We start from the raw sequence: 95,635 nt of genomic DNA, 5'->3' as shown, positions 1-95,635 counted from the left end.
AGACGTTTTACCTATCAGTATTTGATGTAAGAAGAATTTGAGTTATAGTAGCTAAATATACTTTACTTATTTAAATATTGTTTACTGAAATGAAAATATATTTTGCGACAGCAAGAATATTGTTTATAGTAGAAAGGATATACTCAGTAAAGTATCATTTAAGTTTAATCTCATCAAGGGTTCTCGAAGTTTAAATGTGTTGTAAAGCCCCGATTGAACGGTTTGTCTTAGCTCTTTTTATAAGGCAAGAATTCTGCTCGGAATAAAAAAGCGAGTAGTGAAAGCGGGTGTAAGCTCATGAAAATAAATATTCTATGAAAAAGCAAAAATCTCATACCACAAGTATGAGATTTAATATACCACATATAGCAAAAATCGTGCTAAAAATTATTTTTATCAAAAAAAAATTATTAAATTCGTAGAATACGTTATGTTAAACAAAAGTCAATATGCTTAAACAACATTTACAACTTAAATTAGGACAAAAATTGGCGCCCCAACAAATTCAATTGATGAAGTTGATACAGCTTCATACTTTGGAATTTGAAGAAGAATTGGAAAAAGAGCTTGAAGAAAATCCTGCCTTAGAAGTAGTAAAAGAAGAACCTAAAGAAGATGAATATTCGTCTTTAGAAGAATCTTATGAAAGCGAAGGTACAGACAGTATAGAGACGGATTTTGATGTAAACGAGTATATTTACGATGATGAGCCGAACTATAAAACAGCGTCCAGCAATTATTCTGCAGACGATGAAGATTTTGATAATGAAAGTCTTTTAACTGAAGGGCAGTCGCTTTACGATTATCTTATGGAACAGATTAATCTTATCAATATAAATGATGAAGATTTAAAGATTGCGGAGTATATCATCGGTAATTTAGATACTGATGGATATTTGAGGAGAGAAATAAAATCTATTGTAGATGATCTTGCTTTTTCTCAGGGAATTTATACCACAAAAGAAAGAGTTGAAGATATTTTAGAGAATTATGTGCAAAAACTTGATCCGTCAGGTGTGGGAGCGAGAGGATTGCAGGAATGTCTTCTTTTGCAGATCGAGAAAAAAGTAAGTGCAAATAAAGCGGTTTCTTTGGCTGCAAATATTCTTAGATTCCAGTTTGATGCTTTAACCAATAAACATTATAATAAGATCATTCAGAAATATGATATTGAAGAAGAGGATTTGAAAGATGCTTTAGAGGAAATTTCAAAACTTTCACCAAAAGTAGGCGGTAACTTTGATACGCAAACGATTACCATCAATCAGGAAATCATTCCGGATTTTGTAATTCAGGTAAAAGACGGGCAGGTAATACCAATGCTGAACAGCAAGAATGCACCAACTTTAAGGGTTTCTGAAGAATATAAAGATATTTTAACGACTTATTCTCACGATAAAAATTCTTCTGAGCACAAACAAGCTGCGTTATTTATTAAGCAAAAACTAGACGCTGCAAAATGGTATATTGACGCAATTAATCAACGTCAGAACACGCTTTTGCAAACTATTAATGCAATTGTTAAATTCCAGCATAATTATTTTATTACAGGTGATGATAAGTCTCTGAAGCCGATGATTCTGAAAGACATTGCCGACATTACAGGGTTCGATATCTCTACAATATCGAGAGTTGTAAAAAGTAAATATGCAGATACTCCAAACGGGATTATTTATCTTAAAGATCTGTTTTCGGACAGCTTGACCAATGATGATGGCGAAGAAGTTTCTACTAAAGAAATCAAAACTCATCTTCAGGAAGTAATAAGTAAAGAAAATAAAAGAAAACCGTTAACCGATGATGCTTTGGTTGTTATTTTAAAGGAACAAGGTTATAATATTGCCCGAAGAACAATCGCAAAATACAGAGAACAGCTCAACATTCCTGTTGCAAGATTAAGAAAAGAGCTTTAAAAAATATAATTATCTAAATAAAAAATGCATTCAAATTTTGAATGCATTTTTTATTTATTAAAAGTTATAATTTAGTTTTTAATGAATTGTACTGTTTTATTTTGCTTATTGGTATATATTTTTGCTATATAAGTTCCTTTCTGCAAATGCTCAATATTAAGAGTAACTTTATTTGAATTTGTTACTTTATCATCAACTTTTTGCCCAACCATATTATATATTTCTATTCGATTGATAATGTCGTTATTTATGACAAAATTAATTAAAGAATTACTAGGATTTGGGTATACAAAAACCATTTTATCTTTATTTGAAGCTTCTCCTACAGATAAAACGGCTTCATTATTTTGGTTATAAGTTGGATTTTTTAGCACAAAGTTACCTGTTCCGTTAGGAATTCTGGCGTAGCTAATATTAGGAGTTTGTATTCCAAAAGTTACAGAATCTATAATTGTACCGTCAACTTTGGATAAAATAACACTTTCTCCCGACGCTGATAATTTGATATTTACATGAACACCGTCCGTTTGTGTAAGATCTTCATCTGCCCAAATCATTAAATAACCATTTGCCGGAATAGATATTCCATTTGGAAATTGCCATTTTTGTAGATTAGCAGCATTATCGGTAAGGAATAGCCCATCTAAAGATATGGTATTAGCGGTATTGTTATATAATTCTATCCAGTCTTCGAATTCACCCGCAACATCGGAAATTGTAGTTGTATTTTGAGCCATTAATTCATTTATTTTAATTTCTCCGGTATTTATAGAATTTGTAGCATTTATTGAATGAAATTCATGCTCAGCTCTGGCTGGTGAAAAAGCTCCTATTGCATTATTTTCTGCATAAATATAATACTGCATCGTAACGTTACTTAATAAAATAGGTGCAGTCCCATATATATTATCTCCGGCAGCATCGTCGTTGTGTGCACCATCGTCGAACATTTGCACTTTTACAAATTTATTATTCAGATTGTTTCTATGCCCGAAAAATACAGCATCATTATTTGTATTAATTACCGTTGCTTTGAATGATATATTTGTATTAATCAACGGTGAAGCCTGAGAAGGTGTAATATTTGAGATTATGGGTTTTGTAAAAGATAAAACAGGGTCATTTTGTAAAAAAGTTTTTCTTAAAGACATTAGTTCTGAAATACCGTTAGCTGTAAAATTATCGTGTACTAAAGTGCTGGTTGTCATTCCATTTTGAAATAAAGTGTATGGATAAAATTTATTTACATCATTTTGTACGGACGTATCTATGAGCGTTCGCAATGCATTACTTTTTGTAATATAATAGTCATTACTGAAATTTTCATTTAATATTGTATTCATATGCGCCAGATACATTTTTCTGTATCTCGGATTTGATAATAACTTGCTGATCAGAGGCCAGTTAGCGCTATTCTCGTGGGCATATATATCCAGCTCGGCTTTCTCTGTTAATGATGCTAATCTAACAGTACTAAATTTCAATAAATCAAATGTGCCAAATGACATATTCAGATCCCAAACTATCGGACTGAATCTCCCAGTATCATCTTTATATAGATAATAATTATTATTGATGAGTCCTGTATAGCTGTCTAAATTGACCATTACGTTGTTAAATGCCAGCATCCACAATGTCCTGTCAACATCCAAAACTGTTTCAATCTGTGAAGTATTGTTGTTTAATACATCTATGAAATTTATAAGATCATCCCAACCCGTGGCTGACTTCATTTCAAATGCACCCTGATAAGCAGCAGGATTTGGTCCATAATAAACCAAATCTGGCTTGATCGTAGAATTTGGTGAAGCTCCTCCGGCTATTTCAGCTTCAAAAAAAGGATTATTATTAGACCCGAAATGATCTTTCACAAATTTTTTAGTAATAGCTTCTGTATTCACATACAATCCTATTAAAACATTATTCACATACACAGTAGTATAGTTTGCCTTTGGGGCGTGCATATATTTATTTATAATGTCATATGAAACTATTTCTCTCACAAATGATGGATCAAAACATTACTTAATTTAATATCCTTTATCCCATTATAATCTTGATCCTGATAAGTATCCAATTCAATATGAAAAGGGTTTTTTGCGAAAGTGTTTCTAAAAGAGCTATTCCCTTTATATTTCACTCCGACGTTTTGAAAAACTGTACCATTGATAGATACTGATTGCGCAGGTACATATCCTAAACCATTTATTTTTGCATTTATTAATGTATTGTTCCAATTTGGATCAGTAAATGTAATCCTGATTTCCTGTATTGTATTCTGATCATAAAAGTTTTGTGAAAAAATAAATGAACACTGAAAAGTAAGTAATATTAAAAGTAATAATTTTTTCATTTGTATAATTTTTTTGATTTTTATTTGTGTGGGTAAAACTAAAGATAATAATTGCAAAAAAAAGGTGACTAAAGTCACAGAAATGTTATTTTCGTAATTTTAATGTCTTTTAATTATATTTAATTCAAATTATTGTAAAAAAATATGTTTATATAAAAAAACAAAAGAGCATTTCAAATGTGAAATGCTCTTTGATTATTTAAATTTAATATTTTTAGTTTTCCTGAGAATCTATTTCCTTAAGCTGATTTAGGTTCTTATCAAGTTTCCTGATTATAATTCCATAAACTACTCTGTAATACAACCAAACCATCAGCACCGCAAGAATAGTACTGATAATAATCCCGACAATAAAACCTGTAAGTGAAGAATTGCTGACTTCCACATTTTGTATATTGACAATGTAAAAAACAAAAATTGTAAAAATTGAAGTAACGGTAATTAATAAAACAATGTTAATTAATATAAAAGCATTCACTGTTTTTTTGAAATTAATAATTTTAAGGATGAAACTTTTGAGATTTTCCTCAATTTTTATACCCTTATAGTTTTGATAAAATTTATATACAAAGTAAGCTGTTATTGATAAGCTTAAGATTTTCAGCACCAAAAAAACATTGTCAAAAGTTGTTTCCAGCTCTAAAGTTTTGTTTACGCCAAGTCTTTCGAGAATTTTCAGATATGAACTAGATTCTTTCCCCTGAATTATATAAAACAATCCAATTGCTGTAATAAATAAAAATTCGGCAACGCTGATCCAAAAAATATATTTCACATAGTTGCGCGACTTTCTGTTGAGCATCTTCAGGATCTCATTATCGTCATATTTCTGTTGAACAGGCTGTTCCTGCCAAGCTTTTTTAAGGCTGTGTAAATCAAATTCAGGCATATTTTTGCATCTGTTCTTTAAGTGTTTTTTTTAATCTGTTCATTTTCACGCGCGCATTCACTTCGGTAATTCCGAGGTTTTCTGCAATATCCCTATAAGGCAAATCATCCAGATACATCATCACAATAGCTCTTTCTACATTGGGCAGAGTTTTTATGACGGTATAAAGCAAAGAAATCTGCTGCTGCTTATCGTCATCATCTTCTACAAAATCTCTATGATTAATATCCAATTCGTTGGTTGGCAAGCTTTTGCTTTTTTTTCTGAAAAGTGTAATTGCGGTATTGAGAGCCACCCGATACATCCAGGTAGAAATTTTTGAATTTCCTTTAAAAGAATCGTAACTTCTCCAAAGCTGTAAAACGATTTCCTGAAAAAGATCTTCCTCATCTTCCAGAGAATTGGTATAAAGCCGCGAAACCTTAATAATCAAGCCCTGATTATCCTTTATAAGCTGCGCAAACTCTTTCTCTTTAGAAATCAAAATAAATATTTAGAAACACGAAGATAATAATTTATTAGTCAATTGTGAATTTTACTTCGTAAGTCAATCGTGAATTCCTCCAAAATTTAAAAGCAAAGTTTTAAATTGATAACCAAGTGAATTAGCCACTTACAATTCACCCTTATCTCGTGCAATTCCGTATCTTTGCATTCACGAGAAAGTCGGCTTGTTGATTCTTACTTCGGTAAGGGTAGGAAAGTCCGGACACCATAGAGCAGCAAAGCGGATAACATCCGTCACCCGTGAGGGTAGGACAAGTGCAACAGAAAGCAGGTACAGTTCGGCTGTAGTGAAACCAGGTAAACTCTTTGCGGTGCAATGATAAGTATATCGGTTCTTTTCAGCAATGAAAATAGGGGCGGCTCGCTCTGAAAGCCGAGGGGTAATCAGCTAAAGTTTTTGCAGCAATGTAAAACGCAGATAAATAACAGGCACTTTTTAAGTACAAAATCCGGCTTATAGATTTTCTCGTGATTTTTTATTAAATGCCACGAATACACGAATATTTTAGAGACTTTTTATTTATACTCGTGCATTCGTGGCAATTTACTTTTATATATCTTTAGTTCTAATTGAATATTCTACTCGCTTTCCAACTGCTTTTTGGCCTCATCCAAACTAGTTTTGCCTTCTTTTGAAAGTTCAGGAAATTTTAAATTCATTTTTTCTAAAGTTTCAATAATGATCTCTATTGCTGCTAATCTTGCAAACCATTTATTATCTGCCGGAATTACATACCAAGGCGCATGCTCTTTTGAAGTTTCATTTATTGCAGTTTCATAAGAATCCATATATTGGTCAAATAAAGCTCTTTCGGGCAGATCGGCTGCGGAGAATTTCCAGTTTTTTTCCTGCTCGTTGATCCGGTCGAGAAGCCTTTTCTTTTGTTCATCTTTTGAAATATTCAGGAAAATTTTAATAATTGTGGTTCCGTTTTGGGAAAGATGTTTTTCAAAATTTTTGATGCTTTCATAACGGTTTGTCCAAAATTCATTATCAAAATCTTTTACAGAATCCCATGTTTTTTCATTTAAATTGTATTCCGGATGCACTTTACAGACCAAAACACTTTCGTAATGCGAACGGTTGAAAATTCCGATCATTCCTTTTTGTGGAACTGCTAAAAAATGTCGCCAAAGAAAATCATGAGAATATTCTCTCGAACTTGGCGTTTTAAAGCTTGTAACGCTACAACCTTGAGGATTTACGCCACCGAAAACATGCTCAATTAAGCTATCTTTTCCGGCTGCATCCATCGCCTGCAATACGACTAAAAGTGATTTGCTGCCGTCTGCATACAGTTTCTCCTGCAGCTCGCGTAGTTTTTCTTTTTCCTGAACCAGCAATTGAGCTCCTTCATCTTTGGTTAGCTTTCCTTTATATTCTGTTGGAACTTTTTTTATTGAAAATTTTCCATTGATCTTAAAATCATCTGAGAAATTGATATTCATATATTTATAATTGTGAAGATTACATTCTGATGTTTAGTTTGGTCAAAATTCAGCCAATTCAACATTAAATGTAATAAAAAAACCGCCTCATTTGAGACGGTTTAATAATTTTTTGAGTAAAAATTATTTTTTCGAAGCCATTTTAGCTGCTTTTTTTTCTGCTTTAGCTGCTGCTTTTTCTTCAGCTGCAGTTAACGGTTTTGGTTCAGGAGCGTTTGGGCTTACTTCACCTTTGATGTAGATTACACTTCTGCTGTTCACAGGATCGTTAGAAAATACTTCGATCATTTTGTTGAATGGAGAAACAGTTGCAGTGTTATATCCAACTTTAATTTTAGTAGATTTACCTGGCATGATCGGGTCTTTGCTCCACTCAGGAGTTGTACAGCCGCAAGCTGGCTTTACATTTGAAAGGATCAAAGGTTTGTCACCAGTGTTTGTAATGGTGAAAAATCTGTGACCGTCAGAGTTTGGCTTAATCATACCATAATCGTAAGTGGTTTTATCAAATGTAATTGTTTGCGCAGAAGCCAACGCAAAAGTTCCGAATAATGCAATTCCTGCAAATAAATTTTTCATATTCTTGAATGTTAATATGTTTGTTAGATAATTTTTGAGAAACAAAGTTAAAAATTATTTTAATTAATGCTTACATTTTTTTACTTTAAACTATTTTTGCAAATTATAAGTTAAAGAAATTAGAATTTATGCAGATTTCAGAAAAGTATAATCCACAGGAAACAGAACAAAAATGGTACAAATTCTGGCTTGAAAATAAGTTTTTTCATTCAGAACCAAACGAAAAGCCGCCTTATACAATTGTAATTCCACCGCCGAATGTCACAGGAATTCTTCACATGGGGCATATGCTGAATAATACCATTCAGGATGTTTTGGTCCGCCGTGCAAGAATGCAGGGCTTCAATGCCTGTTGGGTTCCGGGAACTGATCATGCTTCGATTGCTACCGAAGCAAAAGTTGTTGCCAAGCTGAAATCTGAAGGAATTAGTAAATCAGATATTACTCGTGAAGAGTTTTTAAAACACGCTTGGGAATGGACCGATAAATACGGCGGAACAATTCTTGAGCAACTGAAAAAGCTGGGCTGCTCTTGTGATTGGGACAGAACACGTTTTACACTGGAAGAAAAGCTTTCTCAGCAGGTGGTAAAAAGTTTTGTTGATCTTTATAATAAAGGATTGATATACAGAGGTTACCGAGTTGTAAACTGGGATCCTGAGGCAAAAACGAATATTTCTGATGAAGAAGTAATTTTTAAAGAACAAAACGGAAAATTATATTTCCTTAAATATAAAATCGAAGGTACAGAAGAGTTTCTTTCGGTGGCTACAACGCGTCCTGAAACCATTTTTGGAGATACTGCCGTTTGCATCAATCCAAACGATGAAAGATATGCTCATCTGAAAGGTAAAAATGTAATCGTACCGATTGTAAATAGAATTGTCCCGATTATTGAAGATGAATATGTTGATATAGAATTTGGAACAGGTGCTTTAAAAATAACGCCGGCTCATGACGTGAATGACTACGAAATCGGCCAAAAGCATCAGCTGAAAATGATCGATTCCTTGGATGATGAAGGAAATCTGAACGAGCACGGCTTACATTATGCAGGAAAAAATAGATTTGACGTAAGAAAACAAATCGCAAAAGAATTGGAAGAAAAAGGTCTTTTGCTAAAGGCAGAAGATTATGTAAATAAAGTAGGAACTTCTGAAAGAACGGGCGCCGTTATTGAGCCGAAAGTTTCTGTTCAGTGGTTTTTAAAAATGTCTGAAATTGCAAAGCCGGCTTTGGATGTTGTAATAGATGATGAAGTAAAATTCTATCCTGAAAAGTTTAAAAATACCTACAAACATTGGATGGAAAACATCCGCGATTGGAATATTTCCCGTCAATTGTGGTGGGGACAGCAAATTCCCGCTTTCTATTATGGAGACGGAGAAAATGATTTTGTAGTTGCTGAAACAAAAGAAGAAGCTTTAATTTTAGCTAAAGAAAAAACTCAAAACCCAAATCTTGAAATTTCAAACCTAAAACAAGATGAAGACGCTTTGGACACTTGGTTCTCATCATGGTTGTGGCCAATGTCGGTTTTTGATGGCTTGCTTGATCCTGAAAATAAAGATATTAATTATTATTATCCGACTTCAGATTTGGTAACAGGTCCGGATATTATTTTCTTCTGGGTTGCCAGAATGATCATGGCAGGATTGGAATACAGAAAAGAAGTTCCGTTCAAAAATGTTTATTTTACAGGAATTGTAAGAGATAAGCAAAGGAGAAAAATGTCTAAACAATTGGGCAATTCGCCCGATCCTATAGAATTGATTGATAAATATGGTGCTGATGGAGTTCGTGTTGGGATTTTACTAAGTTCTGCGGCTGGAAATGACCTACTTTTCGATGAAGATCTGATGCTTCAGGGAAGAAATTTCATGACGAAAATCTGGAATGCCTTCCGATTGATTCAAAACTGGGATAAAGAAGATAAACCAATCAACACGTCCGACAGCGAAGCTATTGAATGGTTTGGATATCAATTAAATAAAACAATTATCGAAATCGATCAGCAGTTTGAAAAATTCAGGATTTCTGACGCTTTGCATTTAATTTATAAGCTTATTTGGGACGATTTCTGCGGTTGGTATTTGGAAGCAATAAAGCCAAATTATGGAGAAGGTATTTCTAAAGACGTGTATGATCAGACGATTATTTTCTTTGAAGAATTGATGAAGCTTTTGCATCCGTTTATGCCTTTCTTATCGGAAGAATTGTGGCAGTTGATTTCTGAAAGAAATATTGAGGAAGCGCTGGTAATTGCTCAGCAGAAAAAGGCGGAAGAGTTTAATGAAGAAAAAATTAAAAACTTCGAAACGGCTAAAGAATTGATTTCGGGAATTAGAAATTATCGTCAGACAAAAGGGATTTCGCCAAGAGAAGCTGCGGAAGTTTATACCAATGCAAATCAGTTTGAAAATGAAGCAGTTATTAAAAAATTAGCTCATGTTTCTGAAATTCACTTCGGACAAAAAACTGATAAACCGAGCTTTACATTTTTGGTTGGATCAACAGAGGTTTCAATTCCGCTAAGCGAAAATTTAGATTTAGAAGAAGAAAAAAAGAAAACAGAAGAAGAAGTAAAATATCTGAAAGGATTTTTGATTTCTGTTGACAAAAAGCTTTCCAATGAAAAATTCGTTGCCAACGCAAAACCTGAAGTCGTTGAAGTTGAACGCAAAAAGCAAAAAGATGCGCAAGATAAGATTGCGATTTTAGAGGAGAAATTGAAGAGTTTGTAACTGAGGTTGAGACTTAAGCTAAGGTTGAAATAATTCTTAATTCTTAGCGTCAACCTTAACCTAAAAATTAAAATGACACACTTAGAAAACATAAAAAAACTTTTTTCAAAAGACTTTGTAGAAAGTCCGCTATTGGAAAGTTTTGAAGTTGGGAAAATTTATCTTCCGACCGGAAAGCTGGTTGCATGCGATCCTTTAATAACGAATGATATGCAGCCTTTTTCTACTCAATTCCCAAAAGGTGATTTTACGGTTTTACTACACAAAGAAAGAGAAAGCAATTGTGTGGCGTATGCGGAGATAATTTTCAGCGATTCCGAAATATCTTCATGGAAACTGGCGACGACAGATTCTCAGAATATCAAAGATCTGGCAGAAGGTGAAGTGTTCGGTTATCCTGTGGAAAGCGGAATGGGATGTATTATGGATGTAGAAACTCAGGAAAGCCTGAACGATCTTGAAAAAATGCTGTATCGCAGAAAAGGAGTGGACTTTAAAGGGATTTACGAAGAATTCTTCCACGAATATTTTTTTGATGAAAACGGCGCAATAGATCAATATGCTTTTTTAAAACCTTCGGAAGAACTTCCGGGAACTATTTTTGCCTTTGAAACAGGATATGGAGAAGGTTTCTATGCCAGCTATATTGCATTTGATAAAAATAATGCACCTGTAAAAATAGTCACCGAGTTTATCGAAATATTGGTTAATTAAAAAATATTATCTTTAAACAAAAGATTAAAATATGAACTTTTCCTCAGAACAACCCAGAATCATTGTCGTAGGCAGCTGCTCGTTGGACTTGGTTTTATATACGGAAAAAATACCTTTTTCCAATGAAACGGTTTTAGCGCACAATTCTGAAAATTATTTTGGTGGAAAAGGAGCCAATCAGGCTGTAGGAACTGCCCGGCTTGGCGCCAATGTCTATTTCATAGGCTGTGTAGGTATGGATCCACTTGGCCAGCAAATCATGCGAAATCTCGTCAACGAAAATGTAAATGTTGGCTTCGTAGCAGAAACCGATAAAGAATCTACAGGAACGGCTTATGTTACAAGTACGGATGGCGAGGTGGCAATTGTAGTGGTGCCGGCAGCAAACAATTATCTCAGCGAAAAAAATGTTGAAGATGCCGACAAATATATTTATGCGTCTCATCTTGTGCTGCTTCAGTTGGAGATTCCTATGAATGTAATCGAGTTTACGATAAAAAAAGCAAAAAAATATGGTAAGCTGATTGGTTTATACGCTTCTCCCGGAAGACCGCTCAGTAACGAAATTTTAGATAATGTAGATTTTATTGTTGCTAAAAGTAACGAATTGTCTGTCATTTTTGGCGAAGATCAAAAAGAAAAAGTCCTGAAAAAATATTTTAATAAAGTTTTCATCAGAGATGAGACCAATTCTACGATTTATTTTGACGGAACTGAAATGAAATATTTCCGAGACGAAGACGAAAGCATGGTTTATAAAATGGGCATGGGCGATGCTTTTACTTCAGGATTTGCCATCGCGCTGTGTCATGGTAATTCGATAGAAGATTGTGTGAAATTCGGGAACGAAGTATCATCAAAAGTATCTTTGGGGAAAGGCGCACAAACAGCGCTTCCAAAACTTTCCGAATTGTTATGACAATTATTTGATGCATATTGAAAGTTTAGAAATCAACAAAATTATACAACAGAAATATCCACTTTTGAAGTGGATATTTATTTTTTAAGTCCATGGAAAAATTGATTTTTAATACTTCTGTTACCGCTCACCTTTTTAAGCCGGAAAAAAGCAATCAAAAGATTCTTCTGATCAATTCGGCAACGGGTGTGAAGCAGCAGGTTTACTTTTCTTTTGCTCAGTTTTTTGCTGAAAACGGCTTTACTGTCATTACTTATGATTATCGCGGAATTGGCCTTTCAAAGCCCGAAAAAATGAAAAATTGCGATGCATCAATGAGAAGTTGGGGCAGCGAAGATTATAAAGCTTTGACACAATATATTATTGAAAATTATCCGGATTATCAAAAATATTGTTTGGGGCATTCGGTTGGTGCTTTGATTTTGGGAATGAATCGCGATTCTGAAATATTCAATGAATTTATTTTTGTAGGAACTCAAAATGCTTTTGTTGGAAACCTTAAATGGCGGACAAAAGTTGAAGCCACGCTTGGTTTTGGAATTGCCCAGCCTTTATTTACCGAGATTTTGGGCTATTTTCCGTCGCATTGGTTTGGACTTGGAGAAAGTCTTCCAAAAAATTGCGCTTATGACTGGAGAACCTTAATTTTGAATTCTAAATCAACCAATAAATTATTAGAGAAAACGATTGATTATTCTAAAAATTTAAGGCAAAAAGTATTGGTAATTCAGGCTGAAGATGATGCCTGGCTTATAGAAAGAGGCGTTAAATCTTTGCTGAACGATACTTATCCGAATCTGAAGCCAAATTACAGGCTGGTAAAAACGTCAGAATCTGAAAAAGGCGAAATAGGACATGTTAATTTTTTTAGGAGCTACAATAAAAAACTCTGGAATATTATTTTAAACGAAATTCAATAAATGAGCAGTACAATAGAAAATACGGTAGAATTTGTAAAAGAAAAACTGGAAGGTGCGGAAGCCGGACATGATTGGTTTCACATCGAAAGAGTGTGGAAACTTGCCAAAAAAATAGCTAAAACCGAGAATTGTAATCAGGATGTTGTCGAGCTTTCAGCATTGTTGCATGATATTGCTGATCCAAAATTCCATAATGGTGACGAAACTTTAGCTTTAAAAATTTCAAAAGATTTTTTAGAAAGCCAAAATGTGGATGAAGAAATTATAAAGCAGGTTTTATTTATCATTCAAAATATTTCGTTCAAAAATAGAGGAGAAGCGCCTAAAGATTTGCCGATCGAACTGAAAATAGTACAGGATGCAGATCGTATCGATGCCATCGGAGCCATCGGAATTGCGCGAGCCTTTAATTTCGGAGGTTTTAAAAATAATCTGATGTATCATCCTGATATTGAGGCAAAACTGAATATGTCGAAAGAAGAATATAAAAAATCAAACGGAACCACAATCAATCATTTTTATGAAAAACTTTTGCTATTAAAAGATTTAATGAATACCAATGAAGGAAAAAAAATAGCCGAACAAAGGCATCAATATATGCTGAATTTCCTCGACCAGTTTTATAAAGAATGGAATGTTGATTAACATTCCCTCAAAAGATCTCTAATGATTATCTTTGCAGCATGGGATTTATTATTTTCGTCATTTTAATTTCTTTAATTATTTCTCTGTTTTTATATAAGATAAAATCAGGGAAAGCTGCTGTGGGCGCGAAAATTTTCAGGATTGTGACTTTGGTTTTTTCGATATCATTATTCACTTATTGGTTTGTCAAGAAAAGTTCGATCGGAATTGTAAATAACTCTGTTTCGCTTCAGGTGATCAATAAATTGCCTCAGCCTTTAGATTTTTATGTCATTAATGTAAACAATCTTGATAAAAGCGGAACTTTTGAGACAAAACATATTGGTAAAATTCGTCCTGAGCATTACAGAATTGAATATCTAAAATTGGCAAAGTCCGATCAATATTGGGTTGCAGGTTATCTTGGAAGAAAGAATATGGTTTATTTTTCACAACATGCGATTCCCAATAAAAATATGGATCAGGTGGTGGAAGTTCAAAACTACATCAACCAAAGCGAAAAGCTTTCAAAACAGGCAAAAAAGCAGATTGAAAATTACAAATTTGATAATATGCAGCAAGGTATCTGGATTGTGCTTATTTTCCTTTTGATATTTCTGAATGTGGTTTTAATGTTGCGGAGAAAATAATTTTAAAACAAGCTTGGCATATTTTCCTGTCCCATTTTAGGAATTGGCAATTCCGTATTCCATTCTTCATTTATTTTTTTAATAAAGTAAGCGGAAAGCAGCGGTGACGCTTTTTCAATATTCTGATGCACAAAGAAGTATAGATTTTGAAGGCCTTCTTTTTTCCATCTTGTCAAATGTTCCAGCCAGTCGTCTAATCTTTCATAATCACTTTCGGCATTGGCACCAACGTATCTTATAAACGCATTTGGTGTTGTGAGCCGCATATGAAGCATATCTCTTCTTCCGGCTGTGTCTACAATGATATTGGTAATATTATTTTGCTCAAAAAGCTGGCAGGTTTTATCGAAAATCTCTTCATCGGTGAACCATTCTGTATTTCTCAATTCAATGGCTAAAGGAACTTCTTTAGGCCATTTGTTGACAAATTGTTCCAATCTTTCGTAATCTTTTGGTTTGAAATTATCATGAAGCTGTAAAAAAACCATTCCCAGTTTTTTATCAAAATTCAGAACAGCCGTTGCAAACTGAGTGACCACATCATCAATATTCAAAAGCCTTCTGAAATGTGAAACGGTATTGGTGATTTTCGGGAAAAACTTAAAATCTGAAGGGGTTTTCTCTTTCCATGTCAAAACCTGTTCGGAAGTCGGCATTCCGTAGAAAGTTGCATTCAATTCGATAGAATTAAACTGAGTTGCATAATATGTCAATTCGTCTTTTGTTCCTTTTGGATAAAATCCTTTCAGATCTGTTTTATTCCATTTTGCGCAACCAATTGAGATATTTTCAAGCCCTTTTTTATTTTGCTTTAAAATTTCTTTGGTTTTTGGATGATCTTTTGGTAAGGTAAAATCTATTTGTGAAGGATCTTCTACTTGTCCGAATTTCATGCTTTGTAAGTTTAGGAATTAGATTGCAGATTTATTATAACAAATATAAAATAAAAACCGCAGAAAAAGTTCCACGGTTTTCTATTATATTTTTAAATATTAATTACGCTTCACAAGCCGAGCAGCTTACAAAATTCACCATCATTTCTTTAGAAACAGATGAACTTCTTTGATAATACAATGTTTTTACTCCTTTTTTCCAAGCTTCGATGTAAAGATAATTAACGTCTTTTACAGGCATTGTAGAAGGAATCTGTAAATTCAGCGACTGAGCCTGATCGATATACTGCTGTCTTTGTGCAGCCTGAGAAATAATCTCCATCGGAGAAATTTCTTTAAATGTTTTGAATACTGCTTTCTCTTCGTCAGTTAATTCATTCAAGTGCTGAACAGAACCGTGGTTTAACATAATCGTTCTCCATGTTTCTTCATTGTCAAGACCTTTTTCTTCCAATAATTTAGCAAGATATTTATTCTTACGCATGAAGTTTCCTTTTGCCAAACCAGCTTTATAGTAATTTGAAGCAAAAGGCTCAATTCCAGGAGAAGTCTGTCCCAAAATCGCCGAACTTGAAGTCGTTGGAGCAATTGCCATTACTGTAGTATTTCTCATTCCGTAACCTTTCAATAATTCAGGTTCTCCGTAGATGTTGGCCAGTTCTTTTGAAGCAATATCTGCCTGAGCTCTGATATGTTTGAAAGCTCTTGCATTAAACTGAGTCGCCTCAAAACTCTCAAACGGAATCATGTTTTTCTGTAAATAAGAATGATAACCCAAAACTCCCAATCCAAGTGCTCTGTGGCGCATTGCGAAGTCTCTTGCTCCTTGAAGGTAATAATTTCCTTCCGTTTTTTCGATAAATTCAGATAAAACAGCGTCAAGGAAATAGATCGCCAACTGTACTGCGTTTGTATCTTTCCATTCATCGTATAATTCTAAATTCATAGACGACAGACAACAGATGAAAGACTCTTCTCTAGTTGACGGAAGCATGATTTCCGAACAAAGATTACTCGCATTAATCGTTAATCCAAGGTCTTTATAAACCTGAGGTTTGTTTCTGTTCACATTATCTGTAAAGAAAATGTACGGAAGACCTTTTTGCTGGCGGCTTTCTAGAACTCTTGCCCAGATTTTACGCTTGTCGGCATCACCGTCAATCATATCCTGCATCCAGTAATCTGGCACGCAAATTCCGGTAAATAGGTTCTGAATCGGACTTCCGATGTCTTTAATTGATAAAAATTCTTCAATATCGCCGTGGTCAACATCAAGATATGCCGCAAAAGCACCTCTTCTTACACCACCCTGAGAAACGACATCCATAGAAGTGTCAAATAATTTCATAAACGAAACCGCTCCCGAAGATTTTCCATTATCGGTTACTGCCGTTCCTCTGTTACGAAGTTCCCCGAAATATCCTGAAGTTCCGCCCCCGATTTTCGTTTGCATAATCACTTCACCCATTTTGTGAGTAATTCCTTCGATACTGTCCGGAATATGAACATTGAAACAAGAGATTGGAAGACCTCTCTGCGTTCCCATATTTGCCCAAACTGGCGACGAGAAACTGATCCATCCCTTGGTGATCATTTCTTTGAATGCGGGTTGTAGTTCGGGTTTGTATAATTTTTTTGCTGCTGCTGTTGTGATTCTGTCGATTGCTCCGTCTACGGTTTCTCCTTTCAATAGGTAACCTCTGTTCAACATTTGCTCAGATTCTTCGTTGAGCCACCAGATATTGCTTTGTTCTTCCATAGTTTATATTGTAAAAATGTACAGTGTACATTGTATTGTTAAAATTTTTATGAGCAGAAAATTTCGTTTTTCTTTTCACTTGTGTACCTGCTTTCGCTACTCGCTTTTTTCTTTGTCAAGAAAAAGAGCTCAGACAGACCGCTCAATCAGGGCTAAGACGGTTTTTGTTTTTCTTTATAACCGTAATTGAGAACGGTTTTCAAGCATTGTCATTCTGAGGAACGAGGAATCTCTTAATAACTGAATAAATCTTAATGTTTCAAAATTAACCATTAAGGTCAATTTAAGGTTAAGATATTAAGTTTGAGATCTTCACTTCGTAAACTTCGTTTAGAATAACATTTTCTAATACTAACTGTTTCGACGCTCGCTTCGCTCGCGCCTTTATTTTAAACAGATTTTAAAAACTCTACTTTGTGAGAATCATTTAATCCACTTTCGTCTCTCAATCTCTGAAATTCTTTGAAAGACGGAATATTCAAAACCTCAGTTTGCACTTCTTCATTTTCATAATTTGAATAATGCAAAAACGTAACACCATCTTCTTTTACAAAAACTTTATATTCAAATTTTGTCTGATCTAAATTTTTAAAGTCTTCCAGAAACTTTTGAATATTGCTTTTGTTTTCTGAAACGAATTCAGGCTTTACGGTATAACTTACGATGACGTTGATCATATTTTTGTTTTTTTAGTCATTGCGGGAACGAAGCAATCTTTTATAATCTTAATGTTTAATTTTAACCATTAAGATTTTTAAGTTTTAAGAATATTAAGCTTGAGATTCTTCACTTCACTTCGTTCGGAATGACAGATCTCTAATACTAACTGTTTTGCCGCTCGCTTCGCTCGCGCTTTTTAATTAAAATAAATCATTCGCAGTAATACTCTTATCATGCTTCGTATAATCCACCGGTCTTTTTGCAAAGAAATCATCCATAGAATTAGCGAAAACTTCTTCTTCAAACCATTTCATCGGGCTGTATTGTTCTGCAGTGGTATTGTAACGTTTTTCCATATTGATTTTAGTTAAACTTTCGTCAACACGATATTTCATGAAGTTAATTAAATCTTGTTTTGAGAATTTATCCAATTCGCCCATTTCAAAGATCCAGTCAAGGATTTCTCCTTCCAGTTCGATGGATTGGTCTACCAAAGTATAAATATCTTCAATATCAGAATCTGTTAAAAGATCCGGCTGTTCTTCACGGATTTTATTAATCAGATAAATTCCACCATTAGCATGAATCTGCTCATCAATAGACGTCCAAGCAATAATATTTGAAACATTTTTCATGAAACCTTTAAATCTTGTGAAAGACAAAATGATCGCAAACTGTGAAAATAAAGACACATTCTCAATCAGAATACTGAATAACAACAGCGACGAAACATATTCTTTAGGTGTTGCAGAATTGGCATGCTTCAGAACGTTGGATAAAAATTCGATTCTCTTTTTCAATGCAGGAACTTCTACAACATGCGTAAATGCTTCGTTGTAACCCAAAACTTCCAGCAAACGCGAATACGCTTCCGAATGACGAAATTCGCATTCTGCAAATGTAGATCCCAAACCGTTCAGCTCAGGTTTTGGAAGGTGGTGATACAAGTTTCCCCAAAATGATTTTACAGAAACTTCAATCTGGGCGATAGCTAAAAGTGCGTTTTTTACAGCATTTTTTTCGTGCGGCTCAAGTTGTGACTGAAAATCCTGAACATCTGCCGTGAAATCAACTTCCGAGTGTACCCAAAATGACTTATTGATGGCTTCTACAAACTGAAGAACCTCAGGATACTCAAACGGCTTGTAGCTTACTCTTTTATCAAAAATTCCCATATTAAAATTGTAATGTCTTTAAAAAATTATAAAAATTGATCACTGTGCATAAAATTCAAGAGGCGGTAACTTTCTGGGTCGTTGAAAGTTGTATTGGAAACTTATCAACGGGAACAATCATTCATCTCTTGTAGCGTGCGAAGCACAAAGTTAGACAACGCAGACTGATTTTAAAAGGGCTAAAGACTAAATGGTTGAGTTTTAACCTTAAAAGTTTTCCACATTTACATGAAACTCGCTCTGATATTGATTTAGAGATACTAAAGTCACAAAAATGGCACTTCTGTAAAGATTAGAATTAAACGGCTTTATGTAAATATTTGTATTTTAATTAGTTGAATATTAAACAATAAATTATTTAAAGAAATTAATAAACTTGTAACAAATCGAAAATAGATGCTACTTATTGGAAACAAAAACAGCAGTCACTTAATGTTAGTAATTCAGAATTTACATAAATCGTACGACACGGGGAAAAGTAAGCTTCACGTTCTCAAGGGAATCAACCTCAATATTTCTGAGGGCGAATTTGTCTCTATTATGGGAAGTTCGGGTTCCGGAAAATCTACTTTACTGAATATTATCGGAATTTTGGATGAAAAAGACAGCGGTACATACGAGCTGGACGGAATTCCAATCGAGCATCTTAATGAAGTAAAAGCTGCCGAATATCGTTCAAAGTTTTTAGGCTTTGTCTTCCAATCTTTTAATTTGATAGGATACAAAACGGCTTTGGATAATGTTGCTCTTCCTTTATATTACCAAAATGTACCGAGAAAAGAGCGTAATCAAAGAGCTATGGAATATTTGGAAAAAGTAGGTTTGGCGCAATGGGCAACACATCTTCCCAACGAACTTTCAGGTGGGCAAAAGCAAAGAGTTGCCATTGCAAGAGCGTTGATTACAGATCCTAAAGTTATTCTAGCTGATGAACCAACTGGAGCTTTAGATTCCAAAACCACGCATGATATTATGAAACTTCTTCAGGATATTAATAATGAAGGAAAAACCATCATTGTTGTGACTCATGAGCCGGACGTTGCCGCACAAACTAAAAGAAACGTGATTCTGCGAGACGGAATTATTGAAAGTGATGAGTTTATAAAGCAGATTGTACTTTAAAGGTGAATTGTGAATGGTCAATTTGCTTTGCAAGTGAATTTTAAAAGCAACCTTTAATAATTATAAAATAAACACGGATGAATTTTAAAAAGAAAAAAAATGTTTTTAAATCTCAATCATTATAAACTTGATGTTTATAAATCAGCAAGAGAGTTAAGATTTGAAAGCTATAAAGTTTTAAGCAGGCTTCCTGATAATGAAAGATTTAGTTTAACAGATCAAATACGGAGAGCTTCAACTTCAGTAGTATTAAATATTACAGAAGGATGTTCCCGAAAATTTGAAATTGAAAGAAAAAGATATAGAGGTTCGGTAATAGAATTAGATTCATGTTTTGATATAATTATTGAATGTAATTATATGCAAAGAGAAAATTTAGAAAAAGTAGGAAAATTAATAAAAGCAACTTTCATTTTATTAAGTGGTATGTTGAAAAGTTAAAAAAATAATAGTGGATAGTCAATTTTGTTTCGCAAGTAATAGTCAATTTAAGATAACAATATTTTAAAATTCACAATTGACTTCAAAGAAGATTCACAGCAAAGCTAATTGACATTATAAAAATCAAAAAAAATATGTTTGACCTAGATCGTTGGCAGGAAATATTCAGTTCTATTCGCAGTAACATATTGCGGACGGTGCTTTCGGGATTTACCGTTGCTTTGGGTCTTTTTATATTTATTGTTCTTTTTGGGATCGGAAAAGGTTTGCAGAATGCTTTTACGGAAGGTTTTGCGAGAGATGCTCAAAATCTGATTTCTATTTTTACAGGAAATACGACAGTCGCTTATAAAGGCCTTCAATCTAACAGAACGGTAACGATGAATAATGATGATTATGATTTTCTGATTGATAGCGACAAAGAGAAAGTAGGATATTCTACGCCAAGATATACAGCAAATTTATTGGTAAAATACGGAAAAGAAAGCGGTTCGTATCAAATCAACGGAGCCGATACGGAAGAAAAATATATTGAAAACAGAAAAATGCTTGAAGGTCGTTACCTTTCGCCTGGAGATTTAGAAAGAAAGCAAAATGTTGCTGTGATTGGAAGAATGGTGCAACGGGATTTAATAAAAAATGGCAGCCCTGTCGGGAAAGATCTTGATATCAATGGAACCATGTTTAAGGTTGTCGGTGTGTTTTCTGATGACGGAGGCGATTGGGACGAAAGGCATATAACAATTCCCATTACCACGTTGCAGCAGATGAAAAAAGGTTCGGATACGGTAAGTACAATTTACATTGCTTATAACGAAAATATGCAGCCGGCTGAGGCTATAAAATATGGAGATCAACTGAAAGAAAGGCTTAAAGCCAGAAAAAATGTTTCTCCTGATGACGAAAATGGAGTGCGTGTCTGGAATAATGCCCAAAACATGAATGAAACCTTTATGTTTATGGCGGTTCTTACAGGAATTGTAACCTTCATTGGGTTGGGAACTTTACTTGCCGGAATTATCGGAATCAGCAATATCATGGTGTATATCGTAAAAGAAAGAACTAAAGAAATAGGCGTAAGAAAAGCCATTGGTGCCAAACCACAAAGTATCGTTGCTCTTATTGTTCAGGAAAGTGTGGTGATTACCGTCGTTTCGGGTTTTGTAGGAGTTGGAATCGGTGTTTTGACTTTACATTTGATCGGAGATAGCCTTGAAGAATATTTTATTAAAAATCCAAGCGTTGGCTGGGGAACTATTTTTATGGCATTTATTGCTTTGGTTTTTTCAGGTTTGATTGCGGGATTCGTTCCGGCTTACAGGGCCTCAAGAATAAAGCCTATCGAAGCTTTAAGAACAGAATAACGAATGGTGAATAGTCAATGTGAATTTTTAAAATTCAGTCAAAAGGAAATAAAAATAAAGATTAAAAATTGACTTGTGAAGCAAAATTCACTGTGAAGCAAATTGACTTTTATAAAGTAAAAAAATGACAATTTAGGAAATGAACATTATATTTAAAAAAGATACCTGGCAGGAAATTTATTATTCATTACGAAATAATAAGCTCCGCACATTCCTTACCATGATTGGTGTGGGTTGGGGTATGTTTTTGTACGTTGTATTGCTGGGTTCCGCAAAAGGTATGGAAAACGGTTTTGATAAACTGTTTTCGGGTTTTGCGACCAATTCTATATTTCTTTGGGCGCAAAATACATCGATTCCTTATGAAGGTTTCCCAAAAGGAAGAGACGTCAATCTTCGATTGTCGGACATTGATATGTTGAAAAGAAAAATTTCGGATATAGATTATGTTTCACCTCAAAATGCAAGGGGAAGTTTTGCAGGAACGCCTGGAGAAACAATGTCCAGAAATGGCAAAAGCGCAACTTATTCATTAACAGGAGATTATCCGATCGGCAATAAGATTTCGGAGAAAAAACTGATTTTCGGACGATATATCAACGATGCGGATGTTTCAGGAAACAAAAATGTAGTGGTGATTGGAGAAGAAGTTTACAACAACTTTTTCGATTCAAAAAAGAAAGAAAACCCTTTGGGGAAATCAATTAATATTAAAGGAATTTTCTTCAACGTGATCGGTGTTTTCAGAGTGAAAAAAGGAGGCGGTTTTGAAAACGACCGAACGGTTTTTATTCCGCTTTCCACCTACACCAAAATGTATAATGCCGGCGATGAAATCGATATGTTTGCGATCGTGAGCAAGCCCAATGCCGAAGTAAATACCGTTGAAGAAAGAGTAAAAACCGAGCTGAAGGCAAAAAATCAGGTTTCTCCTGAAGATACCAATGCTTTTGGAAGTTTTAATTTAGGAAAAGAATTTAAAAAACTGACCGGCTTTTTAACAGGAATGCAGCTTCTGACGATTATTGTAGGAACTTTAACCATTCTTGCGGGAGTGATTGCAATTTCGAATATATTATTAATTACAGTAAAGGAAAGAACCAAAGAAATAGGTATCAGAAGAGCTTTAGGAGCAAAACCTTCGGAAGTGAGAAATCAGATTCTGCTCGAAAGTGTTGTCATTACGCTCAGTTCCGGATTGTTTGGTTTTATTTTCGGAATTTTTGTGCTAATGATTTTTAATATGCTTACACAAAATCAGGATGAATTTCCATTTTACAATCCAACCGTCAATTACGTAAATGTTTTCGCAGCGATGTCGGTAATGGTGATTTTAGGACTAATTATCGGAATGATTCCAGCTCAAAGAGCAGTAAAAATACGGCCGATTGAAGCATTGAGAAGCGAATAAGTAATTGAAAGTGAATCAATTTTAATTTAAAATAAAAAAATAAACTATACATATGAAAAAGAAGTTTACCTGGAAAAAGGCCATTTACATATTTTTAGGGCTTTTATTGGCTGCCGCATTATTTTCGGGGATCAGTTATCTTGTAAAATCAAATTCTAAAGAAAGTGAAGCTTTCCTTACAAGAAAACCAACCGTTCAGAATATGGATGATAAGGTGATGGCAACAGGGAAAATCATTCCTAAAGAAGAAATTGAGATTAAACCAAATATTGCAGGTATTATCGATAAAATCTTGGTGGATGAAGGAGACAGAGTTGAAGCCGGACAATTGATAGCAACGGTAAAAATCATCCCGAATATTGCAGAAGTAAACAATGCGCAGCAGGAAGTATTAAATTCTCAACTTCAGATAAGTAATGCAAGAATGAATGTTGATAATATGCAGAAGCAGTTTGCGATGCAACAAAAATTATACAATCAGGGTGTAATTTCCAGACAGGAATTTTTAAATTCTCAGCAGCAATTGTATGCGCAACAGCAAAATCTGAAAAATGCCAATCAGCAGCTTCAGACCGCCCAAAAAAGACTACAGATCGTAAAAACAGGTGCAATTCCCGAATTACAAGGTTTGGCAACAACTCAGATTCGTTCAAAAGCTTCCGGAACGGTGCTTGAAGTTCCCGTAAAAGTCGGAAGTCAGGTGATTGAGGCCAACTCTTTCAATGCCGGAACTACAATTTGTTCTATTGCAGATTTAAATTCACTTATTTTTCAGGGTGAAATTGATGAAGCTCAGGCCGGAAAGCTGAAACAAGGTATGGACATGAATATTGTGATCGGTGCTTTGCAAAACAAATCTTTCCCGGGGAAACTGACGATGATCGCTCCAAAAGGAAAAGACAACAACGGAACTATAAAATTCCCGGTTGAAGGCGATGTTCACAATCCGAATAATGAATACATCAGAGCAGGATTTTCCGCAAACGGAGAGATTGTTTTAAGCTCACAGAAAAATGCATTATTGTTGGATGAGTCTTTGATTCAATATGAAAAAAAGAACGGTAAAGACAGGCCATTTGTTGAGGTAAAACAACCTGACGGAAAATTTAAAAAAACTTATGTGAAATTAGGAGCAAGTGACGGAATCAATGTACAGATTCTTTCAGGAATTGATAAAAACTCAGAAGTTAAAGTTTGGAATCCTTCGGATAAAGACAAAGAAGAACTGAAAGAGAAAGCGAAAAAATAATAACGTTAAAATATCTGATTAATAGTTATGAAGAGGATTCTTTCTTTTTTACTTTTCAGTGTAATGATGAGTGTGATTTTTGGTCAAGCTAATAATTATAAATCTACGGTTGATCTTTTTCAGAATAATTATAATTCGGGAAAATACGAAGAGATTTATAATATGTTTTCGCCTGAAATGAAGAAAGCTCTGCCTCTGGAAAAAGAAAAAGAATTTTTCACGGGTTTAAAACTTCAGGTTGGTAAAATTGAAAGTAAAGAATTTATCAATTATCAGAAAACATATGCGGTCTACAAAACCAAATTTGAAAGAGCAGTTTTGTCGGTGAATATTTCTTTGGATAATCAGAATAAAATCAACGGACTTTTTGTAAAACCTTATGTAGAGTCGGACGAAAATAACGCTGAAACAGATAATAAAATCGCAAATGCTTTACATCATTTTCCAAAAAATATAAATGAAGCTATATTTTCAAATACGAAGAACTTTCCAAATGACACTCAGATTTCAATTGCATTTATTGAAAATGGGGAAACTCATTTCTACGGAATTATTAAACAAAATGATACAATAAAAAGTATTAGGAATCAAAATAAGGTTTTTGAAATAGGTTCGATTACAAAAGCTTTTACTTCAACTGTTTTGGCTTCCTTAGTTGAGGATAAGAAGATTGATTTAAACGATAGTGTCAATTCATATTATTCTTTTTCTTTCAAAGGAAATGTCAAACTGAGTTTTCAGAGTTTAGCAAATCATACTTCAGGTTTACCACGTCTTCCTGATAATCTGGATTTGTCCAACGAAATCAATCCGTACAAGAATTATGGGAAAAAAGAAATTGAAAATTATCTTAAAAATAACTTAAAATTAGAAAGCGATCCTTTGACAAAATATTCATATTCAAATTTAGGTGCGGGATTATTAGGATATACGTTAGGATTAAGTCAAAAAACTACATTTCAGCAATTATTACAAAAAAGAATATTCGACAAATATAAAATGAACAATTCTTACACAAGTTCTGAAAATCTAAAAGATAAACTTGTAAACGGATTAAACGCAAATGGTGAAAAAGTTTCAAACTGGGATTTTGACGTCTTATTTGGAGGTGGCGGAATTTTGTCCACAACGGAAGATTTGGCAAAATTTGTTGAAGCTCAATTTAATATTAGAAATAGGGAGCTTTCCTTAACGAGAAAACCAACTTTTACGATTAATGATAAAATGAAAATCGGATTAGGATGGCACATTTTGAAAAATGAAAATAACAGCGAATTTTTTTGGCATAACGGAGGAACGGGCGGATATTCTTCGTCTTTGGCATTCAGCGCTGAAAACAAGAATGGCGTCATCATTTTATCAAATGTTTCAGCCTTTAATCCAAAAATGAGGAACATTGACAATTTGTGCTTTGAATTGATGAATACAGCAACTAAAAAATAATAAACTAAATCGATAAATTTTATCTGAGTCCCGGAATTTTTTTTGGTTTTTTGGTTTAAAAAATCGTGAAATGAATAGTTGCTTTTTAAGGTTTAACACTTAATTAACTTCCAATAATATTTATTTATGATGATTAATTCTATATTTTCGTTATTCAGAAAAGAATTATTTTATGAAGCCAATTTTCAAAATCCTGTTTTTATTTTTAATGACAATCATCTTTAGCTGCAATTCTAAAGAAACTTTTCAGGAGCCAAAAGTCCTTTACAAATCGAATGATTTAATTATTAAGCAATTGTCAGAAAATGTTTATCAGCATATTTCATATTTCAATTCCGAAACGTACGGAAAAGTTGATTGCAACGGAATGATTGTAAAAGACGGAAATGAAACCGTGATTTTCGATACACCTGTTGATGACAAAAGTTCTGCCGAATTGATTTCCTGGATTAAAAATAATTTGCATTCTAAAATCAATGCAGTCATTCCGACTCACTTTCATGAGGATTGTGTTGGCGGTTTGAAAGAGTTTGAAAAAAATAAGATTCCTTCTTATTCGAATAATAAAACGATTGCATTTGCAAAAGAAAAAGGCTTTAATATTCCTAATCACGGCTTTGATAACAGCTTAACTTTGAATGTCGGTAAGCAAAAAGTTTACGCCAATTTTTTTGGCGAAGGACATACGAAAGATAATATTGTTGGCTACTTTCCAAGTGAAAATGCTATGTTTGGAGGTTGTCTGATTAAAGAAATCGGAGCTTCAGAAGGCAATCTGGAAGACGCAAATGTTCAGGTTTGGTCTGAAACGGTTGAAAAAATAAAAAAAACGTATCCGGATGCTAAAGTAATTATTCCGGGACACGGAAAAACCGGCGGGCAAGATTTATTGGATTATACGATTCAATTATTTAAAGATAAATAGCCGATTTTTGCGTAAAATTATTAAAGAAATTTTCATCAATTTATAATTGAAGCCTATTGAAATGTAGGTGGAATTCCTTACATTTGGGGTGGAAAATCTAAAAAATCTAAAAATAAATGGACATTATTTTCGACCTTATTGAAAAAGAAAGACAAAGACAATCCCACGGATTAGAGCTTATTGCTTCGGAAAACTTTGTTTCTGAAAATGTAATGAAAGCGATGGGAAGCGTTCTTACCAACAAATATGCAGAAGGATATCCCGGAAAAAGATATTACGGAGGATGTGAAGTTGTAGATGAGGTTGAAACTTTGGCGATCAACAGAGCTAAAGAGCTTTTCGGAGTAGATTATGTAAATGTTCAGCCGCATTCGGGTTCGCAGGCAAATGCTGCGATTTATTTGGCAGTTTTGAAACCGGGTGACAAAATCATGGGAATGGATCTTTCAATGGGAGGTCATTTGACTCACGGTTCTGCAGTTAATTTTTCAGGAATTCAATACAATGTAGTTTCTTACGGAGTTCAGCAGGAAACAGGTTTGATCGATTATGATCAGATGCGAGAAGTTGCTTTGAGAGAAAAACCAAAAATGCTTATTGCTGGTTTTTCGGCGTATTCAAGAGATTTGGATTATGCAAAATTCAGAGAAGTTGCAGATGAGATCGGAGCTACACTTTGGGCAGATATTGCTCATCCTGCCGGTTTGGTGGCTAAAGGATTATTAAATTCTCCGTTTGAACACTGTCATGTTGTAACGACTACGACCCATAAAACTTTAAGAGGACCAAGAGGCGGAATGATCATGATGGGGAAAGATTTTGAAAATACGTATGGCCACAAAACTCCAAAAGGAGAAATCAAGCAGATGAGCCAGGTTCTCGACGGAGCTGTTTTCCCGGGAATTCAGGGCGGTCCGCTGGAACACATTATTGCCGGTAAAGCGATTGCTTTCGCGGAGGCGATTGATAATCAATTTTTGACTTATGCAAAACAAGTTAAATCCAACGCTCAGGCTTTGGCAAAATCTATGATGAGCAAAGGTTTTGACATTGTGAGTGGCGGAACAGACAATCATTTGATGCTTGTAGACCTTAGAAATAAAGGAGTAAACGGTAAAGAAACTGAAAAAGCACTTGTAAAAGCAGACATTACTTGTAATAAAAATATGGTTCCTTTTGATGATAAATCGCCATTCACAACTTCCGGAATCAGATTGGGAACAGCAGCGATTACCACAAGAGGTCTGAAAGAAAATGATATGGAAACTATTTCAGAATTGATTTCTGAAGTTGTTGATAATATTAAGAATGAAGAAGTTCTTACTTCTGTAAGGAAAAAAGTAAATGAATTGATGGAAGGTAAAGCCTTATTCAATTATTAAACTGAAAAAGCAATAATGATAAAGGCGCAAAGTATTTTGCGTCTTTTTTATTGAGAAATTTTATGGAAATGAAATATTTCTTTAAAGCTATATTGAAACTCAAATTTAAAACTCAAAAATGTCAGACGACAAAAAACTTTTCACTTTTGAAGAACTAAAGCAAAAACTGGTCAACTATTGTGTTTATCAGGATCGCTGTCATGCGGAAGTCGAGCAGAAGATGAGAGAATTTGTTTTAATTCCTGAAGCGAAAGAAGAAATCATTTTATATTTATTAAAAGAAAATTATCTAAACGAAGAAAGATTTACCCGAAGCTACATTCGAGGTAAATTTTATATTAAAAGCTGGGGAAAGAATAAGATTAAAATGCATTTAAAACAAAAAGGCATTACAGAAAAGCTGATTAATAAAAGTTTTGATGAGATTGAAGATGAAGATTATATAAAAACAATTCGGAAAATCTACGAAAGTTATTCTTCAAAACTCAAAGGTTTACAGATGTATCAAAAAAAGTCTAAAACAATTAAATACCTTTTAAGTAGAGGTTTTGAGTATGATGTTATTTTAAGCATAATTAATGATTAAGTTAATTTTATTATTAATTAATACTATTTTAAAGAAAAATTTATAGTTTTGTTAGCTAAAACAAAAACTATATATGGATTTAAAATTATGCAATCTATTAAAAATGTTACCTGCATTTTTAATGACTTTTTTCTCAGTTTTAGGATTTGGGCAAATAACAGAAAGTTTTGAAAATGGTCTTCCTTCTTCTTACAATGTGAATTTAACAACAGTTAATTTAGGAAGTGGTAATTGGGAAGTGGCGAATGTAATTAGCGGTACAGTTGGAGTTACTAATGGATCAAAATCGGCTCAATTAAGAAGCGGTACAGGTTCTCAAATAATTACTCCCAATTTAGTCGGAGGTGTTGCTATGGTTTCTTTTGATGTTGTAGCTTCTACTTCTTCGGGTGGTTATCAAGTTAATATTTCTGAAGATAATGGCCAGACTTGGTTGCCTGCTCCGGGTTCTCCTTTTACAATAAATCAAACTCAAGGCAGCAGAATAATAAATATTAATAGTTTAACGGTTAATAAAATTCAGATTTATAGAACTTCATCAACCATTTATGTAGATAACTTTACGGTAACTGTACCCAATACTCAAAACAATACTCCTACAGTAACGGCTTCATCTTTTACAGGAAACGTAGGCCTGGCTTTTTCTCAACAGATTGTCGCTTCAGAAAATCCTACATCTTATGCATTGGCAAACGGTTCTAGCCTGCCAAATGGATTGACATTGAATACAACTTCAGGCGAAATTAGCGGCACTCCTGTTTCCGCAGGAAATTTTACAACAGATGTTACGGCTACAAACTCCGTCGGGACTTCACAAGCTGAAAGTCTTTCTTTCACTATTGGAAAAGGAACTCAAACGATTGCAGGTTTTACGAATCAGACAAAATATATAAGCAGTCCAGCTTTTAATTTTCCTTTAAATACAGAAAATGCTAATTTACCGGTTACTTATTCAAGCTCAAATACAAGTGTTGCAACAGTTTCCGGAAATACGGTTACGATTGTAGGAATGGGATCTACTAATATTACAGCAGAACAGGTAGGGAATAGCAATTGGAATGCATTGAATCAACAAATTGTTTTGACGGTAACCGCAGATCCATACAATGGAGCAGGAAGATTTGAAAAAATAAATTCTGCTGTAGATTTGACCGATGGCTATTATATACTTGCTGACAGGAATAATCAGGTAATGGCTATAAATACAGTAAACAGCGGTACTTTGGCAACTGCTAATTTAAATGCCATAAATAATGAAATAATTAATCCTCCTGTAAATAATGTATGGAATCTTGTAAATAATAATGGAACATTTACTATTCAGAATTCCGGTGACTCCAGATTTTTAGGATATACAGGAAGCAGTACCAATTTATCAACGGTAACAGCGGCTTCGACAGATCAGCAAAGATGGAATATTACTTATGAAACAGCGGGTTATTATTCAGCAGTAAATGTAGATGATCCATCACGAATTTTAAAATACAATGCTAGTTTAGGAACTCCTGGTTTTAAAGCATATGCAACATCAAGCCAATTACCCGAGCTTTCACTTTATAAAAAAATTGAAACTACAATCTGGAATGGCTCAACCTGGTCCAATGGTTCTCCAGACGCTAAAGATGTAACTTTTACAGGATTATATTCAACGGCATCACTTCCTGCTTTTACAGCTAAAAAAGTAACAATTAAAAGCGGAGGAATCTTAGAAATTACATCCGGAAATACAATAAATGCATCAGATATTACTATAGAAAACGGCGGAAACTTTATTCAAAAAGATGGTTCTGTATTAAATTACAGCGGTACTTTTTCTGTATTGAAGAATGGAACAAGTGCTTTGGATAAATACGCATTTTGGTCTTCTCCGGTTGCATCACAAGATTTAAATTCGATCTACGGAACAGGAAATACACCTGCTTTCATTACAGAATACAATACGGCGACAGATTATTTTGTAAACGCGGCTTCTACAATTTCAATCTTTGGAAAAGGATATTCCATTAAAACTCCTGTAGCCAATGCCTCCTTAATATTTACCGGAACTCCGAATACCGGAACCCAGACTTTCACTTTGTCAACGGCTGGTAACGGATATAATTTAATTGGTAATCCTTATCCTTCAAATTTGAATTTAGACACATTTTACAATGTAAATGCTGCCAGAATTTCAAATACATTCTACTTTTGGGATAATACAAGCAATTCGGTAACGACTCAAAACGGATCAACCACAACGAATATTGGCTATGCAACTTACAACCCTTCAACCCAGACTTGGGTGCCTGCGCCCAATATTTCGACTGTGCCTTCGGGTAATATCGCCAACATCGGACAAGGATTTATTGTTCAATCTTTAACAGCCACAGACACTTCATTAACTTTTACTAACGAAATGAGAACCGCAACCGCAGGATCATTCTTTAATAAAAATGTTTCATCTGTTGAAGGTAAATTCTGGTTAAGATTAAATTCTTCTTATAACACCAGCAATACTTTTGCGGTCGCTTATTTGAATGCTGCTTCAGATTCTTATGATAAATATGATTCTAAAGCATTCGCTACAGGTTCTGATGCTTTTTATACAATTGCAGATGCTGAGAAATTAATTATTCAGGGAAAAGGAGCTTTTGATCTCAATGATGTCGTTCCGGTTGGAACCAGGCATTTTGAAAACGGAAATTTCGTGATTTCATTAGTTCAGAAAGAAGGTCTTTTCGATAGCGGACAGGCAATTTATCTTCACGATAAAATTTTGGGAACCTATACCAATCTTCAGAATCAAGGCTATTCATTTACAGCAAATACTGGAGAGTTTTCGGACAGATTCGAGATTGTTTACCAATTAAATGTATTATCTACAAATGAAGCCGCGAAAGACGGATTTGAAGTTTACAGAGACGGCGAAGATTTCTTTGTAAGAAATGATAAAAACATAGAAAAAGTAGAAATATTTGATGCGGCGGGAAGAAAAGTTGAGCAGATCAACGCCAATTCAAAACTGATCAGAATAAAATTGAAAGCAAAAGGATTATATATCTTAAAAGCAGTTTCAAAAGGAAAAGAATACACAAAGAAAATAATTAAATAAAACACGATGAAAAAAATAGTAATAATAGGTTCAATTGCTTTTTCGGCATTTAGCTTTGCTCAGGAATCGGATAATTCTTTCGTTTACGAATCGACAGAACAAACAGAGGAAGAAAATAATTTTCCCGGAAACCCAGGTGATCCGGAACCAGCGCCAATTGACGAGTATGTTCCCCTGCTTCTGATTGCTGCGATAAGTTTGATAATTTATAAGAAAGAAAAAATAGCAGCAAAATAGTTTAGGTAACTCTCTGATTTAGATTAGAGAGTTTTTTATTTAAAAAAAATATAAAATAATTAACAACTTATTCATTTTGAGGGGTCCAAATTCTTTTTAAATGTTAAGTTTAGTTAAGGTTATTTAAATTACAAATAATCTTGATTTTATTTAATTGGCTTTGTTTTTGTATTAAACTAAAATTCATTTTATTATTTGGATTAATATGATGAATTTTTGATATCTATTAATAGCATTAACAATAAATATTTTTATTTTTTTAAAACATAAAATATATTTAATGGTCATTTTAAAATAAATAATATGATTATCTTTGCCACATCTAACAAAAAAAGACCGATGCTGAATGAAAAAGCTGAATGATGCTTTTGCTGCAATTTACAATGGAGATAATATTGTAAAAATCACAGAATTAAGATATATACCTCGTTGGACGGTTATAGTTTTTGATATTATCATCATTTTAATTTCCATATTAGTTTCTTATTTTTTCCTGGATAAACTTCATGTGAAAGTAAATTTTCCGGAATATAGGACAGAAAAAAGACTTTTGCTGATTGCAGTCAATATAGGTTTCATGTACATATTCAAAACCTATGCGGGAATTATCCGACATTCCACTTTTTTTGATTTTTTCAAAATCATTTTGTCTTCGGGAAGTACTCTTATTACGCTTTTATTAGTAAATTATTTTACAGAATTTATATTTGGAAAATCATTGTATTTATATCCAAATCTGTTTCTGTATTTCTTTATATCTGTTTCTCTGATGTTCTTTTTTAGAATGGTTATCAAGCAGTTTTTTAATGCATTGATTGATATAAAAGGATCAACAAATAAAACAAAAGTAGCTGTTGTAGGTGTGGGAGATGTTTCTGTCTCACTAGCAAGAGCGATTATGCACAACCCAAGCTATCCGTATCGTTTGGAGGGTTTTCTTACCAAAAGATCAGATTCTAATAAGGCCATATTGTTAGGTCATAAGATTTATAATAGCGAACAATTTTTTAAGAATGAAGAGCTGATAAAAAAGTTTGATGCTGTTTTAATTATCAAAGAAATCATGACAAAACATGAGCTTGAAGAATGGATGACCTTGGCATTAGATAGTGGTTTGAAAGTTTTGAAAGCGCCAACTGTAAGCAAAATGAGAGATTCTGATTTGCTTGGGGCGATCCGTCATCTTCAGATTGAAGATTTGCTGAATAGAAGACCTATTAAAATTGAAAATGAAGAGGTTAAAAAAAGACATTTTGAAAAAAATATTTTAGTAACCGGAGGTGCTGGCTCTATCGGGAGCGAGATTGTGAGACAGGTTGCACAGTTCAATCCATCGTTGATTGTTGTTCTTGATCAGGCTGAATCTCCATTATATGAATTAGAATTGGAATTGATGGAAAAGTTTCCTGATCAGAAATTTAAATTTGTATTGGGGGATATTTCTAATATATACAGACTTGAAAATTTATTCGAAACTTATTCTTTTTCAATGGTTTATCATGCTGCAGCTTACAAGCATGTACCTTTAATAGAAGAAAATCCGCATGAAGCAATCTTTGTTAATATTTTAGGAACTAAAAACGTTGCGTTGCTTTCAAAGAAATATAAAGTTAACCGTTTTGTGATGGTTTCTACAGATAAAGCTGTGAATCCAACAAATGTAATGGGTGCGTCAAAAAGAGCAGCTGAATTATTCGTACAGTCGTTGCAAAATTCAGAAGGTAACATTACTAAATATATCACAACACGTTTTGGTAATGTATTGGGTTCCAATGGTTCTGTTATTCCGCATTTCAGAAGGCAGATTGAAAAAGGAGGCCCTGTTACCATTACGCATCCTGATATTATACGTTATTTTATGACCATTCCTGAAGCGTGTGAACTTGTGTTACAAGCCGGAACGATGGGAGATGGAGGGGAAATATATGTTTTTGATATGGGTGAACCCGTAAAAATAGTGGATCTGGCAAGAAGAATGATAAAACTATCAGGCTATACCCCTGAAGTAGATATAAAAATAGAGTATATCGGATTGAGACCCGGTGAAAAGCTTTATGAAGAACTTTTAAGTGATAATGCCACAACAATTCCTACTCATCATAGTAAAATTATGATCTCTAAAGATCCAACAATTAGCTTTGATGAAATAGAAGTCTTAAGTAAGAAAATCATTGTATCTGCGTTAAAGCGAGATAAGCTGCAGGTGGTAAGAATATTAAAAACTATTGTTCCTGAATTCATCAGTAATAATTCCGAGTTCGAGATTTTGGATAAGGAACAAATCAATACGGTGGAAAATTTTATAGATAATTAAAGCTCTCTGAGTATTAATATATTGGAACAATTTAAACATATAATAATATAACAAGTTTTGTTTAAAAAATAATAATCCTAATTTTGTGAAAAAAAATTCAAGAATGATTGTAAAAAAATATTTTATATATGGTGCTTTAAGTTTAGCAGTATTTTCATGTACACCAAGACAAGAGATCAATTATATGCAGGATATTGAGAATATTGCCCTCGATAATTCTATTAAAAATAGCCGCAGTACTTTGCAGCCTGGCGATAGGCTGATTATTACAGTGACGGCAAAAGATATGGATGTTGTTGCTCCGTTCAATCAAAATTATTCTTCAAGCACAACAATTACTCAGTATTCTGTACCTAGTTCTAACAATTTGCCTCAGCAGCAGCCAATATCTGGCCCAACTTATCTTGTAGATACAAACGGAAATATTACTTTTCCTCAAATTGGGCAGGTAAGCACTACAGATGAAAATATCGAAACGTTAAAAGTGAAATTAACAAATCTTATTTCGGAATATGTAAAAAGTCCGGTAGTTGAGGTTAAGCTAACTAATTTTAAAGTTTCTGTTTTAGGAGAAGTAACAAAACCAGGAACGTATGTTATACCGGATGGTAATACAAGCTTGCTGCAAGCATTAGGTTTAGCAGGCGATCTTACGGTATTTGGTGTAAGACAAAATGTATTGGTTATTAGAAATATTGATGGACAGATCACAAAAGAAAGGATAGATTTGACAAGTGCTCAATTTATTAATTCACCTTTTTACTATCTGAAGCAAAATGACATCATATATGTACAGCCTAATGCTAACCGTGAAAAAGCATCAAGGATTGATCCTAATACAGGGATTTATATTTCTATAGCTTCTGTAGTAGCTTCATTGGCTATTGGAATTTTAGCACTGACAAGAAATTAATATAACTAATAACAGTTTTATAGTGGATAAACAAATAGAGGATTGGGATCAGGAAGAGTCTTTAAATATTAGAGAACTGATTAAACCCTATATTTACCGTTGGTATTGGTTTGTAGTAGGTGCAATCGTTGCAGTTATTGGAGCTTGGTTTTTTCTAAGATATAGCATTCCTGTTTATAATACCGAAGCAACATTATTGATTAAGGAGGTTAAAAAATCATCATCTTCCCAACCTGAGATGTCTGTGCTTTCAGAGCTAGGTGGTATTGGAGGGATGGGTACCAATTCTGTAGATAATGAAATTGAGATTTTTAAATCAAAAAAACTCATGCTTTCTGTAGTAAGAGAATTAGGATTAGAAACCAATATTTATTCTCAAGGGAATGTAAAAGATTCTGAATTATATAAAGATAGTGCACCATTTATCGTTCGGGTAATAAGTGAAAAGGCTAAAGCCAAATATCCTAATAAAGAATTTTTTGCGAAAGTAAAAAATAACCGTATAATCATAGAATCTGAAGCTTTAAAAAAGCCAATTGAAGCAGAATTCAACAAGACGGTGGCGATGCCTTTTGGAATCATCATGTTTCAAAAGAATCCAAAGTTTGTCACTGAACCAGAAAATTCAGGGAAATATATTCTGCATTTTATGTCGGGGATGAATAGAGCAAGAAGCCTTTTGAAAATACTCAATGTGAGTTTGGTTGAAAAGGATGCAACTGTACTGAAAATTTCCATGAACTATCCGGTTCCCGAAAAAGCTGAAGACATACTGAACCGTTTAGCAGTAAACTATAACCGTGAAGCAAATCTTGATAAAAATTCCGAATCTCAAAAAACAGCCTCTTTTATCGATGGAAGAATCAGAATTATAGGCGAAGAATTGGGACGTGTTGAATCTCAGAAAGAAGATTTTAAGGTTAAAAATAATATAGCAGATATACAGACTGAAGCAGAATTGTCTCTGCAGACAGCGGTAGATGTTCATCAGAAGCAGATTGAAAATGAATCTCAGCTGGAGTTGATCAACAGTTTATTAGGTTCTATCAACAAGCAAGGAACTTATCAGGTTTTGCCTTTAAATGTAGGTCTTTCGGATGGAAATACTACATCAGATATTGCGATGTATAATCAACTGGTTATTGAGAGAAACCGTTTATTGGAAAATTCAACAACAGCGAATCCTGTAGTTAAAGATATTACCAACCAAATCAACAGCATGCGGAGTTCGGTAGTTCAGAGTCTGCAAAAAAGCAGATCTGCACTTCAGATATCCAAAAATAATATTCTTGGTGAGCAAAACAGGTTGTCAGGCAGGATTTCTAAAATACCTGTACAGGAAAAATTGTTTAGGAGTATTGAAAGACAACAGAATATCAAAGAACAACTCTATCTTTTATTATTACAAAAAAGAGAAGAGGCAGCTATTTCATTAGCGATAGCCGCGCCAAAGGCAAGAATTGTAGATGATGCTTTGACTGCACCTGAACCGGTTTCTCCAAAAAAGCAAATCATTTATTTAGGAGCATTATTAATTGGTTTATTGATTCCGTTCGGAATTATTTATCTGATGGAATTGCTGAATAATAAAATACAATCAAAACACGATCTTGAAAAATTATCCAAGGATGCACCGGTAATTGCGGAAATTCCTAGTTTGGAAAAAGGCGAACCAGAATTGGTGCAGCTAAATGATCTTTCTCCGTTGGCGGAAGCTTTCAGGATTTTGATTACCAATCTCAATTTCATGTTGCCTAAAAATAAAAAAGGAAATGTGATTTTTGTAACCTCCACAGTAAAAGGTGAAGGTAAAACATTTATCTCGGTGAATTTAGCACTGACTTTGGCAACTCCTCGCAAAAAAGTGATTATTATAGGTTCAGATATTCGAAACCCACAATTGCAAAGATATAATGAAGGCCGAAGAGGTTTGATTGGTCTATCAGAATATATGTATGACGATCAGGTAGATATTTCGGAAATTACCCATCAGACGACCTTTAATCCTTATTGTGATGTAATTTATTCCGGTGCTATTACCCCAAATCCAACAGAGCTTTTATCTAATGGAAGATACCAAGAATTGATAGAAAGTTTAAAGCCAATGTATGATTACATCATATTGGATACGGCACCATTGATGTTAGTAACAGACTCATTCTTAATTAGTGATGTAGCAGATTTAACCGTGTATGTTACAAGATCCGGATATACCGAAAAAGAATTGATTGAATTTGCCAACAGACAAATTGGTGAAAAGAAAATTAATAACGTAGGTTTCATTTTGAATGATGTAGACAAAAAACATAGCGGATATGGATACGGATACAAATACGGATATGGATACAACGCTGATAATAAAAAACCTTGGTGGAACAGGTTATTTAATTAGCAAAAAACATCATTTTAATGATGTAATCAATATAAAATGAATACAAAACATAAAATTGCCATTATTGGATTAGGGTATGTAGGTCTGCCATTAGCAAGATTATTTGCCACAAAATATCCAGTGGTTGGCTTTGATATAAATACCAAAAGAATTGAAGAATTAAGACTCGGAACAGATTCTACTTTAGAAATTAAAAATGATATTCTGCAAAAAGTTATCGTAAATGAAAATCCGGTAATAAATAATTCTGAAAGTGGATTATATTGTTCTACAGATTTAGAAGATATTAAAGAAGCAAACATTTATATAGTTACCGTTCCTACGCCAATTGATAAGCATAACCGGCCGGATCTGACACCTTTATACAAGTCAAGTGGGACGGTTGGGAAAGTATTAAAAAAGAATGACATTGTCATTTATGAATCTACGGTTTATCCGGGAGTTACCGAGGAAGAATGTGTTCCTGTCTTAGAAAAAGTATCGGGATTAAAATTTAATGTAGATTTTTTTGTTGGTTATTCTCCGGAACGTATTAACCCTGGTGATAAGGAACATACGGTAGATAAGATCCTAAAAGTGACTTCTGGTTCTACTCCTGAAATAGGTCAGGTTGTAGATGATCTTTATCGATCAGTAATTACTGCAGGTACGCATTTAGCTCCGACTATCAAGGTTGCCGAGGCCTCAAAAGTAATTGAAAATTCTCAACGTGATATTAATATTGCTTTTATAAATGAACTGGCAAAAATATTCTCTTTGATGAATATAGATACACACGATGTATTGGAAGCTGCCGGAACAAAATGGAATTTTCTTAAGTTTAAGCCAGGTTTAGTAGGTGGACACTGTATTGGTGTTGATCCTTTTTATCTTGCCCAAAAAGCTCAGGAGGTTGGTTATTATTCAGAATTGATTTTAGCAGCTCGAAGATTAAACGATTCTATGGGAGCATTTGTAGCTTCTCAAGTCGTTAAATTAATGATTAAAAATGATATTAAGGTAAAAGGTGCGAAAGTGCTGAATTTAGGAATAACTTTTAAGGAAAACTGTCCGGACATAAGAAATTCGAAAGCAATAGATGTCATTACCAATTTAGAAGAATATGGCGTGGAAGTAACTACTTATGATTCTTGGGCAAATCAAGATGAAGTTAAACATGAATATAATATAAACTTTCATTCAAATTTGGATAAAATCATCTTAGAACAAGGTGAAGAATCTCAGTTTGATGCCATTATTTTAACGGTAGCACATCAAGAGTTTTTGAATATGGACTGGTCAAAATATCTAAATAGCAATGGTGTCATATATGATGTCAAAGGATTTTTAAGTTATTATAATTCAAGGTTATAGCTGAATAAATTTTTCACATATTAAGTATAAACTTTAAACTAAGGGATAAGAATCAAGCTTATGAAAATAAAAAATTTAATAATTTTTGGAACACGTCCGGAAGCTATAAAAATGGCCCCTTTGGTTAAAGAATTTCTAAAGCATAATAATGTTTTTGAAACCAGAGTTTGCGTAACGGCCCAACATAGAGAAATGCTCGACCAGGTGCTGGAATTCTTTGAAGTAAAGCCGGATTACGATCTAAATTTAATGAAGCCCAATCAAAATCTATATACACTTACTGCCGATATCATTACGGAAATGAAAAGTGTTTTAGAAGATTTTCAGCCCGATTATGTATATGTACATGGCGATACAACAACGACAATGGCTGCAAGTATTGCCGCATTTTATTCAGGTGCAAAAGTTTGCCATGTAGAAGCAGGACTGAGAACACATAACAAACGATCTCCGTTTCCGGAAGAAATCAATAGACAAGTAGCCGGAAGAATTTGTGATTACCATTTTGCTCCAACAGATATTTCCAAACAGAATTTACGCAACGAAAATGTTTCGGATGAAAATATATTGGTTACAGGAAACACTGTAATTGATGCGCTTTTTGAAAGCTCCGAAAAAGTGAAAAATATTGAAAATGAAGAGATTTTACAACTTAAAAAAATAGTTGACTCTTCTAAAAAAATAATTCTTGTTACTGGGCACCGACGTGAAAATCATGGGCAAGGTTTTATTAATATTTGCGAAGCTCTAAAGCAGATTGCTTTAGAAAATGCTGATGTTCAGATTATTTATCCTGTTCATCTAAATCCAAATGTAAAAGGGCCGGTGTATGATATTCTTTCAGGAATTGATAATATTCAACTTATTGATCCTCTGTCTTATCCGGCATTTGTATGGTTGATGAACCAATCTTATCTTATTATTACAGATTCTGGTGGTGTGCAGGAAGAGGCTCCAAGCTTAGGAAAACCCGTTTTAGTAATGCGTGATACTACAGAACGTCCTGAGGCTGTAGATGCAGGGACTGTAATTTTAGTAGGAACTGATAAAAACAAAATTGTTTCTGAAACCAACAATTTATTAAAAGATATAAAACGTTATCAAACGATGAGTGCCTTACATAATCCTTATGGAGATGGAAAAGCATGTCAGCGTATCGTACAATTTATTAAACAAAATAGTAATATTTAAATAAAAGTATGCAATCAAAAGTAGTAACTATAGGTTTAGGATATATCGGATTGCCAACATCCGCTTTAATTGCGAATAATGGTATTCCTGTACATGGAGTTGACATTTCTCAACATGTAGTAGACACAATCAATGCGGGCAAAATTCATATTGTAGAGCCTGATTTAGATGAAGCTGTAGAAAATGCAGTTAAAAAAGGTTTTTTAAATGCCGATACGAAACCCGTAACAGCTGAAGTTTATCTGGTTGTTGTTCCAACACCATTTAAGGGAAATCATGAGCCGGATATTTCTTATGTCCAGGCTGCAACAGAAGGAATAATTCCATTACTAAAAGAAGGTGATCTGTATATTATAGAATCTACATCTCCGGTAGGAACTACGGAAAAAATGCAGGACTTAATTTTTACGAAAAGACCTGAATTAAAAGGAAAAATTTATTTAGCATATTGTCCGGAAAGAGTTTTACCGGGAAATGTAATGTATGAATTGATTCATAACGACCGCGTTATTGGTGGTGTTAATGAAGCTTCTACAGAAAAAGCAATCAATTTCTATAAACAATTTGTAAAAGGAGAATTACACAAAACCAACGCAAGAACTGCCGAAATGTGTAAATTAACTGAAAACTCATCTCGCGATGTACAGATTGCTTTTGCTAATGAACTGTCTTTGATTTGTGATAAAGCAGGAATCAATGTTTGGGAACTTATTCATTTAGCAAATAAACATCCGAGAGTAAATATTCTACAGCCAGGATGTGGTGTTGGTGGGCATTGTATTGCGGTGGATCCTTATTTTATTACTTCAGAATATCCATTAGAATCCAGAATTATAGGAACTGCAAGAGAAGTAAATAACCACAAATCTTTTTGGTGTGCAGAGAAAATCAAAGAAGCCAAAAAAGAATACAAACTTAAATATAACAAAGAACCAAAGATAGCCTTAATGGGTCTTGCATTCAAACCGAATATAGACGATTTACGAGAATCGCCTGCTAAATATATAGTTCAAAGAGTTTTGCAGGAAGCAAATGATGAAGAATATTTCATCGTAGAACCCAATATCCAGGAACACAACATTTTTAAAGTAACTCATTACAAAGAAGCTATTGAAAAGGCTGATATTGTAGCTTTGTTGGTTGCTCATAATGAATTTAAAGAATTGAATTTTGGAGAGAATCAGGTTGTATTAGATTTTTGTGGAATTGTAAAATAAAACGAAATGGACATACTTAGTCTTATAGGAAGATCTACAGAATTATTTTCTAATGATATACAGAATTATGAATCTGAATTGAGATCAATTGTATCTTCTTCTAAATTTTTGGTTATTGGAGGTGCTGGTTCAATAGGTTCTGCTACCACAAAAGAAATATTTAAGCGCAATCCAAAAAAGCTTCATGTCGTTGATATTAGTGAAAACAACATGGTAGAATTGGTGCGTGACATCCGAAGTTCTTTCGGATACATTGATGGTGATTTCCAAACCTTTGCTTTAGATATTGGTTCGATTGAATACGATGCATTTTGGGAAGCAGACGGAGATTATGATTATGTATTAAATCTTTCCGCTTTGAAGCATGTAAGAAGTGAAAAAGATCCTTACACTTTGATGAGAATGATTGATGTAAATGTTTTCAATACAGATAAAACATTGCAACAGTCTATTGACAAAGGAGTTAAAAAGTATTTCTGTGTTTCCACTGATAAAGCGGCTAATCCTGTTAACATGATGGGAGCCTCTAAGCGTATCATGGAAATGTTTTTAATGAGAAAAAGTAAAGAAATTACAATTTCCACAGCACGTTTTGCCAATGTGGCTTTTTCAGACGGGTCTTTATTACATGGGTTTAATAAAAGAATTGAAAAAAAGCAACCAATTGTAGCACCGAACGATATCAAACGTTATTTTGTTATTCCAAAAGAATCGGGAGAACTTTGTTTAATGTCTTGTATTTTCGGTGAAAATAGAGATATATTCTTCCCAAAATTAAGCGAAAATTTACACTTAATTACATTTGCTGAAATCGCTGTAAAATATCTTGCAGAAATAGGCTATCAACCTTATTTGTGCAGAGATGAAGAAGAAGCAAGAACATTGGTTGAAACTTTACCGCAGGAAGGAAAATGGCCTTGTTTGTTTACATCAAGCGATACTACAGGCGAAAAAGATTTTGAAGAATTCTTTACCGATAAAGAAACTTTGGATATGGAGCGTTTCGAAAATCTAGGAGTAATTAAAAATAAGCTAAATATCGAAGAAGAAAAGCTTAATTTATTTGAAACTAAAATCAATGAATTAAAAACTGCCCGAAAATGGAATAAAGAAGAAATTGTAGAGTTGTTCTTTACGATGATTCCAGATTTCGGACACAAAGAAACGGGTAAGTATTTAGATTCTAAAATGTAACCATGGAGAATATTCAAAATATGGTCTCTTTCGTTAGAGATCATTTTAATACAGATAAATTTATTCCGCTTCACGAACCGCGTTTCAGAGGCAATGAAAAAAAATATTTAGCAGAAACAATTGACTCTACATTCGTTTCTTCGGTGGGTGCATTTGTCGATCAGTTTGAAAATATGATGCAGGACATTACTGGCGCATCAAAATCAATTGCTGTAGTCAATGGAACAGCATCTTTGCAGGTTGCGTTGAGATTGGCAGGCGTAAAAAAAGACGAAGAAGTCATCACTCAAGCACTTACTTTTATTGCAACAGCCAATGCAATTGTTTATAACAATGCAATCCCTGTTTTTGTAGATGTAGATTTAGATACAATGGGACTTTCGCCTAAAGCACTCGAAGATTTTTTAGAAGAATTCGGTGAACTTCGTGAAAACAGCTGTTATAATAAATCTACTGGAAGAAGAATCGCTGCCTGCATGCCAATGCACACATTCGGTTTTCCGGTTCATTTAGATGAATTAATAATGGTTTGCAACAAATGGCAAATTCCGTTGGTTGAAGATGCAGCAGAATCTTTAGGAAGTTTTTACAAAGGAAAACATACAGGAACCATCGGATTAATCAGCGGCTTTTCATTTAATGGTAACAAAGTGGTAACCAGCGGTGGTGGTGGCGCTATCGTTACAAATAATATCGAACTTGGAACTCAGGCAAAATATCTAACTACTACAGCAAAGCGTCCGCATCCTTACGAGTTTTTCCATGATGAAATGGGTTATAATTTTAGAATGCCCAATCTGAATGCAGCTCTAGCTTGCGCACAATTGGAATCATTAAATGGTTTTCTTGACGATAAGAGAATTTTTGCGAATAAATACGCGGAGTTTTTCAAAGAATCTGGAATTAAATTTAGACAAGAAACTGCCGACACAAAAGCAAATTATTGGTTGATGTGTGTTGAGCTTAATAACAAAGCTGAAAGAGAAGAATTTTTAAAAAATACTAACGACCAAGGTGTAATGACGCGCCCGATTTGGAATTTAATGTATCGTTTGCCAATGTATGCACATTGCCAGCGTGATGCACAGAAAAATGCTGAGTTTTTAGAAGAAAGAATCGTTAACATTCCAAGCAGTGCCAGATAAACATTCCATAGCAATAGTTGGATATTCAGGACATTCGTTTTGTTGTTTTAGATGCAGCGAAAGAGATAGGCTAGAATTAGCAAATATTATCTGAACGAATTATAATTTATGAATTAGTATAAGACCACAAAGTAATAGTTACATGAAGAAAATAGGAGGAGAATTTGAGATTAATCCGATTGTATTCAATGAAATGAATTTAGAAGATCACCATCTTCCTTTCTTATATTCTAACGGAAGAATTGCATTGTTGGCAATATTGAACCATTTGAAATCTTCTCGCAGCAGCATTATTCACCTGCCTTTTTATATTTGTTCCTCTGTTGTTGATGCCTGCAGGTCGGCGGGATTTAATTTGAAATTCTATGAACTCACTGAAAATTTTGAATTTCCAATGGAATATTTGGATTTTATTGGTTCAAACGAAGTATTGCTGACTGTTTGCTATTTTGGCATGGTCAATGACAATGCCATCATTACTGAAGTTAAAAAAAGAAGGAATGATGTAATTTGCATTAGTGATCAAGTAATGTCCTATTGGACTTTTGAAAATTCGGTGGGGGATTATTCATTTACAAGCCTAAGAAAGCATTTTGCGATTCCGGAAGGTGCTTTAGTCAATACAACAATAGCTATTGATGACTTGTATAAGGAGACTTCAATAAATTCATTTTATAAAGACAAATATATAGCAGCTTTTTTGAAATTTGCAGAAGCAGATGAATCAACTTATTTAGAGTTATTCAGTCAAGGTGAAAATTTGATTGATCAAGAAACAAAAGAAATATTACAAGCTTCTAAACTATCTAGATACTTATATTTAAATACTGAATTTGAAGAAATACAAAGCAAAAGAAAAGTGAATGCCAACTTCGTTTATGAATATGGTAAAAGTTTAGGTTTTGAATTTGTGTTTCCAAAAATTTCTAAGGATTCAACTCCTCAACACATTCCAATTTGGGTTTCCGATGGTATCCATTTAAGAAAAAAATTATTCGAAGAAAAAATATATTTACCAATTCATTGGCCGGGTGATTCTTTTAATGAAAATTCAGCAATATCAAAAAAAATGCAAACTCAGTCCATATCTTTGATTATAGATCAACGCTACGATTTACAAGATTTAGAAAGGATGCTTAACGCTGTCAAAAAACATGCTTAACGCTGTCAAAAACATGAGTAAAAAATAATACAGTAATTTTACATTATGAATATAGTAGGTGAAAATATAACATTAAGAGCCATTGAAATGGCTGATCTGCCTTTGTTGCAATCTTGGTCTAATAACCCTGAAATTCAATATTGGCTTGGCGGGTGGCATGCTCCATCTTCGGCAACAGTAATGGAAAATTGGTTCAAAAGAATCACTACAGATAATGATAACATTCGATTTGCTATAGAGCACGCAGATTTTGGTTTAATAGGTACTGCAAATCTGGTAAATATTAATTGGAAGGACAAAAATGCAGTTCATGGAATGCTTTTAGGAGATCCAAATCTAAGAGGAAAAGGAATTGGATTTGAGGTTGTTAATTTAGTCATGCAATTTGCATTTGAAGAGCTTGGGCTAAACAGACTTGACACTACAATCATAGAGTATAATGAAAGCTCCAAGAAGTTATATATGGAAAAATGTGGTTGGAAATTAGAAGGTGTCGCAAGAGAGTGGTATTTTAGAAAAGATAAATTTTGGGATAAATTGCTAATTGGGATTACAAAGAAAGATTATTTTGAAAAAAGAAATATCCGATAACATACCTTTTATGATAAAAGTGCTAGATCTTTCACAAAGTTCAATTTGGAACAAATTTTTAGCTGAAGTTCCTCACTCAAATTTAGACATCTATTTTACTCCGGAATATTATAGTTTATATGAATCCAACGGAGATGGGCTCGCCAGATGTTTTGTTTTTCAAAATGAAATGGGTATAGCCTTGTATCCCTTTTTATTAAATGAAGTTCCACAACATTTCAATTTGAGTAAAACTTATTATGATATTCAAGGGGCTTATGGTTACAATGGGATAATATTTTCAAATGAAAGTAAAGAATTTATTGATTTATTTTACTTAAACTTTAATGAGTTTTGTGTTCAAAATAATATCATTGCTGAGTTTACAAGATTTCATCCGGTTTTAAAAAATCAAACTTTTAGTGAAGGTAATATGGATATTTTGATGGACAGGAAAGTTGTAAGTTTAGATTTACAAAATTCTATTGAAAAAATTTGGACAGATTCCTATTCATCAAATAATCGGAACATGATAAGGAAAGCTCAAAAAAATGGAGTAGAAGTATTAGTTTCGGAAGAAGAAGCCGATTACGATGCCTTTTTTCACATTTATACCGAAACAATGGAAAATGTACAAGCAAGCCAATTTTATTTTTTTGACAGAGGATATATTGATGATTTCAAAATCAAATTGAAAGACAATCATAAATTATTGGTAGCAAAATTTGAAGGACAAGTAATCTGTGCAATGCTGATGATGTACAAAGGTGACTATGCACATTATCACCTTTCAGGCAGAAAGAAAGAATTTTCAAAGTTAGCAGCCAATAATTTGATGCTGCATAAAGCAATAGAGACAGCTAAAGAATTAGGGTGTAAATACTTTCATTTTGGAGGAGGAACTAGTTCGGCAGAAGATGATTTTCTTTTTAAATTTAAATCCAATTTTTCTAAAAATATATTAGATTTCAAAATCGGAAAAAGAGTTCATTTTCCTGAAATTTATACAGAAGTAGTACTTAACTGGGAACAAAATAATCCAGATAAATCGGATTCAAAACTTTTATTAAAATATAGAGAATAAGTGAAAAAAACAATTGCACTTTTTACAACCACCAGAGCTGAATTTGGAATATTGGCTTCTTTTATAAGAAAAGTCCAAGAAGATGGTTCCTTAAATTCATTTTTGTTTGTTGGAGGCACGCATTTAAAAAAAGAATTTGGTCATACTATTGATGAAATTAATAATTCCGGATTTAAAGTAACAGATACATTCGATTATTTGGATCAAATTGAGGATAGCCCTTACAATTTAACCAAATCTTCAGGAAAATGCATGGAACAGTTAGCCGAAATTTTTAAGAAATATTCATTCGATTATACATGTATTTTAGGTGATAGATTTGAATTGATTCCAATCGTCCAAACATCCGTTTTATTCAATGTCCCAATTATTCATTTTGGAGGAGGAGAGATTACCGAAGGCGCTATTGACAATAAAATCAGACATATGGTGACCCAAGCTTCAGATATTCATCTGACGGCAGCTGATACCTACTCTCAATTTTTAGTAAATATGGGAATTCCGAAAGAAGATATTTGTACGGTTGGTTCTTTGGCTGTTGAAACAATGAAAAATGTTGCGCCAATCGATAAAGAATTCTTATTCAAAGATTTAAATTTAGATTTGAATAAGGAAACCATTATGATGACATATCATCCGGTAACAGTGAAGGGTGAATATACTCAGCTTCAACAAATTGAAAATATATTTAAAGTACTTTTAGATTATGATTTTCAGATAGTAATAACAGCACCAAATCTAGAAGCAGAACGAGAAATCATAATTGACTATATAAACAAACAAGTTGAGCAAAACGAAAATATGCATTTATTTAATTCCTTAGGGATGAAAAGATATCATAGCATGATATCATATTGCTCTTTTATAATTGGAAATTCCTCAAGCGGAATATTCGAAGTTCCTTTCTATAAAAAGCCTACAGTAAATATCGGTGATAGACAAAAAGGACGCTATCTGCATCCAAGTATTATCCAAACAGACAATTCAACTCTTTCTATAAAGCAAGGAATTGAAAAAGCAAAATCAGCTGAATATTTAAGTGAAATAAAAGATATGAAGTATCAATTTGGAGAAGGAAATTCTTCGGAATTGGCTCTTCAATTCATAAAAAGTAAATTGTTAGATTTATGTTAATACAAGGTAAAACATTTCTTATTGGAGAAGCAGGAGTAAATCATAACGGTGATTACAAACTTGCTATAAAATTAATTGATATCGCAGTTGAAGCAGGATTAGACGCGGTAAAATTTCAAACATGGAAGACTGAAAATTTATTAACTAAAAATGTTAAAAAGGCAGATTATCAGATTTCTACAACGGGAGCTGAGGAAACTCAATTTGAAATGATAAAAAAACTTGAACTCCCTTTCGAGGATTTCAAAAAACTAAAAAGTTATGCTGAATCAAACGGGATTTTGTTTCTTTCTACAGCTGCAGATACTGAAAGCTTAGAATATTTAATTGATATCGGCTTAAATATTTTCAAACTTTCGTCAGCAGATTTGACCAATTATCCATATTTAAAATTCTTGGCAAAATATAATAAGCAAGTTATCCTTTCAACTGGGATGGCCAATATTCAAGAAATTAAAGATGCGTTAGCAGTATTGCTAAATAACGGAACAGATAAAAAAAACATATCAATTTTACATTGTAATACCGAATATCCAACCGCAATGGAAGATGTTAATTTGCATGCGATGGAACATATCCGTGCAGAAACAGGAATAGAAAATATCGGATATTCAGATCACACAATGGGAATCGAGATTCCAATAGCAGCAGTTGCACTTGGGGCAAAAGTAATTGAAAAACATTTTACTATAGACCGAAACATGGAAGGGCCAGACCATAAAGCATCTTTAGAGCCTGTAGAACTTCAACAAATGGTAAAAACAATTAGAAATGTTGAAATAGCTTTAACAGGTTCAAAAATGAAAACCCCAACAGCCTCCGAGATGAAAAATATTCCAATCGCGAGAAAAAGTATTGTAGCTATAGAAAATATAAAAAAAGGAGATGTTTTTACCAGTAATAACTTAGGCGTCAAAAGGCCAGGTACTGGAATATCCCCAATGGATTGGGAAAATGTCATAGGACAAATGGCATGTAGAGATTTCAATATAGACGAATTGATAGTTACAAAAACCAAAGAAAATGAATGACATAAACAGGCATTTAATAAATGAAAATGAAACAGTTAGAAATGCACTCATTCAATTAAATGAACTGGCAGCTAATGCGATTTTATTTGTCGTTAATAGTAAAAATTTCTTAATTGGTTCAATTACAGACGGAGATCTCCGTCGTGGATTCATCAAAGGTTTAGGATTTGAAGATTCGATTTTAGATTTTATACAATCAGATCCTAAATTTATTTATGAAGATGAATACAATCAGGAAAAGTTAGAAGATTTCAAAAAAAGAAACTTTAAAATCATTCCCATTATTAACAGGGAACGTCAGATTGTCGACGTATTAAACTTTAGAGTCAAGAGTGCATTAATTCCCGCAGAAGCTTTGTTAATGGCGGGTGGAGAAGGCAAAAGATTGCGGCCATTGACAGAAACAACCCCAAAACCACTATTAAAAGTTGGTGATAAACCGATTATCGAATACAATATCGACCGATTAATCAATGTTGGGATTAAAAAAATAACCATCAGCATCAATTATTTGGGAGAGCAATTGGTAGATTATTTTAAAGATGGAGAAGAAAAAGGAGTGAAAATTGCTTACGCGAAAGAAACCAAACCACTGGGAACCATCGGATCTATCCATCTTTGTGATGAGTTTGAATACGAAGATATCATTGTGATGAACAGTGACATCTTGACCAATATTGATTTTGCTGATTTTTATAAAACTTACAAAAATTCGGGTGCAGACATGGCTGTGGCAGCTACGAGTTATCATGTTGATGTACCATATGCCGTACTAGAAGCGGATGACCAGCAAACAGTAAAATCATTAAAAGAAAAACCAAGATATACCTATTATTCCAACGCTGGAATTTATATTCTCAATAAAAAATTATTGGAAATGATTCCCAAGGATACTTTTTTTGACATCACGGATTTAATGGACAAAATGTTGGCGATGGATCTAAAATTGGTAACTTTCCCAATTAACGGCTATTGGCTGGACATCGGTAAACATGAGGATTTCAAAAAAGCGCAGGAAGATATAAAACATTTAAAATTGTAACGATGCTAGCAATTATTCCAGCAAGAGGAGGTTCTAAAGGATTGCCCGGAAAAAACATTAAAGAATTAAATGGGAAACCTTTAATTTCCTACACAATCGAAGCTGCGAAAAAATCGGAGTTTATTACCCGAATTATCATCAGTACAGACGACGAAGCTATCGCAAAAGTAGCTGTAGAATATGGGGCTGAGCTACCCTTTATGCGTCCAGAACATTTAGCAGGGGACGAAGCCAGGGCAATCGACGCATTCAAATACACACTGGATAGATTGGAAAATGAAGAACAGATAAAAATTAATGAATTTATGGTCTTGCAACCCACAAGTCCGTTACGAACTGCTGAAGATATTGATATTGCGATTAAAATGTTCAGAGAAAAAAATGCAGATTCTATTATCAGTTATTGTGCAGAACACCATCCTATCAAATGGCATAAATACATAGACAAAAACGGTAAATTTGAAGATATTTTCGAAACAACCCTAAACAATCGACAAGCAGAAAGAACTTCTTATTTTCCTAATGGGTCGATATATATCTTTAAAAGAGAATTAATCGACCAAGAAATCTATCAAACCGAAAAATCCTTTGCTTACATTATGAACCGAAAGAATTCCGTTGATATTGATTCTTTGGAAGACTTCGAATATGCTGAATTTTTATTAAATAAAAAATGAATTTAAAAAAGAAGTTTAATAAATTACTTAGTAATAATGTTAACTTATTTAGTTTAAGTAGAGTTGATCAAGAAAAACTTTTAAATAATTACCCAATTCCTGGTAACTTATGCGAAAGATCGTACTTTCAATTCACAATACAGTTTAATCTTCTTCCTCTAAGCAAAAGAATTTTAAATAATATAATTAGTTTTTTTTTATTACCTGTTATATTTCTCCAAGCGTCTTTTAATTATAAAAAAAAGGTCAAAAAATTAAATACAAAAAAAACAGCCGTTTTTCCGTATAAAAATTTAAACTATCACGACGCCCTGCCACAAGAGATATTGGATGAATTTGATGTTCATTCAATCAACTTTCAATCAGGGTTGTCAATTAATTTTGATGATTTAAGATTTATATCTAAATTGATTTACAAATACTTTTTCGCACCTTATTTCTTATCGAAGTGCATTTACAAAATTTTGTTTTATAGGTATATAATTAATAATTTCGATCCAGATGCGATTATCAGCAGTGCAGAATATTCTTTTACTTCTTCCATTGCAACCGCTTATTGCGAGCGCAATGATATAGAACAAATTAATATCATGCATGGGGAGAAATTGTTTTATATACGGGATAGTTTTTTTCAGTTTAGTAGGTTTTATATATGGGACGAATTCTATAAAAATCTATTTGTCAAATTAAAAGCAGAACCCAATCAGTTTATTGTAGGAACTTATCCTTCACTGAAATTAAAAGTAGATAATAGTGTAAATAAAAAGTTTCTATATACCTATTATTTAGCTGCCGAAGATGAAGAAACTTTATATAAGATCAAAGAAACTATGCTTCTTTTGGCAGACTTGCAATACTTAAATATACGTTTTCATCCTAGATATTCTTCAATCAAGCAAATCCAAGAGATTTTCAATGGGTTTAACATCGAGAATTCAAGGGAAACAAGTCTTGAAAATTCATTTGGCTCTACTGAGAACGTCATTTCTTTATATTCATCCGTTTTACTTCAGGCATATTTTTCTGGTGTAAATATTGTTATTGATGATTTGAATAATAAAAACTATGAAAAAGTAAAGCAGGCCGAATATATAATCTTTAATAAAAAACACGAGCTATTAAGTAGTTTAATAAAAGTATGAAACTTGTAACACTGATATTATTTATAATTTCAATTACTTTAAATGCCACAGAAATCAACGTGAAAAACTTTGGTGCTAAAGGCGATGGAGTAAGCGATGACTGGAATAGCTTTCAAAAAGCTTTAGATTATGCCTACAAAAATAAAAACGTTAACCAAATTTTTATTCCCAACGGGCAATATAAAATTTCAAAAACTATTATTGTTTATGGAAGTAATTTATCAATTAGAGGAGAAAGTAAGGAAAAGACACTTCTTATTAAAAACGTTAATCTAGGATGGTGGGGAGATCTGATGTATATATGTGGCCTGGTTCCGGGCAATAAGTATTATGATTCTAAAACAGGAAAAGAATATTTTTATAAAGGAAATAAAATACCTTCTGAAAATATCATCATTAAAAACCTTTCTTTTAAAAGTACTTCTGTAGATAAAGTAATAAATAATATAGGTATTGTAAACTCCAATAATGTAACAATTGATAATTGTATTTTTTTAGGAAGTTCAAACTCAAATGTCGCAATAGTAAATGATGCAAAGAAGTGTGGTAATAACAATATCATAATTAAGAACTGTATTTTTCAAAAAGCTGGCACACATAATTTACGAGTATTATCCATGAATGCCGGAACATACAATGCAAACTCAGTCAGTGTTATAGATTCAAAGTTTTATCAGACAGGTTTTACTGATTCTAAAGAGTTAAAGAATAAAAATGTGCATATTTGGTATAGAGGTGGAGTTGGTTCAAAAAATATAAAACTTAAAGTTCAGAATTGTACATTTGACAAATCAGGTGTAGTACATTCTACAGTAAATGCTAATAATTTGGTAATTGAAAACAGCAATTTGGCTGGTGGCTATATTATATCAAATAGTTCTACATTATACCCTAATTCAAAAGTGGAAATTAGGAATATTAAAACAAATACAAATTCTGCCAAAGAAATTTCGGGGATAAAGAAATGATTAACAAATTAAACAAAATTTCTAAGTCCACTCTATTTAAAGAGTCCATTATTTATGGCTTTACGAATGCTTTGTATTCAGGAATTCCAATATTAATTTTGCCTCTTCTACTTAAAGTTCTTGAGCCTGCAGATTATGGGTTAGTAGAGTTTTATAGAAATTTGTCACTATTATTGACGCCTATTTTAGGTTTAAGTACTGTTCAAGCAATCACTAGGTTCTATTTTGATTTAGACAAAAATGATTTTAAAGTGTTTGTTTCAAACATCATTTATTTACATTTTTTCAATTCAATTATAGGATCAATTATTATACTGATATTGTCAGTATTTATAAAACCTGAATATTTTTACATTACTATACTATGCGTAGTTTATTTTTTATTTAATCAAATAACCGAAGCGCTTTTAAGTATTTTTAGGGTGGAAAAAAAGCCTAAATTATATTTGATTTTTAGGATTCTTAATATTATTCTTGATTTAGCTTTTTTAGCTTTTTTATATTCTCTCCTTTCTTCATTTGATTGGACATATAGAGTATACCCCAATGTAACAGCTGCTTTTTTAGTAGGAATTTTAGCATTGATTTTTTTTTATCGAAGTGGATATTTTCACAAGTTAGATAAGATTTTTCTAAAAAAAGCTATTATTTATAGTTCTCCTTTAATTTTGCATATGATTTCGGGGTATATTATGAATATTGGAGATCGTTTTTTTATTCTTTACTTTCTTACTGAAAAAGATTTAGGAAATTATGCTGTAGCCTATCAATTAGGTATGCTAGTGAACTTTCTTTATACAAGTTTTAACTTAGCATGGGTCCCAACTTTTTTTAGTTTAATGAAGAACGAACAATATCATAAAATAAACAAAATCAGATCTATTACTTATGTAGGAATAATATTATTCAGCATATTTGTCATTGGAGGAGTGAGTTTAGCATTAAAATATACTTCTATATTTGGCAAATATAATGTTGATTTATCTCTAATAATTATAGTTTCTGTAGCGTATATTTTCAATTCGATGTATAAATTTGAAGCTAATTTTTATTTTTATAATAAAAAAACTAAAAAGTTATCTTTTATTACATTAGGAGCAGCTTTAATAACCATAATACTAAATTTAGTATTTATTCCTATAATAGGCTTATATGCGTGTGCATTAGCAACCCTTATATCCTCATTATTTATGTACTTGTTAGTAGTAATTTATAAAAATAAAAGTAATGAAAGTATTACGAAAGCTTAAAAAAAAATTCTTTAGATATTTAGCCTATTTTTCGTCAAAAAATAGAGATGTTTTAAATGTACATGTAAACAATTACTGTAAATTTTCAAAGAATACGATTTTTGGAAACAATACACATTTCAACGGATGTAAGATTTTCGGGAATGGTATTGTTACCTTTGGAGATAATTTTCATTCTGCAGAAAATCTAAAAATTATGACTACTTACCATAATTATGATGGAGAAAAGATCCCGTACGATGAAACTACAATTACGAAAAATGTAACAATAGAAGAAAATGTATGGGTAGGACTGGACGTTATTGTTTTAGGAGGCGTAACAATTGGTGAAGGTGCTATTATCCAAGCAGGTAGTGTTGTTGTTAAAGATATTCCAAAATATGCAATTGCTGGTGGTGCACCTGCAGTAGTATTCAGTAAAAGAAATATTGATAAATATTTAAAATTAAAATCTGAAAATAAGTTTTTTTGATGAAGAATGACAGGTTAAATTTTTTATTAGCACTATTAATTTATAGTCCAACATTAATAGTTTTACCCCAGTCGATAATGTATATAATCATTTCTGCTATTGGAGGTGCATTTCTATTGGTAGATATCAAGAAGAGAAACTTGTACAAACAAGATTTTATTTTGTTTATTTTTGTTTTTCTTACAGCTATAATCTATTTTGCAACCTCTCCAATTTCAAATGTTGCTAGTAGGTCAGCGAATGATTTTATTCCCTATACAATATTTCTACTAACAACTATATTTTTTTCAAGGCATTTAAATGATAAGGTAATGCATTTTATTTTATACATAATCTGTTGTGAAATTTTAATAGGTATCATAGAATATTTTGTTTTAAAACAAGCTTACATTATAAAGCCTTCTGTAACAGGAGAAACAGAGTTTGGAGAATCTCAACTACTATATTATAACAGAGTTTATGGTCTGTCTCAAGCTGTAAGTATACTTGCCTATAAAGTATTTATAGGAATTATTTTAGTGTTTTACTTAAAAATAAAAAAGTATAAATTTTTAATAATAGCACTTCTTTTAGTGGGGCTATATATTACTTTTAATAGAACAGCTATTGTTGGATCTATCATATTTTTAGGTATATATGGAATTAGTCATTTACAGAAAGTAAAACTTGGTTATAAAATTATACTGGCAACCTTGTTAATAATTCTGACTTATTACATAGGAGCTAATTCAGATGCTATTATGAATCAGTTCTTAAGGGGAAAAGAAGGAGATTTATCTGGCCGGGATATGATTTTTCCGTATTTTTTTGATTTTATAAAAAATAATTTATTATTAGGAAATAATATACATAAAATGTGGGGCAAAGTAGGAGATTCCGTTTATCATGCTCATAATTCATATTTACAAAGTTTAGCAAATCTTGGAATTATATTTTTTATTCTATTATGGATTTATATACTATCATTCATGAAAAAAAATAATCTTATTTTTTTAATTCCAATATTAATCTACAGCTCATTCCAGTATGGAATTCTGTGGGGAGTATCTTTTATGGATATCATATTCTTCTATCTCCTTTTCAAAAGCCAAAATAAAAAAATACTTTCAAAAAATGAAAATACTACTTCTCCATCAATATTTCCTCGAAGAAGATGATCCTGGCGGTTCGCGGTGGAACGAAATGACAAAAGTATGGACTGAAAAAGGTCATGACGTAACAGTCATAGCCGGGATGATGCACGCTAATGGACTTGAAAAAAGAGATGAATACAAAGGGAAATATTTTGTAAAAAAGAAGCAAGGTGGAGTAACCATTCACCGGACACACGTTTCTGAATCCTATAACAACGGATTTTTGGGGCGTCTTTGGGGGTATTTTTCTTTTATGTTTTCCTCACTTTGGGCAGGATTGTTTAAAATAGAAGGCAAATACGACTCAGTAATTGTGACTTCTCCTCCTTTATTTGTAGGAATCTCTGGCTACATGATTTCTTTTGTTAAAAGAATTCCTATGGTTTTTGAGATAAGAGATCTATGGCCGGAATCTGCTATAGATACAGGTGTTTTGACAAATAAATGGATCATTAAACTTGCTTTTGCTGTTGAAAAATTCATCTATAAGAAATCTAAATTAATCAATGTATTAACACCTGCATTCTATCAAACCTTGAAAAATAAAAAAGGGATCGATGAAAATAAATTAATCATGATTCCTAATGCAGCAGATTTTTCGCTATCCGACGAAATCTTGACAAATTTTGATAGGAACGAATTCCGACGAAATCATGATTTAGAAAACAATTTTGTCATCACTTATGTTGGTGCGCATGGAGTCGCCAATCACCTTGAACAAATTTTGGAAGCAGGAAAAAAATTAGAAGATACCAATGTTTTATTTTTGCTGATAGGGCAAGGAATGGAAAAACAGCGTCTTCAAGAAAAAGCTGAAAAAATGCAAGTGAAAAATGTGCGATTTTTAGATCCGGTTCCAAAGAAAGAGGTTTTCAAATATATTTTAGCTTCAGAAATGGGAGCTTCAGTTTTGAAGAAAGTTGACACTTTTAAAACGGTATATTCAAATAAATCTTTTGATTACTTTTCATGTAAAAAGCCAATATTGATGGCTATTGATGGAGTTTCGCGTAAACTTGTCGAAGATGCAAAAGCAGGATCATTTGTTGAGCCTGAAAATGCTGAAGAATATAATAGAATTATTAGAGCATATCTTACAGATCCTAATAGATTAATAGAAGAAGGTAATAACGGTTATGAATTTGCTAAAATAAATTTTGATCGTGAAATACTCGCAAATAAATATTTAAAATCGATTGAGCAAATCATTCAATAATGATCAAAAATATAAGATGTACAAAAATTATATAAAAAGATTAATTGATTTTGTCGTAGCACTTTTTGCATTATTAATTTTAAGTCCTGTTTTTATCATTGTAACTATCGGATTATATTTTGCAAATAATGGCAAACCTTTCTTTTTTCAAAGAAGACCTGGAAAAAACGAAAAAATCTTCAGCATCATCAAGTTCAAAACAATGAATGACAAAAAAGACGCTCAGGGAAGTTTACTTTCTGATGCTGAAAGACTTACGCCGATCGGTGCTTTCGTAAGAAAAACATCATTGGACGAATTGCCGCAGCTTATTAATGTGCTAAAAGGAGATATGTCTTTGATTGGTCCGCGTCCTTTATTGCCACAATACTTATCTTTGTATAGCGAAATTCAAAAAAGGCGTCATGAAGTCCGACCGGGAATTACCGGCTGGGCACAGGTAAATGGACGAAATGCTATTTCATGGACAAAAAAGTTTGAATTAGATGTTTGGTATATAGATAATATTTCATTTGTGACAGATCTGAAAGTTTTTTTTACCACCTTCAAGAAAGTGTTTAAAAGTGAGGGAATCTCACAGCAAGGGCAAGTGACAATTGAACCTTTTAACGGAAATAATTAAAGATCTGAAATGTATTTGTACGGAGCAAGCGGTCACGGAAAAGTAATTGCAGAAATTGCAGAAGAAAATAATATAAGCATACACGCTTTTATAGACGACGATTTGTCAAAAGAGAAAATGCTAAATTATCCTGTTATTCATGAGATTCCAAATAAAAGCATTGATGCGGTTATTTCAATAGGAAACAATTTAATTAGAAAGAATATTGTTTTTGATAATCGGAATTTTAAATATAAAAAATTGTTCCACCCTAAATCAGTTATTTCAAAAAGAGCAGAAATAAATGAAGGAACGGTAATAATGGCCGGCGTTACTATTAATTCTGAAGTTGAAATAGGGAAGCACTGTATTATTAATACAAATGCATCAATTGATCATGATTGTATTATTGAAGATTTTGTACATATTTCTCCAAATGTATCCTTAGCCGGGCATGTACATATTATGGAAGGGACTCATGTCGGAATCGCAGCAACTATAATTCAAGATGTAAAAATAGGCAAATGGTGTACAATTGGTGCGGGATCTGTAGTTTTAAAAGACATTCCGGATGGTGCAACCGTAGTCGGTAATCCCGGAAGAATTATTAAAATAAAAAATATTATATAAACTAAATCCAATAAGAATATGCAAGATAAAATATGGCTTTCTTCGCCACACATGGGAGGCAACGAACTAAAATATATACACGAAGCTTTTGATGCAAATTGGGTGGCACCTTTGGGACCAAACGTTGATGGATTTGAAAAAGATCTGGAAACGTTTTTAAATGCTGATGTAAAAATAGCCGTTCTTTCCGCTGGTACGGCGGCCTTACATTTAGCATTAATAGAATGTGATGTAAAATATGGTGATGAGGTAATTTGTCAGTCGATGACGTTTTCAGCTTCTGCCAATCCTATTGCTTATTGTGGCGCAACACCGGTTTTTATTGATTCTGAAAAAGAAACCTGGAATATGTGTCCGGTTGCTTTGGAAGAAGCAATTGAAGACAGAATATCGAAAGGTAAAAAGCCAAAGGCAATCATTGTAGTTCACTTGTACGGAATGCCTGCCAAAATGGATGAAATAATAAAGATTGCAGAAAAATATCAAATTCCTGTAATTGAAGACGCTGCTGAAGCATTAGGTTCAACATATAAAGGAAGAGCTTGCGGAACATTCGGACGTTTCGGAATTTTATCTTTCAACGGAAACAAAATTATTACAACTTCCGGTGGTGGAGCTTTAGTTTGTCATAATCAGGAAGATAAGGATAAAGCGGTATTTCTTTCAACTCAAGCCAGAGATAATGCTCCGCATTATCAACATTCTCATATTGGATATAATTATCGTATGAGTAATATTGTTGCAGGTATCGGTCGCGGACAAATGGAGGTTTTGAACGACAGAGTAAATGCACGTAGAGAAATGCATGATTTTTACATCAATCTTTTCAAAGATATTGAAGGTGTGGAAGTTTTTTCTGAGCCGACTGAAGATTATTATTCCAATCACTGGCTTTCAGCAATTATTGTAGATTCTGAAAAAACAGGTAAAACAAGAGAAGATTTAAGATTAGCATTTATGGATGATAATATAGAGTCGAGACCATTATGGAAACCAATGCACATGCAACCTGTATTTGCTGAAGATCCATATTATGGTGGAAAAATAGCTGAAACTTTATTCGAAAATGGATTATGCCTTCCTTCCGGATCAAATCTTTCGGATGATGAAAGAAGCCGAATCGAGGCAGTAGTAAAAAGTGTATTTGTTAAATAATATTATCCATTTTCAAATATATTGCTTGTTGGGTTATAAAAGATTTGTAATCGATTCATATTAATATGATAAAAGAAATGTAGTTTTAAAATTTAGCGTAGATGTTAATAATTTACTTAACTTTAAAATGATTTGTAATAGTTGTATAGAAAGATAAAATAAAAGACGAAAATCAAAACTCTGTAATGGCTTCATTTCTAAAAACTGAAGCTATTTTGTTATATTTATCTATTTATCTTTGTAAAAAACATTAACAATTCGGTCGCTAAAGTTTCAAATAAATTATGAATTAATTTCCATACTAGAATAATGAAAATTCAAAATAAAACACTCTTGATTACTGGTGGAACCGGATCCTTTGGAACTGCCGTATTAAATCGATTTTTAGATACAGACTATTTCAAAGAAATTCGGATTTTTTCTAGAGATGAGAAAAAGCAGGATGATATGCGTAATTTCTATAAGAATGATAAAATAAAATATTTTATTGGAGATGTGCGAGATTACAACAGTGTAGATTATGCAATGAATGATGTAGATTATGTTTTCCACGCTGCAGCTTTAAAACAGGTTCCGTCATGTGAATTTTTCCCAATGCAAGCCGTAAAAACAAATGTAGAAGGTACACAGAATGTTATCCGTGCTGCAGCTTCAAACAGTGTACAGAAAGTTATTTGTCTTTCTACAGATAAGGCGGCTTATCCTATCAACGCAATGGGGATTTCCAAAGCAATGATGGAAAAAGTAGCGGTGGCGGAAGCTAGAAATTTAAAAAATACGGTAGTTTGTTTAACGCGCTATGGAAATGTAATGGCATCACGTGGATCGGTAATTCCATTGTTTTTAAAGCAGATAGAAAATAATGAAGATATTACCATTACAGATCCTAATATGACCCGTTTTCTGATGTCGTTGGATGAAGCTGTAGAATTAGTATTGTTTGCATTTGAGCATGGAAATCCCGGTGATTTATTTGTTAATAAAGCTCCTGCTACTACAATTGATAATTTAGCAAAAGCTGTTTTAGAATTGAAGAATGCTGATAACAAAATCAAAATTATAGGAACAAGACATGGTGAAAAATTATATGAAACGCTTTGTACTCGTGAAGAAATGATGAATGCTGAAGATATGGGTGAGTTTTATAGAATTCCTGCTGATAATCGTGATTTGAACTATGCTAAGTATTTTTCAGAGGGAAACAAAATTGAGTCCACAATAGAAGATTATAATTCTCACAATACGATAAGAGAGGATGTTGAAGGAGTAAAAAAATTATTGAAAAAATTAGATTTATTTCAATAGTAAAAGACGGATGATTTTGATTCCAAAATGGGAAAAAGAATAGAAATGAAAAAACTAAAAGTTGTTACCATCTTAGGTACAAGACCAGAAATCATACGATTAACCGAATGTATAAAAAAATGTGATCAATATTTTGAGCATATATTAATACATACCGGTCAAAATTATGACTATGAGTTGAATGAAATCTTTTTTGAAGATCTAGAATTACGCAAACCGGATTATTTTCTAAATGTCGCAGGTGAACATTTGGGACAGACTATAGGAAATGTAATCTCGAAATCATATGAAATTCTGTTAAAAGAAAAACCCGATGCCTTATTGGTTTTAGGAGATACCAACAGTGTATTGAGTACAATTGCCGCAAAAAGACTTAAAATTCCAATTTTTCATATGGAAGCCGGAAACAGGTGTTTTGATCAAAATGTTCCGGAGGAGATCAACAGAAAAATTTCAGATCATATCAGCGATATTAATCTTACTTATACGGAGAATAGCAGGCGCTATTTGCTGAGTGAAGGTTTTCGGAAGGATCATGTTTTTGTTACTGGCTCTCCATTAAGAGAAGTTTTAAATAAATATGAAAATAAAATTGAAAACAGCGACGTTATTAAACGTTTGTCTTTAAGGGAAAATAATTTTATCGTTGTAAGTGCTCACAGAGAAGAAAATATCGATTTAGAAAATAATTTTGAAATACTGATAGACTCAATCAACACAGTAGCTGAAAAATATCAGATGCCTGTTATATTTTCTACACACCCCCGCACAAAAAACAAAATAGAAAAAAATAATATTCAGTTTCACCCATTGATTCAGAATGTAGCTCCTTTAGGTTTTTTTGATTATGTGAAACTACAAAGCAAGTCATTCATTGTTTTATCAGATAGTGGAACGATAAGTGAAGAATCTGCCATGATGGGCTTTCCTGCCATAAGTATAAGAACAAGTACAGAAAGACCCGAAGCTATCGACGCAGGAACAATTGTTTTAGGTGGGATTTCTAAAGATCAAATGCTGAATGCCATCGAAATTTCAAAAGGATTATTTAATTCAGAGATAAGTTTACCGTTTGAGTATGAAGTGAGCAATACTTCAGATAGAGTTATTAAAGCAATACAAAGTTATTCTGCAATTGTTGATAAAGTAATATGGAATAAGAAATGAAAAAAATACTCATTATAGGAATTAGAGGAATGGCAGGGCATGTCATTTTTAGATATCTTTCTAAAAATAAAAATTATCATGTTTTTGGAATTGCAAGAAATATTACTGAAAATGATCGTGAGATATCTCTTGATGTTTCAAATACAGATAAACTTAAGGAAATAGTAATTAATCATAATTTTGATACAGTAATCAATTGTATCGGAATTTTAAATAAAGATGCAGAAGATCATCCTTCAAAAGCAATTTGGTTCAATAGCTATTTTCCTCATTTTTTGGAAGAAATTACTAAAGATTTAAAAACCAAGATTATACATATTAGCACAGATTGTGTTTTCAACGGCAAAAAAGGAAACTATGCCGAAAATGATTTTAAAGATGGTGAAGGGTTTTATGCTCAATCCAAAGCTCTTGGAGAAATCATAAACGACAAAGATCTTACGATTAGAACTTCGATAATAGGACCTGAATTAAACCAAAACGGAATAGGGTTGTTTCACTGGTTCATGAATCAAACAGGCGAAATAAACGGCTATACATCTGCATATTGGAGCGGCGTGACAACATTAGAACTTGCAAAGGCGATCGAGTATGCAATTGAAAATCCTGCAAAAGGCTTAGTTCATCTTACCAACGGTATTGCAATAAATAAATTTAATCTGATTAATTTATTTAAAGAAGTTTGGAAAAAAGATCAAACTATCATTTTGCCATACGAAGGAAAAAAAATTGATAAATCATTACAGAAATCCAAAACATTTGAGTTTCAGGTTCCGAGTTATCGCAGTATGCTGGAAGAACAAAGGCAGTGGATGACAGAAAATAATAGCTTATACAATATTTATGATATCAATAGTTACCGCATATTATAACAGGAAAAAGCTTTTAGTCAGAACTTTAGATAGCCTTAAAAATAATTTTGGAAAAATAGATTTTGAGATGGTTGTCGTGGATGATGGTAGTTGTGAAGAGGAAAGACTGGAAGATCTATTAAACATATATCCGTTTTTACGTATATGCAGAATTGAGCCTGAGAATAAATGGTATACAAATCCATGCATTCCTTTTAATATTGGGTTTGAAATGGCTCATGGGGATAAGATAATTCTGCAGAACCCGGAGTGTTATCATTATGGTAATATTTTAGAATTTGTTGACAAGAATTTATCAGAAAATCATTATTTGAGCTTTGGTTGTTTTTCGCTTGACGAAGAAAATACCGATTCTGAAGAGCTATTCTTTAATAAAGACAATATAAATAGAATTATTGAAAAATCCTCACACACAGTTTTGATAGACGGAGGTTTAGGCTGGTATAATCACTCTAAATACAGACCTGTTGCGTACCATTTTTGTTCAGCAATAATGGCAAAGGATTTGGTTGATCTAGGTGGTTTTGATCCACGTTATGCATTAGGCTACGGTTTCGATGATGATGATCTTATTTATAGAATAAAACTAAAAGGGATGAAGGTGAAATTTATTGATCAACATATTGTATTGCATCAGAATCATTACATAAAACCTTCCTCTGACATAGATGAGATTCCAAAATACCAAAATGAGAAAGCTGACAGAAATAAATATATATTTGATCATATAACTAGCACATCATATGTATATCGCGCAAATTATCTTAAAATTGTATCAGTAAATCATACTTTATCAAAGCAGTATTTAGGCAAAGTTATATCTAGGATTTCAAAATTTGTAAGACTTCTTGCAAAATAAAAAATATATGGGAAGCAAAGACAAAACGCTAGTAAGTAATATTGCCTCTTTGGGAGTTGTTCAAATAATCAGTTATATTTTTCCATTATTAACAATTCCATATATTTCAAGAATTATTGGTCCTGACGGATTGGGATTATTTAATTATATATCAGCATTTGTCACCTATTTTGTTTTAATGGTGAATTACGGTTTTGACTTAACTGCTACAAGGAAAATAGCCGGTAATCCTACTAATACTGAATTTGTTTCAAAAATCTATTCAACTGTAACAACATGTAGGCTTTTGCTTTTGACTGGAGCAACTATTACTTTCATTCTGTTGTCTTTTTATTTTCCTAATCTAAAAAATAATCTTATACTATCCGGAATTTTATTTCTTAATGCTGTATCAGCCTTATTTAATCCGCAGTACATTTTTCAGGGGCTCCAAAAATTATCGTTTTTTAGTTCATTAAATGTAGTTAAAGGAATTATTACTACAGTTTGCATATTCTTATTTGTAAGTGATGCTAAACATTTAATTATTTATGCATCAATAGGTGTTTTTACCAATCTTATCTTTAGTATATTTTGGACAATTTATGTAGTTTACAAGTACAAAATTAAATTTGTTTTTATATCATTAAAATCTTGTTTTAAAGAAATATGGGATAGTAGGCTTGTCTTCTTTTCTACTATAATCTTTTCATTCTATACAACGGCTAATATTATAATTTTAGGAGTGTTTGCACCGCCCAAAATTATTGCTTATTACACTACTGCTGTAAGCTTGATTAATATAATTCAAAGTGTGATAAATGTGCCAATTTCATCATCTTTGTATCCATATATTGGAAAAGCTTTTGCAGATGGCAAAGAAGTTGGACTCGAAAAATTGAAAAGAATAGTTTCTTTAATATTTTATTTTACATTAGCTGCATGTATATTCATTTTTGTCTTCGCACCGGTTTTGGTAAAAATTATTTATGGTAGCCAGTTTGAAAATGCAATTATTAGTGTAAGAATTCTAAGTGTATTGCCAATCCTCTCATCATTAAGTGGTACAATGGGAGTGCAAGTTATGCTAAACCTTGGAATGGACTTGAAATTTTTGCGTATAACTACAATAGCAGCAATCTGTAGCATTATCATGAATTTTTTATTTTCATATTATTACAGTTATATAGGATCTTCAGTTGCATATTTATTGACTGAAATTTTCATTGTTATTGCTTTAACGCTTTCACTTAGAAAAAACGGTATAACAATTATTAATTTAAAGTATTTTCATCCTTCAAGTGTGTTAGATTTTGTAAGGCAGATTAAAAGTAATTTATTATAATTAAGATTGATATAGGTTTATAAAAGTTGCCTTACATGAATAAGATGTTTAATTTTCTCTTTTTAAAATAAATCTTTAAATCTATAATCAACATCTTTCCCTTATCTTTACAGATCAATTTTATACAAGTGAAGAAATATCCTTGGTGGAAAGCAATAATGGACTACGGATTAAGCTTATTAGCAATCATTATTTTCCTGCCCTTTTTTTTTATCCTTTTTCTAGCAGCATCTTTTGATGCAGGTTTTCCTGGTATTTTTAAACAGAAAAGAATTGGTAGATTTGGTAATACTTTTATGATCATTAAATTTAAAACTTATCACTCAAAAACTCACATAAAATCTCCATTTGGAAAGTGGATGAGAAAAACTAAACTCGATGAACTTCCTCAACTATTGAATGTTTTGAAAGGAGATATGTCATTGGTTGGTCCACGCCCGGATATTTCCGGATATTATGACAAGCTGCAAGGTGCTGATCGATTAGTTTTAGCTTTAAAACCGGGATTAACAAGCGAAGCTGGAATTAAATATAGAAATGAAGAAGAAATCTTAAACCAACAAAAAGATCCTTTGAAATATAATAATGATATATTGTTCCCAGATAAGGTAAAAATGAATCTGAATTATTATCATGAACTTTCCTTAAAAAAAGATCTTTATATATTATTTAAAACTTTTTCTGTATTAAAGTAATGGTGCTAAAATATGAAAGTTACTAAGCTCGATCTTATCAAAGTCTTCCTATTTTAAAGCTATTGAATACGATCTTAAAAATAAATATAATTATAAAGGTTCGATATGGCTTTAGACAAACCCTTGAACAGTAAGTTCTCTTCCCGAAAGTTTTTTGCTTTTGAAATGATCAAATGCACGCCTAGTTAATAATATTTATTAAAAACGTGAATGTATTATATTTATTTTGTATATTGTACGATTTTTGTAGATTTTTTATACGATTGCTGATTGGTTATAATATTTGGATAATCACCAGAATATCATTAAAATGATATTATCAATGCTCTCGGTTTACTAAAATATAAATATATTTGCAGCGTTTAAATACAATAGCTAAAATAATCTTAAACCTCAAAATAGATCCAAGCAAAAATGGATAGTAAAAATAATAAAGAAATTAATTTTAAAGAACTGATAAAGCCCTATTTGAAAAATTGGAAATATTTCTTAGGAACTATCTTTTTAATGGGTGTTTTAGCAATTTATTATATTAAATCCACCTCTACGATATATAAAATTCAGACATCTGTTCTTATTAAAGATGCGAAAAAAATGTCATCAGCATCAGGTGATTTTGGTGTGCTTCAAAGTTTAGGTGGTTTTTCAGGAATGGGAACCAGCAGTATTGAAAATGAATTAGGAGTGTTTGAATCTAAAACAATTGTGAATGATGTATTAAAGGAATACAATTTCCAGACTCCTGTATATGCAAAACAAAGATTTAATGATCTAGAACTTTACGGAAAGACAAATCCGTATATTATCAATATTATTTCTGAAAAAGATGCTGAGTTACCCGAGAAACCTATTTTTATCAAAACAAAAGGTGACGAAATTGTATTGTCTTCTGACGAATGGGAAAGTGATATTAAAACTTCTTTTAATAAAACAACAAACTTACCATTTGCAATAATAATGATTAGCAAAAATCCTGCATTCAAAGTGCCATCAAAGGCGAAAATGGAAGAGATCTATTTCAACTATAGTGATTTTGAAAGTACAGTAGTTGATTTTCAGCAAAGTTTAATTGTTGACTTATTAGATAAAGAAGGAACAATCATAAACCTTTCGGTACATTTTGCAAATAAAGATAAAGCAAAAGATTTTCTTAACAGTCTTGTGAGACAATATAATATATACGCTGTTAATGATAAAAATATAGAATCTAAAAACACCAAAGATTTTATTGATGAAAGAATTGCTCTTATTTCTAAAGAATTGGGAGATGTAGAGAATCAGAAAGCTGGTTATAAATCTAATAATAATATTGTAGATCTTCCTACAGAAGCTAAAATAAACCTTCAATTAAAAGAACAAAGTAAAGCTCAAATATTAGAAATAGAAACTCAATTGGAGCTAAATAATATTCTTCAAAATGCTCTGAATAAAAAAAGTATTGGAGATGTGCTGCCTTTGAATATAGGTTTGGATAATGAGGCTTCTACTAAAGCTATACAAGAATATAATAATCTTGTTTTGCAAAGAAATAAGTATATGGAGAACGCTACTCCAGATAATCCTCTAGTGAAAGAAGCTAGTAAACAGATTGAAGAAATGAAGTCTTCTCTATCGCAATCTTTAAGAAGAAATGCAACTTCTTTAGAATTAGCTAAAAATAAAGTTACCAGTCAACTAGGAAGTTCAGAGAATATGATTGGCAAAATTCCTACTCAGGAAAAGCTCTTTAGAAATATTGAAAGACAACAACAAATAAAAGAAAGTTTATATCTATTGCTATTACAAAAAAGAGAAGAAGCGGCAATATCTATGGAGATTACGGCTGAAAAAGCAAGAGTAATTGATAAAGCTTTTGTTTTAAAAAAACCTGTGGCACCAAAAAAGATGATTATCCTGGGAGGGTTTCTTTTTGTTGGTTTAGTAATCCCTTTTGCTTTTATTTATTTAAAACAGCTTTTACAAAGTACAATTGTAACAAGAAGAGACATAGGTAAACTTACAAAATTACCGGTGATTGCTGAAATTCCTAAACTTAAGAATAAGGAAAAAACTTTAGTTACTTTTAATGACGTTTCTCCAATGGCAGAAGCTTTCAGAATATTTGTAACAAACTTAAAGTTTTTATTGCCTGTTAAAAACGAACCGCAGACAATTATGGTTACGTCATCTGTAAAAGGAGAAGGAAAAACATTTATTTCTACCAATTTATCAATCATATTAGCATCTTCAAGAAGCAAAGTTTTGGTAGTTGGAGCGGATGTGAGGAACCCTCAATTACAACGTTACAATCCTTCGATGAAACAGGCAAAAGGACTTACGGAATTTTTAAGTGGGGAAACGTCACAACTTGAAGAAATTATTCATCCAAGCGGATACAATGAAAACTGTGACTTTATCTATTCGGGATCTATACCGCCTAATGCTTCTGATTTATTACAAAATGGTAAGCTAGATGAGCTTTTAGAAATAATTAAAAAACAAAATAAATACAAATATATTGTTTTAGATACAGCACCATTATTACTTGTAACAGATTCTTTCCTTATAGCAGATAAAAGCGATGTAATTGTATTTGTTACAAGATCTGAGGTTACAGAAAAAAGTTATCTAGAATTCATTAATAATTCTATTAAAGATAAAAAGCTTAAAAATGTAGGAATTGTTATTAATAGCATAAAAGAATCCAATTTAGGCTACGGAAATAAATACGGTTATGGGTATATCGCAGAAGAGAAAATAAAGTGGTGGCAAAAATTCTTTAGAATCTAGTATTTTCTGTTTATAGTGCTAATAAAATAAGAATTACAAGATAGTGGAAGTGTTTTTAAATAAAATTTTTCAAATATCAATAAACGATATTGATGTTTCTTACTCACTTGTTTTATTTATAATAAAAGAGTTTAGTGGTTTAATTTTATTTGATGAGTAAGCTGTATTTAATTTCAAATTTAAGGAAAGATGTAAGAGAAGGAGGAATGGCTAGAAATTTAGCTTTTCAAAATGAGTTATTAAAAAGAAAAGCAAAGATATTCAGTTTTTCTTCAATGAATTTTTTCTACCGAATTTGCAGTTCTTTTAAAATTCTTTTTTTCTTATCAAATATTAGGAAATCTACAGTTGTGATTTTACAAAATACATTTATCACTTATGTATTTCCATTGCCTCTATTTAGATATAATTTTTTTGTTGCAATTGTCAGAAAAATTTTTATCAATGCGTCAAAAAGAAACAATATATATTTTGAGATCAATGATCTTATATATGAACAGTCGAAAGATTTAAAATTACATGTTAATCCATATTCTTCTACATATGAAGATTTTATTTTTGGAATATCCGGGATGAAATTTATATTCGCATCCAATAAAATGAGAGAATATATTGTTGATAAATATGGAGTCAAATATGAAAATACTCAAGTAATTCTCAATGGGGCTCCTGAGATTTTAAATATCGATGAAATAAGACCAAAAGTTATTCTGGATGAAAAGTTGATAAAATTTATTTATGTCGGAACTCTTAATAAGGGTAGACAAATAGAAGAGTTGATCAGCATTTTTGATAATATTAATCATGAATTATATTTGATGGGAAAAGAAGGTGAATGGATTAACTTGTCCAAGAAAAAAAATGTTTTCTATATTGGAAGTTTTGATGAATATCAGGCCTTGATAAAAACATCTCAATTTGATATAGGTGTTATACCTTATGACAATACTGCTTTTTATTACAATGTGTGTTATCCGACTAAGAATGCTTTTTATTTATCATCTGGCTTACCAATTTTATGTACTCCTCTAGAGGAAACAAAAAATGTTTTCAAAGAATTACTAAATGAAGATATAGCAATATTTGCAGAGATTGCAGATTGGAAATCAATTATTGAAAATTTAAATAGATCTAAAATTATCTCTTTGCAAGAAAACGTAAAAAAAATGAAAAATAAAATTTATTGGAGTAATATTTTATCTGAATTAAAATTAGATATGCTAAATTAAAATGCTTGAATGAGAATGGTTAAGTTTAAAAGTCAAGAAATAGTAATATTTATGGTTATATTTTAGAATATGATTAAATAATAATAAATGGTATTAATACTTTTTGCTTTATTTGCTTTAATATCAGTATTTTTAATTTTTGACTTTAAAAACAAAATAGTCAAAAATGTATTTACAATTGTTATAGCGATTATTTTAATATGTTTCGCTGGTTTTCGTGTGAAGGATATGGATAATGATTTTTATGTTTATAGGGATTATTGGCGCACTCACAAACTTTTTGGGAGAGTAGAATATTCTTTTTATATAATTAGAGAGTTTATTAAAAATTCTTTAAATTTAGGTTTCCAATATCTATTATTAACATATGCTGTTTTAGGAGTTTCAGTAAAATTTGCAGCTATTAGGAAACTTGCACCTGTTTTATGGGGCTCCTTGCTTATTTATTTGTCACACTATTTTTTATTACATGAGTTTACGCAGATAAGAATAGGCGTGGCTACAGGATTTCTTTTGTTTTCAATTTATTTCATAAGTGAGAAAAATTATTTTTTATATTCAATTTCAGCCATTTTAGCCATTTTATTTCATCAATCATGTGTTTTAGTTTTATTGTTTCCATTGATAAGAAATACTGAGAAAAATGCATGGCTGTTTTCCTTATTAATACCTTTAGGTTATATCTTATATTTTTTCAATACTTATCTCAACATAAATATTCCAATTCCAGGTTTACAAAGTAAAATTGAAGCATATGAAGAGGCTACAAGTTCAGGTTTTTTAAAAGATACTAAAACTAATGTATTCAACTTCTTATTTCTATTAAGGATATTTATTTTTTATGTGTTGTTTTTTTACTCAGAAAAAATCTCTCCTTTTTTTCCTAAGCTGCATATTTTTTTAAAAATATACGCCCTATCGCTTTTTAGCTTTTTATTCTTAAGTAAAATTCCTGTGTTTGCTTTTAGAGTACAAGAATTATTAGGAGTTGTGGAAATTATATTGATACCAACTCTTTTATTTATTTTTTCAGAAAAATATAAATTATTTGGAAGGTTGACAATTTGTTGTATTGCGCTTGGTTTATTACTTTTAGATATCTATTATGTCAAATTAATAATAGTAAAATGATGAATATTGCTATACTATTATCCACCTATAATGGCGAAATGTTTTTAAAAGAGCAAATAGATTCTATAATAAATCAATCATTTAAAAATTGGGATTTATATATTCGAGATGATGGTTCAACAGATAGCACCTTGTTAATTATTAAAAAATATTGTAAAGATCACCACAATATACATTTAGTAGAAGACAATAAAAACTTAGGAGCTTGCCAATCTTTTCTTTGGCTATTAAATTATGTGGATGCTCCTTACTATATGTTTTGCGATCAGGACGATATTTGGCTACAAGATAAAATTTATCTATCTTTAGAATTAATGAAAAAATCTGAATCTGTTTATCCTGAGATTCCTATTTTAGTACATACAGATTTAAAAGTAGTTGATACAGATTTAAAAGAGATTAACACCTCATTTTGGAATTATGCTAAATTAAAACAGCGTTATTTATCAGGCTTTAATTATTTAGGTGTTTGCAATGGTATTACTGGGTGTAGTATGATGATAAATGACAAAACTAAAAAAGTTTCTTTACCGTCTAACTTAAAAATACCAATGCATGATTATTTTTTGGCACTGAAAGTTGCAAAATCTGGTAAGATCGTATATTTAGACACTTCTACAATATTATATCGCCAACATGATAAAAATGAGTTAGGAGCGAAAGATACTAATTTTGTTTATTTTTTAACAAGATTAAAAAAACTGAGGGAAACTATCAATAATCAATTAAAAGTATACAGATTTTTGCGTGAACTTAATTATGGTTCTTTATTGAAATTTTATTGGTATAAAATAAGTTATACAATAATTAGAAATATATGATTTCCGTTTGCATGGCCACCTATAATGGTGAAAAATATATAAAAGAGCAGCTTGATTCTATTATAAAACAGTTGAATGATGATGATGAAATAGTAATATCTGATGATGGGTCTACAGATAAAACCATATCTATTATTAATAATTATAATGATTCTCGTATTAAGATATATCATCATGTCAAAAAAAAGCAAAAATTTAAATTCGGTTATGTTTCAAAAAATTTTGAAAATGCAGTAAAAAATGCTAAAGGTGATTTTATTTTTTTAGCCGATCAGGATGACATTTGGCTTGAAGATAAAGTTAAGAAGCAGACTTCTGCTTTGCAGGATGCAGATTTGGTCTTGTCGGATTGTAAAATCGTTGACGAATCACTCAATATCATAATCACTTCAAAATTTAATTTGGAAAATGTGAAAATTGGTTTTAAGAATATATATAAATCTGGATATTTAGGTTGTTGTATGGCATTTCGTAAAAGTGCTTTAGTATATATCTTACCTTTCCCAAAAAATGTACCCCATGATCTTTGGATAGGTTTAATAACAGATTATAAAGGTAAGTTTAATTTACAGAATAACCAGTTATTACTTTATCGGAGGCATAGCAATAATATCTCTGCTACAAACCCTCTTTTTTTAGAAAGAGAAAGAAGCCTTCCAAAAAATAATAATTCTTTGTTTTTCAAATTATCATATCGTTTTTATATATTAGTTGCATTTTTTATAGCAAAATTTACAAGGTAAAATAATAAAGTCTATATAAATCCTTAATTAAAAACCTTAATGACAATGAAGATCTTACATGTAATTACACGTTCTGATTTAGGCGGTGCTCAGTCTGTTGTGATTAATCTTTCAAATTATATGTGTAATGATCATGAGATTATTGTTGCAGCTGGAGAAAATGGGCCTATGTGGGATGAACTGGACTTAAAAATAAAAAGAATAAAGATTAAGGAAATAGTAAGACCTATCTCTGTTTTAAACGATTTTATTGCACTTTATAAGTTAAGAAAATTATACAATGATATAAATCCCGATATTATTCATCTACATTCATCGAAAATAGGAGTGTTGGGAAGATTGGTATTTCCTAAAAAAAAGATTGTATACTCGGTCCATGGTTTTGATTCTATTAGACTTGCATACAGAAAGTTTCTTCCTTTAGAAAGGTTGCTTAAAAATCAATGTAAAGCTATTGTGCTGGCAAGTAATTATGATAAACAGAATATAATTAATGAAGGAATTAAAAACAATTTGTTTATTGTACATAATGGAGTGCAAAACCCTAAATATGAAACAGATTTGTTTATTGGAAGAACTGAAAAATATAATAAAATTATCTTATGTATTGCTCGGATTTCACCTCAGAAAAGATTTAAAAGCTATATTGAAATTGCAAAACTTCTCCCACAATATGCATTTGTTTGGATTGGAGCAGAAAAAAAATATACAAATCTCCCAGAAAATGTTATATGTTTAGAAAGTTTGCCAAATGCAAAAAAATATATAAAACTGGCAGATGTTTTTGTTCTGCCAACTAATTATGAGGGTATTCCTATCGTAATTATTGATGCTTTAAGTTTTGGAAAACCTGTTGTAGCCTCGAATGTAGGGGGGATTTCCGAAATAGTTATTAATAATCACAATGGATACGTAGTAGATAATGAAGATGCAATTTTTGCTGAAAAAATAAAATATATTTTAGAAAATGACAATATTCTTCAAAAATTTTCTAAAAAATCTTTAGAAATTTTTAATGAGAATTTGAGTGTACAAAAAATGGTCTACAAATATACTCAAATATACCAAATGTAAATTAAGCATGATCTAAAATCACTTCTTGTATTAAATTTAATTAAATTAATTTAATACAAGAAGTGATTTTATTTCTTAATATCAATATTTTTTGTATATCTTCATTTGAAATTTTACAGAAGTAATAAAATAGAAAAAATACCTCTATTTTTTAAATTACTAATAAAAAAGCAACATTTGTAAAATTAATTTAGTTTATTATAATGTACTGTGGAAAAACTTCCTTAGATTCGCGGAATATTTAAAAACACATGTACAAGATTTAAATTTAATTATATATTGTAGATTTTTATAACACATTTGATAGTATTGTGGAGAATAGTTTGACAAAAGCAATTGTAACGATTAAAGAAAATAGACAGGTTTTTAAAGTAAATGGACTTATAAAAGTCTGCCTTTTCATTAATGTTAGTGATATATCGTTAAAGCTTTTTAAGGATAAAAAATTCAAACGAAAATATAAGGCAATTTTGTACGATTCTCAGCAATCTAGAATAACAATTTCAGAATATCTTGAAAAGTTCAATATTAGATGTATTGTTTTAGAAACATCAAACATTAATCATCTGCATAAAGATATTGCTAATGAAATTGTTTCTGCCAGAAAAAATGGGATTGCTGTATATGATGCTCATGAGTTTTATGAACATGTAAGTAAGAGGATTCCTTTAGTAAGATTAAAAACTAATGAATATCTTATAGATGATATTTTTACAATTGGACAAAAACAGAAAAAATTTAATCTTAAAAGATTTATTGATGTTTTTGTTAGTATCTTATTAATTCCATTTGTTATTCCATTAATACTTTTTGGGTTTCTTCTTGTCATGCTTACTTCACAAGGGGGACTGCTTTTTACTCAAGAAAGGGTTGGTAAAAATTCAATTCCGTTTACAATCTACAAGATCAGAACAATGGTTTCAAAACATAGTGGTGACTTCACAACAAAAAATGATCTTCGTGTAAATGGTGTGGGTAAGTTTCTTAGACTTACTAAGATTGATGAACTTCCTCAGCTGTGGAATATTCTTAAAGGTGAAATGAGTCTTATAGGGCCGCGTCCCGAGAGACCTTATTATGTAGAAATATCTAATGAAGAAAATGCTATGTTTGATTTAAGACATCTTGTAAAACCAGGTGTTACAGGGTGGGCCCAAGTTAACTTGCCAAAAGCAACTCCGAGGGATAATCTTGAAAAACTTGAGTATGATTTATTTTATATTAAAAATTATTCTTTAATCTTGGATATTCAAATACTTTTACGAACAATAAGAGTTATTTTTACATTAAACAGTAATTAGTTTATGACAAAGAGTTTCACATTCTTTTTATTCTTTTTGTTCTTTTCGGGTTTATGCCAAAAAATTCCAATACTAGGATTTCTTGGTGTTCCTGAAGATCATGCTACTCCAAAAAATTATAAAACAATGGAAGGTGCAGGATTTTCTTTAAGTTTAATGACATTTTCAAATCATGAAAATGCCCTAAAAGCCCTTAACGCAGCTCAAAATTCAAATATTAAGCTTATACTCTCTTATCCTGAACTATACTCAGAGCCACAAAAAGTAATTCCTGAAATAAAAAATCATCCTGCTTTAGAAGCCTATTACATGGGAGACGAGCCGTCTCCTACGGATTTCATTGGCTATATCAATTATGCAGAAAAGATTCAAAAATACGATCAATCTCATTTTTTTTATGCTAATCTATATCCAAACTATGTACCTTCACAAAGTATTAAAGGTTTATCTTATGAGGATTATATTACAGAAGCAATAAATAAATTACCATTTTCGTTTATTTCATTTGACCATTACCCTTTAGTTAATAATAAAGTAAGAGGAAACTATTACGAAAACTTAGAAATAATAAGAGAAAAATCCCAAAAGAGCAACAAGCCTTTTTGGGGATTTGCATGTGCTACAATACACTTTGATTATTTAGAACCTAAAATTGAAGGAATTAAACTGCAGCATTTTGCAAATTTGCTTTATGGAGCACAAGGTTTACAATATTTTACTTATTGGACAGATCCTTTTTGGAAAAAGGATTATTCCTATGCTATTGTTGATAGCAAAGGTAACCCTACACCAACCTACAATATTGTAAAAACAGTTAACGAGCAAATCCAGAGACTAGCATGGATTTTCTTGGGGGCAAAAGCTGATGTCGTTTTCCATACTGGGAAAGAAATACCACAAGGAACTAAAAAGTTGAGCTCTCTTCCGGATAGATTTAAATTCTTTTCAACATATGGTAAGAATGCTCTTGTTTCATTTATGACCAATGGAAAAAGAAAATTTATTATTGTCCAAAATAAATCGTTAACGGATGATTTGACATTAGAATACCAATTTGATAAACCTATGAAAAAGGTAAACAATACATCTGGTAAAATAGTCAATCTTTCTATTTCAAAAAGATATAAAACTGATATTTTACCTGGGGATATTCTTATATTCACCTATGGAAACTAGTTTTAAAAGATAAATAAATTCATGAAAATAAAATCTACTCCACTAAAAGACTGCTATATCATCGAGCCCACAATTTTCGAAGATGAAAGAGGCTATTTTTTTGAAAAATTCAACGAACAAAAATTTGAAGAATTAACAGGAATGAATGGACATTTTGTTCAGGATAATATTTCAAAATCTTCTTATGGCGTATTGCGGGGGATTCATTTGCAAAAAGGTGAACATGCCCAGGCAAAACTAGTTTCTTGTTTGGAAGGAAAAGTTTGGGATGTTGCGGTAGATCTTCGAGAAGATTCTCCAACGTTTGGTAAGTGGTTTGGTATTGAGCTTACTGCGGAAAATAAACTTCAGCTATACGTTCCGAGAGGTTTTGGACATGGTTTTTCTGTTATCAGCGAAACAGCCGTGTTTGCATACAAGTGTGATAATTTTTACAATAAAAATTCAGAAGCTAGCGTAAAATATAATGATCAAGATCTCAATATAGATTGGAAGCTGAATGAAGAAGAAGTAATCCTTTCCGAAAAAGATCAAAATGCTCCAAATTTTAAAGAAAATAAGTTTTTAATTAATTAAAACGTATTTTTTTACGAATCGTTTACTTTATATTTGTAGAATGGCAGAAATTATAATTATTGGTATATGTGTATTGTTGCTGGTATCTTATTTTTTTGATATTACTACAAGATTTTCAAAAGTTCCGTCTGTTATTCTTTTACTATTGACTGGTTGGTTTCTTAATCAGATCAGCGGGCTGTTTGATTTTACAATTCCAAATCTGAATAGTTTGCTGCCAATTTTAGGAACTGTAGGTTTGATTTTGATTGTCTTAGACGGTTCATTAGAATTAGAACTCAACCGTTCCAAAAAATCTCTTATTAAAAAAACAATTATAGTTGCGCTTATTCCTGTTCTCATTATTGGTATTGGCTTTGCAACTTTTTTACATTTGGAGTGGGGCTTTCCTTTTAAGCAAAGTTTAGAAAATATCATTCCGTTTTGTATTATTTCGAGTGCGATTGCTATACCAAGTTCTATTAATTTGTCAACATCTAAAAGAGAATTTGTAATTTATGAAAGCAGCTTATCGGATATTTTAGGAGTTATATTTTTTAATTTTGCGACTTTTGGTACTGCAATTACACTTTCCAGTGTGATGGTTTTTACTTGGCAATTTTTTTTAATGTTAATTATTTCGGTTGTCGCATCGCTTATTTTAGCATTTTTGTTAGGCAAAATAGATCACCATATAAAATATGGGCCAATTATTATTTTAACGATTTTAATTTATGAAATCTCAAAAATATATCATCTTCCTGCACTTATTTTTATCTTATTTTTTGGATTAGTACTTGGCAACATCGATGAGATGAAGCATTTGAAGATTTTAAAAAGCTTCAGATTTACAAAAATGAATCGTGAAGTGAGACATTTTAAAGACGTTGTTGTGGAAGCCACATTTATCGTAAGATCTATATTTTTTCTGGTTTTTGGTTTTGTTATTCAAACGGAAGATATTATAAATCCGGATTCTTTGGTTTGGTCTGTTTCAATACTTTTCTTTGTATATCTGATAAGATTTTTGATGTTGAAATTTGCGAAAATGGAAATGTCTCCTTTACTTTTAATTGCTCCAAGAGGTTTAATTACCATTTTGTTGTTTTTAGCTATTGCTCCTGAACAAAGAATTCCGTTTATCAATCAGTCTATAATTGTACAGGTTATTATCATTTCAACACTTATCATGATGATTGGAGTGTTATTCAGTAATAAAGAAATTAAAAAAATAAAAGAACAGCTTCCGGATTAATTCAAAAAATATAAAAATATAAGAACCGATTATGGTTCTTTTTTTTATCACTAAATTTGCAGCCTGAAATTTATCATTCATCAATTTATGAGAACCAAATCTGTAGGTAAGAAAAAAATTAATATCGTAACGCTTGGATGTTCCAAAAATGTTTACGATTCGGAAGTGCTGATGAGCCAGCTAAAGGCTAACGGCAAAGAGGTTGTGCATGAAGACAAGGGAGATATTGTGGTAATCAATACCTGCGGATTTATTGATAATGCGAAAGAAGAATCTATCAATACTATTCTTGATTTTGTTGAGGCAAAAAATAGAGGTGAAGTAGAAAAGGTTTTCGTTACAGGTTGTCTTTCAGAAAGATATAAGCCGGACTTAATCAAAGAGATTCCTGATGTTGATCAATATTTCGGAACAAGAGATTTACCTATTTTATTAAAACATTTGGGTGCAGATTATAAGCATGAATTGGTTGGCGAAAGATTGATTACGACGCCAAAGCATTATGCTTATCTTAAAATATCGGAAGGTTGCGACAGGCCTTGTTCGTTTTGTGCAATTCCTTTGATGAGAGGCGGACACATTTCAACACCGATCGAAAAATTAGTAAAAGAAGCTCAAAAGCTTGCAAAAGTTGGCGTAAAAGAATTGATTTTAATTGCGCAGGATCTTACGTATTACGGTTTAGATATTTACAAAAAAAGAGCATTGGGCGAGCTTTTAAAAGAACTTGTAAAAGTTGATGGAATTGAATGGATTCGTCTGCATTATGCTTTCCCGAGTGGTTTTCCGGAGGATGTTTTAGATATTATCAGAGAAGAGCCGAAGGTTTGCAATTATATAGATATTCCGCTTCAGCATATCAATTCCGATTTGTTGAAATCGATGAAACGCGGAACAACGCACGAAAAAACCAACGCTTTATTAGACAAATTCCGAGAAAAAGTTCCACACATGGCAATCAGAACTACTTTAATTGTGGGTTATCCGGGCGAAACTGAAGAAAGATTCCAGGAATTGAAAGAGTGGGTAAAAGAGCAGAAATTTGACAGATTAGGGTGCTTTACCTATTCTCACGAGGAAAATACGACTGCACATGTTTTGGAAGACGATATTCCGCAGGAAGTAAAAGAAGCAAGAGTAGAAGAGATTATGGAGCTCCAGTCGCAAATTTCATGGGAAAAGAATCAGAAAAAAATTGGTGAAGTTTATAAATGTGTTTTTGACAGAAAAGAAGGAAATTATTTTGTGGGACGTACTGAATATGATTCTCCGGACGTGGACAATACGGTTTTGGTGGCTGCTGATAATACTTACATTTCAATTGGTGAGTTTGCCAATGTGAAAATCACTTCAGCCGAGGAATTTGATTTGTACGGCGAGCTTGTTTAAATATAATATGAAAACCAATGATACATTCATTGGTTTTTTTTTTAGTTGGGTCAAATTTAAATTGAATCTACAATTTAAGCTTAAAATTAATTAAGCAAGTAATAAAGAAATTCTCCAAAACTTTTTCCGGCAGTAAATATCATTAAGCCGGATAGCGCTAAAGCTACAAAAAACAGGGGTTTGTTGTTTTTAAGTTTTTCCATAATTAATGTATTTAAATAATTAGTTGAATGCATTTTTAAAATGTTACAAAGCTATTTATATAAATTGTGAATATTATTAATTGCCTCATTATCAATATTTTATATTGTTTGCTGTTTCATGATTATACATTGGTTAGTTAATTATGTTAACTTTTAGGGTTTAATTTTAACGTTTTTTAACAACATGCTTTAAAAGCTCTATTTATAAGGGGTTGCGACAATAATTAACATATATTTAATTTTTTATTAACTTGTTTTAACATTTCGAATAGTGTGTTTACGAGTTTCAGTATACTTTTGCCTCGTCAAACAAGTAAAAGTTCAACATGATGAAAAGATTCATTCTCGTAATCATAATGATGATTTCAACACTAGGTATTTATTCTTTCAAGAACAATGCCGAAGATGCGAAGAAAACAAGTTATGCGTCGTACTACCACGACAAATTTAATGGTAGAAAAACAGCCAGCGGAGAGATTTTTGATAATTCAAAACTTACCGCAGCGCACAGAACGCTTCCTTTTGGGACCGAACTTAAGGTTACCAATCTGAGAAATGGAAAAGAGGTAATTGTAACGATTAATGATAGAGGGCCTTTCCATTCAGCAAGAGTTTTAGATATGTCTAAAGCAGCGTTCGATGAAATCGGAGATATCGATCGCGGTACCATTCCGGTGGAATATGAAATTGTCGACTAAATTTATGATTTAAATTAAAAAGCCAGCTCAATTGAGCCGGCTTTTATGTTTTTTAGACGTTTATTTCTACCAAAGCAGGGCAATGATCAGAATGTGCAGCTTCTTTTAAAATAACAGCTCTTGAAAGCTTGTCTTTTAATGAATAGGAAGTAAAATTATAATCCAGTCTCCAGCCTTTATTTTTTGCGCGATAATTTTGCCTGTAGCTCCACCAGGTATAATTATCCGGATCGCTATTGAAAAACCTGAAACTGTCAATCAATTCACATTCTTCAATGAAGTTGGTCATCCATTCTCTTTCCATCGGCAGAAAGCCAGAAACATTCTTTAAACGGATCGGATCATGAATATCGATCGCTTCATGACAAATATTAAAATCTCCCGAAATAATAAGATTTGGTATTTCTTTCTTTAGGTTTTTAATATATTCTAAAAAATCGTTGCAAAACTGCATCTTAAAACCAAGTCTTTCGATATTCGAAGCCGAAGGCACATATACCGAAATCGCAGAAAATCCGTCAAAATCTGCACGGATAATTCTTCCTTCATTATCATAGCTTTCGATTCCGCAGCCGTATTCTACATGATTGGGTTTCACTTTTGATGCAATTCCGACACCGCTGTAGCCTTTGCGCACGGCAGAATGCCAATAACTGTGATATCCTATTTTTTCAAGGCTTTCGATATCTATCTGGTCGTTTCCGGCCTTACTTTCCTGAATACAGATAATGTCCGGATCGGCGGTTTTCAGCCAGCCTAAAAAATCCTTCGTAAAAGCCGCTCTGATTCCGTTGACGTTGTAGGTAATTAATTTCATTTGGAGATAGTTTAAAGATCAAAAGGATCGCGCAATTTTATTAAACTTAAAATTCACACAATTTTATTATTCAAAAATATAAAAAATCGGGCGGAAAAAATCGAAGATTTTTTCCGCCCGAGCTTCAAATAATAACTATGAAAAAATTATTTTGGTTCTAAAATACTTATCGGAATAATACATTCTTCAAGAGAAATTCCGCCATGCTGATAAGTTTCTTTATAATAATTTACAAAATGATTATAATTTTTAGGATAAGCTAAAAATATATTATTCTTTGCAAAAATATATTTGGAACTGAGATTTCCTTTTGGTAAGAATACTTTTTCGGGATTTGTAATTGCCCAAACATCTTTATCGTCGTAAGTAAGACTTTTTCCTGTTTTATAACGAATATTGGTAGATGTTTCACGGTCGCCGACAACACGGCTTGGTTTTTTTACATAAACTGTTCCGTGATCGGTGGTTATTACAAGCTTAAATCCACTTTCTGCAGCGAGCTTAATGATTTTAAGTAAAGATGAGTTTTCAAACCAGTTTAAAGTTAACGAACGGAACGTTTTATCATCCCGAATAAGCTGATCTACAATATGATTATCGGTTTTTGCATGCGACAGAATATCGATAAAGTTGTAAACGATTACCAAAAGATCATTGTTTTTGTGCTGATTGAAGTCGTCGTAGATTTTTCTTTCAAAATCTGCATTCAAAACTTTCAGATATTTCATTGATTTGGAATTCAAACCAATTCTTTTCATTTGATCTTCTAAGAAATCACGTTCATATTCGTTTTTATTTCCGTCTTCATTATCGTTAAACCATTTATCTGGAAAACGCTTTTCAATTTCTGAAGGCAGCAAACCCGCGAAGAACGAATTTCTCGCATATTGAGTTGCCGTCGGAAGAATACTGTAATAATAATCTTCCGAAACCTTGTTGTAAAATTTTGTGAATAAAGGTTCGATTACTTTCCATTGGTCATAACGTAAATTGTCGACCATCAACAAAAGCACTTTATCTTTTTCAACTTCAGATTTTATTTTATCCTTAAATAAAGTATGGCTCATCATCGGTTTATCAGAACCGTTCAACCATTCTTCATAATTGTTTTCGATAAATTTGGCAAACTGAATATTGGCTTCTTCCTTTTGGGACTGCAGAAGATCTGCAAATTCGTTGTCGGCAACTTTGTCGAACTTTATTTCCCAATTCAGGATTTTCTTGTAATATTCTGCCCAATCCTGATAGGTTCTCAAGTAAGAAAGCTCCATTGAAAGGTTTCTGAATTCTTGCTGGTATTGAAGAATTGTTTTCTGCTCTACCAAATTATCTTCCTGAAGATTTTTCTTTAATGATAATAATATTTGGTTGGGATTTACAGGTTTTAAAATATAATCTGCGATTTGAGAACCAATGGCTTCTTCCATGATGTGTTCTTCTTCGCTTTTCGTCACCATTACTATTTTTAAAGAGCTGTCTTTATTTTTAATCATAGGAATAGCTTCCAGTCCGGAAATTCCGGGCATATTTTCGTCAATAAGTGTTAAGGCAAATTTTTCTGAATCCATCAGTTCTAAAGCCTCATTCACATTATTCACCGGGGTCACATGGTAACCTTTCTTTTCTAAAAATACGATATGAGGTTTGAGTAAATCTATTTCATCATCGATCCATAATATCTTTTCCGACATAAAAATTTAATTTTTTCTTTGTTTAATATATCAAAACTGTGACCAAAAGCCCTTAACAAAAGCCAAATTGAAGCTTTGAATAGTTAAATCTTAGTTAAAGAATTTTCAATTATTGTTGTAACAAATTAATGTATGAAGATAGTGCAATTAGTCCAGTTTTGTAAACAAAATTCAATAAAATGTGGGAAAATATCATTTTCTGTTTCCTTAATTTACGTTTTAAAAGTATAATTTTGCAGTAATCACAGTATTTATATGCAGAATAAGCTAAAAATTATCAACGATCCGGTTCACGGTTTTATAAGAATTCCTCACGAGATTTTGTTCGATATTATTGAGCATCCGTATTTTCAGAGATTAAGAAGGATTTCTCAGACCGGACTTTTAAATTTGATTTTTCCTGGAGCTACGCATACAAGATTTCATCACGCGATTGGTGCAATGCATCTCATGTTTACAGCCTTGGAAACTTTAAAGCAAAAAGGAATTAAAATTTCGGAAGAAGAAGAAAAAGGAGCAATGCTGGCTATTTTGATGCACGATATTGGTCACGGCCCGTTTTCTCATGCTTTAGAAAGTATGTTGATGCACGATTGGCATCACGAGAACCTTTCCTTATTATTAATGAACAGGTTGAATGATGAATTTGAAGGTCAATTGTCAATTGCTATCGAAATGTTTCAGGGGAAATATCACAGAAAGTTTTTCAATCAATTAATAAGCTCACAATTAGATGTCGACCGACTGGATTATTTGAAAAGAGACAGTTTTTTCACAGGAGTTTCCGAAGGGAATGTGAATACGCAAAGAATTATCTCAATGATGAATGTTTGTCAGGACGAGCTCGTCATTGATGCGAAAGGTGTTTATTCTATCGAAAATTTTTTGATGGCCAGAATGTTTATGTATTGGCAGGTATATTATCATAAAACATCGGCTTTGGCAGAATTTATTTTGGTTAAAATATTGAAAAGGGCAAAATATTTAGTTTCTCAAGGAATAGATTTACCGGCTGCCGAAAATCTAAAATATTTCTTGAGCCGAGGAAAAAGCCTTGCAACAGATGAAGATGTAGAAAGATTTACACAAATGGATGATAATGATATTATTCAGGCGATGAAATTGTGGCAGAATTCTGAAGATTTTATTCTTTCTTATTGGTGTAAATGCGTTATTGAGCGAAACCTTCCGAAAACGATTATTTCTTCGCAACCTTTTGAAAAAAAGTTTATTGAAGAAAAAATAAGAAATACGAATGAACTTTTTGGAATTGATAATGCCGAGGAATTGGTGCACGAAATCGAAAGAAGTTTATTACCATACGACACCAAAAAGCAGCCGATTTATCTTTTGCAGAAAAATGGCAAAATCATAAAACTTGATGAGTCTGAAGATCAGCTTTTATCAGGGTTAATTGGCAGTAATACAACAAGATATATACTTACTTTCCCAAGACAGTAGAAGAAAAAAGTCTTAAAGAATCTTAAAATCTATATTCCTGAAACTAAAAAATGATTACGAATAACAGAAATTCTTATCTTTGCAGAATATGGAATTCACAGCTTCGCAAATTGCGAGTTTTATTGACGGAAAAATTATAGGCGACGAAAATGCGCTTATCACAGGAGTTTCGCCTATTGAAAACGGTGAAGTCGGGCATCTTTCTTTTATTGCCCAGGCAAGGTTTTCACATTATTTGGATACTTCAAAATGTTCAGTTCTTATTGTTTCAGATAATATTTTAGAAAAAGATAATTACAAACAGACCATTATTGCTGTAAAAGATGCTTACCTTTCCTTTCAGGTTCTGATGAATCTGTATCAGGAAATGAGAGGCAGAAAAGAAGGCGTGGAAGACGGAGCTTCTATACACGATACAGCTGTAGTTGGTGAGAAAGCTTATATTGGAGCTTTTACCTATATTTCTGAAAAAGTAAAAATTGGCGAAGCAACACAGATTTATCCGCAAGTTTACATCGGAAAAGGTGTGAAAATTGGTAAAAACTGTAAAATTGACAGCGGAGCCAGAATTTATGATTATTGTATTATTGGTGATAATTGTATTATTCATTCGAATACTGTAATCGGAGGCGACGGATTTGGTTTTCAGCCGACAGCGGAAGGATTCAAAAAAATTCCTCAGCTGGGAAACGTAATTATAGAAGATGATGTTGAGATTGGCTCAAACTGTAGCATAGACAGAGCCACGATAGGCTCCACAATCATTGGTAAAGGAACCAAAATAGATAATCTGATCCAAATAGCTCACAATGTGAAAATAGGTCAGAATAATGTAATTGCAGCACAAGCCGGAATTGCAGGATCTACAACAATTGGAAACTGGAACCAGATTGGCGGTCAGGTTGGCGTCGTGGGACATATAAAAATAGGAAATCAGGTCAAAATACAGGCTCAAAGCGGAGTGAATTCTAGTGTAAACGATAAGGAAACCATGTACGGCTCACCTGCAATCAGCTACAACGACTATTTGAGAAGCTATGTTCATTTCAGAAATTTACCTGAAATTGTAAAACGAATAAATAATCTTGAGGATAACTCAAAAGATCAAACTAATGAGTGATATGCAAAAAACACTTCAGGAAGCAGTTACGCTTTCCGGAATTGGCCTTCATACTGGTAAAGAAGTAAAATTGACCATCAGACCTGCCAAAGAAAATACAGGTTTTATTTTTGTAAGAACAGATTTGGAAGGGCATCCTCAGGTAGAAGCTGATGTGAACTATGTTGTGGCAACAGAAAGAGGAACTACTCTTGAGAAATTAGGAGTAAAAATCAATACTTGTGAGCACCTTTTAGCTGCGTTGGTGGGATGCGATATTGATAATGCCATGTTGGAAATGGACGCTTCAGAACCGCCGATTTTAGACGGATCATCAAAGTTTTTTGTTGAAGCGATAGAAAGTGTTGGCGTTGTAGAGCAGAATGTTGCGAGAGAATATCTTGTGGTAAAAGAAGTTCTTAGCTACAGCGATCCAGCAACTGGTTCAGAAATTACGATTATTCCATCAGATAATTACGAGATAACGACAATGGTAGATTTTGGGACCAAAGTTTTGGGAACTCAAAATGCTACTTTAAAAAATATTTCAGAGTTTAAAGAAGAGATTTCATCTGCAAGGACGTTTAGCTTTTTGCATGAGTTGGAAATGCTTTTAGATCACGGTTTGATCAAAGGAGGAGATATTTCTAACGCGATCGTTTATGTAGATAAAGATCTTACTCCGGAAACGACAGAAAAACTAAAAAAAGCCTTTGGTAAAGACAATGTATCGATCAGACCAAACGGAATTCTTGATAACCTGACTTTAAATTATCCTAATGAAGCTGCAAGACACAAATTATTGGATGTAATTGGTGATTTGGCTTTGGCTGGTGTTAAGATTAAAGGTAAAATTATTGCCAATAAGCCTGGACATTTTGTAAACACACAGTTTGCAAAAAAATTAAATCGCCAGTGGAAACTGCAAAAGAAAAAAAACGTGCCTGATTTTGATTTAACGAAAGAGCCGGTTTATGATATCAACGGAATTATGAAGTTGATGCCTCACAGACCGCCGTTTTTATTGATTGACAAAATTCTTGAACTTTCAGATTCTCATGTTGTAGGTTTAAAAAACGTAACAATGAATGAGCCTTTCTTTGTTGGGCATTTCCCTAAAGAACCCGTAATGCCGGGAGTTTTACAGGTTGAAGCTTTAGCTCAGACAGGAGGTATTTTGGTATTGGCGAGCGTACCGGATCCTGAAAATTATTCAACTTATTTCATTAAGATTGATAAAGTAAAATTCAAAAGAAAAGTAGTTCCCGGAGATACTATGATTTTCAAAATTGAATTAATTGAACCCATCAGAAGAGGAATCGTACACATGCAGGGATACGGATATGTAGGAGATACTGTGGCGGTAGAAGCCGAACTGATGGCACAAGTAGCAAAAAATAAAGTTGATTAAATGATCCATCAATTAGCAGCCGTAGATAAGCGTGCGAAAATCAGCAAAAATGTAGTTGTAGAGCCATTTACAACCATTGCAGCGGATGTAGAAATAGGGGAAGGAACCTGGATTGGTTCCAATGTCACTATAATGGATGGAGCAAGGATCGGAAAAAATTGCAGGATTTTCCCTGGAACTGTAATTTCTGCTATTCCTCAGGATTTAAAATTCGATGGTGAAGACACCCAAGTGATCATTGGAGACGACACGACAATCAGGGAATGCGTTACGGTAAACAGAGGAACAAAAGCTTTAGGTTTTACGAAAATCGGAGCTAATTGCCTGATTATGGCGACATCTCATATTGCTCACGATTGCATAATAGGCGATCACGTGATTATCGTAAACGGTTGCGGTATTGCGGGACATGTTGAAATAGGTGATTTTACGGTGATGGGAGGGCTTAGTGCCGTTCATCAGTTTGGTAAAATAGGAAAGCATGTCATGATTTCCGGCGGTACTTTAGTTAGAAAAGATATTCCGCCATATGTAAAAGTTGCCCGCGAACCGATGGCGTATGCAGGAATTAATTCTGTAGGTTTGAGAAGGAGAGGATTTACCAATGAGAAAATTTTCGAGATCCAGAAAATATACAGAGCAATCTTTCAGATGAAGATGAATGTTTCGCAAGCAGTTTCACACATTGAAAAAGAAATGCTTCCAACTGCTGAAAGAGACGAGATTCTTCAGTTTATCCAAAATTCTCCGAGAGGTATTGTAAAAGGATACGGAACAGGTAAAGAATAATATAAAATATAGATAAAAATTAATGGCAACAAGTAACGATATAAGAAAAGGTCTTTGCATAGAGTATAGCAATGATATTTTTAAAGTAATCGAATTCCTTCATGTAAAACCGGGAAAAGGGCCGGCTTTCGTAAGAACAAAACTGAAATCTGTAACCAACGGAAAAGTGATTGATAATACCTTTTCTGCAGGTCACAAAATTGATGAAGTGAAAGTGATTACAAGAAAATTCCAATATTTGTATGAAGATGATAATGGTTTTCATTTTATGAATAATGATGATTTTTCTCAGATTTATCTTGATAAAGAAATGATTGAAAATTCGCAATTCATGAAAGCCGGTGAAGAAGTTACCATCATCCTTAAAGAAGCAGATGAGGCTCCGCTTTCGGCAGAACTTCCACAATCTGTTTATTTAGACGTTATCGAAGCCGATCCGGGAGTGAAAGGAAACACGGCAACCAACGCTTTGAAAAATGCAATAGTTGAGACTGGCGCAAGAGTAATGGTTCCGTTGTTTATCGAGCCGGGTGACAAGATCAAAGTGAGCACAGAAGACGGTTCTTACTTGGAAAGAGTAAAATAATAACAAAATTATAGCCGGAAGCTGGAAGCAAAAGTCTTCCAGCTTCTGTCTTTTAACTCCGCACTTATTTATGAGATTCCATTCTCCTCAAAAGCTTAAGACAATTGCAGATTTAATCGGAGCAAAGTTTATTGGTTCCGAAGACTTTGAAGTTTTAGGAACAAATGAAATTCACCGTGTAAAGCCCGGCGACATTGTTTTTGTAAATCATCCTAAATATTATGATAAAGCTTTAAATTCGGCAGCAACGATTATTTTAATTGATAAAGAAGTTGAATGTCCTGAAGGAAAGGCGCTTTTGGTTTCTGAAGATCCTTTCGCGGACTTTAATAAGATTAATACATATTTCACGAAAATATATAATTTTACAGATGACCTTCATAATGCTGAAATTGGTGAAGGAACAAAAATACATCCTTCAGCAGTTATCGGCAACAACGTTGTAATTGGAAAAAACACTATAATTTTTCCTAATGTTGTGATTGGTGACCGAACTGTAATTGGCGATAATGTTATCATTCAGTCAAACACTGTTTTGGGCGGCGACGCTTTTTATTACAGAAAATTAAACGGAAATTTTGATCGTTTAATTTCTGTCGGAAATGTAATTATCGAAAATAATGTTGAAATAGGAAACAGTTGTACGATCGACAGGGGAGTTACAGATTCCACCATTATCGGCGAAGGTTCGGTGTTGGATAATCAGATCCAGATCGGCCATGATACGGTGATTGGTAAAAAGTGTTTGATTGCTTCTCAAGTTGGTATTGCGGGCTGCTGCAATATTGGTGATGAGGTAACTTTATGGGGGCAGGTTGGTATGGCTTCAGGAAATGCTATTGAAAGCGGATCTGTAATTCTAGGGAAAACAGGAGTCAACAGAGATCTTAAAAAAGGAACTTATATCGGAATGTTGGCAGAAGATTTTAAAACATACCTTAAAAAAGAAGTTAAGCTGAGGAATTTGGAGTAAAATTATTTTTTGCTCCAATTTTCCTTTAGCTCGTCATTCTCTTTTTTCAGAACCTTTATGTAGTCCAAAATATGAGCGAGCATTTCTTCGTTCACATCGTTGTAATAATTGTAGTTGCCAAAATTTTCTCCTGTAGCATGATTTTCAACATTAATTACTACTTTTTGTTCATTTTCTTGGAAAATATCATCTTCTGAAACTTCTAAACATGCAGCAAGCTTTTGCCATTCAACTTTAGTTATTTTTATTTCTCCGTTTTCTTTACGACAATAGGTGGTTGTTGTCCTGTGTATTGCTTTAGCTGTTTCCTCTTGTGTAAATCCTTTGGCAATGCGCGCATTTTTCAATTTTTCTTTAATCATCATTATGTGTAATATTACAAAATTACATAAAAGTGCATAAATATCATGCAAATTGCGCAATAAATAGACAGTAAAAAAGCAATAGGTTTTGCTATTTTTTACACATTTGTTTGGTATTTTTGTAATGTTTAACGAAAAATATTAACATTATGAAAAAATTATTATTAACTTTACCTTTCCTAACTGTAGGGTTTGCGAGTGCTAATGTTACTTATGCATCAAGTAGTGAGAATTGTTATAGTGATGTTCGAATTCTAAAAACGCATACAATTACTTTTCAACTTTCTTGTAGGAATGTAATTTGCACAACTGAAAAAGAATATACTGATGCTCAACTCCAAATAGCAGCCGCTGGTTTAGAAGAAACTTTTTGTAATACAACTGGTAGTCCAAAAGATTTCGAAATAGTAAGGAATTAACTTATTTTTAAAATTCAATTTCATCCAAAAATGAAATTGAATTTCTTTTTAATCAAATTTTATTTTTATGAAAAGCAAAGTAATAACATTTATTTTAGTTTTGTTTAATATTCTTTCATTTTCTCAAGAAAAAGTTGATATTTCAATTTCCTATAAATTAACTTATAAAATAGATTCAACATCAGAAAAAGTAAATAAGGAAAATTTTATTCTTTTTGTTAATAAAGAAAAAAGTATGTATGAATCTATAGCAAAATATTTTAAAGATTCATTATCAGAACAGCCAAATCAAAATCAAGCAGCTATAGCTATTAAATACGGTACAGAAAATGACTATTATATAATTTATAATTCGAAAGACAAAGTGTTAAGTCACTTTCAACCAATTTTGGGTTCTAATATATATTATTCTACCAACTATAAAATACAGTGGAAGATCGAACAAGAAACAAAAGAAATTTTAAATTTAAAATGTCGAAAAGCAACTACAAAAATGTTTGGTAGAAAATGGATTGCTTGGTTTGCAGAAGAATATCCATTACCTTTTGGTCCATATAAATTCAATGGATTGCCAGGTTTAATTCTTGAATTATATGATTCAAAAAACTATTATAATTTTAATGCGTACTATATTAAAAAGGAAAAGAACACATTAATAAATTTTAACATTCAAAATGATTATACAAAAACAACAAAAGAAAAATTTTGGGAATTAGTCTTTAAAAATAAATTTGATGTAGATTATAAATATAGAGATTTTACATTTCAAGATCCAAATGTGATTCAAACTATGCGCAAAAAAATGATCGATAAACAAAAAATATATAACAATCCTATAGAGTTAATACACTAAGTGGTTTTTTGTAAAAATGGTGTACAGAATAAAAGATTATCTTAAATTTATAGTTTAATGAGCTTTTTGAACGATTGCAAATTTGCAATCGTTTTTTGTAATCTAAAAATCATCTTTTTTCAAAGAAAAATAAGTAAATTTGTGAGCATTAATAAAAAGATAAAATAAATTAAAACAACAATAAAATGTCAATTTTAGTAAACAAAGATTCTAAAGTAATTGTACAAGGATTTACAGGGAACGAAGGTACTTTCCATGCAGGTCAGATGATTGAATACGGAACCAACGTAGTAGGTGGTGTTACTCCCGGAAAAGGAGGAAGCGAGCACCTTGGGAAGCCGGTATTCAATACTGTTGCCGATGCTGTTGAAAAAGCAGGAGCTAATGTAAGTATCATTTTCGTACCGCCTGCATTTGCTGCAGATGCTATTATGGAAGCTGCTGAAGCAGGTATTAAAGTTATTGTATGTATTACAGAAGGTATTCCTGTAGCGGATATGGTAAAAGTAAAATCGTATATCGCAGACAGAGATTGCAGATTGATCGGACCAAACTGTCCGGGAATCATCACTTCTGAAGAAGCTAAAATTGGTATTATGCCAGGTTTCGTTTTCAAAAAAGGCAAAGTAGGAATTGTTTCAAAATCAGGAACTCTTACTTACGAAGCAGCTGATCAGGTTGTAAAAGCAGGTTTTGGTGTTTCTACAGCAATCGGAATCGGTGGTGACCCAATTATCGGAACTACGACAAGAGAAGCTTTAGAATTATTCATCAACGATCCTGAGACTGATGCGGTTGTAATGATCGGAGAAATCGGTGGCGGATTGGAAGCTGAAGCTGCAAGATGGTACAAAGCAAGCGGTTCTACAAAACCTGTTGTTGGTTTCATCGCTGGGCAAACTGCTCCTAAAGGAAGAACAATGGGCCACGCAGGTGCAATCGTAGGTGGTGACGAAGATACCGCTCAGGCAAAAATGGAAATCATGAGAGAAAACGGTATCAACGTAGTAGATTCCCCTGCTGACATTGGTGTTACCGTTGCAAAAGTTTTAGGATAATAAACCAAAATTGATATGAAAAAACTTTTATTAGCCTCCGCTTTATCACTTTCTACTTTATCTTTTGCACAAATAGATCTAAGCAGTACAAGATTTGGTGTTACAGCAGGTGGCAACTATTCCAGAGTTAAAAATGCACACAATCCCTCGGGTGCAAGATTCGGATTTCAGGGTGGCGCTTTGGCGCTGATTCCTATGGGAAAAGACAATCAGTTTTACCTTCAGCCTGAAGTCGTTTATTACGGCGCCGGCGAGTCGGGTAAAGATAAGGATGCTAAGGGTATTGAAGGTTATGATGCTGTTTATGCAAATAATTACATCAGTGTTCCTATTTATTTCAAAGGATATTTTTCTGAGGCAGAATCAGAGTTCTTTGGAATGGCTGGCCCAAGATTTAATTTTTTAATAGATCAAAAAGTAAAGAATGAATCCCGTGAAATCTACAGAACAGACCAGCTGGGTAAAGCAAGTTCATTTAACTTTGCAATAGGCGTTGGTGTAGGATACAGCTACAAAAGACAGCTCGAATTGGCTTTAAAGTATGATTTTGGTTTGTCAAATACCTATCCGGATTTGGACGAAACCAAATTGGATGCTAATTCAGCTAAAAAGAAATCTGAGCAGGTTCTTAGTTTAAGCTTAAGCTACATTTTCGAATAAGGTTTTATTCAAAATATAAAAAATCCCGAAACTTATTGGTTTCGGGATTTTTGTTTTTAAGTCTTATTTAGATTTTTGTTCGAATTACTATTTTAAGATAATCTAAATTTAACTTCTTATCCACTTCCAAAGTTCCTTTAAGGTCGCTTTATTTCCATACATCAAAATTCCGACTCTGTAAATTTTACCTGCAAGGAAGATCATAAAAATGGTTGTTACCAGCAATAAGCCAATCGATAAAGCAATCTGCCACGCCGGAACTCCGTAAGGTATTCTCGCAATCATCGCAACAGGCGACGTGAAAGGAATAATAGAAAGCCAGACACCTAAAGGCCCGTCGGGGTTATTCATTACAGAAAAACTTCCGTACATGCCCAAAGTCAATGGAAGAATAGCAAATAAAGTAAATTGTTGAGTTTCTGTTTCGTTGTCAACCGCAGAACCGATTGCTGCATAAATTGAACTGTAAAAAATATAACCAAGCAGAAAAAAAACAATAAAAACAAAAATGATTAATGGAAAATTAAGTTCCAATAAGCTGTGCGAAACCTGTGTTGCAATTTGAGCCACGTCAAGCTTACTCATCATATCTTCATCTCCTCCCGGAATATTTTTTTGAATAGACGAAAAGCCTGTATTTAGAATCAGTGCGCCGATTACAGACATTGAAATCCATATAATAAACTGCGTTAAAGCCACCATCGTTACACCTAAAATTTTGCCCATCATCAGTTCAAAAGGCTTTACGGAAGAGATGATAATTTCTACAACACGGTTGTTTTTCTCTTCCAGGACGCTTCTCATCACACGCACGCCATAAATGATAATAAACATAAATGTAACGTACATCAGCCCCATACTTAGGCCGGTTTTTACGCCAAATGTAAGATCAGAATCTTCCTTATTATCATCCGAAACGTTAATGGTTTTCAGGTCAAAACTTTTATCAAGATTATTGAGCTGCGATTCTGCAATGCCAAGCTGCTTTATTTTTTCTTTCTTTACAACATTACTTATATCCGAAATGATGCGCTGCTTCGTGTCAAATCCGATTTTAGTATTGATAACCAGTCTTGTATTTTTTTCAAGATCATCAAAATTTTGAGTGTTCATTTCTGGCAAAACCAAAATACCATCCAAAGACTCGTTGCCTTTTAGATTTTTTATTTTAGTTTTTTCTTCAATTACAGGTACAAAAACATAATTGATCTTGTCGGTAGATTTCAACTGATCTTTAAAAATTCCGCTGTTGTCTACAACTTCTATAATTGTGTGGGATTCGTTGGCTTTAAACATCAATCCGATTACCGCTCCGAAAGCAATGATCATCACGGGTGCCAATAAAGTAAGTATAATGAAAGATTTTTTCTTTACCTGCGTAAGAAATTCTCTTTTTGTAATTAAAAAAATATTATTCATAAAATTAAGAATGATTACCTACGGCATTAATAAAAACTTCGTTCATGCTTGGAATCTTTTCGTCGAATGATCTCACTTTTCCCACATGCACAAGATCGGATATGATGCTGTTTTGATCGGCTTCATTTTTAAGCTCGAATGAAACAAGGCTGTTTTCGGTGGATAAATTGAAAATTCCGTATTTGTTTTTAAAATTTAAAAGTTGATCTTCATTCACTTCCGAAAGAGTGATCCCAAAAATATTTTTTTTAAATTTTTCTCTTACATCAAAAACTCTTCCGTCTATAATTTTTTTAGAATTGTCGATCAATGCTACATAATCACACATTTCTTCAACGCTTTCCATTCTGTGTGTTGAGAGAATGATGGTTGTTCCGTTATTCTTAAGTTCAATGATCTGATCTTTGATTAAATTGGCATTTACAGGATCAAAACCGGAAAAAGGTTCATCCAGGATTAAAAGATGTGGCCTGTGTAAAACTGTTACCACAAACTGTATTTTCTGAGCCATTCCTTTCGAAAGTTCAGAAAGCTTTTTCTTCCACCATTGATCGATGTGAAGCTTTTCAAACCACTTTTTGGCTTCATTTTGAGCTTCGTTTTTGCTCATTCCTTTTAGTTCCCCAAAATAAATAATCTGATCGCCGACGCTCATATTTTTATATAAACCCCTTTCTTCGGGCATATATCCGATGTCCTTGATATGATTGGGATTGAGCTTTTGTCCGTTAATAAAAACATCTCCGGAATCAGCCTGAGTTATCTGATTAATAATTCTTATAAAAGAAGTTTTTCCTGCGCCGTTGGGTCCCAAAAGACCATAAATACTTCCTTTTGGCACATGAATGCTAAAATCTTCCAAGGCTGTTTTTTTTCCTGCATTGTAAGTTTTAGTAATATGTTCAGCTTTTAGCATTTAATTGTTTTTGCAATTAGTATAAAAATATTCCGAAAGTTACGGAATAGAGATTGCCTGTAAAAGAAAAAATCCTGATGATTATCAGGATTTCATATTATTGTTTTACTATTTGAGTAACCTTTTGAGTATTGTCGCTGAGAATATAGCGGATCAGATACTTTCCGGGCTTTAATCTTTCAATGTTGATTTCCGCTTTATTGGTGTTCACCGAATAATTAGCAACCTGAGTTCCCAATATAGAATAAAACGTAACATTTTTTATTTTTAAAGAAGAATCTTTTGCTTTAACGATTAAAAAATCCTTTGCGGGATTTGGGTATGCAATAAGAACTCCATCATCTGACTTTTGCGAGATAGAACCAGGCTCTCTGAGCTGTGCCTTCAAATTGCCGGAAAAACCAACAAAAGTGCCTGTAAATATGAATAAGAGTAGAAGTTTTTTCATCAACGTATAATTTGCATAAATATTACTAACAAAAATAATAAATTATATAATCACCCGCAAGACTTATTTACGGAAGTTATATTAAATTTGCAATAAATTATTCAAAAAGTATTCCAAAAATGATACATTCAAGAAATAGAAGGCTCAGAACAAATGAGTCTGTGAGAAGCTTGGTAAGAGAAAATACACTTTCGACAAATGATTTTGTAATGCCGATCTTCGTGATGGAAGGAGAAAATAAGCAGGAAGCAATACCGTCTATGCCGGGAATTTTCAGACGAAGCATTGATTTGACGGTGAAAGAATGTCGAGAATTGTTTTCTTTGGGTGTAAAAGCAGTCAATCTGTATATGAAAGTATCGGAAAACCTGAAAGACAATACAGGAAAAGAAGCATGGAATAAAAATGGACTGATGCAGAATACCATCAAAGCAATAAAAGACGCGCTTCCGGAAATGATTGTGATGCCCGATGTAGCTTTGGATCCTTACTCAATTTACGGCCACGACGGAGTTATAGAAAACGGTAAAATTGTAAATGATGCTACCAATGACGCGTTGGCGAGAATGTCGGTTTCCCACGCTGAAGCCGGAGCTGACATTGTGGCACCAAGTGACATGATGGATGGCAGAGTTTTGACCATTCGTGAAGCTTTGGAAGAGAATGGATTTACAGATGTTGGAATTTTAAGCTATTCCGCAAAGTATGCAAGCTCTTTTTATGGGCCTTTCCGAAGTGCTTTGGACAGTGCGCCAAAAGACAATATAGAAATTCCGAAAGATAAAAAAACATATCAGATGGATTTTCACAATTCCCGTGAAGCATTAAATGAAGTTTTTAAAGATATTGATGAAGGCGCAGACATTATTATGATCAAACCTGGACTTCCTTATCTGGATATTGTTTCTAAAGTCCGTGAAGCAATTGATCTTCCGATTGCAGTTTATAATGTAAGCGGAGAATATGCAATGGTGAAAGCGGCTGCTCAAAATGGCTGGCTGGATAATGACAAAACAATTATTGAAAGTTTGACTTGCTTCAAAAGAGCCGGAGCGGATATGATTTTTACCTATTTTGCAAAAGAAGCGGCGATGATTTTAAACAAGTAATTTGAAAATCATA

Annotated in this window: 87 protein-coding genes and 1 other RNA gene; 72 read left to right on the top strand and 16 right to left on the bottom strand. The window is 32.6% G+C overall.

Going from position 1 to position 95,635, the window contains the following annotated elements; all coding sequences use genetic code 11:
- Nucleotides 1-449 precede the first annotated feature (449 nt).
- Nucleotides 450-1,913, top strand: coding sequence for an RNA polymerase factor sigma-54 (rpoN, locus tag AC6CHK_RS15545; protein WP_498097690.1), 1,464 nt, complete (start codon nucleotides 450-452; stop codon nucleotides 1,911-1,913).
- 71 nt (nucleotides 1,914-1,984) lie between these two features.
- On the opposite strand, the gene AC6CHK_RS15540 is transcribed toward rpoN, so the two are convergent.
- From AC6CHK_RS15540 to AC6CHK_RS15525, 4 genes are all read right to left on the bottom strand, one after another.
- Nucleotides 1,985-3,877 carry a CotH kinase family protein gene (locus AC6CHK_RS15540; protein ID WP_498097688.1) on the bottom strand — a complete coding sequence of 631 codons (1,893 nt, stop codon included), beginning with the start codon at nucleotides 3,875-3,877 and terminating at the stop codon, nucleotides 1,985-1,987.
- 35 nt (nucleotides 3,878-3,912) lie between these two features.
- Complete coding sequence (locus AC6CHK_RS15535) at nucleotides 3,913-4,266, bottom strand: hypothetical protein (protein WP_498097686.1); 354 nt, start codon at nucleotides 4,264-4,266, stop codon at nucleotides 3,913-3,915.
- Nucleotides 4,267-4,480: 214 nt separating this feature from the next.
- Complete coding sequence (locus AC6CHK_RS15530; RefSeq protein WP_498097684.1) at nucleotides 4,481-5,155, bottom strand: DUF8845 family protein; 675 nt, start codon at nucleotides 5,153-5,155, stop codon at nucleotides 4,481-4,483.
- Nucleotides 5,148-5,639, bottom strand: coding sequence for an RNA polymerase sigma factor (locus AC6CHK_RS15525; RefSeq protein WP_498097682.1), 492 nt, complete (start codon nucleotides 5,637-5,639; stop codon nucleotides 5,148-5,150). Before AC6CHK_RS15525 ends, AC6CHK_RS15530 begins: the two co-directional genes overlap by 8 nt.
- A 174-nt stretch (nucleotides 5,640-5,813) precedes the next feature.
- Between AC6CHK_RS15525 and rnpB the strand changes: the two genes are divergently transcribed.
- An RNA gene (gene rnpB / locus AC6CHK_RS15520) (RNase P RNA component class A) lies at nucleotides 5,814-6,135 on the top strand.
- Nucleotides 6,136-6,241: 106 nt separating this feature from the next.
- On the opposite strand, the gene AC6CHK_RS15515 is transcribed toward rnpB, so the two are convergent.
- Both AC6CHK_RS15515 and AC6CHK_RS15510 read right to left on the bottom strand, forming a co-directional pair.
- Nucleotides 6,242-7,111, bottom strand: a complete 870-nt coding sequence (locus AC6CHK_RS15515) for a polyphosphate kinase 2 family protein (protein WP_498097680.1) — start codon at nucleotides 7,109-7,111, stop codon at nucleotides 6,242-6,244.
- Nucleotides 7,112-7,234: 123 nt separating this feature from the next.
- A complete protein-coding gene (locus tag AC6CHK_RS15510; protein WP_498097678.1) occupies nucleotides 7,235-7,690 on the bottom strand; it encodes a DUF1573 domain-containing protein in 456 nt (151 codons plus the stop codon).
- A gap of 128 nt (nucleotides 7,691-7,818) precedes the next feature.
- Here AC6CHK_RS15510 and AC6CHK_RS15505 point away from each other — a divergent pair, with 128 nt between their 5' ends.
- The 6 genes from AC6CHK_RS15505 (at nucleotide 7,819) to AC6CHK_RS15480 (ending at nucleotide 14,261) form a co-directional block, all read left to right on the top strand.
- Nucleotides 7,819-10,434 (top strand): valine--tRNA ligase, encoded by a 2,616-nt coding sequence (locus tag AC6CHK_RS15505; protein ID WP_498097676.1) that lies wholly within the window; start codon nucleotides 7,819-7,821, stop codon nucleotides 10,432-10,434.
- Between the two features lie 72 nt (nucleotides 10,435-10,506).
- Entirely contained in the window at nucleotides 10,507-11,148 is a 642-nt protein-coding gene (locus tag AC6CHK_RS15500; RefSeq protein ID WP_498097674.1) for a DUF4241 domain-containing protein, read from the top strand.
- A 31-nt stretch (nucleotides 11,149-11,179) separates the two neighbouring features.
- Nucleotides 11,180-12,067, top strand: coding sequence for a ribokinase (locus tag AC6CHK_RS15495; protein ID WP_498097672.1), 888 nt, complete (start codon nucleotides 11,180-11,182; stop codon nucleotides 12,065-12,067).
- 92 nt (nucleotides 12,068-12,159) lie between these two features.
- Nucleotides 12,160-12,987, top strand: coding sequence for an alpha/beta hydrolase family protein (locus AC6CHK_RS15490; protein ID WP_498097670.1), 828 nt, complete (start codon nucleotides 12,160-12,162; stop codon nucleotides 12,985-12,987).
- Nucleotides 12,988-13,632 carry an HD domain-containing protein gene (locus tag AC6CHK_RS15485; RefSeq protein ID WP_498097668.1) on the top strand — a complete coding sequence of 215 codons (645 nt, stop codon included), beginning with the start codon at nucleotides 12,988-12,990 and terminating at the stop codon, nucleotides 13,630-13,632.
- A gap of 38 nt (nucleotides 13,633-13,670) precedes the next feature.
- A complete protein-coding gene (locus AC6CHK_RS15480) occupies nucleotides 13,671-14,261 on the top strand; it encodes a hypothetical protein (protein WP_498097666.1) in 591 nt (196 codons plus the stop codon).
- Between the two features lie 2 nt (nucleotides 14,262-14,263).
- Here the strand turns inward: AC6CHK_RS15480 and AC6CHK_RS15475 are convergent, their stop codons facing one another.
- The 4 genes from AC6CHK_RS15475 to AC6CHK_RS15460 all read right to left on the bottom strand — a co-directional run bounded on the left by AC6CHK_RS15475 (nucleotide 14,264) and on the right by AC6CHK_RS15460 (nucleotide 18,748).
- Nucleotides 14,264-15,154, bottom strand: a complete 891-nt coding sequence (locus tag AC6CHK_RS15475; RefSeq protein ID WP_498097664.1) for a DUF72 domain-containing protein — start codon at nucleotides 15,152-15,154, stop codon at nucleotides 14,264-14,266.
- Nucleotides 15,155-15,257: 103 nt separating this feature from the next.
- Nucleotides 15,258-16,913, bottom strand: a complete 1,656-nt coding sequence (locus AC6CHK_RS15470) for a ribonucleoside-diphosphate reductase subunit alpha (RefSeq protein ID WP_498097662.1) — start codon at nucleotides 16,911-16,913, stop codon at nucleotides 15,258-15,260.
- A gap of 389 nt (nucleotides 16,914-17,302) precedes the next feature.
- A complete protein-coding gene (locus AC6CHK_RS15465; protein ID WP_498097660.1) occupies nucleotides 17,303-17,590 on the bottom strand; it encodes a hypothetical protein in 288 nt (95 codons plus the stop codon).
- A 183-nt stretch (nucleotides 17,591-17,773) separates the two neighbouring features.
- Entirely contained in the window at nucleotides 17,774-18,748 is a 975-nt protein-coding gene (locus AC6CHK_RS15460; RefSeq protein WP_498097658.1) for a ribonucleotide-diphosphate reductase subunit beta, read from the bottom strand.
- Nucleotides 18,749-19,180: 432 nt separating this feature from the next.
- Here AC6CHK_RS15460 and AC6CHK_RS15455 point away from each other — a divergent pair, with 432 nt between their 5' ends.
- The 53 genes from AC6CHK_RS15455 to AC6CHK_RS15195 all read left to right on the top strand — a co-directional run bounded on the left by AC6CHK_RS15455 (nucleotide 19,181) and on the right by AC6CHK_RS15195 (nucleotide 79,551).
- Nucleotides 19,181-19,870, top strand: a complete 690-nt coding sequence (locus AC6CHK_RS15455) for an ABC transporter ATP-binding protein (protein WP_498097694.1) — start codon at nucleotides 19,181-19,183, stop codon at nucleotides 19,868-19,870.
- 99 nt (nucleotides 19,871-19,969) lie between these two features.
- Entirely contained in the window at nucleotides 19,970-20,311 is a 342-nt protein-coding gene (locus tag AC6CHK_RS15450; RefSeq protein ID WP_498097656.1) for a four helix bundle protein, read from the top strand.
- A 134-nt stretch (nucleotides 20,312-20,445) separates the two neighbouring features.
- Nucleotides 20,446-21,675: an ABC transporter permease gene (locus AC6CHK_RS15445; protein WP_498097654.1), complete on the top strand. Its 1,230-nt coding sequence runs from the start codon at nucleotides 20,446-20,448 to the stop codon at nucleotides 21,673-21,675.
- 139 nt (nucleotides 21,676-21,814) lie between these two features.
- A complete protein-coding gene (locus AC6CHK_RS15440; RefSeq protein WP_498097652.1) occupies nucleotides 21,815-23,086 on the top strand; it encodes an ABC transporter permease in 1,272 nt (423 codons plus the stop codon).
- A gap of 52 nt (nucleotides 23,087-23,138) precedes the next feature.
- On the top strand, nucleotides 23,139-24,335 hold the full coding sequence (locus AC6CHK_RS15435) for an efflux RND transporter periplasmic adaptor subunit (RefSeq protein WP_498097650.1): 1,197 nt from the start codon (nucleotides 23,139-23,141) through the stop codon (nucleotides 24,333-24,335).
- 27 nt (nucleotides 24,336-24,362) lie between these two features.
- On the top strand, nucleotides 24,363-25,778 hold the full coding sequence (locus tag AC6CHK_RS15430) for a serine hydrolase domain-containing protein (protein WP_498097648.1): 1,416 nt from the start codon (nucleotides 24,363-24,365) through the stop codon (nucleotides 25,776-25,778).
- A gap of 172 nt (nucleotides 25,779-25,950) precedes the next feature.
- A complete protein-coding gene (bla, locus tag AC6CHK_RS15425; RefSeq protein ID WP_498097646.1) occupies nucleotides 25,951-26,703 on the top strand; it encodes a subclass B1 metallo-beta-lactamase in 753 nt (250 codons plus the stop codon).
- Nucleotides 26,704-26,819: 116 nt separating this feature from the next.
- On the top strand, nucleotides 26,820-28,085 hold the full coding sequence (gene glyA, locus AC6CHK_RS15420) for a serine hydroxymethyltransferase (RefSeq protein ID WP_498097644.1): 1,266 nt from the start codon (nucleotides 26,820-26,822) through the stop codon (nucleotides 28,083-28,085).
- 118 nt (nucleotides 28,086-28,203) lie between these two features.
- Complete coding sequence (locus tag AC6CHK_RS15415) at nucleotides 28,204-28,671, top strand: regulatory protein RecX (RefSeq protein WP_498097642.1); 468 nt, start codon at nucleotides 28,204-28,206, stop codon at nucleotides 28,669-28,671.
- Between the two features lie 73 nt (nucleotides 28,672-28,744).
- Nucleotides 28,745-31,762, top strand: coding sequence for a DUF8693 domain-containing protein (locus tag AC6CHK_RS15410; protein ID WP_498097640.1), 3,018 nt, complete (start codon nucleotides 28,745-28,747; stop codon nucleotides 31,760-31,762).
- Nucleotides 31,763-31,768: 6 nt separating this feature from the next.
- Entirely contained in the window at nucleotides 31,769-31,999 is a 231-nt protein-coding gene (locus AC6CHK_RS15405) for a hypothetical protein (RefSeq protein WP_498097638.1), read from the top strand.
- 346 nt (nucleotides 32,000-32,345) lie between these two features.
- Nucleotides 32,346-34,313: an SDR family NAD(P)-dependent oxidoreductase gene (locus AC6CHK_RS15400; protein WP_498097636.1), complete on the top strand. Its 1,968-nt coding sequence runs from the start codon at nucleotides 32,346-32,348 to the stop codon at nucleotides 34,311-34,313.
- A gap of 103 nt (nucleotides 34,314-34,416) precedes the next feature.
- Nucleotides 34,417-35,226: a polysaccharide biosynthesis/export family protein gene (locus tag AC6CHK_RS15395; protein WP_498097634.1), complete on the top strand. Its 810-nt coding sequence runs from the start codon at nucleotides 34,417-34,419 to the stop codon at nucleotides 35,224-35,226.
- A gap of 22 nt (nucleotides 35,227-35,248) precedes the next feature.
- A complete protein-coding gene (locus AC6CHK_RS15390) occupies nucleotides 35,249-37,618 on the top strand; it encodes a GumC family protein (RefSeq protein WP_498097632.1) in 2,370 nt (789 codons plus the stop codon).
- 36 nt (nucleotides 37,619-37,654) lie between these two features.
- Complete coding sequence (locus AC6CHK_RS15385) at nucleotides 37,655-38,971, top strand: nucleotide sugar dehydrogenase (protein WP_498097630.1); 1,317 nt, start codon at nucleotides 37,655-37,657, stop codon at nucleotides 38,969-38,971.
- A gap of 60 nt (nucleotides 38,972-39,031) precedes the next feature.
- Nucleotides 39,032-40,162 (top strand): non-hydrolyzing UDP-N-acetylglucosamine 2-epimerase, encoded by a 1,131-nt coding sequence (gene wecB / locus AC6CHK_RS15380; protein WP_498097628.1) that lies wholly within the window; start codon nucleotides 39,032-39,034, stop codon nucleotides 40,160-40,162.
- Nucleotides 40,163-40,170: 8 nt separating this feature from the next.
- Nucleotides 40,171-41,379 (top strand): UDP-N-acetyl-D-mannosamine dehydrogenase, encoded by a 1,209-nt coding sequence (gene wecC / locus AC6CHK_RS15375; protein ID WP_498097626.1) that lies wholly within the window; start codon nucleotides 40,171-40,173, stop codon nucleotides 41,377-41,379.
- 6 nt (nucleotides 41,380-41,385) lie between these two features.
- Nucleotides 41,386-42,573, top strand: a complete 1,188-nt coding sequence (locus AC6CHK_RS15370; protein ID WP_498097624.1) for a UDP-N-acetylglucosamine 4,6-dehydratase — start codon at nucleotides 41,386-41,388, stop codon at nucleotides 42,571-42,573.
- A gap of 2 nt (nucleotides 42,574-42,575) precedes the next feature.
- Complete coding sequence (locus tag AC6CHK_RS15365; RefSeq protein ID WP_498097622.1) at nucleotides 42,576-43,718, top strand: LegC family aminotransferase; 1,143 nt, start codon at nucleotides 42,576-42,578, stop codon at nucleotides 43,716-43,718.
- 142 nt (nucleotides 43,719-43,860) lie between these two features.
- Nucleotides 43,861-44,880, top strand: a complete 1,020-nt coding sequence (locus tag AC6CHK_RS15360; RefSeq protein WP_498097620.1) for a hypothetical protein — start codon at nucleotides 43,861-43,863, stop codon at nucleotides 44,878-44,880.
- 45 nt (nucleotides 44,881-44,925) lie between these two features.
- On the top strand, nucleotides 44,926-45,471 hold the full coding sequence (locus AC6CHK_RS15355) for a GNAT family N-acetyltransferase (protein WP_498097618.1): 546 nt from the start codon (nucleotides 44,926-44,928) through the stop codon (nucleotides 45,469-45,471).
- Nucleotides 45,449-46,534, top strand: coding sequence for a lipid II:glycine glycyltransferase FemX (locus AC6CHK_RS15350; RefSeq protein WP_498097616.1), 1,086 nt, complete (start codon nucleotides 45,449-45,451; stop codon nucleotides 46,532-46,534). The genes AC6CHK_RS15355 and AC6CHK_RS15350 overlap by 23 nt, the downstream gene beginning before the upstream one ends.
- Complete coding sequence (gene neuC, locus AC6CHK_RS15345; RefSeq protein ID WP_498097614.1) at nucleotides 46,535-47,668, top strand: UDP-N-acetylglucosamine 2-epimerase; 1,134 nt, start codon at nucleotides 46,535-46,537, stop codon at nucleotides 47,666-47,668. It begins immediately after the preceding gene.
- The gene (gene neuB / locus AC6CHK_RS15340) at nucleotides 47,662-48,699 is read left to right on the top strand and encodes an N-acetylneuraminate synthase (RefSeq protein WP_498097612.1); all 1,038 of its coding nucleotides are present in this window, start codon (nucleotides 47,662-47,664) and stop codon (nucleotides 48,697-48,699) included. The genes neuC and neuB overlap by 7 nt, the downstream gene beginning before the upstream one ends.
- The gene (locus AC6CHK_RS15335) at nucleotides 48,692-49,741 is read left to right on the top strand and encodes a nucleotidyltransferase family protein (RefSeq protein WP_498097610.1); all 1,050 of its coding nucleotides are present in this window, start codon (nucleotides 48,692-48,694) and stop codon (nucleotides 49,739-49,741) included. The genes neuB and AC6CHK_RS15335 overlap by 8 nt, the downstream gene beginning before the upstream one ends.
- 2 nt (nucleotides 49,742-49,743) lie before the next feature.
- Nucleotides 49,744-50,418, top strand: a complete 675-nt coding sequence (locus AC6CHK_RS15330; protein ID WP_498097608.1) for an acylneuraminate cytidylyltransferase family protein — start codon at nucleotides 49,744-49,746, stop codon at nucleotides 50,416-50,418.
- On the top strand, nucleotides 50,415-51,560 hold the full coding sequence (locus AC6CHK_RS15325; protein WP_498097606.1) for a hypothetical protein: 1,146 nt from the start codon (nucleotides 50,415-50,417) through the stop codon (nucleotides 51,558-51,560). Before AC6CHK_RS15330 ends, AC6CHK_RS15325 begins: the two co-directional genes overlap by 4 nt.
- A complete protein-coding gene (locus AC6CHK_RS15320; protein ID WP_498097604.1) occupies nucleotides 51,557-52,528 on the top strand; it encodes a glycosyl hydrolase family 28-related protein in 972 nt (323 codons plus the stop codon). The genes AC6CHK_RS15325 and AC6CHK_RS15320 overlap by 4 nt, the downstream gene beginning before the upstream one ends.
- Nucleotides 52,525-53,778 (top strand): lipopolysaccharide biosynthesis protein, encoded by a 1,254-nt coding sequence (locus AC6CHK_RS15315; RefSeq protein WP_498097602.1) that lies wholly within the window; start codon nucleotides 52,525-52,527, stop codon nucleotides 53,776-53,778. The genes AC6CHK_RS15320 and AC6CHK_RS15315 overlap by 4 nt, the downstream gene beginning before the upstream one ends.
- A complete protein-coding gene (locus tag AC6CHK_RS15310; RefSeq protein WP_498097600.1) occupies nucleotides 53,756-54,250 on the top strand; it encodes an acyltransferase in 495 nt (164 codons plus the stop codon). Before AC6CHK_RS15315 ends, AC6CHK_RS15310 begins: the two co-directional genes overlap by 23 nt.
- The gene (locus AC6CHK_RS15305; RefSeq protein WP_498097692.1) at nucleotides 54,250-55,407 is read left to right on the top strand and encodes an O-antigen ligase family protein; all 1,158 of its coding nucleotides are present in this window, start codon (nucleotides 54,250-54,252) and stop codon (nucleotides 55,405-55,407) included. Before AC6CHK_RS15310 ends, AC6CHK_RS15305 begins: the two co-directional genes overlap by 1 nt.
- A complete protein-coding gene (locus AC6CHK_RS15300) occupies nucleotides 55,364-56,599 on the top strand; it encodes a glycosyltransferase family 4 protein (RefSeq protein ID WP_498097598.1) in 1,236 nt (411 codons plus the stop codon). Before AC6CHK_RS15305 ends, AC6CHK_RS15300 begins: the two co-directional genes overlap by 44 nt.
- 16 nt (nucleotides 56,600-56,615) lie before the next feature.
- Entirely contained in the window at nucleotides 56,616-57,221 is a 606-nt protein-coding gene (locus AC6CHK_RS15295; RefSeq protein WP_498097596.1) for a sugar transferase, read from the top strand.
- 9 nt (nucleotides 57,222-57,230) lie between these two features.
- Nucleotides 57,231-57,830, top strand: a complete 600-nt coding sequence (locus AC6CHK_RS15290; protein ID WP_498097594.1) for an acetyltransferase — start codon at nucleotides 57,231-57,233, stop codon at nucleotides 57,828-57,830.
- An 18-nt stretch (nucleotides 57,831-57,848) separates the two neighbouring features.
- Nucleotides 57,849-58,985 carry an aminotransferase class I/II-fold pyridoxal phosphate-dependent enzyme gene (locus tag AC6CHK_RS15285; protein ID WP_498097592.1) on the top strand — a complete coding sequence of 379 codons (1,137 nt, stop codon included), beginning with the start codon at nucleotides 57,849-57,851 and terminating at the stop codon, nucleotides 58,983-58,985.
- A 309-nt stretch (nucleotides 58,986-59,294) separates the two neighbouring features.
- Complete coding sequence (locus tag AC6CHK_RS15280; protein ID WP_498097590.1) at nucleotides 59,295-60,290, top strand: polysaccharide biosynthesis protein; 996 nt, start codon at nucleotides 59,295-59,297, stop codon at nucleotides 60,288-60,290.
- A 45-nt stretch (nucleotides 60,291-60,335) separates the two neighbouring features.
- A complete protein-coding gene (wecB, locus tag AC6CHK_RS15275; RefSeq protein ID WP_498097588.1) occupies nucleotides 60,336-61,457 on the top strand; it encodes a non-hydrolyzing UDP-N-acetylglucosamine 2-epimerase in 1,122 nt (373 codons plus the stop codon).
- The gene (locus AC6CHK_RS15270; protein ID WP_498097586.1) at nucleotides 61,454-62,329 is read left to right on the top strand and encodes a dTDP-4-dehydrorhamnose reductase family protein; all 876 of its coding nucleotides are present in this window, start codon (nucleotides 61,454-61,456) and stop codon (nucleotides 62,327-62,329) included. The genes wecB (AC6CHK_RS15275) and AC6CHK_RS15270 overlap by 4 nt, the downstream gene beginning before the upstream one ends.
- Nucleotides 62,301-63,188 (top strand): glycosyltransferase family 2 protein, encoded by an 888-nt coding sequence (locus tag AC6CHK_RS15265; RefSeq protein ID WP_498097584.1) that lies wholly within the window; start codon nucleotides 62,301-62,303, stop codon nucleotides 63,186-63,188. The genes AC6CHK_RS15270 and AC6CHK_RS15265 overlap by 29 nt, the downstream gene beginning before the upstream one ends.
- Before the next feature lie 7 nt (nucleotides 63,189-63,195).
- The gene (locus AC6CHK_RS15260; protein WP_498097582.1) at nucleotides 63,196-64,512 is read left to right on the top strand and encodes an oligosaccharide flippase family protein; all 1,317 of its coding nucleotides are present in this window, start codon (nucleotides 63,196-63,198) and stop codon (nucleotides 64,510-64,512) included.
- A 128-nt stretch (nucleotides 64,513-64,640) separates the two neighbouring features.
- A complete protein-coding gene (locus AC6CHK_RS15255) occupies nucleotides 64,641-65,207 on the top strand; it encodes a sugar transferase (RefSeq protein ID WP_498097580.1) in 567 nt (188 codons plus the stop codon).
- 594 nt (nucleotides 65,208-65,801) lie between these two features.
- Nucleotides 65,802-67,976: a GumC family protein gene (locus AC6CHK_RS15250; RefSeq protein ID WP_498097578.1), complete on the top strand. Its 2,175-nt coding sequence runs from the start codon at nucleotides 65,802-65,804 to the stop codon at nucleotides 67,974-67,976.
- Nucleotides 67,977-68,128: 152 nt separating this feature from the next.
- Nucleotides 68,129-69,205: a glycosyltransferase gene (locus AC6CHK_RS15245; RefSeq protein WP_498097576.1), complete on the top strand. Its 1,077-nt coding sequence runs from the start codon at nucleotides 68,129-68,131 to the stop codon at nucleotides 69,203-69,205.
- An 87-nt stretch (nucleotides 69,206-69,292) separates the two neighbouring features.
- On the top strand, nucleotides 69,293-70,336 hold the full coding sequence (locus tag AC6CHK_RS15240; protein ID WP_498097574.1) for an EpsG family protein: 1,044 nt from the start codon (nucleotides 69,293-69,295) through the stop codon (nucleotides 70,334-70,336).
- Nucleotides 70,333-71,157 (top strand): glycosyltransferase family 2 protein, encoded by an 825-nt coding sequence (locus AC6CHK_RS15235; protein ID WP_498097572.1) that lies wholly within the window; start codon nucleotides 70,333-70,335, stop codon nucleotides 71,155-71,157. Before AC6CHK_RS15240 ends, AC6CHK_RS15235 begins: the two co-directional genes overlap by 4 nt.
- An 11-nt stretch (nucleotides 71,158-71,168) precedes the next feature.
- Nucleotides 71,169-71,900, top strand: coding sequence for a glycosyltransferase family 2 protein (locus AC6CHK_RS15230; RefSeq protein ID WP_498097570.1), 732 nt, complete (start codon nucleotides 71,169-71,171; stop codon nucleotides 71,898-71,900).
- Between the two features lie 45 nt (nucleotides 71,901-71,945).
- Nucleotides 71,946-72,974 (top strand): glycosyltransferase, encoded by a 1,029-nt coding sequence (locus AC6CHK_RS15225; protein ID WP_498097568.1) that lies wholly within the window; start codon nucleotides 71,946-71,948, stop codon nucleotides 72,972-72,974.
- A 323-nt stretch (nucleotides 72,975-73,297) separates the two neighbouring features.
- A complete protein-coding gene (locus tag AC6CHK_RS15220; RefSeq protein WP_498097566.1) occupies nucleotides 73,298-74,275 on the top strand; it encodes a sugar transferase in 978 nt (325 codons plus the stop codon).
- A gap of 3 nt (nucleotides 74,276-74,278) precedes the next feature.
- On the top strand, nucleotides 74,279-75,451 hold the full coding sequence (locus tag AC6CHK_RS15215) for a hypothetical protein (protein WP_498097564.1): 1,173 nt from the start codon (nucleotides 74,279-74,281) through the stop codon (nucleotides 75,449-75,451).
- A 21-nt stretch (nucleotides 75,452-75,472) separates the two neighbouring features.
- Nucleotides 75,473-76,027 carry a dTDP-4-dehydrorhamnose 3,5-epimerase gene (gene rfbC, locus AC6CHK_RS15210; protein ID WP_498097562.1) on the top strand — a complete coding sequence of 185 codons (555 nt, stop codon included), beginning with the start codon at nucleotides 75,473-75,475 and terminating at the stop codon, nucleotides 76,025-76,027.
- Between the two features lie 40 nt (nucleotides 76,028-76,067).
- Nucleotides 76,068-77,261: a cation:proton antiporter gene (locus AC6CHK_RS15205; RefSeq protein ID WP_498097560.1), complete on the top strand. Its 1,194-nt coding sequence runs from the start codon at nucleotides 76,068-76,070 to the stop codon at nucleotides 77,259-77,261.
- A gap of 87 nt (nucleotides 77,262-77,348) precedes the next feature.
- A complete protein-coding gene (rimO, locus tag AC6CHK_RS15200; RefSeq protein WP_498097558.1) occupies nucleotides 77,349-78,650 on the top strand; it encodes a 30S ribosomal protein S12 methylthiotransferase RimO in 1,302 nt (433 codons plus the stop codon).
- Between the two features lie 529 nt (nucleotides 78,651-79,179).
- Nucleotides 79,180-79,551: a septal ring lytic transglycosylase RlpA family protein gene (locus AC6CHK_RS15195; RefSeq protein WP_498097556.1), complete on the top strand. Its 372-nt coding sequence runs from the start codon at nucleotides 79,180-79,182 to the stop codon at nucleotides 79,549-79,551.
- Between the two features lie 52 nt (nucleotides 79,552-79,603).
- Here the strand turns inward: AC6CHK_RS15195 and AC6CHK_RS15190 are convergent, their stop codons facing one another.
- Both AC6CHK_RS15190 and porX read right to left on the bottom strand, forming a co-directional pair.
- The gene (locus AC6CHK_RS15190) at nucleotides 79,604-80,368 is read right to left on the bottom strand and encodes an exodeoxyribonuclease III (protein WP_498097554.1); all 765 of its coding nucleotides are present in this window, start codon (nucleotides 80,366-80,368) and stop codon (nucleotides 79,604-79,606) included.
- Nucleotides 80,369-80,514: 146 nt separating this feature from the next.
- Complete coding sequence (gene porX / locus AC6CHK_RS15185; RefSeq protein ID WP_498097552.1) at nucleotides 80,515-82,059, bottom strand: T9SS response regulator signal transducer PorX; 1,545 nt, start codon at nucleotides 82,057-82,059, stop codon at nucleotides 80,515-80,517.
- Nucleotides 82,060-82,314: 255 nt separating this feature from the next.
- On the opposite strand from porX, the gene AC6CHK_RS15180 reads away from it, so the two are divergent.
- The 6 genes from AC6CHK_RS15180 (at nucleotide 82,315) to AC6CHK_RS15155 (ending at nucleotide 88,378) form a co-directional block, all read left to right on the top strand.
- On the top strand, nucleotides 82,315-83,520 hold the full coding sequence (locus AC6CHK_RS15180) for an HD domain-containing protein (RefSeq protein WP_498097550.1): 1,206 nt from the start codon (nucleotides 82,315-82,317) through the stop codon (nucleotides 83,518-83,520).
- An 88-nt stretch (nucleotides 83,521-83,608) separates the two neighbouring features.
- Nucleotides 83,609-84,640 (top strand): UDP-3-O-(3-hydroxymyristoyl)glucosamine N-acyltransferase, encoded by a 1,032-nt coding sequence (lpxD, locus tag AC6CHK_RS15175; RefSeq protein ID WP_498097548.1) that lies wholly within the window; start codon nucleotides 83,609-83,611, stop codon nucleotides 84,638-84,640.
- Entirely contained in the window at nucleotides 84,633-86,030 is a 1,398-nt protein-coding gene (locus tag AC6CHK_RS15170; RefSeq protein ID WP_498097546.1) for a bifunctional UDP-3-O-[3-hydroxymyristoyl] N-acetylglucosamine deacetylase/3-hydroxyacyl-ACP dehydratase, read from the top strand. Before lpxD ends, AC6CHK_RS15170 begins: the two co-directional genes overlap by 8 nt.
- Entirely contained in the window at nucleotides 86,031-86,819 is a 789-nt protein-coding gene (lpxA, locus tag AC6CHK_RS15165) for an acyl-ACP--UDP-N-acetylglucosamine O-acyltransferase (protein WP_498097544.1), read from the top strand.
- 22 nt (nucleotides 86,820-86,841) lie between these two features.
- Nucleotides 86,842-87,405: an elongation factor P gene (gene efp, locus AC6CHK_RS15160; protein WP_498097542.1), complete on the top strand. Its 564-nt coding sequence runs from the start codon at nucleotides 86,842-86,844 to the stop codon at nucleotides 87,403-87,405.
- 70 nt (nucleotides 87,406-87,475) lie between these two features.
- On the top strand, nucleotides 87,476-88,378 hold the full coding sequence (locus AC6CHK_RS15155) for a UDP-3-O-(3-hydroxymyristoyl)glucosamine N-acyltransferase (protein ID WP_498097540.1): 903 nt from the start codon (nucleotides 87,476-87,478) through the stop codon (nucleotides 88,376-88,378).
- Between the two features lie 2 nt (nucleotides 88,379-88,380).
- Here the strand turns inward: AC6CHK_RS15155 and AC6CHK_RS15150 are convergent, their stop codons facing one another.
- The gene (locus AC6CHK_RS15150; protein ID WP_498097538.1) at nucleotides 88,381-88,743 is read right to left on the bottom strand and encodes a helix-turn-helix transcriptional regulator; all 363 of its coding nucleotides are present in this window, start codon (nucleotides 88,741-88,743) and stop codon (nucleotides 88,381-88,383) included.
- 146 nt (nucleotides 88,744-88,889) lie between these two features.
- On the opposite strand from AC6CHK_RS15150, the gene AC6CHK_RS15145 reads away from it, so the two are divergent.
- From AC6CHK_RS15145 to AC6CHK_RS15130, 4 genes are all read left to right on the top strand, one after another.
- On the top strand, nucleotides 88,890-89,159 hold the full coding sequence (locus tag AC6CHK_RS15145; RefSeq protein WP_498097536.1) for a hypothetical protein: 270 nt from the start codon (nucleotides 88,890-88,892) through the stop codon (nucleotides 89,157-89,159).
- 67 nt (nucleotides 89,160-89,226) lie between these two features.
- Nucleotides 89,227-90,012, top strand: coding sequence for a GLPGLI family protein (locus AC6CHK_RS15140; protein WP_498097534.1), 786 nt, complete (start codon nucleotides 89,227-89,229; stop codon nucleotides 90,010-90,012).
- A 185-nt stretch (nucleotides 90,013-90,197) separates the two neighbouring features.
- On the top strand, nucleotides 90,198-91,070 hold the full coding sequence (gene sucD / locus AC6CHK_RS15135) for a succinate--CoA ligase subunit alpha (RefSeq protein ID WP_498097532.1): 873 nt from the start codon (nucleotides 90,198-90,200) through the stop codon (nucleotides 91,068-91,070).
- Nucleotides 91,071-91,085: 15 nt separating this feature from the next.
- On the top strand, nucleotides 91,086-91,730 hold the full coding sequence (locus tag AC6CHK_RS15130) for a porin family protein (protein WP_498097530.1): 645 nt from the start codon (nucleotides 91,086-91,088) through the stop codon (nucleotides 91,728-91,730).
- Between the two features lie 108 nt (nucleotides 91,731-91,838).
- On the opposite strand, the gene AC6CHK_RS15125 is transcribed toward AC6CHK_RS15130, so the two are convergent.
- The 3 genes from AC6CHK_RS15125 to AC6CHK_RS15115 form a co-directional block, all read right to left on the bottom strand.
- Nucleotides 91,839-93,149 carry an ABC transporter permease gene (locus AC6CHK_RS15125; protein ID WP_498097528.1) on the bottom strand — a complete coding sequence of 437 codons (1,311 nt, stop codon included), beginning with the start codon at nucleotides 93,147-93,149 and terminating at the stop codon, nucleotides 91,839-91,841.
- A gap of 4 nt (nucleotides 93,150-93,153) precedes the next feature.
- Nucleotides 93,154-94,065 carry an ABC transporter ATP-binding protein gene (locus tag AC6CHK_RS15120; RefSeq protein WP_498097526.1) on the bottom strand — a complete coding sequence of 304 codons (912 nt, stop codon included), beginning with the start codon at nucleotides 94,063-94,065 and terminating at the stop codon, nucleotides 93,154-93,156.
- A 97-nt stretch (nucleotides 94,066-94,162) separates the two neighbouring features.
- A complete protein-coding gene (locus tag AC6CHK_RS15115) occupies nucleotides 94,163-94,513 on the bottom strand; it encodes a T9SS type A sorting domain-containing protein (RefSeq protein ID WP_498097524.1) in 351 nt (116 codons plus the stop codon).
- 119 nt (nucleotides 94,514-94,632) lie between these two features.
- Here AC6CHK_RS15115 and hemB point away from each other — a divergent pair, with 119 nt between their 5' ends.
- The gene (hemB, locus tag AC6CHK_RS15110; RefSeq protein WP_498097522.1) at nucleotides 94,633-95,622 is read left to right on the top strand and encodes a porphobilinogen synthase; all 990 of its coding nucleotides are present in this window, start codon (nucleotides 94,633-94,635) and stop codon (nucleotides 95,620-95,622) included.
- Nucleotides 95,623-95,635: the final 13 nt, after the last annotated feature.

It is taken from the genome of Chryseobacterium sp. GQ58 (genome assembly GCF_059758895.1).
This window is presented reverse-complemented; position numbering and strand designations above follow the sequence as displayed.

Bases quoted from the DNA above. Each gene is read 5' to 3' on its own strand.
- rpoN (WP_498097690.1), top strand. From the start codon at position 450: ATGCTTAAACAACATTTACAACTTAAATTAGGACAAAAATTGGCGCCC.
- AC6CHK_RS15540 (WP_498097688.1), bottom strand. From the start codon at position 3,877: ATGCACGCCCCAAAGGCAAACTATACTACTGTGTATGTGAATAATGTT.
- AC6CHK_RS15535 (WP_498097686.1), bottom strand. From the start codon at position 4,266: ATGAAAAAATTATTACTTTTAATATTACTTACTTTTCAGTGTTCATTT.
- AC6CHK_RS15530 (WP_498097684.1), bottom strand. From the start codon at position 5,155: ATGCCTGAATTTGATTTACACAGCCTTAAAAAAGCTTGGCAGGAACAG.
- AC6CHK_RS15515 (WP_498097680.1), bottom strand. From the start codon at position 7,111: ATGAATATCAATTTCTCAGATGATTTTAAGATCAATGGAAAATTTTCA.
- AC6CHK_RS15510 (WP_498097678.1), bottom strand. From the start codon at position 7,690: ATGAAAAATTTATTTGCAGGAATTGCATTATTCGGAACTTTTGCGTTG.
- AC6CHK_RS15505 (WP_498097676.1), top strand. From the start codon at position 7,819: ATGCAGATTTCAGAAAAGTATAATCCACAGGAAACAGAACAAAAATGG.
- AC6CHK_RS15500 (WP_498097674.1), top strand. From the start codon at position 10,507: ATGACACACTTAGAAAACATAAAAAAACTTTTTTCAAAAGACTTTGTA.
- AC6CHK_RS15495 (WP_498097672.1), top strand. From the start codon at position 11,180: ATGAACTTTTCCTCAGAACAACCCAGAATCATTGTCGTAGGCAGCTGC.
- AC6CHK_RS15490 (WP_498097670.1), top strand. From the start codon at position 12,160: ATGGAAAAATTGATTTTTAATACTTCTGTTACCGCTCACCTTTTTAAG.
- AC6CHK_RS15485 (WP_498097668.1), top strand. From the start codon at position 12,988: ATGAGCAGTACAATAGAAAATACGGTAGAATTTGTAAAAGAAAAACTG.
- AC6CHK_RS15480 (WP_498097666.1), top strand. From the start codon at position 13,671: ATGGGATTTATTATTTTCGTCATTTTAATTTCTTTAATTATTTCTCTG.
- AC6CHK_RS15475 (WP_498097664.1), bottom strand. From the start codon at position 15,154: ATGAAATTCGGACAAGTAGAAGATCCTTCACAAATAGATTTTACCTTA.
- AC6CHK_RS15470 (WP_498097662.1), bottom strand. From the start codon at position 16,913: ATGGAAGAACAAAGCAATATCTGGTGGCTCAACGAAGAATCTGAGCAA.
- AC6CHK_RS15465 (WP_498097660.1), bottom strand. From the start codon at position 17,590: ATGATCAACGTCATCGTAAGTTATACCGTAAAGCCTGAATTCGTTTCA.
- AC6CHK_RS15460 (WP_498097658.1), bottom strand. From the start codon at position 18,748: ATGGGAATTTTTGATAAAAGAGTAAGCTACAAGCCGTTTGAGTATCCT.
- AC6CHK_RS15455 (WP_498097694.1), top strand. From the start codon at position 19,181: ATGTTAGTAATTCAGAATTTACATAAATCGTACGACACGGGGAAAAGT.
- AC6CHK_RS15450 (WP_498097656.1), top strand. From the start codon at position 19,970: ATGTTTTTAAATCTCAATCATTATAAACTTGATGTTTATAAATCAGCA.
- AC6CHK_RS15445 (WP_498097654.1), top strand. From the start codon at position 20,446: ATGTTTGACCTAGATCGTTGGCAGGAAATATTCAGTTCTATTCGCAGT.
- AC6CHK_RS15440 (WP_498097652.1), top strand. From the start codon at position 21,815: ATGAACATTATATTTAAAAAAGATACCTGGCAGGAAATTTATTATTCA.
- AC6CHK_RS15435 (WP_498097650.1), top strand. From the start codon at position 23,139: ATGAAAAAGAAGTTTACCTGGAAAAAGGCCATTTACATATTTTTAGGG.
- AC6CHK_RS15430 (WP_498097648.1), top strand. From the start codon at position 24,363: ATGAAGAGGATTCTTTCTTTTTTACTTTTCAGTGTAATGATGAGTGTG.
- bla (WP_498097646.1), top strand. From the start codon at position 25,951: ATGAAGCCAATTTTCAAAATCCTGTTTTTATTTTTAATGACAATCATC.
- glyA (WP_498097644.1), top strand. From the start codon at position 26,820: ATGGACATTATTTTCGACCTTATTGAAAAAGAAAGACAAAGACAATCC.
- AC6CHK_RS15415 (WP_498097642.1), top strand. From the start codon at position 28,204: ATGTCAGACGACAAAAAACTTTTCACTTTTGAAGAACTAAAGCAAAAA.
- AC6CHK_RS15410 (WP_498097640.1), top strand. From the start codon at position 28,745: ATGGATTTAAAATTATGCAATCTATTAAAAATGTTACCTGCATTTTTA.
- AC6CHK_RS15405 (WP_498097638.1), top strand. From the start codon at position 31,769: ATGAAAAAAATAGTAATAATAGGTTCAATTGCTTTTTCGGCATTTAGC.
- AC6CHK_RS15400 (WP_498097636.1), top strand. From the start codon at position 32,346: ATGAAAAAGCTGAATGATGCTTTTGCTGCAATTTACAATGGAGATAAT.
- AC6CHK_RS15395 (WP_498097634.1), top strand. From the start codon at position 34,417: ATGATTGTAAAAAAATATTTTATATATGGTGCTTTAAGTTTAGCAGTA.
- AC6CHK_RS15385 (WP_498097630.1), top strand. From the start codon at position 37,655: ATGAATACAAAACATAAAATTGCCATTATTGGATTAGGGTATGTAGGT.
- wecB (WP_498097628.1), top strand. From the start codon at position 39,032: ATGAAAATAAAAAATTTAATAATTTTTGGAACACGTCCGGAAGCTATA.
- wecC (WP_498097626.1), top strand. From the start codon at position 40,171: ATGCAATCAAAAGTAGTAACTATAGGTTTAGGATATATCGGATTGCCA.
- AC6CHK_RS15370 (WP_498097624.1), top strand. From the start codon at position 41,386: ATGGACATACTTAGTCTTATAGGAAGATCTACAGAATTATTTTCTAAT.
- AC6CHK_RS15365 (WP_498097622.1), top strand. From the start codon at position 42,576: ATGGAGAATATTCAAAATATGGTCTCTTTCGTTAGAGATCATTTTAAT.
- AC6CHK_RS15360 (WP_498097620.1), top strand. From the start codon at position 43,861: ATGAAGAAAATAGGAGGAGAATTTGAGATTAATCCGATTGTATTCAAT.
- AC6CHK_RS15355 (WP_498097618.1), top strand. From the start codon at position 44,926: ATGAATATAGTAGGTGAAAATATAACATTAAGAGCCATTGAAATGGCT.
- neuB (WP_498097612.1), top strand. From the start codon at position 47,662: ATGTTAATACAAGGTAAAACATTTCTTATTGGAGAAGCAGGAGTAAAT.
- AC6CHK_RS15335 (WP_498097610.1), top strand. From the start codon at position 48,692: ATGAATGACATAAACAGGCATTTAATAAATGAAAATGAAACAGTTAGA.
- AC6CHK_RS15330 (WP_498097608.1), top strand. From the start codon at position 49,744: ATGCTAGCAATTATTCCAGCAAGAGGAGGTTCTAAAGGATTGCCCGGA.
- AC6CHK_RS15325 (WP_498097606.1), top strand. From the start codon at position 50,415: ATGAATTTAAAAAAGAAGTTTAATAAATTACTTAGTAATAATGTTAAC.
- AC6CHK_RS15320 (WP_498097604.1), top strand. From the start codon at position 51,557: ATGAAACTTGTAACACTGATATTATTTATAATTTCAATTACTTTAAAT.
- AC6CHK_RS15315 (WP_498097602.1), top strand. From the start codon at position 52,525: ATGATTAACAAATTAAACAAAATTTCTAAGTCCACTCTATTTAAAGAG.
- AC6CHK_RS15310 (WP_498097600.1), top strand. From the start codon at position 53,756: ATGAAAGTATTACGAAAGCTTAAAAAAAAATTCTTTAGATATTTAGCC.
- AC6CHK_RS15305 (WP_498097692.1), top strand. From the start codon at position 54,250: ATGAAGAATGACAGGTTAAATTTTTTATTAGCACTATTAATTTATAGT.
- AC6CHK_RS15300 (WP_498097598.1), top strand. From the start codon at position 55,364: ATGAAAATACTACTTCTCCATCAATATTTCCTCGAAGAAGATGATCCT.
- AC6CHK_RS15295 (WP_498097596.1), top strand. From the start codon at position 56,616: ATGTACAAAAATTATATAAAAAGATTAATTGATTTTGTCGTAGCACTT.
- AC6CHK_RS15290 (WP_498097594.1), top strand. From the start codon at position 57,231: ATGTATTTGTACGGAGCAAGCGGTCACGGAAAAGTAATTGCAGAAATT.
- AC6CHK_RS15285 (WP_498097592.1), top strand. From the start codon at position 57,849: ATGCAAGATAAAATATGGCTTTCTTCGCCACACATGGGAGGCAACGAA.
- AC6CHK_RS15280 (WP_498097590.1), top strand. From the start codon at position 59,295: ATGAAAATTCAAAATAAAACACTCTTGATTACTGGTGGAACCGGATCC.
- wecB (WP_498097588.1), top strand. From the start codon at position 60,336: ATGAAAAAACTAAAAGTTGTTACCATCTTAGGTACAAGACCAGAAATC.
- AC6CHK_RS15270 (WP_498097586.1), top strand. From the start codon at position 61,454: ATGAAAAAAATACTCATTATAGGAATTAGAGGAATGGCAGGGCATGTC.
- AC6CHK_RS15265 (WP_498097584.1), top strand. From the start codon at position 62,301: ATGATATCAATAGTTACCGCATATTATAACAGGAAAAAGCTTTTAGTC.
- AC6CHK_RS15260 (WP_498097582.1), top strand. From the start codon at position 63,196: ATGGGAAGCAAAGACAAAACGCTAGTAAGTAATATTGCCTCTTTGGGA.
- AC6CHK_RS15250 (WP_498097578.1), top strand. From the start codon at position 65,802: ATGTCATCAGCATCAGGTGATTTTGGTGTGCTTCAAAGTTTAGGTGGT.
- AC6CHK_RS15245 (WP_498097576.1), top strand. From the start codon at position 68,129: ATGAGTAAGCTGTATTTAATTTCAAATTTAAGGAAAGATGTAAGAGAA.
- AC6CHK_RS15240 (WP_498097574.1), top strand. From the start codon at position 69,293: ATGGTATTAATACTTTTTGCTTTATTTGCTTTAATATCAGTATTTTTA.
- AC6CHK_RS15235 (WP_498097572.1), top strand. From the start codon at position 70,333: ATGATGAATATTGCTATACTATTATCCACCTATAATGGCGAAATGTTT.
- AC6CHK_RS15230 (WP_498097570.1), top strand. From the start codon at position 71,169: ATGGCCACCTATAATGGTGAAAAATATATAAAAGAGCAGCTTGATTCT.
- AC6CHK_RS15225 (WP_498097568.1), top strand. From the start codon at position 71,946: ATGAAGATCTTACATGTAATTACACGTTCTGATTTAGGCGGTGCTCAG.
- AC6CHK_RS15215 (WP_498097564.1), top strand. From the start codon at position 74,279: ATGACAAAGAGTTTCACATTCTTTTTATTCTTTTTGTTCTTTTCGGGT.
- rfbC (WP_498097562.1), top strand. From the start codon at position 75,473: ATGAAAATAAAATCTACTCCACTAAAAGACTGCTATATCATCGAGCCC.
- AC6CHK_RS15205 (WP_498097560.1), top strand. From the start codon at position 76,068: ATGGCAGAAATTATAATTATTGGTATATGTGTATTGTTGCTGGTATCT.
- rimO (WP_498097558.1), top strand. From the start codon at position 77,349: ATGAGAACCAAATCTGTAGGTAAGAAAAAAATTAATATCGTAACGCTT.
- AC6CHK_RS15195 (WP_498097556.1), top strand. From the start codon at position 79,180: ATGATGAAAAGATTCATTCTCGTAATCATAATGATGATTTCAACACTA.
- AC6CHK_RS15190 (WP_498097554.1), bottom strand. From the start codon at position 80,368: ATGAAATTAATTACCTACAACGTCAACGGAATCAGAGCGGCTTTTACG.
- porX (WP_498097552.1), bottom strand. From the start codon at position 82,059: ATGTCGGAAAAGATATTATGGATCGATGATGAAATAGATTTACTCAAA.
- AC6CHK_RS15180 (WP_498097550.1), top strand. From the start codon at position 82,315: ATGCAGAATAAGCTAAAAATTATCAACGATCCGGTTCACGGTTTTATA.
- lpxD (WP_498097548.1), top strand. From the start codon at position 83,609: ATGGAATTCACAGCTTCGCAAATTGCGAGTTTTATTGACGGAAAAATT.
- AC6CHK_RS15170 (WP_498097546.1), top strand. From the start codon at position 84,633: ATGAGTGATATGCAAAAAACACTTCAGGAAGCAGTTACGCTTTCCGGA.
- lpxA (WP_498097544.1), top strand. From the start codon at position 86,031: ATGATCCATCAATTAGCAGCCGTAGATAAGCGTGCGAAAATCAGCAAA.
- efp (WP_498097542.1), top strand. From the start codon at position 86,842: ATGGCAACAAGTAACGATATAAGAAAAGGTCTTTGCATAGAGTATAGC.
- AC6CHK_RS15155 (WP_498097540.1), top strand. From the start codon at position 87,476: ATGAGATTCCATTCTCCTCAAAAGCTTAAGACAATTGCAGATTTAATC.
- AC6CHK_RS15150 (WP_498097538.1), bottom strand. From the start codon at position 88,743: ATGATGATTAAAGAAAAATTGAAAAATGCGCGCATTGCCAAAGGATTT.
- AC6CHK_RS15145 (WP_498097536.1), top strand. From the start codon at position 88,890: ATGAAAAAATTATTATTAACTTTACCTTTCCTAACTGTAGGGTTTGCG.
- AC6CHK_RS15140 (WP_498097534.1), top strand. From the start codon at position 89,227: ATGAAAAGCAAAGTAATAACATTTATTTTAGTTTTGTTTAATATTCTT.
- sucD (WP_498097532.1), top strand. From the start codon at position 90,198: ATGTCAATTTTAGTAAACAAAGATTCTAAAGTAATTGTACAAGGATTT.
- AC6CHK_RS15130 (WP_498097530.1), top strand. From the start codon at position 91,086: ATGAAAAAACTTTTATTAGCCTCCGCTTTATCACTTTCTACTTTATCT.
- AC6CHK_RS15125 (WP_498097528.1), bottom strand. From the start codon at position 93,149: ATGAATAATATTTTTTTAATTACAAAAAGAGAATTTCTTACGCAGGTA.
- AC6CHK_RS15120 (WP_498097526.1), bottom strand. From the start codon at position 94,065: ATGCTAAAAGCTGAACATATTACTAAAACTTACAATGCAGGAAAAAAA.
- AC6CHK_RS15115 (WP_498097524.1), bottom strand. From the start codon at position 94,513: ATGAAAAAACTTCTACTCTTATTCATATTTACAGGCACTTTTGTTGGT.
- hemB (WP_498097522.1), top strand. From the start codon at position 94,633: ATGATACATTCAAGAAATAGAAGGCTCAGAACAAATGAGTCTGTGAGA.